Genomic DNA, 113307 nt, shown 5'->3' on the forward strand with positions numbered 1-113307 from the left:
GAAACGCCCTTGACACGCAGGACGAAGCCAATGCCGGCGTCCCGGAGGAAGCGGCAGACACCGCAACGCCCGAAACCGTGACCGAGTGAGCCTCGCCTGGGTACGATCAGCGCATTATCGCGGGCGCTGCGGCAAGACATACCAATCGGATCAGTCGGTTGCAGGCTTGTGCTTATGCAATATCGTCCGCACTGAGTAGAGCGCACGCCCGGAGATCACATGTCTGAATTGACGATCTTCCACATCCCAGTTTGTCCGTTCTCGCAGCGCGTGGAGATTCTCCTCGCGCTCAAGGGGATGACGGAGCGTGTGAGGTTCCAAGTCGTCGACGTGACCAAACCGCGACCGGATTGGCTGCTGGAGAAAACTGGCGGAACGACGACTCTCCCCATCCTCGAGACGCCAGATGGCAAGGTACTCAAGGAAAGCCTCGTTATTCTTCGATATATCGAGGAACTGTGGCCGGCGCCCGGGATCGCCCGCGATGACCCCTACGAGCGCGCAATCGAACGCATGCTGATCGCACGGGAAGCCGCATTCACGGACACCGGGTATCGCATGGTCATGAACCAGGATCCGGCACAAAGGGACGCCTACCGCGCACAGATGGACTCGCACTTTGTCGGCATTTCCCGCTTCCTGGAGCGCCACGCCTGCGGAGATCCATACCTTTTCGAACATTTCGGGCTTGCGGAGGTCGTCTTCACGCCGATCTTCATGCGGTTCTGGTTTCTGGAGCACTACGAAGGCTATTCACCTCCCACCGGACCGGAGGCGGCACGGGCGCGACGCTGGCATGACGCTTGCATCGCCCACCCCTCCGCGCAGCAGGTCACGTATCGCGAGATCGTGACACTCTACTACGACTACGCGTTCGGTGCGGGCAACGGCGCGTTGTTGCCTGGCCGGTCGCGTTCTAGCTTCGCGTTCGATCCGGCATGGCGCACGCGACCGATACCACCACGTGGCAAATTCATGCCGGCGGCCAGCGACGCCGACCTGGGGCTGCTCTGAGCGACAATTGGGCCTTCCCTTTCGGCGCCGGAGCCGTATAGTCGCGCCCATGACGATCAACCGGCATATCGCTCAGCCCTCCGCCTTTGCGCGGACGCTGCCGCTTGCCGGCCTCCTCCTTCTCCTTAGCCGCCTCTGAGCGTGCCATTCGGCGCGACCGCTCAGAGGGCATGGTGACCGCGCCAGAGGATTGAAGGACATCAAGGAAAAGACCCATGACGAACAGCCAAGACCGCGTGTTGATTTTCGACACGACCCTGCGTGACGGCGAGCAGAGCCCTGGCGCAACCATGACCCATGACGAGAAGCTGGAGATCGCCCAGCTGCTCGACGAGATGGGTGTGGACATTATCGAGGCCGGATTCCCCATTGCCTCCGAAGGCGATTTCGAGGCGGTGCGCGACATTGCCGATGTCACGAAAAGTGCCGTGATCTGCGGATTGGCGCGCGCCAATTTCAAGGATATCGACCGCTGCTGGGAGGCGGTGCGCCATTCCGAGCGGCCGCGTATCCACACGTTCATCGGCACGTCCGAACTGCACCGCGCCATCCCGAACCTGACGATGGACGAGATGGCGGACCGGATCCACGAGACGGTCACCCACGCCCGCAACCTCTGCGACAATGTGCAGTGGTCGCCGATGGATGCCACGCGGACCGAGCATGACTACCTGTGCCGCGTGGTCGAGATTGCCATCAAGGCGGGTGCCACGACCATCAACATCCCCGACACCGTCGGCTACACCGCGCCGCGGGAGAGCGCGGACCTGATCCGGATGCTGATCGAGCGGGTGCCCGGCGCCGACGAGATCACCTTCGCCACGCACTGCCACAACGACCTCGGCATGGCAACGGCCAACGCGCTGGCAGCGGTGGAGGCGGGCGCGCGGCAAATCGAATGCACGATCAACGGGCTGGGCGAGCGTGCCGGGAATACCGCGCTGGAAGAGGTGGTCATGGCTATGAAAGTCCGCCATGACATCATGCCCTACCATACCGGTATCGACACGCGGAAGATCATGAACATCTCCCGCCGGGTCGCGGACGTGTCCGGTTTCCAGGTGCAGTTCAACAAGGCGGTCGTGGGCAAGAACGCCTTCGCGCACGAGAGCGGCATTCACCAGGACGGGATGCTGAAGAACCCGCAGAACTTCGAGATCATGCGTCCCGAGGACGTGGGCCTCAGCGCGACCAACCTGGTGATGGGCAAGCATTCCGGCCGCGCCGCGCTGCGCGCCAAGCTGCATGACCTGGGCTACGACCTGGGCGACAACCAGCTGAAGGACGTGTTTGTCCGCTTCAAGGAACTCGCCGACCGCAAGAAGGAGGTCTACGACGACGACCTGATCGCCCTGATGCGGGATGCCGGCTCGGAAGTGGACGAGAAGCTGAAGGTGAAGTTCCTGAGGGTCATCTGCGGCACGCAGGCGCCGCAATCGGCCGACCTGACGATGACCGTCGACGGGGTGGATCACATGGTCTCCGCCATGGGCGACGGGCCGGTGGATGCGACCTTCAACGCGGTGAAGCAGATCTTCCCGCACAACGCGCATCTGAAGCTCTACCAGGTTCATGCGGTGACGCGCGGGACCGACGCGCAGGCAACCGTGACGGTGCGGCTGGAGGAAGACGGGCGGATCGTCACCGGGCAGGCGGCGGACACCGACACGGTCGTGGCCTCGGCCAAGGCCTACGTGGCGGCGCTCAACCGGCTGATCGTGCGCCGGGCGAAGACCGGGACCGACGAGAAGGAAATCAGCTACCGCGACGTGGTGAACTGATCCGCACAGGCGGCGGAGGGAGATGTCTCACGATGAGACATCTCCCCAAGTCCACGATTTCAACGGGTTAGCGGGACGGATTTAGGAGTCGTTAAGATTCCAGGCCGTCCGGGGTGCCGGTTTGGCACCGTTGAACGGGCGGCTGGGCGCGCGCCGTAACGGTTTCGACCGGACCATACTGCCCGAGGCTCGAACCGCCGGCCGCTGTTTCGCATCCGAGGGGTTGGTGTCGCAAGACCGGTCCCCGGTCCTGCCCGGCGTGCGTGGCGGCGTGGCGCTGGATGCCGGGCGGGCCGGGTGCGGTGGTTGGGGGTTTCACCCCCAAACCCCCAGGATATTTGACGACAGAAGAAGGCAGGCGGCGGCGCGCAATGAGGCTGTTTCTCAGGCGGTTCGACCGCGTCGGCGGGGACCGGGTAGTTTCAAGGAAGCCTGCGGGGCTCGCCCCGGACTACTTGGCCCTATGCGTGAACCGCCGGTAGCTGTTTGCCGTCCGGGGGTTTGGTGACGCAGGGCCGGGGCGCGCGTGGCGGTTTGCCGTTGGATGCGGCGGCGGGTCGGGTGCGGCGGTTGGGGGTTTCACCCCCAAACCCCCAGGATATTTGACGACAGAAGAAGGCAGGCGGCGGCGCGCAATGAGGCTGTTTCTCAGGCGGTTCGACCGCGTCGGCGGGGACCGGGTAGTTTCAAGGAAGCCTGCGGGGCTCGCCCCGGACTACTTGGCCCTATGCGTGAACCGCCGGTAGCTGTTTGCCGTCCGGGGGTTTGGTGACGCAGGGCCGGGGCGCGCGTGGCGGTTTGCCGTTGGATGCGGCGGCGGGTCGGGTGCGGCGGTTGGGGGTTTCACCCCCAAACCCCCAGGATATTTGACGACAGAAGAAGGCAGGCGGCGGCGCGCAATGGGGCTGTTTCTCGGGCGGCTCGGGGTCACGGCCGGGGACCGGGTAGTTTCAAGGAAGCCTGCGGGACCCGCCCCGGACTATTTGGCCCTATGCGCAAACCGCCGGTCGCTGTTTGCCGTCCGGGGGTTTGGTGACGCAGGGCCGGGGCGCGCGGGGCGGTTTGCCGTTGGATGCAGGGGCGGGTCGGGTGCGGCGGTTGGGGGTTTCACCCCCAAACCCCCAGGATATTTGACGACAGAAGAAGGCAGGCGGCGGCGCGCAATGGGGCTGTTTCTCGGGCGGCTCGGGGTCACGGCCGGGGACCGGGTAGTTTCAAGGAAGCCTGCGGGACCCGCCCCGGACTATTTGGCCCTATGCGCAAACCGCCGGTCGCTGTTTGCCGTCCGGGGGTTTGGTGACGCAGGGCCGGGGCGCGCGGGGCGGTTTGCCGTTGGATGCAGGGGCGGGTCGGGTGCGGCGGTTGGGGGTTTCACCCCCAAACCCCCAGGATATTTGACGACAGAAGAAGGCAGGCGGCGGCGCGAAATGGGGCTGTTTCTCGGGGCGTTCGGGGTCGCGGCCGGCGGGGTCTTGTGCCGGTCGCGGCGCCGCCCGCGCGGCTGGCCGGGCAACGCCTGCGACGGCGATGGGGCCGCCGGGGAACCGGGCAAGCCGTCGCCGACGCTTGCCTGGCACGAACACGATCGTCTAGCGTTGGTCGCGCGCGCAGGATGGAGCGGACATGATAGATCTCTACACGTGGACAACGCCGAACGGCCGCAAAGTGTCCATCATGCTCGAAGAGCTTGGTGAGCCCTACGAGGTGCATCCGGTGGACCTCTCCCATGGCGACCAGCACAGCCCGGAGTTTCTGGCGATCGCGCCGTCAGGCAGGATTCCCGCGATCCGGGATCGCGACAGCGGCATGACGCTGATGGAATCGGGCGTGATCCTGCAGTGGCTCGCCGAAACGCGCGGGCGTTTTCTTCCGGCCGGCCGCGAGCGCTGGAAGGCGCTGGAATGGTGCTACTGGCAGGTGGGCCAGCTTGGCCCGTTTCTCGGCCAGGCGCACCAGGTGCTGAAATACAACCGGGGCCGGACAGCGGAGTCCGAGCAGAAATGCCGCGAACAGGTCGCCCGCGTCTACGCGACACTGGATGCGCGGCTGAGAGGGCGGAGCTATATCGCCGGAGCGGGAACCGGCGAGTATTCCATCGCCGACATCCTGACATGGCCCTGGGTAAGCCGGTTCGAGTGGCACCAGGCCGACCTGGCGGATTACCCCGCGGTGCGCGACTGGTATTTGAGAATCGCCGACCGGCCCGCCGTTCAGGCCGGCTACCGGCAGCCGCATTACGTAAATGACGTGCCGCTGCCCTAGGTATCGGCGCGCGGACATTCATCCCCGGACGTATCCTCCGAAACGCCCGGTCGCCGTTCGTTGCCCCGGATCGAAGCGGTACAGGCGACACGCTCCGAGCCGAGGGGGACCGGCGCTTTCGGTACTGTTCACGCGGTGCCAGAGCAGCGGGACTGGCGGGCGCCGCGTCAGGTGGACTGGTCGTCGTCGTGCCTGGCGCCATCGTCGCCGCTGGCAAAGTCGGTGGCCCCGCCGGGCGTGCCGCGACCGTCGTCCCCGGCAACGCCGAGCGCCGCCAGCCCCGCGGACGGCGCGCTGCCCGCCACCTTCACATGCATGTCGGTTTGCGGGAATGGAATCGAGATACCCTTGGCGTCGAACGCCTCCTTGACCGAGCGGGTGAGATCCCACAACACCGTCCAGTAATCCGCCGCCTGCACCCAGGGCCGGACGATGAAATTGACGGAGCTGTCGGCGAGTTCGCCCACGCGGATCACCGGCGCGGGGTCGTCGAGCACCGCGGGATGCGCATTCACGACCTCTTCCAGCACCTGCTGCGCCTCCTCGATGGAATCGTCGTAGCCGATGCCGAACACGAGATCGACGCGGCGCGTGTCGGACGCGGTGGTATTGGTGATCACGTCGCCCCAGACCTTGGAGTTCGGGATCACGATCACCTGGTTGTCCGGCGTCGTCACGGTGGTGGAAACCACGGAGACCGATTTGACGGTGCCGGAGGTGCCGCCCGCGGTGATGTAATCGCCCTCGTCGAAGGGGCGGTTGAACATGATCATCAGGCCGGCGGCGAGGTTGCCGAGCGTGTCCTGCATGGCAAAGGCGATGATGAAGGAGGCACCGCCAACCACGGCGAAGAGCGGCGTGACGTCCACCCCGAGCGCGGAGAGCACGATCATCAACCCCACGGCGACCGTGACCCAGTAGACGACCAGCGACAGGAACGCCTGCAACAGTTTCGACAGGTCGGGGACGCGCTGCAACAGGCGCCGTGCGTAGGCGCGTACGACGCGGGCGACCAGGAACAGCGCGAAGAGCGAGATCCCGATCACGACCACCCGGATCGCGAGCTTCTGGCCCCCATCCTCGGAGGTGACCCAGTTGAGCCCCATGCGCAGCAGCGTGCGCCAATCCGCCTGCTGCTTCTCCTCGACGGCGATGGCGCTGCGATAGGCCCGGTACTTGGCGACTTCCGCCTCGTCCCCGCCTTTCTTTGCAAGGCTGTCGACCACGGCGCCGAAACGCGCGAACCCCAGGCCGCGTTCCTCGGAGAGCCGAACGATGTTCTCGAGGTCGTCGGCGGAGGTTTCTCCACCGCCAGATTGTGAATCGATCGTTGCGTCGACCACGGCCTGTGACTGTTGCTGGACATTTGCCTGCCAGGCGGCGGCGAGCGCCGACAATTGATCCGCGGTCAGCGGCAGCAGCCGGAGCTCCAGCTCGTCGAGGTCGATGCCGGGGTCGTCAAGCCCCGCGGGATATGCCGGCTCTTCCGCCGCGTCCCCGGAGGCCGCGCCCGCGTCGTCCGCGGGGGCCTCCGCCTGGGCCGGTTCCGTGGTTTCGGCCTGCGGCGAATCGGACGCCGGCGCCTCCTGAGCGGCTGTGTCAAACGGCAGAACGAGAACGAGCAGGATGCAAAAAATACCGAGGATCGCGGACGGTCGGGGCATGTCACCTCTCCAATTGGGCATTCCTGTCAGAACACGTCATTCCCATCGCATTGTCCACGCTGGACTTTCGACGCATTCACCCTAAGAGCAACCGGCGGGTCACAACGGCTGAACGATGCCGATGCACCTGCCATTGGCCCTTTTACCTTAACTTGGGCAGGACTATAACTTGACCGCCCGAAGGCGCGGAGTCTTCGGCACACACAATGCAAAGGCAACGAGCAGGAATAACATGGCACTGTTTGGTGGGTTGTTCTCTACCGACATGGCAATCGACCTCGGGACGGCGAACACGCTTGTCTACGTGAAGGGTCGGGGAGTGATCCTCAACGAGCCCTCGGTTGTTGCCTATCACAACAAGAACGGCCGCAAGGAAGTGCTCGCCGTGGGCGAGGACGCGAAGATGATGCTGGGCCGCACCCCGGGCTCCATCGAGGCGATCCGGCCCATGCGCGAGGGCGTGATCGCGGATTTCGACACCGCGGAGGAGATGATCAAGCATTTCATCCGCAAGGTGCATCAACGCCGGATCCTCGGGAAACCGAAGATCATCGTCTGCGTGCCGCACGGCGCCACGCCGGTGGAGAAGCGCGCCATTCGCGCGTCGGTCCTGGCGGCGGGTGCGGGCCGGGCGGGGCTGATTGCCGAACCGATTGCCGCGGCGATCGGCGCGGGCATGCCGATCACCGACCCGACGGGGTCGATGGTGGTGGATATCGGTGGCGGGACCACCGAGGTGGCGGTGCTGTCGCTGGGGGACATCGTTTACGCGCGCTCGGTGCGGATCGGTGGCGACCGGATGGACGATGCCATCGTCTCCTACCTGCGCCGGCAGCAGAACATCCTCGTGGGCGATTCGACCGCCGAGCGGGTGAAGACCTCCATCGGTACGGCGCGGATGCCGGACGACGGGCGCGGTGCGAGCATGCAGATCCGCGGCCGCGACCTGCTGAACGGCGTGCCAAAGGAGACCGAGATCAACCAGGCGCAGGTGGCCGAGGCGCTCAGCGAGCCGGTGCAGGCGATCTGCGAGGCGGTGATGACCGCGCTCGAAGCCACGCCGCCGGACCTGGCTGCCGATATCGTCGACCGAGGCGTGATGCTCACCGGGGGCGGCGCGCTTCTGGGCGAGCTGGACCTGGCGCTGCGGGAGCAGACGGGGCTGGCCATCTCGGTGGCCGACGAAAGCCTGAACTGCGTCGCCCTCGGCACGGGCAAGGCGCTGGAGTATGAAAAACAGCTCCGGCATGCGATAGACTACGAGAGCTGATCCCCTTCAGCCCCGCCCGGCGCTCCAGACAGTCGCGCTGCTCCGGCGGGGCGGTGAAACGTGAGGCCGCGTGGCAAGACAGCGAAACGGCACAGATGTCGACTATGTCCGCCCGGTCCGGCGCATTCTCGTCGGGGCGTTGCTTTTGGTGTGCCTGGGCGTCTTCCTGCTGTGGCGGATCGACAGCCCGCGGGTGGAGCGGTTCCGCGCCAACCTGATCGACAAGGTGGTGCCGGGGTTCGAGTGGGCCTCGGTGCCGCTGGCCCATTTCACCGGCATGATCGAGGATTTCCAATCCTACCAGCGGATTTACCAGCAAAATCAAGACCTGCGCCGGGAATTGCAGCAGATGAAGGCGTGGAAGGAAGCCGCGGTCCAGCTGGAACAGCAGAACGCCAAGCTGCTGGCGCTCAACAACGTGCGGCTCGACCCGAAGCTGACCTCTGTCTCCGGCCTCGTGATCGCCGATTCGGGATCGCCGTTTCGGCAATCCGTGCTGCTCAACGTGGGCGCGCGGGACGGAATTCGCGACGGCTGGGCGACGATGGACGGGCTGGGGCTGGTCGGGCGCATCTCCGGCGTCGGCGAGAACACCGCGCGGGTCATCCTGCTGACCGACGCCGCGAGCCGCCTGCCGGTGACAATCCAGCCCTCCGGCCAGCGGGCGATTCTGGCCGGCGACAATAGCTCGGCTCCGACGATGGACTTCCTGGAGAATCTCGACACGGTGAAGCCGGGCGACCGGGTCGTCAGTTCGGGCGACGGCGGCGTGTTCCCGTCCGGGTTGCCGGTGGGCCAACTCGCCCTTGGAACCGACGGGCGGTACCGGGTGTGGCTCGCCGCCGATTATCAACGGCTGGAATTCCTGCGCGTGCTCCGCAGCCACGAGGGGGAGGTGCTGACGGACACCGGCGGGCTGATCGTCCCGCCGCAGCCCACGCCCGACGTCGCGGCGGAAAGCGTGCCGTCCCCTGCCCCGTCGCCCGGCGAGACGGAGCCCGGCGATGGTTGATCCGGCGACCACCCGCGCCTGGGCCTATCGCCTCGTCTTTACGGCGCTGGTGCTGTTCCTGGCGTTTCTCCAGCTGCTTCCGCTGGGGCCGGCTTCGGGCCAGCTTCCCGGACCAGACCTGACGCTGGCGCTCACGTTTGCCTGGGTGGTGCGGCGGCCGAGCTACGTACCGGTTTGGCTCCTTGCCCTGTTGTTCCTGTTCCTCGACCTGCTCCTGCAACGCCCGCCCGGCCTTGGCGCGGCGCTGGTTGTGATCGGCTCCGAAATACTCCGCAGCCGCAACGGCACGTCCCGGAAGATCCCGTTCACGGTGGAATGGATGCTGGTCGGGGTGGTCCTGCTGGCGCTTGTCGGACTGAACCAGATCGCGCTCACGATCGTCGTCACCGACCGGCCGCCGCTTGGCCTTGCACTACTGCGCGCTTTGTTTACCGCGGGGGTCTATCCTTTGGTGGTCGCCCTGTCGCATTATGGGCTTGGGGTCACCTCCGCCGACCCGAACGAAACCGACGCCCTGGGGAACCGCCTGTGAGACGCCCACCGAAGGACACAGAGGAAAGCGCCCGCCGGATCACACGACGCGGATTGGTCCTTGGCGGCTCGATGGTCGGCTTCATGGGCCTGTTGGCCGGCCGGATGCGATACATGCAGGTCGACCAGGCGGAGGAATTCCGCCTGCTGGCCGAGGAAAACCGGATCAATATCCGCCTGATCCCGCCTGCGCGCGGGCTCATCTTCGACCGGACCGGCACGCCGATTGCCGAGAATACCCAGAACTACCGCATCGTCATCGTGCGCGAGGATGCGGGCGACCTGGACCTCACCTTCGCGAAACTGCGTGAACTCGTACCGCTGAGCGATGCCGACGTGGAACGCGCGATGCGCGAGGTGCGCCGGCGCAGCCCCTTCGTGCCCGTCACCATCGCCGACCAGCTTGCCTGGGAGGACGTGGCCGAGGTGGCGGTGAACGCCCCTGCCCTGCCCGGCGTGACACCGGAGGTCGGGCTGACCCGGCACTATCCGCTGACAGATGATTTCGCCCATGTCGTCGGCTATGTCGGCCCGGTATCCGACTACGACCTTTCGAAGCTGGAGAACCCCGACCCGCTGTTGCAGATCCCGAAGTTCCAGATCGGCAAGGTGGGGCTGGAAGCCAAGCGCGAGGACGTATTGCGCGGCTCTGCCGGCACGAAGCGGATCGAGGTCAACGCTGGCGGGCGCGTGATGCGGGAGTTGTCGCGGCAGGAAGGCAAGAAAGGGGCCGACCTGCAACTGACGCTCGACCACGGGTTGCAGAATTTCGTGCAGGCGCGGCTTGTGGGCGAAAGCGCCGCCTCCGTCGTGATGGATGTACGCACCGGCGACGTGCTGGCCATCGCCTCTGCCCCGTCCTTCGACCCCAACCTTTTCGTGCGCGGCATTTCGGTAAAGGATTACCGCCGATTGACCGAGGACGACCACCGCCCGCTTGCCGACAAATCGGTGCAGGGCACCTACCCGCCGGGCTCCACATTCAAGATCGTCACCGCGCTCGCCGCCCACGAGGCCGGGGTCGTGACCGCGGGCGAGACGATCTATTGCCCGGGCTACAAGCAACTCGGCAGTCGCCGGTTCCATTGCTGGAAGCGCGGCGGGCACGGCTGGATCGACCTGCACGACAGCCTGATGCGCTCCTGCGACGTCTATTACTACGAACTGGCCGAGCGGGTCGGGATCGACAAGATCTCGGAAATGGCGCGCAAGCTCGGCATCGGGGTGAAGCACGACCTGCCGATGTCGGCCGTGGCGGAGGGGATTGCCCCAACGAAGGCCTGGAAACAGGCGAGCTACGGCGAGAGCTGGCGGGTGGGCGACAGCCTCAACGCCTCCATCGGCCAGGGCTTCGTGCTCGCCTCGCCGCTGCACCTGGCGGTGATGACGGCACGGGTGGCCACCGGAGAGGGCATTCGCCCACGTCTCATCAAGTCCATCGACGCGGTCGAACAGCCGGTGCTGACCGATGGGCCGCTCGGCATCAGCCCGACGACGCTCCGGCAGGTGCGCAAGGCAATGTACTCGGTGTCGAATTCGCGGCGCGGCACCGCCTATCGCTCGCGCCTGCTGCCGGAGGAGTTGAAGCTTGCCGGCAAGACCGGCACGAGCCAGGTCCGTTCCGTCGTTGTCGACAACAAGGCGGTGCCCTGGGAGCAGCGCGACCATGCGCTCTTCGTCTGCTTCGCGCCCTATGACAATCCGCAGATCGCGGTGTCGGTGGTGGTGGAACACGGCGGCGGCGGCTCGTCGGCGGCCGCGCCCGTGGCGCGCGACATCGTCGCCCGCGCCCTGCATGGCGACCTGCCGCCGCTCGACATCTTCCCCTCCGGCGAACGCGACAAGATCGCGGAGAAGTGGGACTCGATGCCGCTGCGCCGCGAGGGCAATACGCCCGGGCGGAGCGACCGCGCATGAGCTATCTGGAGTATCGCGTCCAGACCGTGCCCACCGGTCTGCGCAAGATCCTGCATCTGAACTGGGCTCTCGTGCTGTTGCTGACGGCGGTGGCCTCCATCGGTTTCCTGATGCTCTACTCGGTGGCCGGCGGCTCGCTGCACCCCTGGGCCGAACCGCAGATGAAGCGGTTTGCCATCGGGATGGCGGGTATGTTCGTAATCGCCATGGTGCCGGTCTATATCTGGCGCAACCTGGCGGCGGTGGCTTATGCGGGCTCGGTGCTGCTGCTGGTGGCGGTCGAGCTTTTCGGGACGACGGGGATGGGCGCACAGCGCTGGATCGACCTCGGGTTCATGCGCCTGCAGCCCTCCGAAGTGATGAAGATCACCCTCGTGATGTTCCTCGCCGCCTATTACAACTGGCTCGACATCCGGAAGGTCAGCCATATCTTCTGGGTGCTGGTGCCGGTCGTCATCATCCTGCTGCCCACGTTCCTCGTGCTCAAGCAACCTGACCTGGGAACGGCCATCCTGCTGGTTGCGGGCGGCGGCATCGTGATGTTCGCGGCCGGCGTCCACTGGGCCTATTTCGCGGCCGTCATCGCAGCGGGCGTGGGGCTGGTGACCGCGGTTCTGAAATCGCGCGGCACGGAGTGGCAGCTCATCAAGGACTACCAGTTTCGCCGGATCGACACGTTCCTCGACCCCGATACCGACCCGCTGGGCGCGGGCTACCACATCACCCAGTCGAAGATCGCCCTCGGCTCCGGCGGCATGACCGGGCGCGGGTTCATGCAGGGCACGCAATCGCGGCTGAACTTCCTGCCGGAAAAGCACACGGATTTCATCTTCACCACGCTGGCGGAGGAATTCGGCTTTGCCGGCGCCTCCTCGCTGCTGATGCTCTACGCGCTGATCATCGTCTTCTGCCTTGCCTCGGCGATGACCAACAAGGACCGTTTCGCCTCGCTGATGACGATCGGGATCGCCGCCACCTTCTTCCTCTTCTTCGCGGTCAACATGTCGATGGTGATGGGCATGGCGCCGGTCGTCGGCGTGCCGTTGCCGCTCGTCAGCTACGGCGGGTCCGCGATGCTGGTGCTGCTGGCGGCTTTCGGGCTCGTGCAATCGGCCCATGTTCACCGCCCGAGGGACCGCTCATGACACCGAGACTCCTGTTCGCCGCCTCCGAGGAGTCCTGGCACGAATACGAGGGCCATTTGATCCACTCGCTTGCCGCGGCGGGGATAGAGGCTGAGCTGTCGCCACAGGCCGGCCCGCCGGAGACGGTGGATTACATCGTCTATGCGCCGAATTCGACGGTGCAGGATTTCACGCCCTACACGCGGCTGAAGGCGGTGCTGAGCCTCTGGGCGGGGGTCGAGCATGTCGTCGGCAACCCGACGCTTCGGGTTCCGCTGGCGCGCATGGTCGACAGCGGGCTGACCGAGGGCATGGTCGAATGGGTGACGGGCCACACGCTCCGCCACCACCTGAACATCGATCACGTGCTGGCCCACCAGGACGGGGAATGGAACCGGCACGTGCCGCCGCTGGCGCGTCACCGCCCGGTCACGATCCTGGGGCTCGGCGCGCTCGGCGCAGCCTGTGCGCAGGCTTTGGCGAACCTGGGCTTCCCGGTGACCGGCTGGAGCCGGACCCGGCGCAAGGTCGAGGGCGTGACATGCCTGTCCGGGCCGGCCGGGCTGGAACAGGCACTCGCCCGCGCCCAGATCCTGATCCTGCTGCTGCCGCTCACCCCCGGCACCGAAGACCTGCTGCATGCCGCCCATATCGACCAGCTTCCGAAAGGCGCGGTAATCCTTAATCCCGGCCGCGGCCAGTTGATCGACGACGCAGCCCTGCTCGCGGCTTTGGACAGCGGCCATGTGGGACATGCCACGCTGGACGTGTTCCGAACCGAACCGCTGCCGCGCGACCACCCCTACTGGGCGCATCCGCGCGTGACCGTCACGCCGCATATCGCCTCGGAGACGCGCCCCGACACCGCGAGCGAGGTGATCGTCGAGAACGTCCGGCGCGGCGAGGCCGGTGAGCCCTTCCTCCACCTCGTGGACCGCGCGCGCGGGTATTGAGGGCAAAAGCGGCGACGGTTTCCCGTGGACCCGCAAGCCGTTGCTCCCGCCTGTGGCCCGGGCGACAAGGCGTGTGTCGCCGGGGGCGGCGGCGACCTTCCTCTTGATTGGCAGAGGCGTTTGCCGGTGTTCCCCGGAAGACACCCGGGCGTCGCATTGTCCGAGGCGGACCGCCTGCCCGACCGGGTGGCCCGGTGGTGCGTGGCGGTTGGACGGGACCACCCCGCACGGGGCGCAGCGCGCGGTGAGATGGGGCCAACAGGGAGCCTGAGTTTCGGGTCGAATCCATGTGGCTCCAACACCCCGAACAGCGCAGCGCATGTCGCCCGCCCGCGCGGCGGAAACCGGCGGTATGATTGTTGGAACGTGAACTGCGAGGCCCCGGAAGACGCCCGGGCGTTGCATTGCCCGAGGCGAACCGCCTGCCCGACCGGGTGGCCCGGTGGTGCGCCGCGGTCTGACGGCCCTACCCCGCGCCGACTTGAAAGCGACGGGAAGACGCGCTGCCGTGGGGCATGCATGGGCCGTGATAGGCTGTGCGCGCGGCGAGGTCTTGGCCGAGCAATGCGCGCGGCGCGGTTCAGACCGCCACGCGGGTTTCATCTCCGGGAACGCCTCGATCCCGTGGGGTTGCCGTTGCGACCCAAGCCAGATCCGTCCCCCCGCCGAACGGCACGACCCCGGTGCGAGTGAGCCCGGTAATCGCGCCGACCTTGCCGCCTTTGACCACCGCATCCGCGACGTGTGCTCAAACCCCGGGCACGGCATTGCCGTCGATCAGCGGGTCGACGGCGGGAGCCGCTTCGCTCCCGGCATCTGTCTTTGTCTCCGGCAACCGCGCGGCGAGCATCATGGAGCGTTCTTGCCGATATCGGTGGCGCGGCGCGACGGCGGGACCGGTGAGACGCCCGTGGCTGCCCGCCCTGCCGGCCAGAATGCCGATGGGGCGCACGGCGCCTCTCCACGGTGTCGATCAGGGCAGGTGCATCCCGCTGCCCTCTGGCGCTCGCCTGCCGGCATGATTAATTGAGGTGGAAGGCGAGCGAGAGAGGCCAAAGCACGATGATCGACCCAACCTCCTATGACAACGCCGATTTCATCCCGGACGGGCACCTCTATTTCGACCGCTGGGCCGCTGCGGCGCAGGCGTTTCGCAGCCGCCATCCGGCGGCCCGGCAGCAGCTGGATCGCGCCTATGGCGCCGGGGACCGCGAAAAATACGATCTTTTCCTGCCGGATTCTGCCAATGACCCCGCCGGACTGTTCATTTTTCTGCATGGTGGCTTCTGGCGCATCAGCGGGCGCAAGGACTGGTCGCATCTGGCGGCCGGGTTCCTGGGCAATGGCTGGGCCGTTGCCATGCCCTCCTACCCGCTGGCACCGGAGGTCCACATCGGCGAGATCACGCGGGCCATTGCCCGGTCGCTGCCGGTCATCGGCGCCGAGGTGGAAGGACCGCTCGTGATCGGCGGGCATTCGGCCGGCGGCCATCTGGCGCTGCGCATGGTCTGCCCGGACGTGGACGTGCCTGCGGACCTGCGAGCGCGGATCCGGGGTGTGATGCCGATTTCACCGCTCGCCGACCTGAACCCGCTGATCATGCTGCCGATGAACGAACACCTGCGCATCGATGCCGCCGAGGCGGAGCGCGAGAGCCCGATCCGGTACCCGGAGCCGGATTGCGCCGTGCAGGTCGAGGTGGGCGGTGCGGAGCGGCCGAGTTTCGTGGATCAAGCGCTGCGGCTGGCGGATGCCTGGATCAAGGCCGACCTGACGATCACGCCGGATCGGCACCACTTCGACATCATCGACGCGTTGGCGGACCCGGAGAGCAGGATGGTGCAGGCCGCCATCACCATGGCGGCGGAGTGACGCGACCGGCGGCTTCCCCTCGGCCCTCGGTGCTGGCGCACCTCGGGCCCTTGGGGCCGGGCGCCGCTGGCGCGGCGCGGGGCTGACCGCCCCGGATCGACGCGGCACATCCGGACGGCGCCCACCGCAAGGGCATCCGCATGGGTGAGGGAACCGGCCGTCGCGCCCGACACCGCGCGCGCATGCGCGCGGCCACGCCCAACCCTTCGTGTCCGCATCTTCGATGCGGTAGAAGGGGCGGGAGCCCGTCACCGTGGTCGGGTCGTCGAGATACCTTCTCGAGGGGTCGTGGCCGCGCAACGCCCTGCGGCGCCGCGCCGGGAACGGGCAGCCTCACGCGCCCCCGGCGCCGAACTCGGATTGCCAGCAGGGGACCGGGTCGGCATCGGCCGGCTCGGCAGACCAGACGCCGCGGGCGATGGCCCGGGCGAGGCAGATGGCGGCCGCGTGGCCGATCGCCATGGGCGTCAGCACCTCGTCCGGCAGTGCCTGTGCCCCGGTGGCGGCGGCGAACACGAGGTCGCCGTCGTAGAGCGTGTGGGAGGGCAGAATCGCGCGCGCCATGCCGTCGTGGGCCGCCGTGGCCACGCGTTTCGCCTGCGCCTGCGTCAGCGCGGCGTCGGTCGCCACGATGGCAATCGTCGTCGCCTGGCCTTGCTTGAGCGTCGGCTCGGCGCCCGGGTCGTGGGAGCGGACGGGACCGAGCCCGCCGAACTCGCGGCCGAATTCCCACGGTCCGGCCCAGAATTCCGGGCCGTCTCCGACGACATCCCCGAGGGCATTGACCGCGACGAGCGCGCCGACCGCGATGCCGCAGTCCAGCACCAGCGAGGCCGATCCCAGCCCGCCCTTGAGGCGACGCGTCGTGGCGCCGGTGCCGGCGCCGCGGGTGCCAAGCTCGAACTCCGTGGCAGCGGCTGTGAGCGCCTGCCGTCCCAGCGACTTGTAGGGATTCTCGCGCCAGTCCTTGTCGCCGCCGTTCAGCAGGTCGAACAGGATCGCGCCGGGCACGATGGGCACGCGCTGGTCGCCCACGGCAAAGCCCCGGCCCGCCGCCCGGAGCCCGTCCGCCACGCCGGAGGCGGCATCGAGCCCGAAGGCCGAGCCGCCGGAGAGCACCAGCGCGTCCACCTCCTGGACTACCTTGTCGGGGGCGAGCAGGTCTGTCTCGCGGGTGCCGGGCGCACCGCCCATCACGTGAACGGCCGCGGTGAAGGGGGCATCGCCCAGCAGGACGGTGACACCGGATTTGACCCGCGTGTCGCTCGCATTGCCGACCCGCAGGCCCGGCACATCGGTGATCAGGTTTCGCGCGCCGGGGCGCATTGGACGTCTCCTTCGTTCCGCGCGGCGGTGTCAGATGCAGCGTCCGCCGTCCACCTTCAGCACGCTGCCGGTAATCATGCTGGCCTCGTCGGAACACAGGTAGCAGGCGGCATTGCCCATGTCTTCGGGGGTCGAGAAACGGCCGATCGGAATCGTTGCGAGGAATTTCGCCCGCATTTCCGGGGTGTCCTCGCCCATGAACGACGCCAGCAGCGGTGTCTCGCCCGCCACCGGGGCCAGCGCGTTCACCCGCACGCCGTGGGGCGCCAGCTCCACCGCCATGGCGCGGGTCGCGGTGATCATCCAGCCCTTGGAGGCATTGTACCAGTTGAGATTGGGCCGCGGCGACAGCCCCGCCGTCGAGGCGACGTTCAGGATCGCCCCGGCGCCGTTGGCCTTCATGTGCGGGACGAGATGCAGCGCGGTCAGGAAGACGGACTTGGCATTGACCGCAAGCACCTTGTCGAACTCGGCCTCGGTGACCTCCTCCATTGGCTTTGGCGTGTGGGTGATGCCGGCGTTGTTGATCAGGATGTCGACCTGACCGAAGGCCGACGTCGCGGCCTGGACCATTTCCTCGACGCTGCCGGAGAACGCCACGTCGGTGAATTGTGCAATGCCACCAACCTCTTCCGCGACTTTCCTCGCGTTGTCGATATTGATGTCGGCGATCATGACACGCGCGCCCTCGGCGGCGAACTTCCGGGCGATACCCGCGCCGAACCCCGAACCACCGCCCGTGATGATGGCCGATTTTCCTTCCAATCTCATGAGACTTCTCCCTAGTGTCTCCACCGAACGCTTGCAGGAGACACCCCATGACGCTCGATCTCAACCACAATCCGCGACTCGGCCTCGGATGCTGGGCAATCGGCGGACCTCTCTGGGAGGGAGAGACGCCGCTGGGATGGGGCGAGGTGGACGACGCGGAATCCACCCGTGCCATTCACGCCGCGATCGACTGCGGCGTCACGTATTTCGACACGGCATCTGTCTACGGCGCCGGCCATTCGGAGAAGGTGCTCGGGCAGGCGCTGGCCGGGCGCGATCAGGTCAAGGTCTCCACCAAGATTGGTGTGGTCTTCGATCCAGACTCACGACAAGTCAAGGGAACGATCTCCACGCGCGCGGAGGCGGAGCGCGAGATCGACGGTTGCCTGCGACGCCTTGGCCGCGACCACGTGGATATGGTGTTCCTGCATCTCAACGAGATGCCGGCCGAGGAGGCCGCGCCGCTCTTCGACGCGATGGAGGCGGCGCGGCAGGCCGGGAAGATCGGCGCCTACGGCTGGAGCACGGATTTTCCGTCCTCTGTCGACGCCTACGCCGAGCGACCGGATTTTGCAGCGGTCCAGCACACAATGAACCTCTGGGTTCCGGCCAGCGCGGTTCTGGCGGCGGCGGAGCGCCACGGGCTGCTGTCGGTGAACAGGATGCCCCTCGCCATGGGCGTCTTCTCCGGCAAATACACCGCCGAAACAACGCTTCAACCCTCCGACATCCGCACCAATGCGCTTGACTGGATGGAGTATTTCCAGGCCGGGCAGGTCGTGCCCGAGGTGCTCGCGATGCTCGACGCAGTGCGCGACCTGCTCTGCTCCGGTGGCCGCACGGTTGCGCAGGGTGCGCTCGGCTGGATCTGGGCGCGGAGTGCGAATACCTGCCCCATACCGGGCTTCCGGACAGTCACGCAGGCCGAAGAAAACGCGCGCGCGCTGGAATTCGGCGCGCTGCCGGCGGAGGTGATGCAAGAGATCGAGGCCCTGATCAATCGCCCGCCGGAAGGGCCGCCGCGCGCGCGGTGAGGCGCGCCTCGGAGAGGCGACGTCGTGGAGCTTGAGTGTCCGCCTCGATCACGGCGGATATTTCGGGGTGGGCCGTAGCGAGGGGCCGAGGCGGTTCCTCGGCTATCGCGCGCGGCGATGCCGCGTCAGCCGTGGTGCGCCGCCACCGTCTTGAGCTGGGAGAAGGAATAGAGCGCCTCGAAGCCCTTTTCCCGTCCGTGCCCGGACTTCCCCACCCCGCCGAAGGGCAGTTCCACCCCGCCACCGGCGCCGTAATTGTTGACGAAGACCTGCCCGGCGCGCAGGCGACGGGCCAGCCGCATCTGGCGACCGCCGTTCTCGCTCCAGACCGCCGCCACGAGGCCGAGCCCGGTGCCATTGGCAATCGCAACGGCCTCGTCTTCGTCATCGAAGGGTACGAGCACCTGCGCCGGGCCAAAGATTTCCTCCTGCTCCAGCCGGTGGCCGGGGCGCGCGCCCGACAGCAAATGCGGTGCAACGTAGTGCCCGCCGTCCGGCGCCTCCTCCACGATCCGGCCCGTGGCGACGCAGTCCAGATCCGCGCCAAGGCGCAGATATCCTTCCACGATTCGCTTCTGTGCGGCCGAGATGAGCGGGCCAACCTCAAGATCCGACATCGCCGGGCCGACACGGAGCGCGCCGTACCGCTCCGCCATGCGCTCCGCGACCTCCTGATAGCGGCTGCGCTGGATCAGGATTCGCGAAGAGGCGGAGCAGGTCTGCCCGGCGTTCTGGATCCCGGCATTCACGAGGAATGGCAATGCGGCGTCCAGATCCGCATCGGCGAAGACGAGCTGCGGGGATTTGCCGCCCAGTTCCAGCGTGACCGGAACGACGTTTTCCGCCGCGGCTTTCTGGATGAGTTGCCCCACCGGGTAGGAGCCGGTGAAGGACACATGGTCCACCCCCGGATGCCCGGCGAGCGCTGCGCCCGCCTCCTCGCCCAAGCCCGGCACGACGTTGAGCGCGCCGGCCGGCAGGCCCGCTTCCTCGGCGAGCCGCGCGAAGGCGAGCGCGGTCAGGCAGGCCTCCTCGGCGGGTTTCAGGACGGCGGCATTGCCCATCGCAAGGGCGCCGCCGACCGAGCGGCCGATGATCTGCATCGGGTAGTTCCAGGGCACGATATGGCCCGTCACCCCGTGCGGTTCCCGCAGGGTGTAGACGGTGTAGCCATCCTGATAGGGGATGGTTTCGCCCATCACCTTGTCGGCGGCGCCGCCGTAAAACTCCATGTAGCGGGCGAGCGCGATGGCATCGTTGCGGGCCTGCGTCAGCGGTTTTCCCACGTCCTGCGCCTCAAGCCGCGCGAGGTCTTCCACGCGCTCCAGCACAAGCTGCCCGATCCGCGTCAGGATGCGGCCGCGTTCCACCGCCGTGGTGCGGCCCCATTCGCCCGCGAGCGCCGATTGCGCGGCGGCGACGGCGGCATCGATCTCGTCCGCGCCACCGCGCGCGATCTCGCCGATCTCCGATCCGGTGGAGGGATCTTCCAGCGGCAAGGTCCGGGCCGCAGCCTGCCACTTGCCGCCAATCAGCATCTCGCGGCTGTCGAACCATCCGGTGGTCATCTCGTTCATCGTCACCTCCCTGAATCGGCGCCACTCTGCCACGCTGGGCGCCGTGGGCAAGCGATACCGTCACGACAGCCGTCACGCCGGCAATGGTTCTGCCAGCCAACCCGCCAGCGCCTCCGCGGTGGCCTCCGGTTGTTCCAGCGTCGGCAGGTGCCCTGCCCCGGCGATCACGCGCAGTTTCGCGACCGGGATCAGCTCTGCCATGAATTCATGCCGTTTCACCGGGTAGAGCGTGTCGTGCTCGCCGCACAGGACCAGCGCCGGGATTTTCGTCGTTCGCAGCGTCTTCTGCTGGTCCGGCCGGCGTTGCAGCGCGCGGGTCTGCGCAACGAAGACCTCCGGACCCAGCGCCTCGGCCATCTCGGCGATCAGCGATTGCACCTTCATCCGCCCCGGCCCCGGCGCAAGGGAGCCCGGCGGAACCTCCGCCTGCATGGCTTCGCTCACGCGGCCGGTCCGCGCGGCGATGATCCGTGGCTCCCGTTCGGCCGCCATGGGCGGCGTTTCGGGTTGCGGCGTGGTGCCCATCAGCACGACCCGCGTGACGCGTTCGGGCGCGCGGCTCAGGATTTCCATGGCCACCATTCCGCCGAGCCCATGTCCGACAGGCGCAAACCGCCGCGGTGCCGCGTCAAGAACGGCGGAGGCCATCGCCCCGATGGAGGATGCGGTCGAGAGCGGCGCGAAGGTCACCGCGCGATCGGTGCCGAGGGAGAGAAGATGCGGCCAGAAGAGGCGCGCATCGCACATCATGCCGGGCAGGAACACCAGCGGTTCGTTCATTCCATCCTGGTCCTCTGGAGTTGAGACCGTCAGCCGGTTGGCCGGCCGCGGTAGCGCCACCATAGGCCGGCGGCACCCGGGCCAAAAGCCCCGCCGGCGGGAAGCCGCCACCGGCGCGGTCCGCAGGTGCGCGCGCCGCTCAGAGGGCCGAGGCCCAGTCGATGATGCGCTGGCTGACCCGTTCGGTCCGGCCAGGGCTGAGGATGTCGCCCGCGATCAGGTGATTGGCCGGGTCTCCGGTACCGTCGGGCTCGATCAGTTCGCGCGCCACCGGCCCGCCCCAGGTGTCATGGACCGCATCGGTCGCCTCCGCGGCAACGATCTGGTCGGCGCGGGAATAGACAAAAAGCGCCGGAACCTCCGCTTGCGCATAGTCCAGCGCTCCGACATGGGCGACGAGCGCGGCCAGCGGAACCGCGGCGACCGACGGGTACCGGGTGGTCCAATGCGCCGCGTGATCGTCGTTCAGGGGATCGAAACCACGCTCCGCCCCCTGGGCGAGGGGCATCCAGTGGCGGGCATAGGGCAGCGTCAGGAGCCCGGCGAGCGGATTGGCGATCCGGAAATTCGGGGAGACGAAGACCATGCCCGCCAGATCCTCCGACAGCGAGGGGTCCACGGCGGCCAGCGCCGCGAGGGTGCCGCCCGTGGAGGTGGAGATGACCAGCACCCGCTCCCCGATGCGCCGCCCGATGGCGAGTGCCTCGGCAGTGTCCGCGATCCAGTCGCCGGCGGCCGGTTCCGCCATCGCCGGCCCGTCGCGGCCATGGCCGGAGAGGCGCGCGAAATAGAGGTTCGCGCCGAGCGCGGCGGCCACATTGTCCGGCACCGGGCGGATCTCGGCCTGCGACGCCGAAAAGCCATGAAGGTAGACGATCGCAAGCGGCGTGCGCGCCCCCGGCGCGCCGTTCCAGCGGATCTGCTTGGCATCGTCGGGGCGCAGGTTTGGCACCTCCGCCTCCCGCGTGGCCAGCCAGCCATCGAGCTCGGCCGCGTCGGCGGGCAGGATCTGCGGATCGAAACCGATCTCGGCATCCACCGGTTCGCGCGGCCCCCAAAGCAGGATCGCCGCCAGCCCCGCCACAAGCACAAGGAGCGCGACGAGGAACACCCTCATGCGGCCGCGCCGGCGGCCGCCGCGGCGGAGGAGACCTCCTCGACCGCGACCACGATGGCATCGAGGTTGCCGGGTTCGGAAAACCGGTGGTCCGCCCCCTTGACCAGCGTCAGCCGCACATCCGGACCGGCCGCGTGATCGAGCAGGCGCAGCGCGACCGACATGTCCACATCCGCGTCGGCGGTGCCCTGCAGGAAGCGCGTCGGGAACGGCAGCGCCAGCGGCTTTCGCAGCACCAGCTGGTTACGGCCATCCTCGATCATCCGGCGCGTGACGATCAGCGGATCACCGTAGTCGGACGGCAGCGCCACCATCCCGGTGGCCACCATATCGGCCTTCTGGGCATCGGTGAAATTGGCCCAGAACCCGTCTTCGGTGAAATCGGGCGCGGCGGCGATGGTGACGAGCCCGGCGAGCCGTTCCGGCAGGACGCGCGCCATCAGCAGCGCCAGCCAGCCACCCATGGACGAGCCGACGAGCACCAGCGGCCCGGAGGTCAACTCGGTCAGGACGGCGGCTGCGTCCTCGGCCCACGCGCCGATGCACCCGGCCTCGAAAGCGCCCTCGCTCAGCCCGTGGCCCGAACAATCGAACCGCAGGAAGCCGCGCCCGGCACGCCTGGCCCAATCTTCAAGGTGCAGCGCCTTCGTCCCTTCCATGTCGGAGCGCAGCCCGTGGAGGAAAACGACCGTGGGCCCCGCCCCCTCGGTACGCCGGTAGGCCAGTCGACGCCCCTGGCCGGTCGTCAGGTACTCTGGTTCACTCGCGCTCATGGTCCCTCCCCGCGCCGTCGTTTCGGGCGCCAGACTACCCGCTTGCCGACACGCCGCAAGCCTTGCCGTTGCGGGGATGCTGCGCCTTATTGGGGCCATGACACGACGCCCCCGGTTCACCGATCTCGCAACCCGCCTTCCCGCTTCCGTTCCCTTCGTCGGCCCGGAGGCACAGGAGCGCCGCCGGGGCCGCCCCTTCGCCGCCCGCCTCGGGGCCAACGAGCTGGTCTTCGGCCCCTCCCCACGGGCGATTGCAGCGATGGAATCCGCGGCCGCCGAGGCCTGGAAATACGGCGATCCGGAGAGCCACGAGCTGCGCCACGCGATTGCCGCCCGCCTTGGCGTCGCGCCCGGGACGATCATGGTCGGGGAGGGAATCGACGGGCTGCTGGGCTATCTCGTGCGGCTCTTCGTGGCGCCTGGCGATGCGGTGGTGACGTCCCACGGCGCCTACCCGACGTTCAACTACCACGTCGCGGGCTACGGCGGGCACCTGCACGGCGTCCCCTACCGCGACGATCGCGAGGACCCTCAGGCCCTGCTCGAGCGGGCCCGCGAAACCGGCGCGAAGCTAATCTACCTTGCCAACCCGGACAATCCGATGGGCACCTGGCACGGCGCGGAGAGCATCGCGGAGATGATTGCCGGGGTGCCTGACGGCTGCCTGCTGATCCTCGACGAAGCCTACGTTGAATTCGCGCCCGCCGGCACGGCGCCGCCGATCGACACCGATACGCCACACGTCATCCGCATGCGCACCTTTTCCAAGGCGCATGGGCTCGCGGGCATGCGCGTGGGCTATGCCATCGGTCACCCGGAGCTGATCTCGGCCTTCAACAAGGTGCGCAACCACTTCGGCATGAGTCGGCTCTCGCAGGCGGCCGCCCTGGCGAGCCTCGCCGACACCGCGCACCTGGCCGAAACCATCGCCCGCGTCGCCGGCGCGCGCGACCGGCTAGCGGAAATCGCGGCCGAAAACGGCCTTGCCGCCCTGCCCTCGGCGACGAACTTCGTGGCCATGGATTGCGGCCGCGACGGTGCCTTCGCCGCCTCCGTGCTCGACGGGCTGCTCGCGCGCGATGTCTTCGTCCGCATGCCCTTCGTCGCGCCGCAGGACCGTTGCATTCGCGTCTCCTGTGGCCCCGACGCCGACCTGGACCGTTTTGCCACGGCCCTCCCCGAAGCGCTGAAATCCGCCCGCTGACACGCCCTCGCGGGATTGTCACAGCCAAGCCGACGGTGGCGGGCTATAATCCGGCCAGCCTGATCAGCGGCGGAGAGCGGAGATGAAACGCCATTCCATGGGGCGCGCGCCGGATTACACCACGGCTGCGCTGGTGAGCGCGGGGATCAACCTGTTCTGCCTGCTGCTGGCGCTTCGGCTGATCCTTGGCTGGGGCGCGGTCCTGCTCACCGCCGCCGGCCTCAACCACCTGATCGCACGGCTGGCGGCGCGGCGCGGCGCCTGAGTCATGCGCGGCTCAGCACCTCGGATGCCGCTTCGAGCGCTCCCGGCCCGTGCGGGATGCCGAGCGCCTTGAGACCGGCATCGATTGCCCCGAGCGCACCCATCACCATCTGCGCATTCACATGGCCCATGTGACCCACGCGAAACGCCCCGTCCGAGGCCGGATCCTCCTCCGTCGCCATCCCGAGGCCGATGCCCAGCGTCACGCCGGCATGCGCCGAGACCCAGTCGCGCAGGCGCGTCCCGTTTTCTTTGCCCGCGCGAACGGTGGTCACAGCGTGGCTGCGGCAGGCCGGATCGGCGATATTCAGCGCCAGCGGCCCACCGGCCCCCCAGGCGTCGAACGCCGCCCAGACCGCATGTGCCAGCGCCGCGTGGCGGGCCCACACGGCCTCGATCCCCTCCTCGTTGATCAGGTCGAGCGCCGCGCGCAGGCCGTAGAGGTGATGCGTCGGCGCCGTGCCGCAGAAGTGCTGGTAGAAGACGTCCGGGTTGGCGCGCGGGCGCCAGTCCCAGTACCCCGTCACCAGATCCGCATGTTCGCGCGCCGCCTCCGCGCGTTCGTTGAAGAAGACGAACCCAAGGCCGGGCGGTGTCATCAGCCCCTTCTGGCTGGCGCTGACCATCACGTCCACGCCCCAGGCATCCATGCGGAACGCGTCGACGGCAAGGCAGGCAATGCAATCCACCAACAGCAAGGCCGGATGACCGGCCCGGTCGATCGCCGCGCGAAGGGCCGGAATGTCATTGCGGACGGAGCTGGCGGTATCCACCTGCACGCAGATCACCGCCTTGATCGCGCGGTCGGTGTCGGCGGCGAGCGCCGCTTCCACCGCCGCAGGGTCGATTGCCGCCTGCCGTCCGAAATCCATGCGGTCGACGCGGATCCCGAGCCGCTCGGCCATGTCCGCCCAGCCATGGGTGAATCGGCCCGTCGCCAGCGCAAGCACCCGGTCGCCGCGGCTGAACACGTTGGTCAGGGCGGCCTCCCAGGCCCCGTGACCATTGCTGATGTAGATCGCAACCTCGCCCTCGGTGCCAGCCACGCGCCGCAGGTCGGGAAGGATCGTATCGACCATGTCGACCAGTTCGCCGGTGTAGATATTCGGTGCCGGCCGATGCATCGCCCGCAAGACGGCATCCGGCATGACGGAGGGGCCGGGAATGGCCAGGTAATGGCTGCCGCGCGACAAGGTCATGGGAAATCTCGCAAAAAACTCCAGACACCCGGCCATAGGCCGCCCCCGCCACACGGTCAATGCTTGCCGACCGTTTCAGCGACGCGAATTCGCGCCCGCGTTCTTCTGTCGCGAAATATCCTCGGGGGGGCGCGGCACCGGCCGCGCGGGGGGCAGACAGCCCCCCTCCGGCAGCCCGTGGGGGGCGCCGCCCCGGCGCAGCGCGGCGGCCCCGGCTACGGCCCGTCGCCGCCGCGACTTGCCCTGCCGCGCGGATTCGCGCTAAGTCCCCGCGGCGCCATTTCTTTCGGCGCGCGCACCCCGGGGGCTGTCAGCCACATGTTCACGCGTCTTGAGACCTGGTTCGAGAACCTCGAACGCCGGCTGCGGAAATCCGTGGGTGGGGACATCGCGACGCCCGAGAACCGGCGCCGCGCCTGGTGGCATTTTCAGCTCTTCGACCACGCATTCCTTCGCCTTTGGTGGACGAACTTCGACAAGGTGGCCGACGGCGTCTATCGTTCCAACCATCCGGGGCCGGAACGATTGGTCAGATACAAGGAAATGGGCATCCGCAGCATCCTGAACCTGCGCGGCGAAGACGGGCGCAGCCCGTGGCTTTTCGAGAAGGAGGCCTGCGACGATCTGGGCATCGATCTGCAGGTCGCCAAGATCTATGCGCGCAAGCCCGCGAAGCGGCACGAGATCCTCAACCTGATCGAAACCATGCGTGGCATGGAAAAGCCCTTCGTGATGCATTGCAAGTCGGGCGCCGACCGCGCCGGGTTTGCCGCGGTGCTCTACAAGGCCGTCATCGAGGGCGCCCCGCTCGAAGAGGCGCGCCGGCACCTCTCGCTTCGCTACATCCATACCGACTGGACGGCGACGGGGATCGTCGACCACATCTTCGACATGTACGAAGCCCGCAACGCCGAAGACCCGATCGACCTAGAGACGTGGTTCGAAACCGAATACGACCACAAGGCCGCGGCGGCGAGCTTCGCCGAGAAACGGGCGGGCCGGCGATGAGCAAGCGGCGCGCCGAAATCGAGAACGTCGACGACCTCGGCTGGGGCGAACAGCGCAAGCTCTTCGGCTGGCTCTGGCGGGGATACATGCGCCAGCACTGGCTGGTGATCCTGATTGCCGGCCTTCTCATGTCGATCGAAGGCTCCATGCTGGGGCTGATGAGCTACATGATGAAGCCGATGTTCGACGAGGTCTTCGTCGGCGGCAACCGCGACGCGATGGTCTGGGTCGGCACCGTCATCATGGGTATCTTCATCGTGCGGGCGATTGCCAACGTCTCGCAACGGGTGCTGATCACCCGCGCATCCGCCAAGATCACCTTCGACCTTCAGACGCGCCTGCTGCAACACGTGATGACACTCGACACGCTGTTCCACCAGGCGAATCCGCCCGGATACCTGATGGACCGGATCCGCGGCGACAGCGGCTCCATCCGAAACGTCGCCAATGTCATCATCACCGGGGTCGGGCGCGATGTGATGTCGCTTGTCTCACTTCTGGCGGTCGTGCTCTGGATCGACTGGCGCTGGACGCTGATCGCGCTCATCGGCGTGCCGCTCCTGGTGGCGCCGTCGCTCTTCGTGCAGCGCTTCGTGCGGCAGGTATCGCTGCGCAACCGGATCAATTCCGGCAAGATGAGCACGCGGCTCGACGAGATCTTTCACGGCATTACCCCGATCAAGCTGAATGCGCTGGAGGCCTATCAGGCCGGGCGGTTCCGCGACCTTGCCGACAGGCAGATCGAGACGGAAACCCGCGCCAGTTTCGGCAAGGCGCTGATTCCGGCGATGATCGACATCATGAGCGGCATCGGATTTCTCGGCGTGCTCCTCTATGGCGGCGGCGAGATCATGGCCGGCGAGAAGACGCTGGGCGAGTTCATGAGCTTCTTCGCTGCCATGGCACTGGCCTTCGAACCGATCCGGCGGATCGGCGGCGTGAGCGGGGTGTGGCAGGCGACCGCCGTCAGCCTGCACCGGCTGAAAGGCCTGTTCGACACCCGTCCGCGCCTGCAGCACGCGCCGAACCCGGTCCGGCTGCCGGAGGCACAGGGCGACATCCGCCTCGAGGGCGTCGAACTCGCCTACGGAGACCTGCCGGTTCTGCGCGGGACAACCTTCACCGCCCGGGCGGGCGAGACCACGGCGCTGGTTGGCCTGTCGGGTGCGGGCAAGTCGACGGTGTTCAACGTCCTGACGCGGTTGGTGGAAACCGACGACGGCCTCGTGACCATGAGCGGCACGGATATCCGTCGGTTCGACCTTGCGGATCTGCGCGGCCAGTTCTCCATGGTCACGCAGGACGCGCTTCTGTTCGACGAATCCGTGCGGGAGAATATCCTGCTCGACCGTACCGACGTTTCCCCGGAACGGCTGCGCGAGATCATGGACGCCGCCCATATCTCCGATTTCATCGACGCCCTGTCCGAGGGGCTCGATAGCCCGGCCGGCCCCCGCGGCTCCGCGCTCTCTGGCGGCCAGCGGCAGCGGGTCGCCATCGCCCGCGCGCTGCTGCGCGACACACCGATCCTGCTGCTGGACGAGGCGACCTCGGCGCTTGACGCCCAATCGGAGGCAATCGTCCAGGCGGCGCTGGAACGTCTCTCCGAAGGGCGCACGACGCTCGTCATCGCACACCGCCTCTCCACCGTCCGAAATGCCGACAAGATCGTCGTCATGGAGGCCGGCAGGGTCGTCGAGGAAGGGACGCACGACGAGTTGCTGCAGCGTAACGGCGCCTATGCCGACCTCTACCGCCTTCAGTTCAACGAAGCGGACTCGTCTTCGGACGCGTAGCGACGGGCCAATTGCTCCGGCGGGGCACCACACCGGTACCGCACAAGATTGCTGAGGTTGCGTGACCCTCGTCGCAGCCAGCCCTCGGCCTCGTATCGCGCCGCCGAGGTGGAGACATTGGCCGGCATCAACCGAATGCCCCTGCCGAGCGCGCGGGCCAGCGCCACGTCCTCCATCAGCGGTATTTCCGGAAACCCTCCGGCGGCCTCGTAGCGCCCCCGTGTCAGCAGAAGCCCCTGATCGCCGTAGGGCAGACGGAAGAGCCGGCTCCGCAGGTTCGCCCAGCCGGCGACGATCCGCGGCGCCGCACCGCTGGCACGGAAAGACAGCCGGAACGCATGCGCCAGATCCGGCGACGCCATCGCGGCGCGGACGTTCTCGACCCACCCGGGTGGCAGATGCGTGTCGGCGTGCAGGATCAGCAACCACGCGCCGCGCGCGGCCGCACAGCCACGCCGCAACTGCCCCCCTCGCCCGGCCGGACCGGGTATGAAGCGCGCGCCGACCGCCTCTGCCAGCGCTTCGGTGTCGTCGGTGGAGCCGCCGTCGGTTACGATCACCTCCCGCACCAGCCCTGCCGCGACGCCGTCGAAGACACCGGGCAGCATCTCCTTCAGGGCGGGCTCTGCATCGAGTGTGGGGATGACAACGGAAACGGGGGCGGGCATGGCTCTTGCTGGGCTGTCGGGTCGGCTCACCCTCCCCTATATGTAGTCCGAACGGAATGGGAGACTCGCATGGCGGGAGAACAGGCAAACGGACGCAGCGTGCTGGCCATCGGCGGTGACGACCGCGTGCATTTTCTGCAAGGGCTCGTGACCAGCGATGTGGAGCGCCTGGCGGATGGGGCTGTCTACACTGCATTGTTGTCCGCGCAGGGGAAGTACCTCGCGGATTTCTTCCTGATCCCGGATGGCGCGCGCATCCTGCTCGACGTGGCCGAACCGCTGGCCGCAGATCTGGTCAAGCGCCTGAACATGTACCGGCTGCGGGCCAACGTGACGATCACGGCGACGGATCTCAAGGTACAGCGCGGGCTTGGCCCGGTGCCGGAGGGCGCATTTGCCGACCCCCGGCATGCCTCCCTCGGTTGGCGCCTCCATTCCGAGGGGACCGGCACAGCGCCGGAGACCGACTGGGATGCGCTCCGCGTGTCGGCCTGTGTCCCCGAAACGGACGTCGAGCTTGTCCCGAACGATAGCTACATCCTCGAAATGGGGTTCGAGCGCCTGAACGGAGTGGACTTCCGAAAGGGTTGCTATGTGGGCCAGGAAGTCACCGCGCGGATGAAACACAAGACCGAACTGCGCAAGGGGCTGGTGGCTGTCTCGGTGGAGGGCGAGGCACCCGTGGGAACGGAGATCCTCGCGGACGGCAAACCCGCCGGCCGCCTGTTCACGCAATCCCGGGGGCGCGGCCTGGCGTACCTGCGCTTCGACCGCGCCAGCGGGCCGATGCAGGCCGGTGACGCAAAGGTGACATGGGACCACTAGAGCGTGCCACCGCAGCCGCAGCCGCGCGGTTCGGAACGGCCCCGGCACAGGCACGCGCCCTGCACGGGGGCGACTTGTCGGAAGTCCTTCTGCTCACCTGGGCGGACGGGAGCCGCGTCGTCGCCAAACTCGGCCCGTTGGTTGCCCGGGAGGCGCGCATGCTCTCCGTCATGCGCGACGCGGGCGCGCCGGCGCCGGAGGTGCTTGGCTGCGACGGCGACGTCCTTTTCCTGGAGGCGCTGTCAGAGACGCAGGCGACGCGCGGCGCGTGGCAGGCGTTGGGCGCAGGTCTCAGGCGTTTGCACGCATTTCGCGGGGCCGGTTACGGGTGGGCGGAGTCCTACGCCTTCGGCACGGTGACGATCCCGAACGCCCCCTGCCCCGACTGGCCATCCTTCTGGGCCGAGCGACGGCTGGTGCCGACGGCGGAGGGGCTGCCCGGAGACATCGCCACACGCGTGGACCGGCTCGCAGGGCGCCTGCCGGAATTGCTGCCGCGTCATCCGCGGCCGGCGCTGCTGCATGGCGACCTGTGGACCGGAAACGCGCTCTTCGGCCCCGGCGACGCGGCGCATTTCATCGACCCGGCCTGTTACTTCGGGCACGCCGAGGTCGACCTCGCCATGCTGCACCTGTTCGGCCAGCCCGGCCGGGGCTTTTCCGAGGGTTACGGGGCGACGGAGCCGGGGATCGAAGCGCGCCGCCCGATCTATCAGCTCTGGCCGGCGCTCGTGCACATGCGCCTCTTCGGCGCGGGGTATCGCGGGCTGGTGGAACGGTGTCTGAACGCCGCGCGAAGCTGAAACGACATCGGGCCGCCAACCGGCGGCCCGCATGGTTTCGCTGTACTGTGAACCGCGCTCAGGCGCGTTCGGCGTATTCCATCGTCTCGGTGTTGACGACGATATCCTCGTCCTGCCCCACGAAGGGCGGCACCATGACCTTGACGCCATTGTCGAGCAGCGCCGGCTTGAAGGAATTGGCCGCGGTCTGCCCCTTCACCACCGGTTCGGTCTCCACGACCTTGCAGGTGACCTTCTGCGGCAGCGTCGCGTTCAGTGCCTCGTGCTCGTAATACTCGATCTGGATCGTCATCCCGTCCTGCAGGAACGGACGCCGCTCGCCGAGGATCTCGGACGGGAGTTCGATCTGCTCGAATGTATCGTTGTCCATGAAGACGAGCATCCCGTCGTTCTCGTAGAGGAACTGCTGGTCCTTCTGTTCCAGGCGCACACGCTCCACCTTGTCGGCGCTGCGGAAGCGCTCGTTCAGCTTCGAGCCGTTGCGCAGATTGCGCAGTTCGACCTGCGCGAAGGCGCCGCCCTTGCCGGGCTTCACGTGGTCCACTTTCACGGCAGCCCAGAGCCCATCGTTGTGCTCCAGAACGTTTCCGGGGCGGATTTCGTTTCCGTTGATTTTCGGCATGAAGTGAACCTTGCGGCGCTTGAACCAATTTTGCCGGTCTCTATATCTTGGTGATCGAAGGCTGACAAGCCGACGAGATATGGCCCGGCAGATGCGAAAGCTATGCACATTCTGCATATGAGCCATTCCGAAACGGAAATACCGAATCGCCGCAAAAACGTCATATTCGGCGGCATGCCGAAAAGACAAGAGCAAGAATAAAAGGACGACGAGATGACTGATTTCGTTGACGGCACGGCTTTCAACTACGAACAGGGTCAGAGAGCGCGCAAGCTCTTTGCCGCTGTCGTTTTGGCCGCGCTTGATGACGCCATCGCCGATGACAAGAAATACGGCAATGGTCCCGAACAAATCGCCCGCTGGGCGCGATCGCGCGACGGGCGCGAAGTACTGAGTTGCGCAGGCATCGACCCCAACGAGCGCGTTGTGTCGGGGCTCATGCAGTTCGTGTCGAACGGCGTGCGGACCTCCGTTGCACTGTCCCGTGAAGAAAGCGAGCGCCGCCAGGCCGCGGAACACGCAGAAGCAGCCTGACAAGGCAGCCTGTCCGCTATTGGCGGGCCGGCACGTAGCAGACGAAAAAGGGTGCGCAGTTCCGGCGCACCCTTTTTCGTGTTCATCTTGTGCGATGGGCTCATTGCCGGTCGGAGCGTGGGCGACAACAGCCCTTTAGACGCACGACAGGCTCGCTCAGGTCACCACGGCACGCCTGCGCCACGGCGACCGGACGCAGCTCGACGGCCCACCCCGGGCAACGTCCTGCCCCTTGTGACATCATGGAAATCGGGCGAGATGTGACGCGGCCGTTGCAGCGCCGCTGAAACGTTTCGCGTTCCACGCATGAGATCGCGTGTCGCCAAACGGGTTCAATGCCCCGATCTGAGTCAGAGCATGGTGGTTCGAGGTTAGGGTGAAACGCTCTAGTCGTAGTCCCGCATGGAAAGCGCGCGATGGATTTCCCTGCGCACGAGCTTCCGGACGTTCCGCGTGATACGTTCGCCCAGCTCGCCCTGCAGCTCCCGGTGAACGCATTCCGACACCAACTCGGTGAGTTGCGCCATGTCAATCTGCGCGCCGTCTTCAATGAACAGGTTTTCTCCCGTTGGGGAGGGGTGGTCGCTTTCAAGCGAGCCGTCGTCCCGCTGCCCGTCTGGCACGTGCATGTTCTCGCCCAACCCGGCAAGCCGGGCCTCCGCCGAGATATGCCGAAACATGGGTTCGCCGGTGCCGGCATCGTCGACCGCTTCCTCCGGCGATTGCACGTCCCTGTCTGGTACCGGGAGTTCCTCGGGCATTGCCACGACGTTCGCAGCGTGGTGGCTGTCTGCGTCCGCCTGCGCGGCGACGTCGGCATCATCTACCGAAGCATCGGGTTCATCTTCGTCGGGCGCCACAAGGGCCGCCTCGCTGTCTGCCGGAACATCCTGGAGATGGTCACCGGACTCGGCGTCACCGCCGAATCTGAACCCGGCGCGCGGGACCTTCCGCACGAAGACCGGAGTCTCGTCGACGTCCGCATCGTCGTCCGCCGCGCTCTCCGCTGCGAACGGCGTGTCCTCACGCGTATCTGGCGCCGCAAAAGAAAAGCCGGGGCGCTCCGCTTCCATCGCTCTGCGCCGGTTCTCGACGGCTGCGCGCACGAAACTCGGAACTTCCGGCGTGGCATTCGCGGTGTCGGCCGCATCCGTGACGCCATCCTCGGCCGGCGCATCCGTATCGGGCGCCGCCAGCGCCTCGGCCGGCGCAGCTTCCGGCATGCGCGGCGCGTCCTCATCGGGGTCGTCGGCGTCCAACCGTCCGCTGTCGCTCGCCGCGTCCGCGAACCACCGGTCCGCCTCGGTTTCTCCCGGGGCCTCGTCCAAGGCATCGTGCGCTGGCGCATCGTCGGAAAACTCGGCTTCCTCCCCAACACGCAGCGACGGGGTCAGAATAAGCGCGGGCTCACTACTCGGTTTCGCTTTCGCAACGGGGACAGGATCCTCCTCGCGCGGGACCGCCGCTGTGGGCACCTCCGCTGCGGGCACCTCGGCGTCGGGCGTTTCCAACTCCGGATCGCCCCCGAAACCGGGCTCGTCCTCTTCACCGAAATCGGTCTCGTCGTAGGTTGCGTCGTCGGAAAAATCGAGATCGTCGCCCACGTCCGGCTCGTCGTCCGGCGCGCCCGTTGATCGCGGCTCGGCAGGGCCATCCGCGGAATCGCCCTGAACGAGCCGTCGGATGGACAGCAGAACATCTTCGATTTCTGCGTTGGCAACTGGTTCCGACATCAGATCTCCCGCCCTTAGTTTCGCCCGACGGCCTCCGCGAGGGCCATCGGAGTACAACATGGCCGTGCCCCGACTTGTAAAGGTGGGCATCCGTACCGGAACGCGTTAACGGCGATCACCCGCCTATTGTTTGCCCAGTCTCCGCAAAACCCGGTCGAGCTGCTGGCCGCGCGGCGAAAGCCGGGCTGGCGAGTGCTTGACGGCATTGTAGTAGCCAGCGGGATCATACGTCTGAATTCCGAGGTTCAGATGGTCGACGGTCAGAAGACCCATTGCAGAAAGAAGTGAATAAACCGCTACGTACTGCGTCGCGATCGCATCAATTCTCGCGGCCCGGGCGTCCAGCAGTTCCTGCTCCGCGTCGAGAACGTCCAGCGTCGTCCGCGCGCCGAGCGTCGCTTCTTCCCGCGTCCCGTCGAAGGCGATCTGCGCCGCTTCGATCTGAAGCTCGGTGGCGCGGATCTGCGCCTTCGCGACCTCGAGGTTGGCCCAGGCATTCGCAACCTGCTCCTCGATGCCGAGCGTCGTCTGCAACAGGTTCGCACGTGTGGAATCCCGGCGCGAAATGGCCTGACGCTCCAGCGCGGCGAGCCGGCCGCCACCGTAGATCGGCTGCGACAGCCGCATCCCCAGCGAGTGCTCCTCGTCGTCGTAAAGCTCGTCGGTGCCGGTCAGCGACGTGATGGTCGCCGACACGGTCGGCAGATAGGCCCCTTTCGCGACCTTCATGCCGATCTCGGCGACGGTCACCTCGCGTTGCGCCTGACGGATATCCGGGTGCGTGCGAACGGCGACATTCGCCGCCTCCTGAACTGTCGCCGCCGTGGCGGGAAGGCCACCGGGCGTTTCCAGGTCTCCGGGGTACCGGCCCACGGCGGTCCGGAAATTCTCCCGGGAAATCGTGTAGTCGCCGCGCGCGGCTTCAAGAAGGCTCACGGCAGCGGCCAGGCGGCTGTCGGCCAGGGCAACGTCGGTCCGTGTCACCTCCCCGACTTCAAACCGGTCCTCGGTCGCCTGCTTTTCCTGCGTCAGCACGCGCACGTTGTTTTCGCGCAGGTTGACGAAGGCTTGCGCCCGCAACACGCCGAAATACGCCGCGACGGCCTGCAGCAGCACGTTCTGCTCCAGCGATCTCAGCGCCTCGCGCGTGGCCAGGACCGTTTCCTTCTCGGCATCGACGCTGAGGCGATTGCGGCCGCCCGCATAAAGCGTGATGTCGGCCTGCAACGCGAAGGTCGCGCTGAGGTTGTCCGTGGCGCCGAGCGTTCCGAACTGGTTCGGATGCGTGCCACCGAAATCCGTGATGAAATCAAGGGTCGGAAGCAGGGCGGAGAAGGCAATCGCCACCTCGTCGTCCGCCACCCGCAACAGAGCCCGGTTCTGCTCCAGAAGATTGGAGTTCCGATAGGCATCGATCAGGGCATCCGCCAAGGTCTCCGCCATCGCCCCAACCGGCATGAGCGCCGCAACCGCGGTCGCCGCACCGAAGAAATTGCGCCGAAGGCGCTTGCCGATAATACTCACGCGAACTGCTCCCTCTCGAAGGCCTGCCTTTTGTTGCACTATAACAGGGTCGATTCGCCGTTTACAGCGTGAATGCCTGTTCGGCCTCAAAGCCGGGCAGAACTGGTGCACCTGCGTTAAATGCGAAACGCCAGTTAACGACACCGTCTATCTTGTACCCAATCTTTACGGCACCACATTCACTATCCATGAAGAGGCAGGCAATACGTCCGCCTTCTTTCAATTGATCGGAAAACGCCTGTGGCAGCTCCGCAACAGCGCCTTGAATCATGATCACGTCGTAGGGTCCGTGCTGTGCCGCACCCTCGTTCAGGGCACCGCGAATAACGGCAGCGTTGTCAACATCCTGCGCGGCGAGTGTCGTTTCCGCTTCCTCGGCGAGGTCAGGATCCTCCTCCAGCGCAACCACCGCTTCCGCCAGGCGCGCGGCAACAGCAGTCGCGTAGCCGAGGCCGGCGGCGACGTCGAGCACCAGGTCGTTCGGGCCGATGTTCAGCGCATCGAGCATCTTCGCCAGCGTCCGCGGTTCCAGCACCACGCGGCGATTGCCCAGAGACACGTTCTGACCGGCATAGGCCGCATCCCGGCGATTGTCCGGCACGTAAAGCTCGCGCGGCACGTCAAGCATCGCTTCGATAATCGGATACTTGGTTACGTCGGACGGCCGGATTTGCGTATCGACCATCATTGTTCGCAGGGAAGTGAAAGCGCTCATGGATAACCTCTGTCGACCCGGAAGCCTCGTGATCGTGTCGCACAATCACCTGAGCGAGGCAACATGCAGGCACGCCGCATCACCTTGGCCATGTGCCGGGTTCTATGTGGTGAAAAAAGGTGGGCGACAGGCCATCCCCATGAGCCTGCCGCCCGTTGCGCCCTGGGAGCGCAACACTTGCACGTGAGTGGTGCTATCGTTCGGGCGTCCTCTCTGGGGAGGTTCACCCGGCTGTCCGGCGGCCGAAACGAGAAAGACCGGCCGGTTTGGCAACCGGACGAACACGAGGGCGTATCGGGAGGTCGGTGGGCGCCAGCCCCGTCGACATCGTGACTCGGGGGTGCGCGCCACGCATTTTCCTTCAACGCTGCCAGAGTGGGTCGTGTCCGTCTCTGCCATCAGCAAGAGGGATATAGCGACCGGGCGCACATCTAATCAGTCCCGTAGGCACGTGACGCGTACGTCATCCTGCGCGTGGCCAAACCATTCGACGAGTTGTATTGGCCGGTGACGACGTCGTGAACCCCGCGCCGCCTAGGCGGCTTCGAGCAGACCGAGACCGAAGCCTTTCACCGCTGCCGTCGTGCGGTCGTTGACACCCAGCTTCCTGAATATCCGGCGGACATGGGTGTCGACCGTGTGAGCGGAGATACCAAGAATATCGGCGATCACGGAATTGGACTTGCCACGCGCAATCCATGCCAGGACCTCGAGTTCGCGGTCCGTCATGCCAAAGCTCGTGTCTTCCTCTTGAACGGTAACCATGCGGCAATAGGCCAGATGCGCCGCTTGCGCCACGAGTTGCAACTCCCGCAACGCTGTCGGACTCAGACGCGGTGTGTCTGGAACGAAGCCGAGGTTCACCGTCCCGTTCCGTCCGCCCGGACCGAACAGCTGAAGAACGACGCCATCCCCGGAAATCTCTTCGCGCACGATCTTGAGAAATCGCCGTTCTTCATCCGACAGGTTCGCCACCCGGCTCACATCGGACCAGTAGAACGGTTCGGTTGTCGCGAGCGCGATCTCGGCAATCGGATTGTTGCGGAAGAGCTCTTCGGATTCGAACTTCCGGACAAAACGCTCCGGAAACCCGTCGTGAAAGATCGTCGGCCGGTCTTCCGATTCATAGTCGGCAAGGAAATGGCGGTAGCTCACACGTTGCGCGCCACGTTGCCTGAAAAACGACAGAACCGTGCGCCAGAGCGTGTCCGGATCTGCAATATACCGAATTCGCTCGATAAATTCACGACAATCACTCTGCATTCCGACTCCTCTCCGAGATCCCTCTCACCCGTCGGAATGGCTCAATCGTCCATGACGAGTCGCTCTTCCATACCGTTACGCACACGATAAACCACGCCCTGCCGATCCTCCAACTCCGCCATGGCCGCGGTATCGCACCCAAGCAAGGCACCGCGCAACAGCTGCGAGGTCACGCCATGCGTCACGACGATGCAGGAGGCCGTTTGTTCCGCGAGCCAGCCAGCCAGCCGCGTCTGCATAGCCTCCAGCGTTTCGCCGCCCGGTGCCGCGAATTTCCACAGAAACGGGTGCGGATCGTCCGTCGCGCCGGGCCAGGCGCGTTCGATTTCACGCATCGTACGCCCCTGCCAGGCCCCCATGGCAACCTCGCACAGACGGTCGTCGAGAGTGCAGACTGATCCCGGCAGGGCGAGCGCGGCCGTTTCGGTCGCACGTCCGCTCGGGCTCGATTGAACGGGCAGCCCCTGCGCACCCGCGGCGCGCAGGATCGCCCCCTGCCGGACGGCCTGTTCCCGCCCCCGCGCCGTCAGCGCGGAATCGAGATGCCCTTGCATCCGCCCCTCAACGTTCCAGACGGTCTCGCCATGCCGCAATATGAAAAACTCGGCCATGCCACGCCAACTGATGGGAAATGGTGGGTGATGAGGGATTTGAACCCCCGACATCTTCGATGTGAACGAAGCGCTCTACCACTGAGCTAATCACCCGGTGGCGTGCCTCATAACGCCGGGCGGTTTGGTTCGCAAGGGGGGATTGCGGCAGGGCCGGCACAGGTCCACGCGATCGGCGCCTGTGCCGGACAGGACGCCTCCCGCGCAGGCCCGTTCAATCGAAAGTCACCGGACGTTTGTGTTTCCGATCCACGTTCAGCGTGAACACGTCCGGCCGCGCGTAATGGCCCGTAACGTCGAACTTGCGGCGCGATGCGGCGGCCGCGGCGACATCGATTTCGGCCCACAGAAGCCCTTTTTCCTTTCGCATCGGGCCGGCTGCCACACCTCCGAACGGGCGGTACACAACGGCGTCGCCGGGGTTTACCCAGTCCTCGTCGGCGCCGAACAGCTCGTCCCGGTACGGAAGCCCGTCGGGAACGTCGGATGCCTGCAGCGATGTTGCGCACCCCACGACCCAGCAGCCACCCTCCCGCGCGATGTGCTGCATCGTGGCCAGCCATGTATCGCCGCTGTCCCATGTTGGCGCGGCGTAGATATCGATGTTCTGGGCATAGAGCCCGCAGCGGGCAAGCGGCATGTAGTTCTCCCAGCAGATCAACGTGCCGATGCGCCCGACGGCGGTTTCCACGACGTTCAGCCCCGAGCCGTCGCCAAACCCCCAAACCATCCGTTCCGGGTTCGTCGGCATGAGCTTGCGGTGGTTGTTGGCAAGGCGTCCGTCCGCATCGATGATCGCGCAGCTGTTGAAGAGCGTGCTGCCCGAGACGGCGCCGTCCCGCTCCTGGTACCCCACCACGAGCACCACGCCATGCTCCCGCGCCGCCTGCCGGAGAGGCGCAAGGCCGTCTTTCGACAGGTCCACCGAATTGGCGAGCGACAGCGCGAAAAGCTCGTCCGTGGCCCCCATGCCCGCGCCGGGCTTGAGCCGCCAGACATAGGTGGGATAGCCCGGAATCCAAACCTCCGGAAAGACCACGAGACCGGCCCCCGCGGCAGCGGCCTCCGCCACGATTTCGACCGCGCGCTCCATGGTCCGTTCCAGATCCAGGTACACCGGCGGGTATTGAACGACCGCAACTTTCATTCTTTTGTCCCTTCGTGTCCCGCCACACCAATGTGACGTTTCAAAGCCTGACACGACTCCGGGGCAGCACAAAAGAAAAAGGCGCCCGACGAGGGGCGCCTTTCGATCGGTCCAAACGGCCTTAATGCGCTGTCTGCGCCTCGCCTGCCTTGGCGGCGTCCACCGCCGCGGCCCGCGCGGCAGCGGCTTCCTCTTCGGCCGCTTCGTCCCATTCGATGGGCTCGGGCATCCGCACCAGCGCCTGCCGCAGAACGTCCCGCACATGGGCGACCGGAATGATCTCCAGACCTTCCTTCACGTTGTCCGGGATCTCGGGCAGGTCCTTGGCATTCTCCTCCGGGATCAGCACCGTCTTGATGCCGCCCCTGAGCGCGGCCAGCAGCTTCTCCTTGAGCCCGCCAATCGCCAGAACGTTGCCACGCAGCGTCACCTCGCCGGTCATCGCGATATCCTTGCGCACCGGGATCTTGGTGAGCACCGACACGATGGAGGTCACCATCGCCACGCCGGCCGAGGGGCCATCCTTCGGCGTCGCCCCTTCCGGCACGTGGACGTGAATATCCAGCGAGTCGAACTTCGGCGGTTTCACCCCGATCTCCGGCGCAATCGAGCGCACGAAGCTGTTCGCGGCGTCGATGCTTTCCTTCATCACGTCGCCGAGCTTGCCGGTGGTCTTCATCCGCCCCTTGCCGGGCAGTTTCAGCGCCTCGATGGACAGAAGATCGCCGCCCACGGATGTCCAGGCGAGCCCGGTGACAACGCCAACCTGGTCCTCCTTCTCCGCAAGCCCGTAGCGGAAGCGCTTCACGCCCAGGAAATCCTCAAGATCGCCGGGCTCCACCGTGACAGTCTCGGTTTCCTTCTTGACGATCTTGGTGATCGACTTCCGGGCAAGTTTCGCGATTTCGCGTTCGAGATTCCGGACACCGGCCTCGCGGGTATAGGTGCGGATGATCTCGGTCAGCGCCGCATCGCTCAGCTCGAATTCCTTGGCCTTCAGACCATGGTTCTTCATCTGCTTCTCGATCAGGTGGCGCCGCGCGATCTCGCGCTTCTCGTCCTCGGTGTATCCGGCCAGCGGGATGATCTCCATCCGGTCCAGAAGCGGCCCCGGCATGTTGTAGGAATTCGCCGTGGTCAGGAACATCACGTTCGAAAGGTCGTATTCCACCTCAAGGTAGTGATCGACGAACGTGTTGTTTTGCTCCGGATCGAGCACCTCCAGCATCGCCGAGGCCGGATCGCCGCGGAAGTCCTGCCCCATCTTGTCGATTTCATCGAGCAGGATGAGCGGATTGGTGGTCTTGGCCTTCTTCAGCGCCTGGATGATCTTGCCCGGCATGGAGCCGATGTAGGTCCGCCGGTGGCCGCGAATCTCGCTTTCGTCGCGCACGCCGCCGAGCGAGATGCGAATGAACTCGCGCCCGGTGGCACGGGCAACCGATTTGCCCAGGCTGGTCTTGCCCACGCCCGGCGGGCCGACAAGGCACAGGATCGGGCCCTTCAGCTTGGCAGACCGCTGCTGCACCGCGAGGTATTCGACGATGCGTTCCTTGACCTTCTCAAGCCCGTAATGGTCGTTGTCGAGCACGTCCTGCGCGCGGCTCAGGTCCTTCTTGACCCGCGATTTCTTGCCCCACGGGATCGACAGGATCCAGTCGAGGTAGTTGCGCACAACGGTCGCTTCGGCCGACATCGGCGACATGTTCTTGAGCTTCTTCAGCTCGCCCTCGACCTTCTCGAGCGCCTCTTTCGAGAGCTTGGTCGCGGCGATCTTCTCTTCCAGCTCCGCCAACTCGCTCTGGCCTTCGTCGCCATCGCCCAGTTCGCGCTGAATCGCCTTCATCTGTTCGTTCAGGTAATACTCGCGCTGCGTCCGCTCCATCTGCGACTTCACGCGGGTCTTGATCTTCTTCTCGACCTGCAGAACGGACATCTCGCCCTGCATCAGGCCATAGACCTTCTCAAGCCGCTCGGCGACCGAGAGGGTTTCCAGAAGCTCCTGTTTCTGCTCGACCTCCAGCCCCAGATGGCCCGAGACGAGGTCGGCCAGCTTGGCCGCCTCGCGCGTTTCGGCAACCGCGGCAAGCGCTTCTTCGGGGATGTTCTTCTTGATCTTCGCGTAACGCTCGAATTCCTCGCCGACGGAACGGACCAGCGCGGCCACCGTCTCCTCGTCGCCGGGAATCTCGGTCAGCGTGTCGGCGCGGGCCTCGAAGAAGTCGTCGTTCTCAAGGTATTCGTAGATCCGGACGCGGCACAGGCCCTCGACAAGCACCTTCACGGTGCCGTCGGGCAGCTTCAGCAGCTGCAGCACATTCGCGAGCACGCCCGCCTTGTAGATTCCTTCAGCCGCCGGATCGTCCTCGGAGGCGTCGATCTGGCTTGCCAGCAGGATCTGCTTGTCGTCCTGCATCACCTCTTCCAAGGCGCGGACGGACTTATCCCTGCCCACGAAGAGCGGCACGATCATGTGGGGGAACACCACGATGTCGCGCAACGGCAACACGGGGTAGGATTGGTTCAGAGGCTCTCGCATGCTCGTTTTCCTGTTCTTGGCAAGAAGGCACCGGCCCCGTTCAACGGCAGCGCACGGCCTTCTCCGGTCCTGGCATCTTCAAGTGGGTTCCAGCCCCGCTTATTTCAACCCGGCCATGTTTTCTCTGCCAGTGTGCCCGCGCAGCATGGCGGGAGCAAGCAGGCATTCCGGATAATGCCGCCAACGGTCGCCGCGGCGCTGCGCGGGGCAGTGTCACCCGAGGGCTCCGTAGCCTCCGCTCAAGGGGGGGCCGCCGTCAGATCGGCGGTATATCTCCGTGCGAGCGCTGCGCGTGGAACGAGTCCTCCCACGCCTCGAACTGCCCGGCGGCGATCGCGTCCCGCATCCCCTGCATGAGTTCCTGGAAATAATGCAAATTGTGCCAGGTCAGCAGCATCGAGGAGATGATTTCCTGCGACCGGAACACATGGTGCAGATAGGCGCGGGAATAGTTGGAACAGGCCGGGCAGGTGCACGTCTCGTCCAACGGTCGCGGGTCGTCCTGGTGGCGGGCGTTCTTGATGTTCACCACGCCGCGGCGGGTGAAGGCCTGCCCGGTGCGTCCGGACCGTGACGGCAAGACGCAATCCATCATGTCGATGCCACGCTTGACAGCGCCGACGATATCGTCGGGCTTTCCCACCCCCATGAGGTAGCGCGGCTTGTCCGCGGGCAGCATGTCGGGCGCGTAGTCCAGCACCCGGAACATGACCTCCTGCCCCTCGCCCACCGCGAGCCCGCCCACGGCGTAGCCATCGAAGCCGATGGCCCGCAGTGCCTCGGCGCTCTCGCCGCGCAGATCCTCCATGTCGCCGCCCTGCTGGATGCCGAAGAGCGCATGGCCGGGCCGGTCGCCGAAGGCATCGCGCGAGCGCTGCGCCCACCGCATCGACAGCCGCATGCTCTCGGCAATGCGCTCGTGCGACGCCGGGAGCGCGGGGCATTCGTCGAAACACATGACGATATCGGAGCCGAGCAGGCGCTGGATCTCCATGCTGCGCTCGGGCGTGAGCATGTGCCTGGAGCCGTCGATGTGGCTCCGGAAGCTCACCCCCTCCTCCGTCAGCTTGCGCAACTCCGACAGGCTCATCACCTGGAACCCGCCCGAATCCGTCAGGATCGGCCGCTCCCAGTTCATGAACCCGTGCAGCCCGCCCAACCGCTCGATCCGCTCCGCCGTCGGCCGCAGCATCAGGTGATAGGTGTTGCCCAGCAGGATGTCGGCACCGGTGGCGCGCACGCTCTCGGGCAGCATGGCCTTCACCGTCGCGGCGGTGCCCACCGGCATGAAGGCCGGCGTGCGGATCTCGCCGCGCGGCGTGGAAATGGTGCCGGTGCGCGCCTTGCCGTCCGTGGCGCGAAGGGAGAACGAGAATCTGTCGGTCATGCAAACTCCCTTTCAGATATGTCCGGCGTATGCAATTGGGTGCACCAGATGCGCGGAACGTGGAAAGGAGCGCTACATGAGCGACGACTTCAAGCTCGGCTGGGAAGAATGGGTGGCTCTCCCCGACCTCGGCCTTCCGGCGATGAAGGCCAAGGTCGACACGGGGGCCAAGACATCGGCGCTCCATGCCTTCGACATCGAACCCTTCGGCCCCGCCGCGAACCCGAAAGTCCGTTTCTCCGTTCACCCGATCCCGGGCGAGGAGGAAATCTCCATCCCCTGCTCCGCCGACATCGTCGACCGGCGCGAGGTCACCTCGTCGAACGGTGAATCCGAACTGCGCTACGTCATCGGGACCGATATCCAGATCGGCAAGCGGCGCTGGCCCATCGAAATGACGCTGACCCACCGCGGCGGCATGAGCTACCGCATGCTGCTCGGCCGGCAGGCGCTTGGCGAGGACGTGCTGGTCAGCCCCGGCGACAGCTTCTGCCAGCCCGAACTCAGCTTCGACATCTACCACTCCCACCACGTCCGCGAAGCCGCCCCGAGCCGCGCCCTGCGCATTGCCGTGCTCAGCCGCGAGGCGCACAATTACTCCACCACGCGGCTCGTGCAGGAAGGCGAGCGGCGCGGCCACGTCGTCGAGGTGATCGACACCACGCGCTGCTACATGGCGATCAACGCGCTGGCACCCGAGGTGCATTACGATGGCAAGCGCCTGCCCCGCTACGACGCCGTCATCCCGCGCATCGGCGCCTCGATCACGCCCTACGGCACGGCCGTGATCCGGCAGTTCGAAACCATCGGGACCTATTGCGTGAACGGCTCCGCCGGCATCACCGCCAGCCGCGACAAGCTGCACGCGCACCAGATCCTTGCCCGCCACAAGATCGGCATGCCGGCCACCGCTTTCGCCAACTCGCCCAAGGATACCGACAACCTGATCGACCTCGTGGGCACGGCGCCGCTGATCGTGAAACTGCTGGAATCGACACAAGGCAAGGGCGTCGTCCTGGCGGAGACGCGGAAGGCCGCGCAATCCGTCATCTCCGCCTTCCGGGGTCTGAAGGCGAACTTCCTCGTGCAACAGTTCGTGAAGGAAGCCGCCGGCGAGGACATCCGCTGCCTCGTCATCGGCGGCAGGGTGGTCGCCTCCATGCGCCGCGTCGCCCAGCCCGGCGAGTTCCGCTCGAACCTGCACCAGGGCGGCCATGCCGAGGCCGTCCGGATCACCAAGACGGAACGCGAAGCCGCCGTGAAGTCGGCAAAGGCATTTGGCCTCAACATGGCCGGCGTCGACCTGCTGCGCGGCGAGACCGGCCCCAAGGTTCTGGAGGTCAACTCCTCGCCCGGGCTGGAAGGAATCGAGAAGGCGAGCGCCAAGAACATCGCTGGCGTGCTCTATGACGAGATCGAGAAACGCGCCCGTCCGGCACCGGCCCGCAAACGCACCGTCCGCGCCCCCCGCGACGCAGCGGCAAAAAGGGCCGACGAACAGACCTGACAAGACTGGACCCGAAGGCCAGCCTTTCTTATATATTCAGTCAACAATTTTTTCCGGAATGGAAGACAGGATGACAGCCGATACCGCCCGCATGGAAGGCGAACCGATGATTCGGCCTTCGACAACCGACCACCCGCTCTACGATTCGGTCGTGGAGGCGTGCCGCACGGTCTTCGACCCGGAGATTCCGGTGAATATCTACGATCTGGGTCTCATCTACACCATCGACATCAATCCCGAATCCGAAGTGCGGGTTACCATGACCCTCACGGCGCCCGGTTGCCCGGTGGCCGGCGACATGCCCGGCTGGGTTGCCGAAGCGATCGAACCGCTCCCCGGCGTGAAACAGGTGGACGTCGACCTGACCTGGGAACCACCCTGGGGCATGGAAATGATGAGCGACGAGGCACGGCTGGAACTCGGGTTCATGTGACCGCGCCAGATCGCGCCAAAGCCACGGCGGCGAGCGCCGCCTGCGGGCAACCTTGAGCCGCGCCACGGGCCGCCCTACATTGGGCGTAGCGAAAAGGACGAATGCGATGTTCTCCATCCCCGGCAAACAGGCCGTATCCCTCACGCCGCGCGCAGCGGCGCATATCGCCAAGCTGATGGACCGTGACGGACATCAGGGCCTGCGGCTCGGCGTCAAGAAGGGCGGATGCGCCGGCATGGAATATTCCATGGAATACGCCGACACGATCGACCCTCTCGACGAGGTGGTTGAACAGGACGGCGCGCGCGTCATGATCGCGCCGATGGCGCAGATGTTCCTCTTCGGAACCGAGATCGACTACGAAGTGTCGCTGCTCGAAGCCGGGTTCAAGTTCCGCAACCCCAATGTCACCGAGGCCTGCGGCTGCGGCGAGTCGATCAAGTTCGACGAAACCCTCATGGCTGACAAGCCGGCCTGATCGTTCGCGGCTCCAGCGGCTGCCGCTCCTTCGCACGCCCGAATAGTTGAACCCGCAGCTGAAGCCAGCGCCGGCGGCGCTGCCACTTGGCGCGGCTGCGCACGCGTGCCCGGATAATGTCCACCTCGCTGCGCGCCTTTGGCAATGCACTCCAGGCATCGTCGAAAAGTACCGGGCTGGCGTCGCAATAGGGGTCAAGCGGTCGATACGACATTGCAGTATTCCTTTCATTTTCGGAAATCATCTCCTTAAAATCACGAACACAGGGCCAGTTTCAGTCCGTGATTTCGCAAGAGCCGTTTCAAAAATGAAAGACGCCATGAGTCTCGACGATCTCTCGCTCTTCCTGTCCGTGGCCGAGCATGGATCGCTGACCGCTGCCGCGCAGGTAACGCAAACCAGCGTCCCGACGCTCGGCCGGCGCATGACCCGCCTGGAAGCGCAGATCGGGCGACGCCTGTTTCTGCGCGGCACGCAGGGCTATGCGCTGACAGCCGAGGGGCGTGCGCTGGCCGAAGAGGCACAATCGCTGAAGGCCGCCACCGAACGCATCGACAGATGGCGCAATCGCGGTGGCCGCGCGGTCCGGGTGCGGATCACCGCGGGCAACTGGACGGCGCGCTTCATCGCCCGCAACATCACGCGCATCTGGTCGCCGGACGACATCTGGGCGCCGGACTTCCTTGCCTCGAACCGCAACGTGGATATCGCCCGGCGGGAGGCGGACATTGGCATCCGCAACCGCCGGCCCGAGCAGGACTGGCTGGCGGGGCGCCGGACCTGGCGGATCGACTACGCCGAATACGGGATCGGCCCGGACGTGACGGGCTACGTCACCTTGCCGCGCGAAACCGCCGGCACCCCCTCCGAGCGCTGGCTCTGGCGGACCCGCGCCGAACAGGTGGTAATGCTGGCGAGCGATACCCGGCTGGCGATGGAGCTTGCGAAGCGTGGGGTCGGCCGTGTCCTGCTGCCCACCTATGCCGGCGACACGGAGCCGGGCCTTGTCCGCCTTGCGCCGCCGGTTGCCGAGATTACCCACGACGAATGGCTGGTCAGCCACCACGAGGCCCGGCACGATCCGCCGGTCCGGGCGGCCCTCGACGCGCTCACGCGCCTGCTGACCGACCCTTCGCTGCGGTCACACCCGCCATGACGCCAGCGGAAAGGCATCAATGCGCCGCGCCCGGCACATCTTGACCCCGGCCCACGCCCCTGCAAATTGGCGCCCGACCCAAATGTCCAGACGGAGGGACGACCCATGGCGCAGAAACTTGCCGCCGGCAACTGGAAGATGAACGGCACCGAGGCCTCTCTGGCCGAGGTCGACGCGATGTTGGAGGCCCATCCGGCGCCGGGCTGCAACGTGCTGATCTGCCCCCCCGCCACCCTGCTGGACCGCCTGAGCAAGCGTGTGGGCAGCGGCCCGATCGCCACCGGGGCGCAGGATTGCCACATGAACGCGAGCGGCGCGCATACCGGCGACATTTCCGCCGAGATGATCAAGGATGCCGGCGGCACCTACGTGATCCTCGGCCACTCCGAGCGGCGCACCGACCACGGCGAGACCAACGAGACCGTCAATGCCAAGACCGCCGCCGCCACCGGCGCGGGCCTCGTCGCCGTGGTCTGCGTGGGCGAGACGCTGGAACAGCGCGACGCCGGCGAAACGCTCGACCTGGTCGGCGCACAACTCGCAGGTTCCATCCCCGACGGTATCACGGGCGAGAGCCTCGTGGTCGCCTACGAGCCCGTCTGGGCCATCGGCACCGGCCGCGTCCCCACCATCGAGCAGATCGCCGAGGTGCACGATTTCATGCGCGCCAAGCTGACCGCGCGCTTCGGCGCCGACGTCGGCGGCGCGGTCTCCCTGCTCTACGGCGGCTCGGTGAAGCCGTCGAATGCGGCAGAGATCTTCGGTGTCGCCAATGTCGACGGCGCGCTGGTGGGCGGCGCCTCCCTGAAGGCCGCGGACTTCGGGGCCATCATCGACGCGCTGCAAAACGCCTGATACACAGGCCTGCATGAGTTTGCGCCCCTTCGCCCTCGCCGAACGCTTCGCGACCGGCCTCCTGCGTGGAGGGGCGCTCCTCGTGGCCGCGATCTGCCTGCTGCCCATGGTGGCCGTGCTGATCGCCGCCCTGCTCGGCTCCACCGACACGCTGCGGCACCTCGCCGACACCGTGCTCTGGCGCTACTCCGCCACCACCCTGCAACTCGTGCTGATCGTCGCGGCGGGCACGGCGGCCATCGGCACCGGGGCGGCCTGGCTCGTCACCATGACGCGCTTTCCCGGCGTCCGTCTCTTCGAGATCGCCCTCGCCCTGCCGCTGGCCTTCCCGGCCTATGTCATGGGCTACGCCTACACCGACTTCCTCGACCACCCGGGCCCCGTCCAGACGCTCCTGCGGGACGTCACCGGATGGGGGCCGCGCGACTACTGGTTCCCGGAGATCCGCTCCGTCACCGGCGCGGCGGTGATGCTGATCCTGGTGCTCTACCCTTATGTCTACCTGCTGGCGCGGGCCGCCTTCCTGCAGCAGAGCGCAACCGCATTCCTCGCCGCCCGTGCCCTCGGACGCGGCCCCTGGGCCGCCTTCCTGCGCGTGAGCCTGCCCATGGCGCGGCCCGCCATCGCCGGCGGCGTGCTGCTGGCCGTCATGGAGACAATCGCGGATTACGGAACGGTCTCCTACTTCTCGGTGCAGACCTTTGCCACCGGTATATACACGAGCTGGTTCACCATGGCCGACCGCGCCGCCGCCGCGCAGCTTGCACTCTGCCTGCTCTGCTTCGCCCTCCTGCTCGCCATGCTCGAACGCATGCAACGGGGCGCCGCCCGCCACTACGGCGCGGGCAAGCGGTTCGAGCGCCTGCCCCCCACCCCACTACGTGGCGCGCCGAAATGGGCCGCGCTGACGCTCTGTGCCTTGCCGGTCCTGTTCGGCTTCGCGCTTCCGGTGATCTTGCTCTTCACAATGGCGACCGGCTCGGAGCAATCGCTGCTGTCGGCGCGATACCTCGCCTTCACCGGCAATACCGTCATCCTGGCCGGCACCGCGTCGCTCCTGACGATGTTCGGCGCCATCCTCATCGGCTTCCGTCAACGGCTCTGGCCGGGCCGCCGCTCCGCCATCGCGGGCAACATCGCGCGCATCGGCTATGCCGTGCCCGGCGGCGTGATCGCGGTCGGGCTGCTGGTGCCCTTCGCGGCCATCGACAACGGTCTGGATGCCTGGATGCGCGCCACCTTCGGCGTATCGACGGGCCTGCTTTTCACCGGGTCGATCTGGCTGCTGGTCTGCGCCTATCTCGTGCGGTTCATGGCGGCGGCGCTCAACGCCTACGACAGCGGCCTTGGCACGGTCCATCCGAACATCGACGCCGTCGCGCGCACCCTCGGCACGCCGCCGGCCGCGCTCGTGCGCCGCATCCACCTGCCGATCCTGCGACCCTCGGTGCTGACAGCCCTGCTCGTCGTCTTCGTGGATGTCATGAAGGAGCTTCCGGCGACCCTCATCATGCGCCCGTTCAACTTCGACACGCTCGCCGTGCAGGCGCACAGGCTGGCGTCCGACGAACGGCTCGCAGGTGCGGCCGTCCCCAGCCTCGTCATCGTCGGTGTCGGCCTGCTGCCCGTGATCCTCGTCTGCCGCTCGCTGGGAACGCGGAATTCGGACAGGAGCTCCCGGCTCTGGGCACGTCACCGCACCGGCAAACTCATTACATCGGCGGGCGGCGCCCCCGCCAAATAACGTACTCGGTACGCAATTGCCCCGCGGCGCCGACATACCCGCCCTCAGGCGGACATTGCGCAAGGCGACTCACACCACACACCCGGCAGACTTCACGCTCTCACCGCCGTAAAACTCGCACGAACCTGATGTGGATTCTCCTCCCGTCCCTGCTGCGCCATGCCGACCACCGAACCGACGATGGTGTCGCGCGCCGAACCTTGGTGCGGTTCGTCCGAGACGAGATACCCGACGAAGTCCCAATCCCACCGCGCGCCTTCGATCCGGCGGCTCCCCCGGAGCCGCAGCCGATAGGGCGCGCGCCCGGACACGTTTCCGCGGAGCCGGACGGACCAACCGTCGCCCGCAAGCTGGCCGGACAGGCTGTCGCCCGCCGCCGCCAGGCTTAACCTGTAGTCGCCCGGTGCCGGCTCGTCGCGGGATGCTCCCGGTTCCAGGGAAAAGCCGTGGCAACGCCATGTCCCGCCCATTGCATCGGCACGCTGCCGGGCCGCGTTGTCTTCGGGGCAAGGGACCGGTTGCCAATGCCCGCCCGGTGCGCGTCCGTCGCACAGCGGATCGCTTGTCGACACGCCAACCAGCACTCCGGCGGCTTCCCGCATCACGTCCGTCGTCTCGTCGAAGTCGACCAGCACATCCTCGGTGCGCTCCGGCGTCTTTCCGAGAATGCGGTCGAGTTCCGACGGGGTATCGGTCAGGCGCGTCGCACCGAAGGACATTCCATGAACCCGCTCGGCCTCGTCGACGACATATCTGTCCACGCATTGCGGCCATGTCGGTTCGACCGTCGTTCCATGGGCGTCATCGCCCGCCGACGTTGCACGCGACGTATCCCGCGCGTCCCGGACGCCCTCCCCGCCGCTGCGGGGGGCGACGCGACGCACGTCCATGTACCAGCGCGCGTTCGGGTAGGTGTCGAACAGCCATGCGATATTCCGAAGCTCCGGATGCTGTCCCGGTGACGTGGACATCAAGGCGGCCGGGGCACGCTTCGAACCGGACACGCTCGCAGCGCTGTCATCGTGGCCCCGCTGGAATACCCCTTGGAGGTCCTGATTGAACCCCAAGTCAATACAGCGGCAGGCCAGTCCGGCATGGGAATACCCCGGTTCGGCGGGGGCATCCGCAAAGAGTCCATCGGGCAGGTCCAGGTGCCTGCGGTCGGGATTGGCGCAAGGCAGAACAACGATCTGAAGCCGCTCGAAAATATCCCGGACGTTCTGGGCTTCGTAGATCGCCGGTCCGTAGACGAGCCCGGCCCCATTCGCGCGCGCCTTGAGCATATCGGCGGCGAGATAGACGAGCGCGTCCGGCGGCAGCCACCCGCCGGGGCACAGACCGCCGACCACGAAGACGGTTGCGCGAATTGGCGACCGGTCATCTCCCAGCACGAGCGCCCGGATTTCCTGCCCGTCGCCGCTCTTGTGCGGCATGGCAATCACCTCGACATGGTCGGGGTAGGTCTCTGCCAGCCCTTGCAGGCTGAGACCGATGTCATCGACGTTCTGGAAAGACATGGACTCTCACTCCTTCCTGTCAGCGCCGCCTGGGCGATCGGCAAGGATGACCCGCCGGGCCTCTCCATCCCGGCGCTCGAATCCGTTGCGGAATGATCGGCGCGCAGTGCCGCGCGTCAGCATCGGAACCTCGATGCATTTTGCACAGGTATTCGGTGCGGATGTCATTGCTTTCTCCCCCAGGTAGCGGCGGTACGAATAGTTGCGACGTTGTCCGGTCGCCCCGTCGCGCTCAGATCGCCGGTGCATCTGCCAGCCATGCCCGCCGTCCCGGTGTCCGACGGACGGCCCATGCATCACGCGGCCTCAATCCAAAGCGACCGGGGGAAAACGGATCGTGGCACGCGGGCCGCCCGTCGGTTCCAGCGAACGCGTACCGGCCGTGGCCGCGTCCGAAACAGCTATCGTTTCCAGGGCAATCAGCGACGCCCCGAAGTAAAGAATTCATGTCGATCACGTCCGAATCTCCGCTCTAAGCAGCAGCACTCCGACGGCCCTTGCCTATGGAACGAATGTCTCACCGCGACCGTGATGCGCCTGTGACGCGGGAGAATCGTCGCCCGTCGCGTGCTCTGCCCACCCCGGTAATGTTGCGCGCCGAAATCCCGCGCCCTGAATGCGGCCGGACCGCGATCGCGATGCAACTCCCGAGCCGCAATTTCCCGCGCCCGCATGCCCGGCGCGCGCCCTCGACAAGACGACTCTTTCCGCGATCACGCCGGCGCGCAGGGGGCCGTGGGTCCTCTGCGGCATGGATTGACAGAATCGCCACCGGCTCCCTAAACATTAATAGATTTCTACAAAACCTAGGATAATTCATTGCGACTCAGCGATTATCGCAGATTCAGCAGCTCCCGCCGGTTAACCGAGGAAGTCCCGAGATTTCGGTCACTTAGGGAGACTCTCACCGCGACAGCCGCAACTGCGCAATCGGCGACGGAGGCGCAGGACGCCCGCGCCTCGCATGTCGTCGTTTCCGGAGTTCTGGGAACAATTTCGCCGTTATTATTGGTTTGTCCAAACGATTTTATCACCTGGCGCCCATTTCGAAAAATCGTGACCGGAATCATGTCCGCGCTTTCGGAGAAAACGGACTTTATTGTTTGCGCGGATTGGCAATCCCCGGATGCGGAAACGAAACTCCGCGCCATGGTGGCGGATGCCGGCCTCACCATGGACCGGATCCGGCCCGTCGATATCGGCGGTCTGGAAGTCACGCCCTTCGCGCAGGACATCTGCGTTTGCCTGACCCCCCGCGACGCGGCCCCCGCGGATCGGTTCGTGTTTCTCGAACCGCTGGATTTCCAGCGCCGCGACGACCGGGAAATCTGCGACCGGGTGGGGGCGGCACTGTCCCACGACGTGCGTGCGTCGGGCCTGGAGTTTCAGGGCGGCAACCTGCTGTGCACCGACCGCCACATTCTGATCGGCGCGGATCATTTCGAGGCGAACCGCGAGGCAATGGCGCCCACCGATCCGACCGCCCCCGAACAGGCGGTTAGGATGGCCTTCAAGACATCTCTGGACGACACGCGCGCCCTCTTCCCGCTGGGTGCGCCGCAGGTTCCGGTCCCGCGTCCCATCGTCCGGCCCGGCGGCAGCCGGAAGGCGGTCCACTACATCCACCCCAGCGCCATCGGCCTCAACCAGCCGATCTTCCATATCGACATGTTCGTCACCCCGCTCGGCCCCATCGGCGGCATCCCGACCGCCCTGGTCGGCAAACCCACGCCGTCGCATCAGCACGGGCCCGAGGTCGACCTGCTCGCGGGCCTGCCGTTCGATACCGTGGTGCGGGCGCTCGAAAGTGCCGGCTACCGGGTCCTGCGCAACCCGATCACCACGGCGACGCTTCGCGCGAACGGGCAGCCCCGGCGCGTGCGGGACCTGTCGCCGTCGGACGATATCGAGGGGGCGCTCCGCGAGTCCGTGGTCGCACAAGGCGCTCAGCCGACCGATCACGTCGAGATTTTCGAACACCACATCCTCACCTGGAACAACGTGATCGTCGAAAACCGCGGCTCGTCCGGTTTGCATGTGGTCATGCCCACCTACGACCACCCGCATGACGCGGAATGCGCGGCGATCTACGAAAGCCTCGGCGCGCGGGTGTCCCGCCTTCCGGACATGACCCGCATGGTCGCGCTCCGGGGCGCCGCGCATTGCATGGTCCGCGACGTGGCACGCCACCATGAAACCGACGCGGACGTCGGGCCAAGGATCGCCTAGATGGACGCCGGCCGGACAGAGGCTTCAGGTCGCCCGACGCTGCACCTGTTCGGAACGCCGCATGCCGTGATTGGCACCGAAACGCACCCCTTCTTCGATCGCGCGGCACAGATCGTCGGCATCCTCGCGCTCGCACCGGACCAGATGCAGCGCCGTGCCCATGTCGCCGAAACGATCTGGGGCGACCCGCAGGCCGGCCTGACCAATCTGCGGCAGGCCCTGGCCCGGTTTCGCCGAAAATACCCGGCATTCTCGGCGCTGATCGAAGCGAACCCGAGCCGGTTACGGCTCGTCCCCGGGATCGTCGATACCGATGTTGCGGCGCTCCTGGCGCGTGGAACGGCCGCTGGGTCCGATGCGGCCCGGCCACTGCCCACGGGCGCGTTTCTCGATGGCGTTGATACGCCAAGCCATGCCTTCGAGGAATGGCTGCGCGATGCCCGCCAAACGCTCGACGGGCAACGGCTGCACCTGGCGTCTGCGGCACTCGATCAGGCAACGCGCTACGGCCATTGCGAGATGGCGCAATTCGAGCGGCTGGTGGAACAGCTCAAAGCCTTCGACGACGGCGGCGGTTCCGTCGACGCCACGATCGCGGAAGCCGCGCGTCGCATCGGCCTCGGCACGGTCGCGGCCTCCCCGGCGCCGGGGCCCGCCCCCGACACGTCGCAGCACGCCCCCCCGCCACGACTGGCCCTGTTGCGGCCGCAGGCAGATCGCTCTGTCGCCATTCCGCTGGAGCGTTTCGTCGGCGATGTGGCGGACCGCCTGTCGCGATTTCGCAGCTTCGCAACCCTGGCGCCGTTTTCCAGCTTCGCCATCGCGCCGGCGGACGTGGCCGAGGAAAGCGAGCGCCTGAACATCGCCTATGTCGCCGAAACGCAGCTCCGCTACGACGGCGACGAGCCGATGCTCGCAATCCGCCTGATCTCGGCCAGCGACGCGCGGATCGTCTGGGCCGCCGAGTTCTCGCTGGCACCGGAAACGCTCGCGGATAGCTGCAAGCGGCTCGCACAAACGGTCGCCGCGAGCCTCGCGGATCACGTCGAGGCGGATCTCGCCAACCGCGAACGCGCCGCAGGCGCCCCCGGCGCCTACCTTCACTTCCTGACGGGGCGTGAGCAGCAATTGCGGGGCGATCTTCCGGCCCTGAGGCGCGCACGGAATAGTTTCCGCGCCACGCTTCGGGCCGATCCCGGTTTTGCCATCGCGCGCGCGCGCATCGCCGAAACGCTGGTCATCGAGTGGATATTGCGCGGCGGAACGGACGGCGAGCTTCTGGCCAACGCCCACAACGAGGCGCAACAGGCGCGGCAGATCGACCCCGGCGCGGCCGAGGCGCATTGGATCATGGGCTCGACGCAATTGTACCGGCGGGAATACGATGCGGTGGTCTCGCATTTCGAGACAGCCCGCGCGCTGGCACCGCATTCCGCGGACCTGCTGCTGAATTTCGCCGACGCGCTCTCCCACCTCGATGCCCCGGTGCGCGCCGAAAGCCTGTTTCAGAAGGCCGTCGACCTGAACCCGATGCCTCCCGACCGCTATTGGTGGTTCGGGGCGAGCATCGCGCTGGCGCGCGGGGACTTCGACACGGCCGCAACGCGCTGTGACAGGATCATGGCCGAGGAAGTCGCCGTCGGAACGCGTACCACGTGCTACGCCCTGAACGGTCAGGACGAAAAAGCCGCCGCCTGGGCGCACCGGTTGCGAGACGTGTTGCCAAACACGACCGTCGCCGAACTGTCCGAGTTGATACCGGGTCCACAGGACACAGACCTTCATCGCCATTACCGGGAGGGCCTGCGAATTGCAGGCTTCATTTAAGCAAGGGAGAACCACAATGGCCAATACACTCGACGGAAAGTCATTCACGCTTTTCGAATACGCCGACACCGAGGAACCCGCAGTCTCTATGTGGGTTCATCTGCCCAGCCCGGACGACACGTCGAAGTCGCAACCGATCCAGTTGCTTCAGGACGATCTCGATCAGGCGACGGAGGACGAATTCGAAGTTCAGACCGAAGTCACAGCGCAGGCCGAGACAACGACCCTGCGTGACCTCGGCATTCTGGATTTTGACGCGGTTTTCCTGGAATCCATGCGCTGGCGCCACACCGACGTGGATCAGGAAGCCCTTGAGGCCGCGCTGAAAGACCTCGTGGCAGCCGCAAAAACCCTCACAAGCCTCGGGCTGAGCATCGTCGTCGGCTTCCGCACGAACGAAGACGAAGAGATGCCCCCTGTCACCATCCGCGCCACACGCGGATGACATCCCTGCCCTTCGAGCCAGCCGCGTTCGGGATAACGCGGCTGGCCGAACAGGGACAACTTTTGCCGTTTGGCCTGCCGGTCTGGAGCGCGCTCCGACCGGCAGCGCGTTCCTTCGCAGTCACGAACGGCAAGGGCATGACAGATGCGCAAGCGCGGCTGACGGCCGCGATGGAAGCCGTCGAATGCGCCTGCGCCGAAGCCTCCGAACGTCTCGTCACGCGGTGGGCGAGCATCGCGGAATTGCAAGCGGAAGGCGCGCCGATCCTCGACTTCGCCACGTGCCTTCACGTGCGCAAACCGGCGCTCGACACCTCCCACATACGCGGCTGGGTGTCCGGCACGGTGTGGTCCACCGGGGCGCCGATCCTGGCGCCCTACGAGGTGGTCGGCCTGGATTACCGCGCCAATGCCGGCTGGGACCGCGACAGTTTCGCGATGGTCTCGGGCGGGCTGGCGGCACATACCGATGCAGACGCCGCGCGGGCAAACGCACTCCGCGAGGCGATCGAGCAGGACGCGCAGGTTTTCCTGCGGTCGGTTCCGGGCTACGCCCGCCGCAGGCGCCGCCTCGACCCGCAGGCCGTCCTTCCCGAAAGCGTCGCGCCGTTGGTGGAGCGTCTCGCCGCCATGGGCACGTGGGTCGAGTTGATCGACGCAACAACGGACATTCGCGTTCCCGTGGTCATGGCGCTTCTGCGCGAGGCGGGCAACGGCGCCGCGCTGGATCGCCGGGCCGCCGGTTGCGCCTGCCGGGCATGCTATCCCGACGCCGCGGCGGCCGCGTTGCTCGAAGCCGTGCAAAGCCGCGTCACGGATTTCGCGGGGGCACGGGACGACATCGTGGCGGCAGATTTCGCGCCGCGCACGGGCGCCGAACCGCGCCCGCCACCGACATCCGCGACCCTGCCCCGGCAAAATGCGGGCGCATCAATGGCCGAACTCTGCGACGCGCTGGCGTCAGCCGGTCTCCCGCAGGTTCTCGTCTTCGACATCCGCCCGGAGGGACACCCGCTCCACTGCTGCAAGGTGCTCGTTCCCGGCCTCGAATGCCTCTCCGAAGGCCCGCGCCAGCCGCGCCGGGGGCGGAGATTCGCGAGCCGCGCCCTCGCGAGTGTGCTGCGATGAGCCGTTTCGTCTGTATCGGTCCGACAGCCCACGGCCTGCCTGAATCGGCCTTCCGGAGGGTCGCCAGGCACCCGCCCGCGGCCCGCGGCGACCTGCTGCGCCTCGTTGACGACGGCGCCACCGCGATCCTTCTGATCGATGGGCTCTACGGAGATCGTCCAAGCGTCTCGCACAAGGAAATCCTGTTCGCATTGTCGCGGGGCGTGGCGGTCATCGGCGCGGCCAGCCTCGGCGCCCTCCGCGCCGCCGAATGCGCGGCCTTCGGCATGGCCGGCATCGGCGCGGTCTTCGCCGACTACCAAAGCGGCGCCCGCACGAGCGACGCCGATGTCGCCGTTCTGCACGCCCCGGAGGCCCTGCGCTGGCGCCCCCTGTCGGTCTCGCTGGTCGACATCGACGCGACCCTCGATGCCGCAGCCGAACGGATCGGGCCCACCGAGGCCGCGCAGCTCGCATCGGCCGCGCGGCGCCTCCATTTCGAGCGCCGCCAATGGGACGCGGTCGTCGCGGCGGCGCAGCTGCCGCCGGATCGCATCCCGCTCCTGGAACGCCACCGGGTGTACCGCAAACGCGAGGACGCGCGCGCGGCGCTGGATCTGCTCCGCGCCGGTCCGGCGGCCCCGGTGCCGCTCGATTTCGAGCCCACGGACTGCTTCCTGGCCGACCTGCGCCGGTTCGCACCCGGCCTGCTGCGCCGCTGAGGCGTTACGGCCGCGTCACGCTCCCGCTGACACGCTCACGTCCAATGCAATGCCGGCCCCCCGGCGAACCCAGGAGAACAGCATGGACGACGAGCTCCGCCCCATTCCGGATGGCGCAATTCGCAAGACGATTGCCCAAAGGGTGCGGGACACGGCCACCGAAACGGCAGACCGGCGCACGGACGCCCTCGAACAGGCGCGCAATGCCGATCTGGACCTGGCGCTCGGATCGAACGCCCCCTGGGTGCCGGCCTGGGGCACCTTCACCAAGGGTCTCGCGCATGATGCATTCGGGCGCGTCAGGAGCACGGACCTGCGCGCGCTGATCGCCGCCCTGAACCAGGCCCCGGACGATGCGGGCCAATCCGGGGAATCGCCCTTTCCCGGCGTCTACAAGGGCCCCGGCGCAGGCCGCCCCGCGCGGTTCGATGCGCCGCTCTACACCGGCACCTTCGCGCGCCCGCAGGCCAGCCACAACGGCACGGCCCGCGCCTGGGAAAGCCCGCTCTGCGGCCATGTCTTCGACCTCGAAGGCGCGGATGCCGACCAGACCGCAATGCCGCCCGCCCCGGAACTGGGCTCCGCCGAGGTCACCGCCGAACTGGCCGAGATCTACTGCGCCGCGTTGCTCCGCGACACGCCGTTCACCGCGTGGCAAACGGACCCGGACGTCGCGCAACTCGTGGCAAAGCTCACCACCCTGAGTTTCTTCCAGCCCAACACCCCGCTTCCCCCCGACGCGGTAAAACGCAGGACGGCGCGCCTCGCGCAGGGCCAACTGACCGAGTCGGTGCTGTTCCGGGGCTCCACACCGGGCGCCAAGGCTGGCCCCTACATCTCCCAGTTCCTGCTGATCGGAAACGCGGAACGCCCCTCGCCCGCGGCCGAGACCGACGCCGACCCCCTCCCCGGCGATGCCTTCGCGCGCGCGCAGGTCTTCGTTCCCAAACCCGGCGACACATCCGCCGCCAACGCCGTCGCGGCGGCCGACGGGTTCATCCGCTACGGCATCCAGGCGATCTCGCAGCAATACATGGGGCACGCCGACGGGCTCGATCACATGACCGAATGGGCCAGCTGGCTGGATGTCCAGAACGGCGCGAACCGCAAGGACAATTACGACCATTATCGCGACAGCCCGAGGTTCATCTCGACGCCGCGCGATCTGGCCACCTACGTCCACTTCGACGCGCTCTACCAGGCCTATCTGAACGCCGTGCTGATCCTGCTCGGCATGGGCGCGGAAACCGATGCCGGCCTGCCGGAAGGCCCGGGAAACCCCACGCGGGACGCCTTCGCCACATTCGGCGGGCCGCACATCCTCACGCTCGTGACCGAGGTCGCGACGCGGGCGCTGAAAGCGGTGCGCCGGCAGAAGTACAACATCCATTTGCGCGCGCGCCCGGAGGCGCTGGCCGCCGCCGTCTCCCTGGCCTGGCGCGGCGGAGCGGCGGCCGACAGCCTCGGCAATCAGAAAACGGCCTGTATCGCGACGATGCTGGAGCTTGCCAATACCAGCCTGCTCACCCGCATCCGCGACCACAACATGGCGATGAACGACGCGATCTGGTCCCGGCAATTCGCGGTCGATCTCGGGCCGCTGGACGCGGCGCACAATGCCCTCCTGCCCATGGCGTTCCCGGAGGGCTCGCCGATGCATCCGTCCTACGGGGCCGGTCACGCGACCGTCGCCGGGGCCTGCGTGACGGTGGTGAAGGCGTTCTTCGAGATGTTCGAAACCCCGGTCGCACGCACCGCCTTCAACATCTACGACGTGGTCGACCGGCCGAAGGGCTACCCCGCCCTCAAGTTTCCCGCCGAACTCTTCGGCGCGGAGAAACACCTGTTGGGCGACAGCGCGCCGTTCGAGCCCGACCCCGGCGCTGACGGCACCCGGCTCCGCCGGTCCGGCCACGCGCCGGTGACCACGCAGGGCGAGTTGGACAAGCTCGCGGCGAACATCTCCATCGGGCGGAACTTCGGCGGCGTCCACTACTACACCGACTATTACGAATCCCTGCGCATGGGCGAACGCATCGCCGTGTCGATCCTGCAGGAACAGATGCTGACCTATCGCGAACCGGTCTTCATGCGCTTCACGAGCTTCGACGGCGACCGCATCATGCTCGCCGGCACCGGCGGCAGCCGCGGGCAGAACGACGCGCTGGTCTATGTCTGGGACGACCAGGGAACAGGCGGCGACGCCGCGAGCTACGAAAACTGGTGGAACCGTCATAGCTGAGGGGGTGGTGGCGCAGGTCGCTCACGATCACCCACGCCAGATTTGGTCCACGTTCCAGAACGAAACGCCCGGCCAGAGGGGTGGGCGAGAGACGCCCGATCAATAGGGGTGGGCCGGGCGATGGAGAACGTTTTCACAGAATGGTTCGGCGTAGGGCGGGCTTCAGCCCGGCGGCCCGCATCACGGTGTATGGCGGCCAGTCGGACGAAACCCCAGCCCATGATTGCTTCCATTCGCCGCGCGGCCTCGGGATTGCGTTCCCCCGGCTCCGGGCGAAACTCCCCATCACGATGGCAGAAACCGATCCCCTCGAACCCCTCGGATTGCTGCACCGGATTCGCCGGCGCCGCGAACGGCGCCGGCTCGAGCTGATCTACGAAAACCCGCGCGGAACGCGGAAGGGCTGGGCGCGGGCGCACCGCGGAATCGGCTACGCCCGCAGCGTCCTGTGGTCCGTGTTCTGGACCGTGGCCATCGTGTTCGGCGGCGCGGCCTTGGCAATCCACTTTCTTGCGTAACACCCGCTCTTCTAGGAACGGAGGGCAGCGCCCGGCCCGAGGGGTGGGTAGACCGGGCCTCGACGCTGCGGTTTTCCGGACACAGCGCAAACACCCACGGAACGTTGCCCGGCCGACCAGCCCGGGCCGCGCCCGACCCTCCCCCCGGGAGGGCGCATTGGCGATGCCGCACACCGCACAACCCGAGTCCGGGGCTTTGGGATAAAGCGGTGACCACACCCGTTCCGAAGCGCCCACCCAGGATCGGGCGCGGCCCTATGCGCCCCACTTCATCGCCGCAAAGAACCCGCGTGCGGTGCTTGTCGCGCCCGAACGCGCTGCCCGTCCTCGTTGGGAATTGCCCTTCGGACTCCGCGACCCCTTAACAGGTCGTGAATCCGGCCTCGTAACCCATTGAAATCATGAGGATCGAAATCTGTCTCACGATGAGACACCCGCGCAGTCGCCGGCTTCAGCTATCCATCTTCAAGGCGTTGATGAAGGCTTCCTGCGGGATGTCCACCTTGCCGAACTGCCGCATCTTCTTCTTGCCGGCCTTCTGCTTCTCCAGCAGCTTCTTCTTCCGCGTCGCATCCCCGCCGTAACACTTGGCCGTCACATCCTTCCGCATCGCCGAGAGCGTCTCGCGGGCGATCACCCGGCCCCCGATGGCCGCCTGGATCGGGATCTTGAACATGTGGCGCGGGATCAGCTCCTTGAGCTTCTCGCACATCGCCCGGCCCCGCATCTCCGCCCGGTCTCGGTGGACCATCATCGACAGCGCATCCACCGGCTCCTCGTTCACCAGCACGGACATCTTCACGAGATTGTCGGTGCGGTAGCCCTGCAGCTGGTAGTCGAAGCTGGCGTAGCCCTTGGTGACGGATTTCAGCCGGTCGTAGAAGTCGAAGACCACCTCGTTGAGCGGCAGGTCATAGACCACCATGGCGCGGGAGCCTGCATAGGTGAGGTCCTCCTGGATACCGCGCCGGTCCTGGCAGAGTTTCAGCACGTCGCCGAGGTATTCGTCCGGCACCAGGATCGTCGCCTTGATGCGCGGCTCCTCGATATGGTCGATATCCGCCGGGTCCGGCATGTCGGCCGGGTTGTGCAACTCGATGGTCTCGCCGGAGCGCAAATGGATCTGATAGATCACGCTGGGCGCGGTGGTGATCAGCTCGATGTCGTACTCGCGCTCGATCCGGTCGCGGATCACCTCCAGATGCAGCAGGCCGAGGAAGCCGCACCGGAAGCCGAAGCCGAGCGCGGCGGAGGTCTCCATCTCGTAGGAGAAGCTGGCATCGTTCAGCGCGAGTTTCTCGATGGCCGTGCGAAGATCCTCGAACTCGGCATTGTCCACGGGGAACAGGCCGCAGAAAACCACCGGCTGCGCCGGCTTGAAGCCCGGCAGGGGTGCGGTGCAGGGCTTCTTCTGATGCGTGATCGTGTCGCCCACCCGGGTATCGCGGACTTGCTTGATCGAGGCCGTGAGAATCCCGATCTCGCCCGGACCGAGCTCGGCAATGTCCTGCATCTGCGGGCGAAGAACGGCAAGCTTGTCGACACCGTACTTGGCCCCCGTCTGCATCATCAGGATGTTGTCGCCCTTGCGGATCACCCCGTCCATGACCCGGATCATGACAACGACGCCGAGATAGGGGTCGTACCACGAATCCACCAGCATCGCCTTGAGCGGCGCGTCGCGGTCGCCCGTGGGCGCCGGCAGCCGCGTGACGATGGCCTCCAGAACGTCGGGGATGCCAACCCCAGTCTTGGCGGAGATCAGGCAGGCGTCCGAGGCGTCGATACCGATCACATCCTCGATCTGCTCGGCAATGCGCTCGGGCTCCGCCGCGGGCAGGTCGATCTTGTTCAGAACCGGCACAATCTCGTGGTCGGCCTCGATGGCGGTATAGACATTGGCGAGCGTCTGCGCCTCCACGCCCTGCGTGGCGTCCACGACCAGTAGCGAGCCCTCGACCGCGCGCATCGACCGGGAAACCTCATACGCGAAGTCCACATGGCCCGGCGTGTCGATCAGGTTAAGGATATAGGTTTCTCCATCCTTCGCCGGATATTCGATTCGTACCGAATTCGCCTTGATGGTGATCCCGCGCTCGCGCTCAATATCCATCGCGTCGAGCAACTGCTCCTTCATATCGCGCTCGGCGACGGTGCCCGTCATCTGGATGAGCCGGTCGGCAAGCGTGGATTTGCCGTGGTCAATATGGGCGACGATGGAGAAGTTGCGGATATGGCTGAGCTCGGTCATGGGCGGGATATGATTTGCTTTGCGGACACGGTCAAGATGGGTTGCGACGGCGACGGTTCCCTTTGAGCGGCAGGGTGATCGCCGGGCGGTCGGTTCGGTCGCATCTGGCGTTGTCCCGGCCTTTCGCCGAGCATGCCGCGTGCCAATGTCGGACGAACCGGCACAACGCCGATGCATTGGCCCACCCGCCGAAGCTCCGACTGAAAGGGAGATACGCTTCCCCCCACATCGCGCGAGGCCGTGACACAATTGGTTTCTTACCCTGAGCCCTATTCAACTCAGAACACGATACGGAACCCGGGTGGGGGTGCGTCGGACAGGTCCTCCCGCTCCACGGCCGTCACATGCGCGCCCGGGGGGCCGTGTTCAATCGCGCGGATCATCTCGGAAACGCTGTCCGATGCACCGGACAGGACGGCGGATACCGTGCCGTCCGCCTCATTACTCACCCAGCCATCGACGCCGTGGTGCGATGCGGCCGCCTGGCACCAGGCGCGATAGCCCACGGCCTGCACCCGCCCGTGAATCCGCAATTTCACTACAGTGGATTCCATCGTCCCAGCCTCCTCTCCGGCCCGACCGGACCTGCCTGCTAGATCGCTTCCCTAGCACATAGTAGCAATAAACACGGTCGCTGGCCTGCGGCTCCTTCGGGGTGCGGGCGAGCACGGTGCCGGACGGTTCAGACTAAGGACCTAGCCTGAGGAATACGGGTCTGCGGGTGCGCGGCTGGCCGAAAGCGTCTGTTGCCGGCCCTGAACGAGCCCCTCGATGGCATCTGCAAGGTGGACTTCCTGGATGTTGTAGTCGCCTCGTTCCACCCGCAAGCGGTGCGCCTCGATCATTACGTCGCCGTGGGTGCAGCCTGCCGGAGGCTCGAACCGGTAGCAGGCAAGTTCGATCAGCAACCCCATCGGATCAGTGAAGTAGATCGAATCCATGAAGCCTCGATCCTTCGGGCCGGAATGGCGGATTCCGCGTTCATCCAGCCGCTCGACAGCCTGCGAGAAGGTTGCCTTGCTCACGTTGAAGGCGAGGTGATGCACACAGCCCGGCTCCGTTGGGGTGCGCCGGGGATCCGGCTGCCGCGTCTCGTTGGTGAAGACAGTGATCAGGCGCCCGTCGCCCGGATCGAAATAAAGATGCCCCTCATCGGGGTTGTCTAGGTTCGGCTGATCGAAAACGAATGGCATCCCCAGAACGCCTTCCCAGAAATCGATCGAAGTTTGCCGGTCGGCGCCGGTAAGCGTGATGTGATGCACGCCCTGTGCCTGCAACTTGCGCATGTCTGTCCTCCGCAACGTGTTCGAGGAATCGTAGCGCAGACATTCCGGATGGCAAAATGCAACCGGCGCCCCGATACAAGGGCGCCGGAAAAGGCTTGCGTGCGAATCGCCAATCGCGTGTCAGGCGATTGTGTCGCCGTCGTCGAAGATACGGATATCGTTGATCAGGATATCGGCGTCCTTGATACCGCGCATGACAATCTCCTGATCGCCGAAATCAAAGACAACCCGGCCCTTGACCACGTCGGCAAACTCGTTGACGACCTGTTTTCGGGTGAGGTCCGCGCCGTCCCAAAGACCGGCATGGAATGCCAGGGTATCGACGTCGTTCTCGAAATCCATGACCTTGTCGCGACCAGCCGCATCGGTAAACGCGATCACGTCCTGGCCGAGCCCGCCGGTGAGCTCGTCGTCGCCCGCGCCGCCGACGATCAGGTCGGCGCCCTTCCCGCCACCGATTGTATCGTCACCGCGCTGGCCAAAGAGCGCATCCGATTTGGATCCGCCCATTATCGTGTCATCGCCCTTGCCGCCCTTGAGCAGATCGCTCCCGTCGCGACCCTTCATCATGTCGTTGCCTTTATATCCAAGGGCAACATCATCGGATGAACTCAGCTTGAACGTGTCGGCACCGCTGAACATCTTCTGCAACAGTTGAACGTCGTCCTTGGTCGATCCCGTCTCCATCGCCGCGGTGATCTCCGCCGCGTCTATCGAGATCTTCTGGACCGCCCACATCTTGTTCCAGTTCTCGCCGTCCCAATACTCGAGAAACCAGCCGGTCACGGTCCCGCCGATCATCGCATTGTCGGTGCTTTCGCCGGCGTCACCTTCGGCGAGGATGTTCGCCCCGGCGAACTGCATGTTCAGGGAGACACCATCCTCCTCGAAGACGATGCCAAAAGCATCTCGGTACTTCGTGCCCCAGTACCGGAAAGGCTCGTTGTCGTAGAACGCGAAGCTCAGCGCATTGTCGAGTACGACACTGAAGTTGAACCCGTCCTGCCCGAAGAAATCCGCCGCACGCACGTTAGCCACTGGTATCTCCTAATTTTCGTCTCTGCCCCATCGCCGCCACAATAGCTATCAGCGGGTTCAAACGGGTGTCAAACACGGGCAAGTGAACCGGCACGCTTTCGCTGTCAATCCCCTGCGGATCCCGATGGGGTTCACGGTCGCGCGAACGAGACGCCTTCGCCCCCCCTGCTGCAGTGGTTTGCGGCAGTGGAAGCGGTTTTCTGCCGAGCGCATCTGCCCTCAGGACGGTTTCAGCGCCCGACTGCGCGCCGGCCGGAACGTCCGCCGAATCCACCGTCGAAGCGGCGTTTCGAAGAAGCGGAAGGACAACTCGCCAGACACCAGGGTCACTCCAAGGATCAATCCGATCAGAACGCCCGGCGGGAGCGTGAGCGGGTCAAGTCCGGTCGTCTGAGCAATCGTTGGAATCGCAAGGTAGATGACTGGTACATGCAGGAGGTAAATCGAATAGGAGATGCGTCCGAGCCAGCGCAGCGGCGGCACCGAAAGCACCCGCGCCACGTGGCCCTCGTCACGGCTTGTCAGCAGCACCACCGCTGCCAAAGGAAGAACGAGCACGACACTGAAGACCGCGTTGGCCATGGCGACCGCGACCGCGGCGAGAGCGCTAGCCAACACGATGCGGCGCGTGTTCGGCGTCATCAGGTCATAAATGCCCCGGTGCCGGTGCAGCAACATACCCAGTGCAAATCCCGGGATCGCCCGTTGCAGCATCGCGCCCTTATGCAACATGAGGCCACTGAATGCTGTCTCGAGCCAGGCGTAGCCAGCCACAACGAGCGCCGGTAACAACCAACTCGCCCCACGCCGCGCGGACAGCAGGAGCAAGGTCGGGAACGCGAGGTAGGCGGCCCATTCGCCACTAATCGACCAGGACGGAAAATTGAACGCCTCGAAATGCGCATAGGCGGGCGTCCAGCCGTGGACGAGCGCGAAACTCTTGGCGGCGTGGACCTGAAGGCCCGGGTCCGAGAGCTTCCCCTGCAAAAGGTACAACACCACCATCACGAGTGTGGTCGCGAAATGAAGGGGATAGATTCTTGCCAACCGGGCGACGAAGAACTCCGACATTGCCGCGCCGCTCGGCATCGCTTCCATGCGTTCGGCATAGACATGGCAAAGCACGAAGCCGCTGAGCACGAAGAAGAGATCCACCATGATGTCGGCGGAGTTGACGAAGGTCAGCGCGACATGGGTGACAGTCTCGGGCACGAAGTACTGAGCGAGGTGCATCAGCACTACCAGCGATGCCGCAATGCCGCGTATCGACGTGTGGCTCCTGATCTCCTGCATTCTGCCCTTCTACTTAGGCTCCTGGGCGTGCGCTGAGCGCGCGCAGCCGCCTGCACGCTCCGCTGCAACTCGTTGAACACGCAGCTTGTGGCTTTTGCATGACCGAGCCGAGCCTGTGCGAGGGCAGGTGCCGCCACGCCCGAGAGGCGGCGACCGGCGCACGGAGGGCCAACGCCGCGGAATCTGCGATACGCGCAACCGGGATGCAGACAGCGAATTCCCCAATGGCGTTGGTCACGTTTTGCGCGACGATGCCGCCTGGAGACACACGGGAGCCGTGGCAAGGCGTGGGCAGCGGGCGTCATGGAAATCAATCACTCGGCCGGGCAGACCTGTGGCCCGACACGCCCGCCGGGCGTTCAATCGACGTTTCCGAGCACGCTAAACATTGAAATCGGTCCGCTCTTCTGGCACCAATTGTCCATTGGGCCAGCATCGCGCCAAGACGGACGGCCCGCATGAAATCGAGGCAGAGCACGATGAAATCCCTAACGACATTCGTCCTAGCAGCGGCGCTGGCCGTTCCTGCAGGCGTTGTGACCACGCCTGCCGCCGAAGCCGGTTCCACGATCGAGCGGGCCTGCATGAAATCCAACCGACGGGCGGCCTCCAAACCGCTCTGCGGTTGTATTCAGCAGGTCGCCGACCAGATGCTGACGCGCAGCGATCAGCGAAAGGCAGCGAAGTTCTTCAAGGACCCGCACCGGGCACAGGAAATCCGTCAGTCCGACCGTGCGTCGGACGAGGCGTTTTGGAAGCGATACAAGGCCTTCGGCACCACCGCTGGCAACATCTGTCAGTAGAACGGATTGGCTCCTCGGCCGAATGGCCCTCCCTTCCAGCGCGCGGGACCGATTTGGCGCTCGGGGAACCAGTGACCTTCGCCGTCCGAATGCCTTACGGACGGCGTATAGGACCTGCTGCGCGAAGTTCCGACAGCAATCCCATGGCGGCGTGTTCCAGCAGCCTTAACACGACATCGAAACCGCCGTCGTAGTACGGATCGGGCACATCGACCCGTTCCGACGGCCCATAGCTGAGAAACAAGCGAACCGGGGTAGACGCACCTGCCGGCCGCAGGGCCTCGATATCTGCCTGGTTCTTTCGATCCATTGCGAGGATGAGGTCGAACCGATCGAAATCCTCCTCGCCGAATTGACGTGCCCGAAACGCGGACAGGTCGTAACCGCCCTTACGCGCCACCGCCTGCATCCGCCGGTCGGGCGGTTCGCCCAAATGCCACGCGCCGGTACCGGCACTGTCGAGTTCCACGTCGAGACCGGCGCGATCGGCAAGATGGCCGGTCACCGCCTGCGCGGCTGGTGAGCGACAGATGTTGCCGAGACAGACAAAGAGGACACGCGGCGCTGTGGAATGCGGGTTTTCGGTCATGGCGACTGCCTGCGCCCGGGTGCTTACGTGGTCAAGACCGTCTTTCGTATAGGCCCCTCCGCGGCGCTCGCTTGCTGATGACCCAGACAATTGTCGATTGCGGTGCAGTATCGCGCTTTTCGGCGGCATTGTATTGCGTGCGGCAACTGTTACCCGATCACGAAGCGACTTCTGCCGTGTGTCGCGTTGCCCTGCCGGTTCGTGTGATTCACAAAGGTCCGGCAAGGCCACCTAGCCATACGCGCGGTGGCTCACATGCGGGATGCGAGGTAGTAAGGGGGCATTCGATGCGCAAGATCGTCATTCTCACCGGAGCCGGCATTTCGGCCGAGAGCGGGTTGGGCACCTTCCGCGATGCTGGCGGGCTATGGTCGCAATATGATCTCGAAGAGGTGGCAACGCCGGATGGATTTGCGCGCAATCCCACGTTGGTGCATGATTTCTACAATGCGAGACGGGCAAATGCACTCAACGCCTCGCCCAATGCCGCCCATGCAGCGCTCGCCCGGCTGGAGCGGGACTGGCCCGGCGAAGTCGTGCTCATTACCCAGAACATCGACGATCTGCACGAACGGGCGGGACAGCGCCGGGTGATCCATATGCACGGCGAGTTGACAGGCGCGCTCTGCGCGGAATGCGGTGCCCATTGGCAGGCACCACCGGAAATGCACGCCGATGATCCGTGCCCCGAATGCGGCGCGGCGGCGACACGCCCCGACATCGTCTGGTTCGGAGAGATGCCCTACGACATGGACCTGATCGAGAAACACATTGTGAGCGCGGACCTGTTTGCCGCGATCGGCACATCCGGACAGGTATTCCCAGCCGCCGGTTTCGTGATGCAGGCCAATGCCGCGGGCGTTGAAACGGTGGAACTGAACCTGGAGCCGTCGGAACTGAGCGGGATGTTCGATGCCCGGCACGAGGGACCAGCGACCGACGTGGTTCCGACCTGGGTTTCACACCTGTTGGGGACGGCCTGATCCGCCGGCCCCGCCTGCGCCGGACTCGGGGCGCCAGCCCGGCCGGATCGCGACGGCCGGAAGCGCCGGCCCGAGCGGGTCGGCGCCTCCGGGCACGGGTCAGTGCGCCATGCCTTCCTTCGGCTGGCGCTTGAGGTCGATCGGGATCTCAACCACCTTGTCACCCGCCCTTTCGAACGTCAGCGTCACGGTGACGGTCTCGCCGTCGTTCATCGGGCCGTTCAACCCCATGAACATCACGTGGTCGCCGCCGCGTTTTAGCATGTGGGTTTCGCCGGCAGGTATCGGAAAGCCCTCCTCCACCTCAACCATCTGCATCACGCCATCGGCGCTGGCGATGTGCGTGTGAAGCTCCACTTTTTTGGAAACGTCTGAAGAGGCGGCAACAAGCCTGTCATCCTCCGTACCCGTATTGTGAATCTCCATGAAGGCAGCGCCGGATTTGGCGTTTGCCATGGCGGCACGCGCATAGGCGTCGTGGATCTCGATCTCGGCAAGTGCCGGGGTTGCGAGTGCGAGCGCCGCGCCAATGGCGGCGAGTTTCGTCGTGAGGGACATGAAAGTCTCCGTCTGAGTCGTATTCCGGTCTGGATGAAATCGTCGAACGACTCAGGCAGGGGGGGCGCGGGCGCTCCGGTTGCGCGGAGTTGAAGCATGAATAACGGCGGCCACGCGCGGCCAGTCGCGCCACGTCCGGTTCAGCGCGACCGGTGGGATTTCTGGCGGGCTTAGCGCGGTGACCGCCCAGAACGACATGGCGGCATCCGGGCAAAGCGTCACCGATTCGACCGGATTGCCCTTGCTGTCCAGCGTGACGGTCACGATACCGTGGCCCGTACAGATGACCATTTGGCCGGCAGCCGGCGCCTGACCGCGTGCCATGCCGAACCCCAGGGCCGAGAGGCCGAGGCTGAGCACGAGCAAGAGGGAAAGGGCGCGTTGGCGAGTCATCGCCTGCACCCTATTTGGGCAAATTCATGATGGGAAGGGCAAAGAAAAAGCCCCGCAGGTGGCGGGGCCTGTGGCGGATCTTCTCCGCTCAGTGCGCGGTGGCCAGATCGGTCACCGCGTCCGCATCGCGCAGTTAGGCCGCTGCGGCCTTGGCGATGTCTTTCTTGATCTTCAGCGCCTTTGCCGACAGGTCCTCGTCCTTGGCCTTCGCCAGAAAGGCATCGAGCCCACCGCGATGGTCGACCGACCGCAGAGCGGCAGACGAGATCTTCAGCTTGAAGGACCGCCCGAGGGCGTCAGAGATCAGCGTCACATCCTGCAGGTTCGGCAGGAAACGACGCTTGGTCTTGTTGTTGGCGTGGCTGACGTTGTTGCCAACCATCGGGCCTTTACCGGTCAGTTCGCAAACACGCGACATGGTTTCTTCCTCGACGTTCGTATGACAAATGGGGCGCAACCCGGGCCAGGGTAGCGGCCGGGGCGCCCCGAATTCCGTTCGGGCGTTTAAGGGCATGCCGGCGGCGGTGTCAAGGCGATTCCCCCACGCAAGCGATGCGTGCCGGTGCGAACCGTCGAAACGCCAACGACTTGCCGGTCCTTCCCCCACCGGGCAGGATGCGACAGCCCCCGTGATCGGGGCCGCAAGGAGGACGCACATGAGTTTGCAGGCCGAGTTGCAAGCGCTCTTCGACCGTTACGCGGCGGCCTATCGCGCCGCTGATACGGAGGCATGCGCCGCCGTTTTCGCCGAAGATGCCGTGTTGATCTCGCCCTTTGGCCCGACGGCGGTCGGTCGGGCGGCAATTGCCAAAACCCATGGGGATTGGGTGAACGAAGACGCCGAGGGCAAGGAGGTCGCCATCACTGCCTGTGGCGGCGGCGGCGATTTCGCCTGGTGCCTCGCCGCGTATCGCGAGGGCGATCACGCGGGGGATGGCACCTCGCTGAACGTGCTGGAGCGGCAAAGCGACGGCCACTGGCTGATCCGGGTGTGCAGCCTCAATGCGACCTTTGCGGAAAACACGCCTGGCTAGTCACCAACCGACTGGCCGACATCGGATCGATTCGATACTTCCGAAGCCACCGGAGTGGCGATGATTTTCAAGGGAGTGGCACGGAATGGTGGCGACGATCCCGGTATTTGACGGGCACAACGACCTGCTGCTGCGACTGCAACAGGCGCCGGCGCGACGCGAGGCGATCTCGCTCGAAGGAGGTGCCGGCGGGCATCTGGACCTGCCGCGGATGCGCGAAGGCGGCTTCGCCGGTGGGCTATTTGCCATCTTTGTCCCCTCGCCACGCGATCCCGACGCGCCAAACCTCCTCGAAGCGATGGCACAACCGCCCTACGAGATTCCTCTGCCCAATCCCCTGCCCTTGGAACAGGCACAGCCAGTTGCAATCGCCGCTGCGGGCCAGATGCTGTGGATGGCACGGTCTGCGCCCGACGATTTCGCCCTATGCCGAACCACCGCGGAGATCCGCGCGGCGATGCACGCCGGACGTATCGCCGGGGTGATGCACATGGAAGGCGCCGAGGCCATCGGACCGGACCTCGACGCCCTGCATGTCTTTCATGCCCTGGGGCTGCGGTCGCTGGGGCCGGTATGGTCCCGGCCAACGGTTTTCGGTCACGGCGCGCCTTTCCGGTTTCCCGGCGATCCGGATGCCGGCCCCGGGCTGACCGAGGCCGGCAAGGCATTGGTGCGAGAATGCAATGCACTGAAGATCGTGGTGGACCTCTCCCACCTCAACGAGGCCGGTTTCGACGATGTGGCCGCGATCAGCGACGCCCCCCTGGTGGCCACCCATTCCAACGCCCATGTCCTGAGCGCCTCGCCGCGAAACCTGACCGACCGGCAGCTTTCGGTCATCGCCGAAAGCGGTGGGTTGGTGGGCCTGAACTTCGCCACCTTCTTCCTGCGTGCGGACGGCCGGGCCGCTGCCGATTGTGGATGGGACCCGATGCTGCGCCACCTGGACCACCTGATCGACCGGCTCGGAGAGGATCACGTGGGTTTCGGCTCGGATTTTGACGGCTGTGTGGTGCCCGACGTGATCGGCGACGTGTCGGGCCTGCCATCCATGCTCGCGGCCCTGCGGGCGCACGGATACGGCGATGCGCTTTTGCGCAAGTTGGCTCATGAGAACTGGCTGTCGGTCCTAGAGCGTAGCTGGGGCGCGTGAGGCCGTGACACTGCGAGCAACACGGGATTGTTTTGCGTGACCCTCCAAGGAATGCCCGAACGGCCGCGTCTAACCATCCGACATGCGCATGACAACCGATGACGATGCCCTCGCCCGGGCCGCCGCAGGCGGAGATCGGGACGCCTTTGCCGCCCTTCTCGGGCGGCATTACGACCGGCTGTTCGCCTTCGCCCTTCGCCTGACCGGACACCGGGCAGAAGCCGAGGACCTAACGCAGGACATCTGCCTCGCCCTGCCCGCCAAGCTGCGCGGCTTTCGCGGCGACGCGCGGTTCACCACGTGGCTCTACCGGGTCGCCGTGAATGCCGCGCATGACCGCCGCCGCCGAGCCGCCACGCATGCGAAGGCCGCAGATGGGTGGGGCGACTGGGAAGTGGCCCGTCGCGCGGCCGATGCAGAGACGCAGGACGCGACCGGGTGGCTGGCACAGGCCATGACCGCTCTGAAACCCGACCTGCGCGACACGGCCATACTCCTCCTTGCCGAGGAACTGACACAGGCAGAGGCGGCTTTGGTGCTCGGCATTTCGGAAGGAACGGTCGCCTGGCGGATGTCGGAAGTGAAAAAGGCCCTGCGCGCCCGCGCCGCGGAGGAATTGTGATGACAGACGAAATTGACCGCCTGACCAAAGCGCTGAAATCAGACCTTCCCAATGCCGACCCGGCACGGAAGACGGAAAATATCGCCGCCGCGATGAACGCGTTCGACGAAGAATTCGCACATGGCATCCAAGAGATCGCCCCGCCCGTCCGTCCCACATCCGAGCGCGGGTTTCTCGCGCGGTTTCTCGACGGAGGTGAGAGGATGCTGAATGCGATGACAAGTCGCGCCAGACTTGCGGCGACGACGGGATTGGTGACAGCCGGGCTGGCGATGCTGCTGGTGCTGCCGCAGGAGGGCGTTTTCGGGCCGACGCGCGACGACACGCTGCCGGAACTCGCGGCCGATACGCCGGTGGCGCGCGCCATTGACCGGGAACAGGTATTGGATCCTGCCGCCGATATGGCCCTTACCGAACGCGCCTCGCCAGCTGGCCTCAGCCTTGCCGATGCCCCGGAGGCGGCACTTGAAGCCAGCCCTGCACCGATGGCGGATGGCGCGCCGCGGCTTGCGGCGCGAACCGTGGCCAAACAAGCCGCACATCCTTCACAGGAAGTCGCGTCTCCCCGTCCAGGTGGCGGCACCGAGACCTTCGCAAATGGAGCCCCAAACTCACTGAAGATCGCTGCCGAGGAGCCCGTCTCGACCTTCTCGGTCGATGTGGATACCGCGGCTTGGTCGGTGGTGCGCTCCTCGCTGATGGCAGGACAACTGCCGCCGCGCTATGCCGTGAGGGTCGAGGAGATGGTGAATTACTTCCCCTATGACTATCCGGCTCCCGAGCCCGGTGGCGCCCCCTTTGCGGTTTCCACCACCGTCAGCCCGACACCATGGAACCCGGACACGCAACTGCTGCAAATCGGATTGCAAGGCACCCTGCCGGCAATCGAAGACCGCCCCGCCCTGAACCTGGTGTTCCTGATCGACACTTCGGGCTCCATGCAGGGGCCGGACCGGTTGGGCTTGCTCACGCAATCCTTCCGGCTGATGCTGGGCCAATTGCGCCCGGAAGACCGGGTGGCGATCGTTACCTATGCCGGCAGTGCCGGAGAAGTGCTGCCTCCCACGCCAGCCGGCGACCGCGGTACGATCCTCGCCGCTCTCGACCGGTTGCAAGCGGGCGGCTCCACAGCCGGACAGGCAGGGCTGGATCAGGCCTACTCGGTCGCCGAGGGAATGGCCGGCGACGGCGCGGTAACGCGGGTGATCCTTGCCACTGACGGCGATTTCAATGTCGGCCCATCCGAGCCGGACGCGTTGAAGGCCGATATCGCGCGCAAGCGCGAGGGGGGGATTTACCTCTCCGTGCTCGGTTTTGGCCGTGGCAATCTAAACGACGCACTCATGCAGGTCCTTGCCCAGACGGGCAATGGGCAGGCGGCCTATATCGACACGCTGGCCGAGGCACAGAAGGTCCTCGTGGACCAGCTCACCGGCACGCTTTTCCCCATTGCCCAGGACGTCAAGATCCAGGTGGAGTTCAATCCGGCGGTGGTGGCCGAATACCGGCTCATCGGCTACGAGACCCGCGCGCTCGCACGCGAGGATTTCAACAACGACCGGGTGGATGCGGGCGAAATCGGCGCCGGCCATCAGGTGACGGCGCTCTACGAGGTGACGCCGCTCGGATCGCCGGCGATGCTTTCGGATCCGCTACGGTACGGATCGAGTGCGTCGCTCGCAGGCGACGACACGTCGGACGAGCTGGCCTTCCTGCGGCTGCGTTACAAATTGCCGGGCGCGGATGCGAGCCGCTTGATCGAGCACCCCGTACCGGCGACGGCAATCGCCTCCGCCAGTGAAACGGCGTTCGCCACGGCAATTGCGGGCTTTGGCCAGTTGCTGCGCCAAAGCCCCTACCTCGGCAACTGGAGTTGGGACGAAGCCATTGCACTGGCCGAAGCGAACCGTGGCGCGGACACATACGGTTATCGCGCCGAAGCCGTGCAACTCATGCGCCTTGCTCGGTCGCTCGGACAGGCGCAATAACCGGCGGCGGCTCGTTCGCGCGAAATGGAGTATCCGCACTCAGGCCGCGCAACCGTATCCAGAAACAGAAAGGGCGCGCCGCAACCCTGCGACGCGCCCCGGTATGGTGTTCTTTGGACCAGAAGGTCAGGCTTCGACCGTCTCCGCCTCGATGGCCTTGCTGCCGCCGGAAATCTCGATGCGGCGCGGCTTCAGGGCTTCCGGCACTTCGCGCACGAGGTCGATATGGAGCATTCCGTCCACATGGCTGGCACCGGACACGCGCACGTGATCGGCGAGCTGGAAGCGGCGCTCGAAGGCGCGAGTGGCAATGCCGCGATGCAGGAAGGTCCGCTCCTTGTCGTCCTCTGCCTTGCGGGCCGAGACGATCAGGGCGCCTTCCTTCACCTCGACCGACAATTCGGCTTCGGTGAACCCGGCGACGGCGATGGAGATGCGGTAGGCATTCTCATCGGTCTTTTCGATGTTGTAGGGCGGATAGGTGGGGGCGGAAACCTCGGTTTCCATAACCCGGTCCATCATGTCGGCGATCCGGTCGAACCCGACGGTGGCACGATAGAGCGGCGAAAAATCAAGTGTACGCATTGCTTGCATCCTCTCTTGAGCGATGTCTCAGATGTGCACCCTCCCGCGGGACGGGTGCCGTTTCATTCCGTCCGGACCCGACCATCGGCATCCGGACGTGAGATGATGTGGGAGGCATTCCGGGCCGTTTCAACCCCCTCGCGGCGCGATCTTCACGCCAGCGTGAACGGACTTGGGAACCGTCGGCGGCGCATCATGGCTTTACGAAATGTGCACCTGTGTCGCGATCGTCCGACAGGCCTCGAAAACCGGGGGCGGGAAGCCGGCGCGCGGCGAAACCGGCTTCGGGCCAGACCCCGCGTCCCTCGCGCAGCGCCCGGCGCGTTGCCGCAAGTGGTGCTGCGATCTCCGGTCCATAGACATTCGATTTCCCATCCTCCCTGAGCCCGCGCGAGACAAGCGAGACGATCCGTCCGCGTCCGGAGGAGATCTCGAACACCGGCGCACCGGAGGAGCCGAAATCGGCATCGCAGGTGAACAGGAGTGCCCCCTGCCCGCGCCCGAGAACACTGCAGGCCCGCTGCCAGCTCAGAGCCTGGTCGCGGCCTCGGGCGTAGGAGACAAGGCTCACCGTTCCTCCTGGCGCAACCCGTGTCCCGACCGTGAATGGCGCTGCCGTTGCGGCCGGGATCGGCGCGTCAAGCACGACCAGCGCCACGTCGGATACAAGCTGGCGAATACCATCGCTGTCGTTGGGGGCGTAGTTGGGATGTAGGACGGCACGGATACCGCTTCGCTCGGCTATCGCCTCTCCATCCCGCAATCCGGCCCGGAAACGCAGCGCACGCGGATCAACACGCGCTCCGCTGCGGCGATCGATCAGGCAATGGGCGGCCGTAAGCACCAGATCGGTTTCGATCAGCACACCCGTGCAGAAGCCACGGCCGGAAAGATCGAGGCGTCCAACCGCTTCCCAACCCAGGCTGTCATGCCGCAGCGTCAGGCGCTTGAGCCCGCTGTCGGTCGCCGTGGCCGGACCACCGGCCATCAGCCCGAAAATCAGCGCAAGAACGGCACGCGATACCGCGATATGAGGCCGACACCTGCTCATGGGCGGAGAAATTTCGCGCCAAGACGGCTACTGTCGCCGCCGTTCATGGCGCTGCCACGGTTGAGCGTTCTGTCCGGCGCGGCCTCGAGGGTCGTCTCCAACCGCTCCAGCGAGGGCCGCAATTCGCCGGCCAGCGCCACTGGCTCACCTTTTGCCTCGGCCTTGGAGGAGACCACCGACACGATCCTCGGCACTCCGTCGAACCACTTGAAAACGGGCGCCCCCGAAGAACCGAAATCCACCGTGCAGGAAACCACGACCACCCCGGCGACACGTTCCAGCACGTGACAGACTTGCTGGAGCGAGGGCGCTTCGGAGCGGTGTTCGGCATAGGAAACGATCCCCACCTCGGCCCCCTTGCGCAGATCGAATCCGGTCTCGAACGGCTGAATGCGGGTGCTCCTGATCGGCCGGTCGAGTTCCAGCAGCGCGAGATCCTTTGCAACGCGCGAGATTTGCTTCGGCGCGCCGAAATCGTAGTCCGGATGCACCACTGCGCGCCGTACGCCCCGATAGGCTTCGGCGCGCCCGTCGCGCCAACCCGCGCGGAACTCCATCTGCTCCACGCCAATGCGCACGCCGGTGTCGGCGTCGAAAAGGCAATGCGCCGCCGTCAACACACGCTGCGGTGCAATCAGGGCACCTGTGCAGAACCGTCCGGGGCCCATGTCGAGCCGGCCAACGGCCTCCCAGCCACGGGTGTCATCGGCCGTCTTGAGCGCGGTCAGGGGTGTGGCGCCGGACGAAACATCCTCGGCGGCGGCGACGCCACCAATGGCGAAAAGACCCAAAAACAACAAAGACACTAGACGGAACACATGCGCTCTCCCGATGGTTTCCGGCACGGTAGCGGCCGCTTCGGGCGACAATGTGGCGCTGAACCGCCCGTCAGGGAAGGTCGGCGAGCGCCCGAGGACGCGGCCCGCCCGTGGCCCAGTCCATCAACTCTACCGTATGCACCACCGGAAGGTCGGTGCCAGTGCCGATCTGCATCATGCAGCCGATGTTGCCCGCAGCAATCACTTCCGGCCCCGTCGCTTCGAGCGTGCGCACTTTGCGCGCCTTCAGCTCGCTGGAAATCTCCGGCTGCAACAGGTTGTACGTGCCCGCCGATCCGCAACAGAGATGCGAATCCGCCGGTTCCAGCACGGTGAACCCCGCCCCCTTGAGCAAAGCCTTGGGCGGGGCGGTGATCTTCTGGCCGTGTTGCAGGGAACAGGCGGCATGATAGGCCACCCGAAGCGGTTCGGGCGCCTCCGCCTCTGGCCCCAAATCCGCCAGAACCTCCGTGATGTCACGGGCAAGCGCACTGACCTGCCCGGCAGCCGCGGCCAGCGGATCATTGCGGAACATGTGACCATAGTCCTTCACGGTCGTACCGCAGCCGGATGTATTGATGACGATTGCGTCAAGTCCATCGCGTTGCAGCTCGGCCTGCCACGCGTCGATGTTCCGCCGCGCTGCGTCCATTGCAGCGTCGGCCTTGCCCATGTGATGCGTCACCGCCCCGCAACACCCCTGCCCGCGCGCTACCACCACCTCGCAGCCAAGCCGCGTCAGCAGTCGGATGGTGGCGTCATTGATATCGGTATTGAGCGCGCGCTGCGCACAGCCGGTCATCAGCGCCACGCGCATCCGCCGCTCTCCTCTTGCAGGAAACACCTGCGGGTCGTCGTTGCGGCTTACCGGCGGGATCTCTTTCGGCGCCATCGCGAGCATGGCCCGCAGACGCCCATCGGGCATCAGCCCCGCAAGCGGCCGACCGATCTTCGCCCCCAGAAGCGCCAACCGAAACCGGCCCGGATAGGGGATGATATGGGCAAGAACGGACCGCAGCAGCCGGTCAAGGAGCGGGCGACGATAGGTCTTTTCCACGTGTTCGCGCGCGTGGTCGATCAGGTGCATGTAGTGCACGCCGGAGGGACAGGTCGTCATGCAGGCGAGACAACTCAGGCACCGGTCGAGATGTTTGACGGTCTCTTTGTCCGCCGGCCGGTCGTTTTCCAGCATGTCCTTGATCAGGTAGATCCGTCCGCGCGGGGAGTCGAGCTCGTCGCCCAACACCTGGTAGCTCGGGCAGGTCGCAGTACAGAAGCCGCAGTGGACACAGGCGCGCAGGATCTCATTGGCACGCGCAATGCCGGGGTCTTCGAGTTGCTCAGGCGTGAAATTCGTTTGCATGCGTTACCCCATGACCCCCGGATTGAGAATACCGCGCGGATCGAACTTCGCCCGAACACCGGCGGATATCGCTGCCAGGGGCGCCGGTTCGGGATGGAAAGTTCCGAGCCGCGCACGGGTCTCGGCAGAGGCACGCACGAGCGTCGCGTGCCCCGGCACCGCGATCTGCGCGCGTAGGTCCGTGCCTTCGGGCACGAGTGTCCAAATCAGCCCGCCGCCCCAATCCACCAGATGCCGGAAGCCGCCAGTGCCAAGCGCCCGCGGCAGGTCCGTCGGTTTGACCGACACTCTCCACACATCGCCCGGCGCATCTGCGAAGGGCGTCACATCCCGGACCTCGCGCCACAGCGCCGCCTGTTCGCCGGGATCGTGCACCACCCGGTCAGGTTCCGGACCCGCGAGCGCCTTCGCCAACGCCCCGACCCGGTAACGCACCGAATCCGAAAACCCCTCTATGCGCAGCAGCGTGGCCGAGGCCCGGCCGTCCTGCGCTGGTAGGCAAGCGGCTCCGGTCACCTCGAACGGCGTGCCGAGCGCCGCGGTCATGATCGCGAGCGTGGCCTCCAGATCAAGACCATCCCAGGCCAGCGTCGCAGACGCCTCCGGCCTCGGCAGCACCTTCAGCGATACCTCGCTCAGCACACCGAGCGTTCCGAAGCTGCCACAAAGAAGCTTCACGAGGTCGTAGCCGGTGACGTTCTTCATCACCCGACCGCCGTTCTTCAACACCGACCCACGCCCGTCCACGAACCGTACTCCCAGCAGGCTGTCGCGACAGGCACCTGCCTGAATGCGCCGGGGACCGGATACATTGGCCGCGACCACGCCTCCGATCGTGGGGTCTCCATCCGTGCCTATCAGCGCCCGATGATCCATGGGTTCGAACGCGAGCCGCTGCCCCTCTTCTGCCAGTGCGGCGTCCACGTCCCGCAACGGCGTGCCGGCTCGCGCGACCAACGTCAGCGCGCCCGGTTCGTAGAGCGTGATCCCGGCAATCCCGGCCACCGATAGTGGCTCTCCGCGTGCCATCCCGGCTATTGGCCGCGTGCCACCGCCACGCACCGCCAGCGGACCAGCCGCCGCGGCCACCATCTCGGCCAGATCCGCCTCGTTGCTTGGCGCAAGCATCACACGCCCCTCCGCTTCTTCTGTCGCGAAATATCCTCGGGGGTGAATTCGCCGCCAGGCGAAGAGGGGGCAGACGCCCCCCCGCCCCGACCACCGCCGCTCATCCCGCCACCCGGCGCGCCCGCGATGCCGCCAATGGAAAGACCTTGGCCGGGTTGAGCAGCCATCGCGGGTCGAACACGTCCTTCACCGCCATCTGGATCTCCATGTCCTCGGGCGCGAACTGATGCACCATCAGGTCGCGCTTCTCGATCCCAACCCCGTGTTCGCCGGTCAGGCATCCGCCCGCCTCGACGCACAGCTTCAGGATCTCGGCGCCGAAACGCTCGCAAAGCTCCAGATCGCCCGGCTTGTTGGCATCGTAGAGGATCAACGGGTGCATGTTGCCGTCGCCGGCGTGGAATACGTTTCCCACCTGCAATCCGAATTCCTCGCTCATCTCACCGATCCGCCGCAGCACCATGGGCAGGGCGCTCACCGGGATGGTGCCGTCGAGACACATGTAGTCGGCAATTTGCCCCATCGCCCCGAATGCCGATTTCCGACCGAGCCAGATCCGCGCGGATTCCTCGGCCGAGCCGCTCTCACGCAACTCCAGCGGATCGTGCCGGCGCGCGATCTGGAGGATCACCCCGAGCTGCTCGTCGATCTCCGCGTCTGATCCTTCCACCTCCACGATCAGAAGCGCCTCGCAATCGGGGTAGCCGGCGCGCGCGAAGTCTTCTGTCGCGCGGATGCAAAGACGGTCCATGAACTCGATCGCCACTGGCAGCACGCCCGCCTTGATGATGTCCGAGACGCATTGTCCCGCCACTTCGGAGCTGGAAAACGCCATCAACACGGGCCGCGCGCCCTCGGGCTTGGGCAGTATGCGCAGCGTCGCCTCCGTCACCACCCCGAGTTGCCCTTCGGAGCCGCAGACAAGGCCGAGCAGATCGTAGCCCGGCGCATCCAGATGCGCACCTCCGAGCTCCACCACCGTGCCGTCCATGAGCACCATGGTCACGCCCAGCAGGTTATTCGTCGTCACGCCATATTTGAGGCAATGCGCGCCGCCGGAATTCATCGCCACGTTACCGGCAATCGCGCAGGCCAATTGGCTGGAGGGATCGGGTGCATAGAAGAAGCCGGCCTCTTCCACCGCACCGGACACGCTCAGGTTCGTACGTCCGGTCTGGACCCGAATGACGCGGTTCTCGTAATCGGTCTCCAGTACGGCATTCATCCGTGCCACCCCGAGGAGCACACAATCGGCGGTGGGAAGCGCCCCCCCGGCAAGCGACGTACCCGCCCCGCGCGGCACCACCGGCACACCCAGTTCATGACAGACACGCAGCGTCGCCGCGACCTCCTCGGTGGAGGCCGGCAACACAACTGCCATCGGCGGACAGCGGTAGGCGGTCAGCGCATCACATTCATAAGCACGTGTTTCGGCGGCTTCGTGGATTACGGCACCGGCCGGAAGCACCTCCTGCAAGCGGCGCAGGATGCTATCCTTCTTCGATAGCACCGTCGAATCGGGCTTTGGCATCTCCATCCGGCATCCCCCTCCAAAATTGGTCAGATAATGTAACCAATTTTGCCGTGTTGCAAGCGCCACGTGGCAAGGTAGGGTCCGCCCATGACACTTCTTGGAACGCTCGAGCTGTTCGCCTGGCCGGACTTCGCGGCCGTCGCGATCCTGGCGCTGGCCTCCTTCGGGATCGGCTGGGTCATCGAGCACCCGTTCGGCAAACGCCTGTCCACCTCGATCCTGATGCGACGCTATCGGGAAGACTGGATGCGCGCCTTCGTCACGCGACAACCACGGATCTTCGACAGCGGCATTCTCGATTCCCTGCGCCAGGGTACGCTGTTCTTCGCATCCTCCTCGATGATCGCCATCGGTGGTGGCTTGGCGCTCATCGGCAATCCCCAACCGCTGCGCGACGTCGCCAGCGACCTCACGCAAAGCCAGACGCCCGAAGCGATCTGGGAGATCAAGATCCTGCTGATCCTGCTGCTGCTGAGCAGCGCCTTTTTGCATTTCGTCTGGGCGCACCGGCTCTTTGGCTATTGCGCGGTGCTCATGGCCTCCGTGCCGAACGATCCAGAAGACCCACACGCCTATCCCAGGGCCGCCAAGGCGGCCGAAATCAATGCCCTCGCCGCCCGCAGCTTCAACCGCGGGATGCGCGCGGTCTACTTCGCGCTAGGGTCGGTCGCATGGCTCGCCGGCGCCGTCCCGCTGATGATCGGCACGATCGTCGTGCTGCTTGTGATCTGGAGGCGCGAGTTTGCCTCCCGCAGCCGCGACGTGTTGCGCCGCCCTGACTTACCTGTCGGGCAGGACCAGAAACCCTGACGCACCCTCGCTCTCGCCTGTCTCGGCACCCACCCGCGGCGCTCCGTTGACGGGATCGTGACCACAGGCAGAGGCGAATTGTGGCAGGGTTGCGCCATGACGGTTGAGCACTTCTTCCAGTCCCTCGTCCTGGCCGGCGCCTTGTGCGCCGGCTCTTTCTTATTGCCGGCCCTCGGGGCGGCACACGCCGACCCCGCGGTCATCGAGGCCGCGGACGCCCGCAGCGACGGACAGGGCTGGACCATTGCCGTAACGCTCAGCCACGGCGACACTGGCTGGGACGACTACGCGGATGGCTGGCGCATCCTAGCGCCCGACGGCTCGGTGCTCGCCACCCGCGTTCTCGCCCATCCGCATGTGAACGAGCAACCATTCACACGCAGCCTTGGTGGCGTGGTGATACCGGGCGAGTTGAACGAGATCGTCATCGAGGCCAGCACATCGACGGGCGGCTGGGACGGGGCGCGCTATCGGCTACGCCTGGCGCGCTGAGCGCTTGCCCTTTCGTCGCACGCGCCGCACCGCTATATGCGCCCCATGTCCACCGCGTCCAGCAATCCGCCCGACCTTCGCCCCGACCTCGCCCGCGCCAGGGTGACGGAGTCCGCCCGACCCGGCCAGCCGACGATCGGCATGGTCTCGCTCGGCTGCCCCAAGGCGCTTGTGGACAGCGAGCGAATCCTGACGCGTCTGCGCGCGGAGGGCTACGGGATCTCGCCGGATTACGCCGGTGCCGACGCGGTGATCGTGAACACCTGCGGATTCCTCGACAGTGCGAAAGCCGAAAGCCTGGAGGCAATCGGCGAAGCGCTGAAGGAGAACGGCAAGGTGCTTGTCACGGGCTGTCTGGGCGCGGAACCCGACTACATCACCGGCACCCACCCGAAAGTCCTCGCCGTCACCGGCCCCCACCAATACGAACAGGTGCTGGACGCCGTGCATGCCGCGGTTCCGCCCGATCCGGACCCGTTCGTGGACCTGATGCCCGCCAGCGGCGTTCGACTCACGCCGCGCCACTACAGTTACCTAAAGATTTCAGAAGGTTGCAATCACAAGTGCAAGTTCTGCATCATCCCCGACATGCGCGGACGCCTCGCCAGCCGCCCGGCGCACGCAATCCTTCGCGAGGCGGAGAAACTGGTGGAGAACGGCGTGCGGGAACTGCTGGTCATCAGCCAGGACACCTCCGCCTATGGCGTAGACCGAAAGCACGACACGCACCCGTGGAAAGGTGGCGAGGTGCGCAGCCATATCACGGATCTGGCTGGTAAATTGGGAGAGTTGGGCGCCTGGGTGCGGCTGCACTACATCTACCCCTACCCGCACGTGCGCGACCTGATCCCGTTGATGGCGGAAGGGTTGGTGTTGCCCTACCTGGACATCCCGTTCCAGCACGCACACCCCGATACGCTCAAACGCATGGCGCGGCCCGCGGCAACAGCGAAGACACTGGACGAAATCGCCGCGTGGCGGGCGATCTGCCCCGAGTTGACACTGAGGTCGACCTTCATCGTCGGCTACCCGGGCGAGACGGAGGAAGAATTCCAGACCCTGCTCGACTGGATGGACGAGGCGAAACTCGACCGCGTGGGCTGCTTCCAATACGAGAACGTCGATGGCGCACGCTCCAACGACCTGCCCGGCCATGTACCGGATGAGGCGAAACAGGAGCGGTGGGAACGATTCATGCAGAAGGCGCAGGAAATCTCCGAAACAAAGCTCGCCGCCAAGGTGGGAAAACGTCTGGAGGCCATCGTCGATCTGGTGGAGGACGACGCCGCCACCTGCCGGACCAAGGCCGACGCACCCGAGATCGACGGCAATCTCTTCATCGATGACGGTCACGAAGCACTTGAACCCGGCCAGATCGTCACCGTCGAGGTGGACGAGGCGAGCGAATACGACCTCTGGGGCCGCCTGGTGAACTGAGCCGGCCGTGACCCTGTCGCCAACTTTGCGCGACGGTGCCGATCCCTGTCAGGGGGCGGGTTTCTTCTGTCTGGAAATATCCAGGTAGCCCAACGGCACGCATGCGCGCCGGCAAAGGTGCGCCGTAGCCCGCCGCTCGCCGAGAAACATCGATGATCGCGTCAGCGCCGTGGCACCGAATAGAGGCGGTAGCCTTGAGTCACTGCGACCAACTGCGCGCCGGTTTCTGTCTCGAAAACACCGACACCTTCGTAATCCTCCGGGCACCCCACGAAATCGGCCGCATCGTCGAGGAACTGGTTGGTGTAGGCGTTCTCTCCCACGCGAACACATTGGTCTGCCGGGTCTCTGTAGCCACCTAGCAACGGCAACGGCTCGGCGGTGGGCGTTTCACCCGGATTGCCAACCGACTCTTCCGCAGGCGTACAGGCCAGGAGCGTCGGCAGCAGGGTGGCCGCGATGATCGCGCGCATCGGTCATCTCCTTCTGTTGGACAGCTGCATTCTAGGCGGGATCTTGCGAAACGCCACTGCCCTGTGGCCACGCTCGATGGGCACGACTGGCCGCCTCGCGAGCAGCGCGTTTCTCAATGCGGGCGCAGGGCTTCCAATGCGTGCGCGTTTCGGCAAAATCCCGGCGCGCGAACCGGCGCCGCGCCGCACCCCGATTGCCCTCCGAGCCACCGCTGGCAGGAGTCCACATGCGGACATGTCCGGCAGACATCCACAAGGTCACGATATTGGTCGGGGCTCAGCCGCCCCTCCTTCAGCGCACGCGTGAAGTTCAAACCGATCGAGCGGCCGACGCTGCGGGTCAACCAGAAATGCAGGTCGCTGTCACCGGGCACGGGGGTGCATTTTCCCGTCGCGCCTTTGGAGTGGTGTCCCGGGAATTCGGATGCAGCCCCCTTTGCCATCGGTTCAGGCGACCGCCGCGGGCTTGTCCGCCTCCTCCTGCGCCACCCTGAGTGCGGCGAAGAGCTTGGCGTTCACGCAGGTTTCCGGTGCGGCATCGATTTCTGGATTCTCCTGCAACCAGTGCGGACACTCTCCGGCCCATTCGCAGCCACGGCACTTCTGGACGGTGTTTGCCCATCCTTCCTGATTGAAGCGGCCTTCCTCGATGGCACCTTGCAGATCCACACCTGCAGCCTTCGCCATGCTGAGCGCCAGCCAGTAATGATCGCGTTCCGAGCCGAGTGGTCTCATGTCCTGATCCTATTCTGTCCCGTCCTGTTCCGTGGACGTCAGCTTGCACACCAATTGCCCAGCGACATTGATGCAGGTCAAGGCGCCCCCCTGAGAGCCGTGATGCAGCCCGCCATGCGAGAATCGAATACCTTTTCGGTGACAAAACGCCCAAAAACACAGCACTCAGAGAAGCATGACGCTCATGCGCCGCAGCGACGCGCCGGAACCGGTGGTGGCTGACAGCGCAATCGGCAGGCGCTATTGTCAGCCCATGTTTACCATCGAGCACGAATTCGACGCGACCGTGATCACTCTGGTCGACGAGGCGCCCGCCCCGATCCAGGAGGATATCACCGTCAACGCGTTCGAGGATTGCGTCACCGTCGAGCAACTAGACCCGCGCAGCGATACGGTGCAGAAGATCACTCTGTCGCTACAGCAATTGCGCGACCTCTCGGCGGCGCTCGACCTGCCGGAGGGCATCTATCGCCTTCGGCGCGGAACGCCCGAGCCTTAGCGCCCGCTGCACCGCGGGATCCGGCTATCGCGCATCGCCACCTGCAGCGGAGGGATCGGTACAGGCGTTCAGATGGGCCGTCTCCTCGCCGGCCGTCGCAAGGAGGCGGATGGCATCGGAATAGCCAAGCTCCCTGTCGAACCGCCCCGTGCACAAGAATATCAGGACCTGCGCGATCACCAGAGGATTGGTCATCATGAACGTATGGGTCGTGTCGAGGACCAGGTGGTCAGCCATACCTGCAGCCCGGGTCGCGTCGACAGCAACCTTTCCATCGTCCCGCCCGGGGATAACGGCGGAATAGATCGGGTTCAGCGAAAGGCGCCCTGCCAGCACGCCGGCCTCGAATGGAAGCGGCCCGAGTCTGGCCGGCAGGTCTGCGGCACCGGTGCCGAGCTGTCCGCCGGCCGGCCCGTTTACCCAATCGAACACCACATTTCCATCGAGCCAGTCCACCAGTTCGGACCCTGCATTCGGCGGCGCAAGCAGCACCGCGCGGCCGATCCGATCCGCGCGCGCCGGGTCTTCCGCCCATACCCGCAGGAGAATCCCGCCGAGCGAGTGGGTTACGAAGTTGACAGGCGCGTCAGACGGGCAGCGCGCGACCGCTGCATCGATTTCTGCGGTCAGCGCCTCCACCGGAGCCTCGGTTGACGGGTATCCGATGTTCACAACCGTCGCACCGCTCCGGCTCAACGCCAGTTCCAATGGCAGCATGGAGTTCGACGTTCGCGCGAGCCCATGAAGCAGCACGACGCAGCCCGCCAACGACGGGGCCGGGAGCCAAAGCAATGACGCCAGCAGGAGGATAAACCGCATCATTCTGCCGATGTAGGAATTCTGCGCCGCACCGTCCAGCTTGGCCCGCATCCAACGCGGTCAGGGGGCCTTGCCTGTCCCGGCATTGCCGCGTTGTGGCACCAATATCCCGATGGCGATACCGCCTAGAACAAGGGCCGCGGCAATTACAAATCGTATTGTCAGAGCTTCGCCGAGCAGCACCATGCCACCGGCCATGGCGAGGATCGGAACCGAAAGCTGCGCAAGCGCGGCGACGCTGGCCGCAAGCCGTGGCAGTACGAGGTACCACAGCGCATAGCCGAGCCCGGAGGTTACGACACCCGATATCACCGCCAGCCCTATACCGGCCGGGCGGGTGCCTACGGTGTCTTGCGCGAGGCCGGCAGGCATAAACAGCGTCAGCAGCACGGCGACCGGCGCGGCAAGGGCGAAGTTGGCGGCCGTCGCAGGAAGCGGCGCACCGGCCCGTTGCCCGGCAAGCGAGTAGAGCCCCCATCCCAGGGCCGCGGCCAGCATGAGACCTGCATGGAGGGCCGACGGGGCCGCCCCGCCCTGCGGCCAGAGCAGCCAGCAGAGCCCCGCGAAGGCGAGTGCGGCTCCTGCCCATCGGGCCAGGGGAATTGGCTGGCCGGCAACGACTGCCCCGGCGAACATTGTCACCTGCACCCCGCCAAACAGGATCAGCGCACCGGTCCCGGCGTCGATGGCCAGATAGGCGACGGAGAAACCCACCATGTAGATTGTGAGCGAAAGCACACCGATCCCGCGTCCCTTGCCACGCCAAGGGACCGCTCCGCGCTGCAACCAGACCATAATACAGAGCGCGAGCGCGCCGGATAAGAGCCGGATCGCGGCAAAGGGCAATGCGCCGATGAGCCCGTCGGCAAGCGCAAGCCGGGTCAGGAGGGAATTGGCCGCAAAGGCCAGCATCGCAAGAGTGACGAGAAGCGGGAGCTGCATCCGGACAGCCTAGCTGCGCTTGCGTCGACGCGACAGGCCGTATCGCGTCGCTTTCCGCGCAGGGTGTTTGCGCTTCGGACCCTTTCGGGACGTGCGGCGCCCACCCGGACACCGCCCCGATGTCTCGGACGATCTCGGCCAAATGGAGCGGAGGCCGCACGGCCCGTTCCAATACCGCGACGCAGCGGTGCAGATCGCGTCCGAGCAGGCAATCCCGGTGCAGCAACGAAATCCGCAGAATCCGGCCGACAACCACCGACCGTCTGAGTGGGCAGGCGCTGGAATGCCGGTAGCCATGTTCGTCCCAGGGAGGGACTCAAAATCGCTGAGGCGCGGGAGCACCAAACGAAAAAGGGGCCGCGATACGCGACCCCTTCTCCAAGGTATTCCGGCTACGGACAGATTACATCATGCCGCCCATGCCGCCCATGTCGGGCATGCCGCCACCCGGTGCACCGGCGCCCGGCTTCTCGGGCTTGTCGGCAACCATGGCTTCGGTGGTGATCAGGAGCGAGGCCACCGAGGCGGCGTCTTCCAGGGCAGTACGAACCACCTTGGCAGGGTCGATCACACCGAATGCGAACATGTCGCCGTATTCCTCGGTCTGAGCGTTGAAGCCGAAGGCGGCGTCATCGCTCTCACGGATCTTGCCGGCCACGACCGAGCCGTCGACACCGGAGTTCTCGGCGATCTGGCGCAGCGGAGCTTCCAGAGCCTTGCGGACGATGGCGATACCGGCGTTCTGGTCGGAGTTGGCGCCTTCGAGACCGACAAGCGCCTTGGCACCCTGAACCAGGGCGACACCGCCGCCGACGACGACACCTTCCTGAACCGCGGCGCGGGTAGCGTTCAGCGCGTCATCGACGCGGTCCTTGCGCTCTTTCACTTCCACTTCGGTCATGCCGCCGACGCGGATGACGGCAACGCCGCCGGCCAGCTTGGCAACACGTTCCTGCAGCTTCTCACGATCGTAGTCCGAGGTGGTCTCTTCGATCTGCTGACGGATCTGGGCGACGCGGGCCTCGATCTCGGCCTTCTCACCGTGACCGTCGACGATGGTGGTCTCGTCCTTCGTGATCGAGATACGCTTCGCGGTGCCGAGCATATCCATGGTCACGTTCTCGAGCTTCATGCCGAGATCTTCGGAGATCACCTGTCCGCCGGTCAGGATCGCGATGTCCTGCAGCATGGCCTTGCGGCGGTCGCCGAAGCCCGGAGCCTTGACGGCGGCAATTTTCAGGCCGCCACGCAGCTTGTTGACGACGAGCGTGGCCAGAGCCTCGCCTTCGACATCCTCGGCGATGATAAGGAGCGGTTTGGCGGACTGGATCACCGACTCAAGGAGCGGCACCATCGGCTGCAGCGAGGAGAGCTTCTTCTCGTGCAGCAGGATGAGGCAGTCTTCCAGCTCGGCAATCATCTTGTCGGGGTTGGTGACAAAATAGGGGCTCAGGTAGCCGCGGTCGAACTGCATGCCTTCGACGACCTCGGTCTCGGTCTCAAGGCCCTTGTTCTCCTCGACGGTGATGACACCCTCGTTGCCGACCTTCTGCATCGCGTCGGCGATCTGACGGCCAATTTCGGCCTCGCCATTGGCGGAGATGGTTCCGACCTGAGCGACTTCGTCGCTGTCGGTCACGTCGCGCGACGACGACTTGATGGTCTCGATGACCTTGCCGACGGCGAGATCAATGCCGCGCTTGAGATCCATGGGGTTCATGCCGGCAGCAACCGACTTGAGGCCTTCGCGGATGATCGCCTGAGCCAGAACCGTGGCGGTGGTGGTACCGTCACCGGCCTCGTCGTTGGTGCGGGAAGCGACTTCCTTCACCATCTGCGCGCCCATGTTCTCGAACTTGTCTTCCAGCTCGATTTCCTTGGCGACGGTTACGCCGTCCTTGGTGATGCGCGGGGCACCGAAGGATTTCTCGATGACAACGTTGCGGCCTTTCGGGCCGAGGGTCACCTTGACCGCGTCGGCCAGGATGTTGACGCCCTTGAGCATCTTGTTGCGGGCATCGGATTCGAACTTGACGTCCTTAGCAGCCATGAATTGCTACTCCTGAATTCTGTTGGATTTCGAAAGGTGCGAGACCGGGGATCAGGAAATGATGCCCAGGATGTCGCTTTCCTTCATGATCAGCAGATCCTTGCCGTCGAGCTTGATCTCGGTGCCGGACCACTTGCCGAAGAGGATCTTGTCGCCTTCCTTGACGTCCATCGCGATACGCTCGCCGTCTTCGTCGCGGGCGCCAGCGCCCACGGCGATCACGAGCCCTTCGGCAGGCTTTTCCTTGGCGCTGTCGGGGATGATCAGGCCGCCAGCGGTTTTCTCGTCGCTTTCGACTCGCTCGACCACGACCCGGTCATGCAGCGGAGTAAATGCCATGTCGGAACGCTCCTACGTTCTTGTGTTTCACTCGATTATCACTCGCGTCTGGCGAGTGCTAACGACGGGGAGATAGGAGAGCGCTCGAGTCGTGTCAACAGCCGACTCGGCACAAATGTCACGACATGATGGACTGCCGAATTCCGGCTTTGGATTCCAGCCCTGTTGTGTTAGGCAACCGCATCTCGTGACCAATGCGAGGAGGACCCAGAATGAAGAGCACTCTTACTCTCGCCTGCTGAGCAGGTCGCAGCCCTTCCAAGACGCAGGCTCGGCGCCCGCGTTCCTCCCCAAGAGACGAGAATCCCCATGACGAGCCCGTGGCGGCACCGACTGGCCGACTGAGCGACTAGTTTCTCAGGCACGCCCACGCGTGTCTCGAGCACCGCGCCAGCGTTACCGCACCGGGAATCGTTCCTTTTTTCAATCCACCTGCTCAAAGCACAATTCCAACGGAGGTGTCTTTCATGACTGCCATCAGCCTTTGTCGAACCGATTACCCGCAGGCGCTCTGCGCCCGTACGTGTCGCTCCATAGGAGCCGCAAGCAGACAGATCACAATGATATTCGAGGCCCCCGATGACCCTGCCAATTCTCTTGCCGGAACCAGCCCATCTGGTCCGGTCCCGTATTGATCCTGACCTCGCACCGCATCCCGCGCTCGACTCGGTCGATTGGCGCGCTGGCCCGGCCGTCCGCGCGGAAATCGAGGCCCGGTTGCTCGAAACCGACGCGTTGCCGCTCACAAGGCCTGCTGGCCTGCGCGCGCGCATGTGGGCGTGGCTCCCCGAGTTCCGGCTTTGGCTCAGGTCAATGCCGCTTCCCTAACCCCCGGTGTCCCCGCCCTGCCATCGTCAGGGCGGGGTGTCCGACATCGGCCACCATGCGGCCGTAGCGTCCGCGCCGTCGTAACTCGATGTGTCAAAAGCCGATCGGCGGAAATCGAAACTCCGCGTCCCGGCGACCGTAGCTCAGACGTAGGTATGCTTGCGCCAATCATACTCAGACGCGGGGTGCCGGTCCGCGTTTACCGGGCAATGCCCCTTTAGTTCCCGTTTGGTGGGTCGGTCAGCAGGTTGATCAGCGTTGCTCCGACGATCCAGATTGCAAGCATCAGAAAGACGGCCACCGCCGGAGCATAGAACTGCCCGACAAATCCACCCAGTCCGACCACCAATCCCACCGCACCATTGACGCCTTGCAGTTCCCGTCGCTTGTATTTCAGGTCCATTGATGCACGCCTCCCCAGACGGTCAACGATTGATACGCCGCACCATAGGATCCCATGGGGAAAGCCGCATTGATTCCGATCAGGAATCCCTGCCGGATCCGGGCGTGTTTTGCGACGCATCATTGCAGGGGCGGCGTCGCTGCCGTCGCCGCCAAACAATTCTCACTCCGCCCATCGAGCCACCCCGGAGCGGGTTTGCGCGATTGTCGTCATGTCCCGTGAAGGGCAAACGACGCGAATTGTCTTACACCCGGAGAGGCGGAACGGACCGGAAAGGAGCAAAATCGATTCGAGCGACGCGCTTGCCGCAACGCGGAACTGACGCTGGACGCGGTTTGGGAATGACCTTTGCGCTTTGGGCTCCAGAAAGACGGCGTTCCTCAGATTCGGCGATATCTCAATACGATCGCCACGTCGCCCCGCCAACGACGGCATCCCCCCGGCCCGGCGTCCGCGTGGGCGATTGGATATGGCGCACCGGGTGAAGCGCACCGCCCAATTGCCGCACCGCAGCATTTGTTGCCCTCCCGCGCCCAATCGCCTCATGACAGCCCGCCGCAGCGGACCTATAAGGGCGGCGATTTGCACCACAGAAGCGGATGACTTCCATGACCATCAAGGTTTTCGGCCACAAGGCCCCCGACACCGATTCCACCGGCTCCCCGATCATCTGGGCCTGGTACCTCTCCGAGATCAAAGGCACGCCCGCCGAGGCCAAGTTGCTGGGTGAACCCAACACCGAAGCGGCTTTCGTGCTGGAGCGCTGGTCGCTTGACAAGCCGGAGATCATCGAGGCCGCCGGCGAAGGCGACCCCTGCGTCGTGGTCGACACCAACAACCCCGCCGAACTGCCGGCCGATATCAATGACTGCGACCTGCTGCAGATCATCGATCACCACAAGCTGACAGGCGGCATCGAGACCAAGTCGCCCATCGACATCACCATGCGCCCGCTGGCCTGCACCGCCACCATCATGCATGACCTGATGGGCGAGGACGCCGCCAAGATGCCCGAGGCCATCAAGGGCGCGATGCTCTCCTGCATCCTCTCTGACACGATGGAATTCCGCTCGCCGACCACCACCGATGTCGACAAGTCGCTGGCCGAAAGCCTCGCCGCCGATCTGGGCATCGACATGGGCGCCTATGCCTCTGAAATGTTCGCAGCCAAATCCGACGTCTCCGCCTTCTCCGATGCCGAGCTGATCCGGATGGACTCCAAGATCAACGAAGTGGACGGCGTGAAGTTCCGCGTCTCCGTGCTGGAAACCACCGCGCCGCAGATCCCGCTCGACCGCAAGGCCTCCATCGTCGAAACCATGGCCACGGTCTGCGAGGAAGACGGCGTCGATCACGTGCTGCTCTTCGTCATCGACATCCTCAAGGAAGAGGCCACGCTGCTGATCCCCAACGATGTGGTGAAAGGCGTCGCCGAAAAGAGCTTCGGCGCCACGGTCGAGGGCGACAGCGTCGTGCTGCCGGGTATCCTGAGCCGTAAGAAGCAGATCATTCCGTCGCTCAAGGTGTGAGCCTCGGTTCGTTTGCGAAACGTCGCTCCCGGCCAACCGGCCGGGAGCCTGCGTGAGGACGTTGCGCAACGTCACGCGTTGACCCGATCCGCGCGCATCCCAACTATACCGCGATGCGCGATGCCCCTTTCCTCCCTGCCGCTGAACTGCTGACACGCCAGCGTACCGCGTTCCTGAACGAGGGGGCGCCAGATTTGGCGCATCGTCGCGCGGCGCTTGCCCGCCTCAAGACCGCCGTGCTTGGACATCGTCGCCGACTCGAAGCCGCGGCCGAAGCGGATTTCGGACGGCGCGCACCGATCGAAACGGCTTTGACTGATCTCGTGCCGGTTGTGCAGTCCATCACGCACATGCGCCGGCACCTCGACCGCTGGATGCGCCCCGAACGGCGCCGCGTCGGCCTCCTGATGCAGCCGGGCCGGGCAGAGGTCCGCTACCAGCCGCTTGGCGTGGTCGGCATCATGTCCGCCTGGAACTACCCCGTCAGTCTTGCATTGGTGCCCCTGGCCACTGCCCTTGCCGCCGGCAATCGTTCCCTCGTCAAACTCTCCGAGAAAGCGCCCGCCACCGCCGATGCGCTCGCGACACTGCTCTCGGACACCTTTGATGAAACTGAGGTTGCTGTGGTTACCGGTGGTCCGGAGGTTGCGGGGTCCTTCGCCGCCCTGCCCTTCGATCACCTGTTCTTCACGGGCTCCACCGCGATTGGCCGAAAGGTTGCCCAAGCCGCGGCCGCAAACCTGACACCCGTCACGCTGGAACTGGGCGGAAAATCTCCGGTGATCCTGACTGCGGACGCAGATCCAGGGCTTGCGGCGCGCGATTTGGCCTTCGGCAAGATGACCAATGCCGGGCAAACCTGCATCGCGCCCGACTATGTTCTCGCCGCGCCGGAACAGATTTCGCCCCTCGTGGAGGCGTTTGCCCGCGCCGTGCAAACCGCTGCCCCCGATGGTCTGGCGAGCCCAGACCTGACCACGCTTCTGGACGAGGACGGGTTCGCACGGCAACGCGCCCTGCTGGAAGACGCCAAGGCTCACGGCGCGCGGATCGTCGAGTGCCTGCCGCAGGATGCATCTGCCCACGCGAGGGCGTTTGCGCCAACGCTGGTTCTCGATGCCGCGCCCAAGATGCGGCTGATGCAAGAAGAGATCTTCGGCCCGCTCCTTCCAGTGGTCGCCTGCAACTCGACTGAAACAGCGATTACCTTCGTCAACGCACGCCCGCGACCGCTCGCACTCTATGTCTACGGCCACGACCGAGCGGCAATTGACGCTGTGCTGTCCCGGACCACCAGCGGAAACGCCGCCGTGAACGGGGTGATGCTGCACTACGCTGTCGACACCCTGCCGTTTGGCGGCGTGGGAGACAGCGGCATGGGCGCCTACCACGGAAAAGAAGGGTTCCGGCGGCTCAGCCACGCCAAGGGCGTCTTCCGCCCGGCGTCAAGGCACCCGTCCCGGCTGGCCCGTGCGCCGTACGGAAAGCTGGCGCGTCTCGCGGCCCGCCTCGTCCTGCGCTGAGGCGTCACGCCCGGCACGCTGGCCTGCCCCTACCCCGCCACTCACGGCTGCGGTATAGCCCTGCCAAGCGCAACCGATAGCGCCCAAACCAGAGCCGGGAGACCACCGTGACACGTATCATCGAGCAATTCGCCGAGATCTCCCACATGTACGACGCGGCCTTCGTCGATCTCTGGGGATGCATGCACAACGGGATTGCGGCCTTTCCCGATGCGATCGCCGCTTGCCGCGCGTTCCGTGCCGCGGGAGGGCGCATCGTCATGCTCACGAATGCGCCGCGCCCGCGCGCGACCGTGGCCAAGCAGATGGCCCGGCTCGGCATCCCCGAAGATGCGTGGGACAGTATAGCCACCTCCGGCGATTCCGCACGGCTGGCGATGTTCTCCGGCGCTGTGGGGCGACGCGTCTATCATATCGGGGAGCCCAAAGACGATCCGTTCTTCGAGCCGCTGCACATGCTGGAAAACCCGGTCGATATCTCCCGGGTGCCGCTTCAGGAGGCTGAGGGCATCGTCTGCACAGGCCCGTTCGATCCGCATGCGGACCCTTCGGTGAACCGTTCAGACTTCCTCTATGCCAAGACCAAGGGCATGAAACTGCTCTGCGCCAACCCCGATGTGGTCGTCGACGTGGGAGAGAAACGCCAGTGGTGCGCTGGTGCTCTCGCGGAACTGTACACCGAGATGGGCGGCGAAAGCCTCTATTTCGGAAAACCGCATCCGGCGATCTACGACCTCGCCCGTCGTCGGCTGGCGGAGTTCGGACAGGTACCGGACGACCGAATCGTCTGTGTCGGTGACGGCATCGCGACGGATGTGAAAGGCGCGCTCGGGGAGGGTCTCGACTGCGTTTTCATCACGGGAGGCCTTGCGGCTGAGGAAACTCTGACGCGACGTAATCCGGACGCTGAGGCGCTCGATACCTACCTCGGCGCGCATCAAATGTCGGCGAGCTATGCCCTCGGCCTGTTCCGGTGATTATCGGAAAAACGCGTTTCGGGACCCGTTTTCGGTGCGTTAGCGCCGCGCTGCGGCAATTTTAGCGCTGCCACGCAGCAATTTGCGATTTTGCAGCGGCCGCCATAGGATTGTCGCAAAGCTGCGAAACTTTGTTGCCGGTTAACCATTCCTAAGTTGCGCTTTGTTTCTCTCTGCATTGCAGCAGAGCGCGAATTCCGGTAGGACGGCGCCAGCAAAGCAAGGAACAATGATGATGCTCGACAATGACTCCGGCAGCACGATCTTCCTCGAGGATCTTGAGATCGGCATGAAGCGTGATCTGACGAAGCTGATCACGGATGAGGACATCGAGAAGTTCGCTGAGGTTTCCACCGACCATAATCCGGTTCACCTTGACGAGGAGTACGCCAAGGAAACCATGTTCCAGGGCCGCATCGCCCACGGCATGCTCACGGCTGGATTGATCTCGGCCGTGATCGGCGAGCAGCTTCCCGGTCACGGAACGGTCTATCTCGGCCAGACGCTCAAGTTCATGGCCCCCGTGCGCCCGGGCGACATTGTGTATGTGGAAGTCGAAGTGGCCGAGATCGACCACAAGAAGCGCCGCGTGAAGTTGTTCACACAGGCCAAGATCGGCGAGACAGTGGTGCTGCGCGGTGAGGCCAACGTGCTCGCGCCGTCCCGCAAGCTGGACTGACCGACAAGCCGGAACCGCGGCTTGCGCTCCCCCTTCGCCGCCGCTAGGGGATGCCCATGAAGCGGATCACCTCCCTGTCCGATGTCTCGACATCCGATCGCGGCGCCTATGCCGCGATTGGCAATTTCGATGGCATCCACCTCGGTCACCAGGCCGTGCTGGACCTGACCCGCAAGGCCGCGCACGCTGCCGAAGCGCCGCTTGGTGTTCTGACGTTCGAGCCACACCCGCGCGAGGTCTTCCGTCCCGAGGATCCGCCCTTCCGGCTGATGAACGCCGAGGCCCGCGCCCACCGCCTGAGCAAGCTGGGCGTTGATGTTCTCTTCGAACTTCCCTTCGACAAACCGCTGTTCGGGCTAACCGACGCGGAGTTCTGCGAGCAGGTGATCGTGGATGGCCTGGGATTGTCCGGAGTCGCCGTTGGCGCCGATTTCTGTTTCGGCAAGGGTCGTGGCGGCAACGTCGCGAGCCTACGTCAGGCGGGCGATGCGCTCGGCTTTTCGGTCACCGCAGCCGAGCTTCTGCACCTAGAGGCCGAAGGGGAACGGGTGTCGTCTACGGCGATCCGCAACGCACTCGCCGAGGGAGAGGTCCACAAGGCCGCGAGCATGCTGGGGCATTGGCACCGCATCGAGGGGCCGGTGGAGCACGGCGCCAAGCGCGGCCGCAAGCTCGGCTACCCCACGGCAAACATGAGCATCGCCGGGCTGCACCCTCCGCGCTACGGCGTCTACGCCGTCCTGGTCGAGGTGGTGACCGGCCCGCATGCGGGCAACTACCGCGGTGTCGCGTCGCTTGGCGTGCGGCCGATGTTCGGCGAGAGCGTAGCCAATATCGAAACGCATCTCTTCGATTTTTCCGGAGACCTCTACGACGCCCACCTCTCCGTTGGCCTGGTGGCGTATCTACGTCCGGAAATGAAATTCGACGGCGTCGACCGCCTCATCGCGCAGATGGATGCCGACAGTCTCCGCGCACAAGAGATCCTCTCCGGCATCCCGATCACGGGCTTTCCAGACACCGGAGTCCGGTCGAAATGACCGGAACGTCGTCACAAAACGACCGGAAGACTGCACAGAAGGCGGTCCACGCCCGTCGTACACCCCCAAAAGCCCGCCGATCCGGGAAAACGACCGGAGAAACGACCGATACGACCGGCGCGAACGACCGAAACTCGATCCGGCCAAGGTTCTGGGAGAGATTTCCCCTCGACAGGTTGAAACCCGCCGAGTGGGAGGCCCTCTGCGACGGCTGTGGGAAATGCTGCCTGAACAAGCTGGAGGACGAAGACACCGGCGAGGTCGCCTTCACCCGCGTGGCCTGCCGCCTGCTCGACGACGCGACGTGCCGGTGCACGCATTACGAGATCCGGCATCAATTCGTCCCCGATTGCGTAACGCTTTCCGCAGAGACCATCGCCGCCAATGCCTACTGGATGCCCGAGACCTGCGCCTACCGGCTGCTGGCGGAGGGCAAGCCGCTTTACCCGTGGCACTACCTCATCTCCGGAGACCGGGAGAGCGTCCACGCGGCTGGCGCGTCGGTACAGGGGATCACGCTTTCGGAGTTCGACGTGGCCGAAGAGGATTGGGAAGACCACATCCTCGCAACCGATTGACGGCGCCTTGATTGCGCAGTCCGGCGCCGGATCGCCGCCCGGCGTCATTCGATGGACGTCCGTACACCTTTTTCACGCCGATTAACGTGACGTTAGATCGACTCCCCTACACCGGTCCGGACATCTCCTAGCCTGGACGCTTTCAATGCTTCGTTCCATCCTCTCCAAACTCTCAACCCGTATCTACGGAATCGTCGCGCTTGCCACGCTGCTTCTGGCGATCCTGTCGGAAATCCTCCTGACGCTTGCCGTCGAGAGTGCGTATGACTCCAGCGAACGCCACCTCGGCGACGTGGTCGAAACGGCCCTCAGCGCGCTGGAATCCATCCAAACGCGCGTCGAGCATGGCGAGATCACGCAAGAAGAGGCAATGGCCCTGGGGGCAGAGTCGCTGACCGCGATCCACTACGACGAGAACGGGTACATTTTCGCCTTCGACGACGACTTCATCGTGAAGGCCCTGCGCCCGAAACCGGAATGGGTGGGAACCGACAAGGCTGACTACACCGATGCGAACGGCCTCAAGCTCTACCAGGCAATCCGCGAGTCCGCGCTCGATGGCGGTTCGGGGGCGGTCACCTACCAGTTCTTCAAGCCGGAGTCCGATATTCCGGAGGAGAAGCTGAGCGTCGCCCGCTACTTCGAACCCTGGGGCTGGGTCGTCGGGACCGGCAGCTACACCGCGGATGTCCGCGAGAGCCTTGCACACCTGCGCCACGTCAGCCTTGGTGCGCTCGGTGCCGGGCTCGTCGCCCTCATCGTCCTGTCGACGCTGCTTGGTCGCAGCGTGACGCGCCCGCTCAACGGCCTGATTCATCGCATGGAGGAAATGAAGGACGGAAACGTCGACGCACCGGTGCCGTATCACGAGGCACAGGGCGAGATCGGGGAGATGGCCCGCGCCATCGACGTGTTCAGGCTGGCGCTCGTGGAACGCGCGCAGTTGGAAACCGAGCAGGCCGCCAAGGACGCCGAGATCGCGCGGCAGCGGGAAGCCGCGCTGGAGCAGGAACGCGAAATGCAGCGCCGCGAGGCCGAAGAAACGGAACGCCGCCACCAGGAGGAAGCACGGCAGCAGGCCGAACGGGACGCGCAAAGGGCCGAGGCGGAGGCCGAACGCGAGCGCAATCGGGCCGAGCAGGAGACGGTCGTGTCCAGCCTCGCAGGTGCATTGAGCGCGATGTCGCAAGGAGACCTCAGCACGCGCATCGACCAGACCTTCCCGCCTGCCTACGAGGGTCTGCGCAAGGATTTCAACGAGGCCACCGCGAAAATGGCAGAGTTGATCGGCTCGATCGTGGAGGGATCGCAATCCATCCTGCTGGAGACGGAGAACCTGAACACCGCAGCGGTCGAACTCAGCCGCCGGACGGAATCCCAGGCCGCGTCGCTCGAAGAAACGGCTGCGGCAGTCACGGAACTGACCTCGTCGGTGGAAAGCTCCACCGTTGGCGCCCGCGAGGCAGCCGAAACGGTAACGCGGACGAAGGACCGCTCGGTCGCCGGACGCTCCGTTGTGGAACGCACAATCGGCGCGATGACCGAGATTGCCGAAAGCTCTGGCAAGATCTCGAAGATCACCGGCGTCATCGACGACATTGCGTTCCAGACGAACCTGCTGGCGCTGAATGCCGGGGTCGAGGCGGCCCGAGCCGGCGACGCCGGTCGCGGCTTCGCGGTGGTGGCCTCGGAGGTGCGTGCGCTCGCACAACGCTCCTCGGACGCGGCCCGGGAAATCGCACAGCTCATCTCGACCTCCGGTCAGCAGGTCAAGTCCGGCGTCGAACTGGTGAACGATTCCGGCGAGTCGCTGGCGGAAATCGAGAAACTCGTGACCGAGATTGACGGGCTGGTTGGCACGATCGCCGAATCCTCGGTCCAGCAGGCTACCGGCCTGAGCGAGATCTCTACGGCGATGAACCAGCTTGACCAGGTCACACAGCAAAACGCCGCGATGTTCGAGGAAACCAACGCCGCCGTGCAGGCCCTCAAGACACAGGCCACGGCCCTCGAACGCGACGGGGCGAGCTTCACGCTGGATCGCGGCGCGACGGCGTTGCGCATCGCCTCCTGAGGGATCGGCCTCCGACGACAGGGCCCGCTTCGGCGGGCCTTTTCATTCCCTCTCCCGGCCACTAGACCGGTGCCATGTATTTCGCATCCGACAATTGCGGCCCCGTCCACCCGAAAGTACTCGAATCGCTGACGTCGGCCAATGCCGGGTATTCCCCCGCCTATGGCGATGACCGGCTGACCAGAGAGGTAACCGAGCGTGTGCGGGAGGTGTTCGACGCCCCCGACGCGGCGGTTCATCTGGTAACGACGGGATCGGCGGCCAACACGCTCCTGCTGGCCAGCCTGACCGCGCCCTGGCAAACGGTCTTTTGCAGCCGTGTCGCCCACATCCATGAAGACGAGTGCAACGCGCCGGAATTCTTCACCGGCGGCGCGAAACTCACGCTGGTGGAGACGGAGAACGGGCAGATGACGCAAGACGGCCTCGCGGCCGCCATTGCCGCCGAGGAGACGCGCGGCGTACACGGCCCGCAGCGCGGACCGGTTTCGCTCACCCAGGCGACCGAAAAGGGCACGGTGCACGACCTGGAAACGCTTCGCGGGCTCACGGCAATCGCGCGCGCTCATGGCCTGCCCGTACACATGGACGGGGCGCGATTTGCCAATGCGCTGGCAACGCTCGGCTGCCAGCCTGCGGAGATGTCGTGGAAGGCCGGTGTGGACGCGCTGAGCTTCGGCGGCACGAAGAACGGGTTGATGGGTGTCGAGGCGGCGATCCTCTTCGACGGCGAACGACTCTGGGAGTTCGAACTCCGGCGCAAGCGTGGCGCTCATCTGATGTCCAAACACCGCTTCCTTGCCGCACAGATGCTGGCTTACCTTGATAGTGGCCTCTGGCTGGAACTGGCGAGCGCCGCCAATGCCGCCTGCCGCCGCCTGGCCGACGGGCTGCGCAGTGCTCCCGGCGCGAACCTGATGTACCGCCCCGACGCGAATATCCTGTTCGCGCGCCTGCCGCGCGCCACGCACCGCCGGTTGTTCGCGGCCGGCGCCGAGTACCACCTGTGGGATGCGGCGCTCGATGGCGGCCCCGAGGATGAGCCGCTGGCCGCGCGCTTCGTGACCGACTGGTCGGCCCGGGACGCCGACACGGACCGGTTTCTCGATCTGTTGTGAACAACCTGCCCGCCGGCGTCGCGCAGAGCGAGCGGAACACCCCATTGCGGCGGCGCGCAGGGGCGCCTATTTGCGTCACGAGGAAATTGACTTGAGGCTCCAATGGCCGGCCCACACCGATTCTGGAACATGATCGCACGGCGCTACGCGCGGATGCCGGTGCGCGACGAGGCTGCCTATCGGGAGAAGCTGCGGCTTGCGCAATCGTATTTCCAACCCGACTGGGAGGTTCTGGAAATCGGCTGCGGCACCGGGTCCACCGCGCTGGAACACGCCCCGCATGTTGCCCAGATCCGCGCCGTCGATTCCGCCGAGGCGATGATCGCCATCTGCCGCGAGAAGGCGGCGGCTGCGAAGGTCGACAACGTCCGGTTCGAACTGGGGAGTTTCGATACGCTCGACGTGCCGGACGGGAGCCTCGACGCGGTGCTTGCGATGAGCATTCTGCATCTGCTGGACGACCCAAGGGACGCCATTGCAAGGGTCTTCGCCATGCTGCGCCCCGGTGGCATGTTCTTGAGCAGCACGATCTGCCTGGCCGACATGAGCGCGCACGGCGGCAGCAGCGGATTCGTCATCCGGCGGGTTCTGCCGCTCGGGGCTGCGCTTGGCCTGCTGCCGCGAATGCAATGCCTTCACCGGGCGGACCTGCGCGGGGCGATGCAAGACGCAGGCTTCGACATCGAGCACGAGTTGCATCCGGACGACGATCCGTCGAAGGCCGTGTTTTTCGCCGCGCGCAAGCCGGCGCGCCCGGTCGGCTGAGGTCACCCGCGCGCCAGCTGCGCCCGGATTTGGGCCGCCACTTCGGCGGGATGCGTCAGCGGCAGCATGTGCCGCGCCCCGGCAATGGGTACGGATCGAGCATCCGGCAGACGCCGCGCGAGCGCCGCGACGATGGCCGCGATTGCCGGCGGGCTCTCCGTTCCCTCAGCGATCAGCACCGGAAGGTCGAGTGCCTCCAGCACGCCCGGGCGCAGCAGCCCCGCATCGTCGTCATAAAGGGCCGGCCATTGATCGGGCACGATGTGGATACGGGAGATCATGTCCTGCCGCTGCTCCGGCCGGACGTCCTCCCAGGCACGCCCCGTTCCCCAGGTGCCGGAGAAATACCGGGCCGCGCCTTCACGATCGTCGGCATCCAGGAACCGGTCGAGCCGGGCGACCTCCTCTCGCTGCGACGCCCAAAGCGGATGACCGCGAAGCGCGGCGAAGAACACCGGATCGATCATCGTCAGGGTTCTGACAAGATGCGGCTGCGCACAGGCCAGCCGCAGGGCGAGTACGGCCCCGAAGGAATGCCCCACCAGGTGCATCGGGGCATTGAACAGCGCCGAACAGGCTTCGAAGGCTGCCTGCATCACGTTGCCGCCCTGCCAGGGCGCAGCCGCCCCATGACCGGGCAGGTCCGGCGCGACAAGTCGCACGGACTCGTCCAACGCCGCGGCGACACCGGCCCAGGCGCCGCCGTGCCCCAGCATGCAATGCAGGGCGAGTACGGGCTCCGACCCCTGCCCGAAACGGCGCAGCGGCAGGCTGCCGCTCACAAGCGTCCGGCAAGATGGGCGTCGAGATCGTCCAGCCTGTCGTGGCCCCAGAACCGCTCGTCGCCGTCGGTGATATAGAATGGCGAACCGAAGACCCCGCGGTTCACCGCCTCTTCGAGGTTGCCGGCATAGGTTTCCGCCCCGGTAAGGAGGCCGGAATCGGCAAGGGTGGGGTCGAAGCCGCAATTGCCCAGGCATTCGCGTACGACGTCATCGGCGGCGATGTCCTTTTCCTCTGCCCAGACCGCGCGCAGAAACGCCTGCACCAATGGCCCGACGTCGCCTCCTGAAAGCTGCGCGGCGATGATGGCATAGGAGGACGGCGCGGCATTCGTCGGGAAATGCGCGGGCTTGAGGTTGATTGGCATGGACGCGCGGGCCGCCGCCCTGCGCAGATCCTGCAAACGGTAGGCGACACGGCCGGGTGCCCGATCCTTCGGAGGCGTTCCACCCGTACGGGGAAAAAGCGCAATGATGTCGATCGGCTTGTAGGTCACGCTCGCCCCGTGGGCGGCGGCGAGCTCTTCCAGCCGGTTGCCAGCAAGGTACGTGTAGGGCGAGAGGGTGGAGAAGAAATAGTCGATATGGGCCATGGTCGCCTCCTCAATTGCGACGGCAGCGTAGCGGGAGACATGTGGCGGGCAAGCCCTAATTGCCCGGGAAAACGCCCACCCGCCGCCGCCTGCGGCTGTCGAGGTTTCCATATGACCGGGCATAGGGTAACGCGAAGGCGTCACATGCCCGTTACGATTCCGACCACTCCGGAGCCTGCTGCCAATGCCCAACCACACCCAGCCGAAGCTGATTTCCGGCAATGCGAACCTGCCGCTTGCCAATGCGATCTCCCGCCGCGTCTCCATGAGCCGCGGCATGTCCGTCGGCCTTGTCGACGCACGCGTTGAACGGTTCAACGACCAGGAGATTTTCGTCGAAGTGTATGAGAATGTCCGTGGTGAGGACATGTTCATCATCCAACCCACGTCGAACCCTGCCAACGACAACCTGATGGAACTGCTGATCATGGCGGATGCGCTCCGGCGCTCCTCGGCGCAGCGCGTCACGGCCGTTATTCCCTATTTCGGCTATGCCCGGCAGGATCGCCGCGCGAAGGCGCGCACGCCGATTTCGGCCAAACTGGTGGCCAACATGATCGATGCAAGCGGCATCGACCGGGTGCTGACCATGGATCTGCACGCGGCGCAGATCCAGGGCTTTTTCGATATCCCGGTGGACAACCTCTATGCTTCGCCGGTCTTCGCGCTCGATATCAAGCACAAGTTCCGCAAGAAGCTCGACCGGGTCACGGTGATCTCGCCCGACGTCGGCGGCGTCGCACGCGCGCGGGAACTGGCAAGCCGCATCGGTTGCGCGCTGGCGATCGTGGACAAGCGGCGCGAGAAGGCGGGCGAAGTTGCCGAGATGACCGTGATTGGCAATGTAAAGGGCCAGACCTGCATCATCGTGGACGACATCTGCGACACCGCCGGTACATTGTGCAAGGCCGCCGACGTGTTGATCCAGGCCGGCGCGAAAGAAGTGCATTCCTACATCACCCACGGCGTGTTGAGCGGCCCGGCGGTCGGGCGGATCACCACATCGGCGATGAAGTCGCTTGTGATCACGGATTCCATTGAGCCGACCGAAGAGGTGCAGAAGGCGGAAAACATCCGCATCGTACCAACGGCGCCGATGTTCGCGCAGGCGATCCTCAATATCTGGAACGGCACCTCCGTGTCGTCGCTATTCGACCACGAGGCCCTGGCCGCGATCTACGAAGGCACGTACTGACGCCCACGGGTATTCGCCCGGGTCGAGCAAAATCGCGGGTCTGACCCGCGCCGCGCCTTACAGGTGCCAGTCGTCGTCGTGGGCGAGCTCGCCGATCGCGAGCCAGCTGGCCCGCACACGGGCAACCTGCGTGTCGCCCCAGGTGCGAAAGACCAGTTGGAAACCGGTTTCGGTGACGGCTTCGGTCGAGATATCCGCGCGCTGGTTGGAATCCCTGTCGATGTCCCACATCGCAAGGCCCGCATGGACCACGGGCGGTTGCCGGAACGGTTCCGAAAAGGCGATCTCCGCACGGGCAATGCGGGGGCCGGAGCCGGTCCACATGGGGCCACCGTGTTCAAAGTCGGCAAACAGGATCTTCTGCCCCTGCTCCACACCGATAAGATAATTGCGCAGTCGTTTCATCGCGACGACCATTGCAGCAGAAACCACTGCAAATTGGAACCATACGCGTCCGTTTTGCCCGGCAATGCCGCCTCGGCGCCCCGATGAACGAAAAACCCCGCGGCGCTGCCGCGGGGTTTGACACTGTTTGGGAACCTTGCCGCGCCCTTGGCGCAGCAGATTACTCCATCGCCTCCAGAAGGCTCACCAGGTCTGCGACGAGTTTCTCCGCCACATCCTTGGGATCGCCCTCGGCCTCGGCGGCGCGGGCGCGGGCCTCCTCGAGGAAGCCCTCCAGCGCCGCGCGGCTCTCGGCATCGCCGACGTAGGCGTGTTCGGCCAGAACCGAGGCACCCTCGGCGCTGATCTCGGCAAATCCGCCGGTGACGGCGAATTTACTCTCGCTGCCATCCGCGCCGGTGACCTTGACAAGGCCGGGCCGGAGCGTGGTGATGACCGGCGCATGCGCCGGCATCGCCGTCATGTCGCCCTCGGCGGCCGGGATCTGGACCTCGGTGGCCTCCAGCGACGCGAGCCGCTTCTCGGGGCTGACCAGGTCGAACTGCATCGTGTTGGCCATGGGGCCTCCTCCTTAGGCGGCTTCCGCGGCCATCTTCTCGGCCTTGGCCACCGCTTCCTCGATGTCGCCGACCATGTAGAAGGCGGCTTCGGGAAGGTGGTCGTACTCGCCGGCAACCACGGCCTTGAAGGACGCGATGGTCTTCTCGAGCGGCACCTGCACGCCCGGGAAACCGGTGAAGACCTGTGCCACGTCGAAGGGCTGGCTGAGGAAACGCTGGATCTTCCGGGCGCGGGCCACGACCAGTTTGTCCTCTTCGGAGAGTTCATCCATGCCGAGAATGGCGATGATGTCCTGCAGCGACTTGTAGCGCTGGAGGATCCCCTGCACGTCACGCGCGACCTGGTAGTGCTCCTCGCCCAGAACCGCTGGGTCCATCAGGCGCGAGGTGGAGTCGAGCGGGTCCACGGCCGGGTAGATGCCGAGTTCCGAGATGGCGCGCGACAGAACGGTCGTGGCGTCGAGGTGGGCGAAGGACGTGGCCGGCGCGGGGTCGGTGAGGTCGTCCGCAGGCACGTAGATCGCCTGCACCGACGTAATGGAGCCCGCCTTGGTCGAGGTGATGCGTTCCTGCATCGCGCCCATGTCGGTGGCCAGCGTCGGCTGGTAGCCCACGGCCGAAGGAATACGGCCGAGAAGCGCCGACACCTCGGAGCCCGCCTGGGTAAAGCGGAAGATGTTGTCCACAAAGAACAGAACGTCGGTGCCGGACTGGTCGCGGAACTGCTCCGCGAGCGTCAGGCCCGACAGGGCGACGCGCATCCGGGCTCCCGGAGGCTCGTTCATCTGGCCGTAGACCAGGGCCACCTGGGATTCTTCGAGGTTTTCCGGGTTGATAACGCCGGACTCGATCATCTCATGGTAGAGGTCGTTCCCCTCGCGGGTCCGCTCGCCAACACCGGCAAACACGGAGTAGCCCGAGTGCACCTTCGCGATGTTGTTGATCAGTTCCATGATGAGAACCGTCTTGCCCACGCCGGCGCCGCCGAAGAGGCCGATCTTGCCGCCCTTGGCGTAGGGCGCCAGCAGATCCACGACCTTGATGCCGGTCACGAGGATCTCGGATTCGGTGGACTGCTCGGCGAACTCCGGTGCCGGCTGGTGGATCGCGCGCGTTTCATCGGCTGCAATCGGCGCGCCCTCGTCCACCGGCTCGCCGACCACGTTGAGGATGCGTCCCAGCGTGGCGTTGCCGACCGGCATGGTGATCGGGCCGCCGCTGTCCTTCACGTCCTGGCCGCGCACGAGACCTTCGGTCGCGTCCATGGCGATGGTGCGCACGGTGTGCTCGCCCAGGTGCTGGGCCACTTCGAGAACCAGCCGCTTGCCGTTGTTGTCGGTTTCCAGGGCGTTCAGGATCTCGGGAAGCTCGCCGTCGAAGTGAACGTCGACAACGGCGCCGAGGACCTGGGTCACCTTGCCAATTTGGTTTTCCATGTCTGGTGTCTCCGGTTTCTCAGAGCGCCTCGGCGCCCGAAATGATTTCGATAAGCTCGTTGGTGATGGCGGCCTGACGCGAGCGGTTGAACTGGATCGTCAGCTTGTCGATCATTTCGCCCGCGTTGCGCGTGGCGTTGTCCATCGCCGTCATCCGCGCCCCCTCCTCGGAGGCTGCATTCTCCAACAGTGCGGTAAAGATCTGGGTCGACACGCCGCGCGGCAGCAGGTCGGCCAGAACGCCCTCTTCACTGGGTTCGTAGTCGTAGGGAGTCTTTGCCTCGTCGGCACTCTCTTCCGCGGCATCGAAGACAGCCGGGATGATCTGCGAAACCGTGGGTTCCTGGGCGATCACCGAAACGAACTTGTTGTAGAAGATGGTGCAGACATCGAAGTCGCCTGCCTCGTAGCGCGCCATCAGGTCCGCTGCGATGCCGGATGCATCCGTGTAGCCCACCTTCTTCACGTCGCTCATGTCGACGTGGTCGACGAAGAGCTCCGCGTAATCCCGCTTGAGCTGCTCGCGGCCCTTCTTGCCGACGGTCAGGATCTTCACCGTCTTTCCAGCGCCTTGCAGCTCCGTGATGCGCGTGCGCGCAGCCTTCACGATGGAGGAGTTGAAACCGCCGCACAAACCGCGCTCGGAGGTCATGACCACCAGAAGGTGCACCTGATCGGAACCCGTCCCGGACAGCAGCCGGGGCGCGTTGTCGGAGGCGCCCACGGCGGCAGCGAGGTCGCTCATCACGGCCTGCATCCGCTCGGCATAGGGCCGGGCGCTCTCGGCCGCTTCCTGTGCCCGCCGCAGTTTCGCGGCGGCCACCATCTGCATGGCCTTCGTGATCTTTCGCGTCGACTTGACGCTGTCGATCCTGTTTTTGAGATCCTTGAGACTGGGCATCTACCGCTCCCCGCTTACGCGAAGCCGTTGGCGTAGTCTTCCACCACAGCCTTGAGACGGTCGGCCGCGTCGCCCTTGATCTTCGGATCGTCGTTGGTGATCCAGTCCAGCAGGTCGCCATGCTTGGACCGGATGTGGGTCAGCAGGCCGGTTTCGAAGCGACCGACATCACCCACAGGGATCTTGTCGAGGTAGCCGTTCACGCCGGCGTAGATGACGCAGACGATTTCGGCGTTGGTCAGCGGCGAGTACTGGGGCTGCTTCATCAGTTCGGTCAGGCGCGCACCGCGGTTCAGCAGCTGCTGGGTGGCGGCGTCGAGGTCGGAGCCGAACTGGGCGAAGGCGGCCATCTCGCGGTACTGCGCGAGTTCCAGCTTCACCGGACCGGCGACGGACTTCATCGCGTTGGTCTGGGCCGAGGAGCCCACGCGCGACACCGACAGACCGGTGTTCACGGCCGGGCGGATACCCTGGTAGAACAGTTCTGTTTCCAGGAAGATCTGGCCGTCGGTGATCGAGATCACGTTGGTCGGAATAAAGGCCGACACGTCGCCGCCCTGGGTTTCGATGATCGGCAGCGCAGTGAGCGAACCGGCACCGTTGTCCTCGTTGAGCTTCGCGGCGCGCTCCAGCAGGCGGGAGTGCAGGTAGAACACGTCGCCCGGATAGGCTTCACGCCCCGGCGGACGGCGCAGCAGAAGCGACATCTGGCGATAGGACACGGCCTGCTTGGAGAGGTCATCGTAGATGATCAGCGCATGGCGGCCGTTGTCACGATAATACTCGGCCATCGCCGTTGCGGCGTAGGGCGCGAGGTACTGCATCGGCGCCGGGTCGGAGGCGGTGGCGGCGATGACGGTGGTGTACTCGATGGCGCCGCTCTCTTCGAGGCGCTTCACCAGCTGGGCCACGGTCGAGCGCTTCTGGCCGACGGCCACATAGAAGCAGTAGAGCTTCTTGCTTTCGTCGTCGCCGGCGGCGTCGTTGTAGGACTTCTGGTTCAGGATCGTGTCGAGCGCCACGGCGGTCTTGCCGGTCTGGCGGTCGCCGATGATCAGTTCCCGCTGGCCGCGGCCGATCGGGATCATGGCGTCAACCGATTTCAGGCCGGTTGCCATCGGCTCGTGCACCGACTTGCGCGGGATGATGCCGGGGGCCTTCACGTCCGCGACGCGGCGTTCGGCGAATTCGACGGCGCCCTTGCCGTCGAGCGGGTTACCGAGCGCGTCAACCACGCGGCCCAGCAGGCCGTCGCCAACGGGCACGTCCACGATGGCATTGGTGCGCTTGACGACATCGCCTTCCTTGATGTCGCGGTCGGAGCCGAAGATCACGATACCGACGTTGTCGATTTCGAGGTTCAGCGCCATGCCCCGGATGCCGCCGGGGAATTCCACCATCTCGCCGGCCTGGATGTTGTCGAGGCCGAACACGCGGGCGATACCGTCACCGACGGAAAGCACGCGGCCGACTTCGGCGACTTCGGCTTCCTGGCCGAAGTTCTTAATCTGGTCCTTGAGGATTGCGGAGATTTCCGCAGCTTGCAGTGCCATTACCCGACCTCTTTCATAGCGTTCTGGAGAGCGGCGAGCTTGGCGCGGACGGACGTATCGACCATCTTCGAGCCCACCTTAACGATAAGACCGCCGATAAGGCTTTCATCAACGGTCGTGTTCAATTTGATTTCCTTGCCGAAGCGCGCCTTGAGCGTCTCCGTCAGCGCGGCGGATTGGTCCGGCGACAGCACGCTGGCCGAGGTCACATCGGCGGTCACTTCGCCCTTGTGGTCGGCAATCATCTCGCGCAGCGCCTGCAACACTTGCGGCAGCACGAACAGCCGGCGGTTCGACGCCATCAGCCCGAGGCCGTTGCGGGAGACATCGCTCAGCCCCATGCGCTCGGCCAGAGCGGTGATCGCAGCCGTTTGCTCGGCCCGGCTGTAAATCGGATCATTGATCATGCCGCGCAGATCGTCCGAGGCGTCGAGCGCCGCGGCGAGCGCATCGATGTCTGCTTCGAGCGTATCGATCTTGCCCTCTTCAAGACCAAGATCGAACAGCGCCTGCGCATAGCGCGCGGCAATACTGGAGGAAATCGAAGCCGTCTCTGACACGTCCACCCCTTCCGTTGTTGTGCGCACCGGAATGGGCGTCCGGACGCATCATGTTCCGGGCGGCAACCAACGTTCCCCCCCTAAGATCGTTGAGCCATGTAACAGACCCGTTTGCACCCCGCAACTCCCTTGGGAGGCGCAATATCCTTGCCCGATTCCCTTGCGAAATAGGAACTTCTTTTCAAATGGCGCCGGTGCGGCCGTTTGAAGCTTCCGTTAGCGCATAAACACTGGCATTTCACTGCAGGTTTCGGTGTGCCATTGCATACAGCACGATTCTGCACTGCGGCAACATCGCGCCGATTGCCAGTGGCGCGGCAGATTGACCCTGCTGGAAAATCGCCGGATGCCAGGCTGGGGGCGGCCGACACAGGCGGCGACCACCGACGATCTCGGAGGGAGAATCGCCGGGGAATCACCGACACCGCGACGATGGCAATCGGGATCGGCACAAACGCTGTTGAAAAGCAGGTCCCGGCAAGCGCGCGACGGCATCCGGGCGCCCGGCGTAACCGGCAATGCGATTCCGGCGCGCGGGAGACCCTAGGCCGGTTTCGGCCCGGTCGGCGCATTGACGGCGTCCAGGACCCGCAGGGGATCGCGGACCATGTCCTTCACCGGGGCGCCGCCGGGCGTCTGCAATTGCTTGGACGCTTCGGCGATGAACACGCCGCCAGCCAGCGACGACGACAGGGCGCGGCCGTACCGCTCCAGCAGCCCGGAGGATTTCAGCCAGAATCGCCGCTCCGACGGCGGGCCGTAGAGCGCTGCGGCATGGCGCTCCGGCTTGAACGCGTGCAATTGGAACTGCGTCTCGAGTTGCCCTTGCGAATAAGGCCGTCCGTAGCCGAAGGGCGTGGCGTCGCGCCGCGCCCAGAGGCCGGACCGATTGGGCACGATCAGCACCAGCCGACCGCCGGGGCCGAGGACCCGGTGACATTCATGCAGGAGTTCGGACGGACGATCGGAGGTTTCCAGCCCATGCAGCAGCACCAGCCGATCCACGCTGCCGGTATCGAGCGGCCAGAGCACCTCTTCGCTGAGCACCGAGACATTGGGCTGCCCGGAGGGCCATGGCATGACCCCCTGCGGCCCCGGCATGAGCGCGATGACGCGGCGGGCGTTCTCTAGGTAGGGACGCAACAGGGGCACCGCGAATCCGAATCCGACCACGGTCTGCCCACGCGACTCCTCGGGTGGCCAGAACGCGGTGAGCTGATCGCGGACAGCGCGCTGCGCAACCCGCCCCAAGCGGGTCCGGTAGTAGAAATTTCTCAGGTCCAGCACATCTAGATGCATTGCGCCCGGACTGCTCCCTCGCCATCTTGAGGCAAACATAACGGCTCGGGTAGAAAAGGAAACGCCATGCCTATGGAAATCGCGACCGTTCCCTGTCGCACCGACAATTACGCCTACCTGTTGCACGATCCTTCCACGGGAGCGACCGCGGTTGTCGACGTGCCCGATGCCGCGCCTGTACGCGACGCGCTGGCAGAAAAGGGCTGGAAACTGACCGACATTCTCATCACGCACCACCATTCGGACCACGTGGACGGCGTTGAGGAATTGAAGGAGGAGACGGGAGCGCGGGTCGTCGGTGCGGCCGCGGACGCGCATCGCCTGCCCCCGCTCGACCTCGCAGTTGCAGAAGGCGATCGCGTATCCGTTGGCGAAGCCGAGGCGCAGGTGCTGGATGTCTCCGGTCATACCGTCGGCCATATTGCCTTCGTTTTTCCCGGTGCGGCCTTTACCGCCGACAGCTTGATGGCGCTCGGGTGCGGCCGGCTTTTCGAGGGGAACCCGGAGATGATGTGGGGTTCTCTAATGAAACTGGCCGCGTTGCCGCCGGACACGTTGATCTATTCCGGGCACGAATACACCGCCGACAACGGGGAATTCGCCAAGACAGTGGATTCGGGGAACCCGGCGCTCATGGCCCGGATCGCGGAGGTCGCGAAAGCCCGTTCGGCTGGCCGTCCGACGGTTCCTTCGCTGCTGTCGCAGGAGATCTCCACCAACCCGTTCCTGCGCGCCCGTGCGTCCGAGGTGAAGGCCGAGATCGGTATGCCCGACGCAACCGACGTGGAAGCCTTCGCCGAGATTCGCCGCCGCAAGGACTCCTTCTGACACACCAAGAAAATGCGCGGCCATTTCGCAACGGGCCACGGAAACGTGTGTTCGGGTGACGGAACGCGCCGGGACCGAGTCGGTTTGGCGCACAGACGCGTATGTCTATGCGGAGAAGGGCGCGGAGGGGCGGTTCTCCCCCACATTGTGCGATCACTTTTTGTGCAGTCGCAGAACGATGCGGCATTCTTGGTGAAAAAACACTTGAAGCCGCCGCTCCACCCACCAAACTTTAATACCAAGAGCACAGGCTGGGCGCGGGACGCCTTCTTCCGCGGTTGGCCCACTGGATAAGGAGCACGCGACGTGCCGTCATTTTCGAATACTCTCGAGCAAGCCATCCACGCGGCGCTGGGCTTCGCCAACGCACGCCGGCACGAACTCGCAACCCTGGAACACCTGCTTCTCGCACTGATCGACGAACCCGATGCCGCCAAGGTCATGCAGGCCTGCGACGTCGACCTCGAAGAACTGCGCCAGAAGCTGGTTGAGTACATTGACGAGGATCTCTCGACACTGGTCACCGAGGTTGAGGGGTCGGAAGCGGTGCCAACCGCCGCTTTCCAGCGTGTGATCCAGCGCGCCGCGATCCATGTGCAATCGTCCGGACGTACCGAGGTGACGGGCGCCAACGTACTGGTCGCCATCTTCGCCGAGCGCGAGTCGAATGCCGCCTACTTCCTGCAGGAACAGGATATGACCCGCTACGATGCGGTGAACTTCATCGCGCACGGTGTCGCCAAGAACCCCAGCTTCGGCGAGAGCCGCCCGATCACGGGGGCCAACGAGGACGAGGAGGAAACGCCGCGCAACGAGGAGCAGGCCAGCGGCGGTGAGTCCGATCCGAAGGAATCGGCCCTTGCCAAGTATTGTGTTGATCTGAACGCCAAGGCGGAAAAAGGCGACGTGGACCCGCTGATCGGTCGCGACCTCGAGGTCGAACGCTGCATCCAGGTGCTCTGCCGGCGTCGCAAGAATAACCCGCTGCTCGTGGGCGACCCGGGCGTCGGCAAGACCGCCATCGCGGAAGGGCTGGCGCGCAAGATCGTCGCCGGGGAAACACCGGAGGTGCTCTCGGGCGCAACGATCTTTTCCCTCGACATGGGCGCATTGCTGGCCGGAACGCGCTACCGCGGCGATTTCGAAGAGCGGCTGAAGGCGGTGGTGACCGAGTTGGAGGATCATCCCGACGCGGTACTCTTCATCGACGAGATCCATACCGTGATCGGCGCCGGCGCGACCTCGGGCGGGGCGATGGATGCTTCGAACCTGCTGAAGCCAGCCCTGCAGGGCGGCAAGCTGCGTTGCATGGGCTCCACCACCTACAAGGAGTTCCGTCAGCACTTCGAGAAGGATCGCGCGCTCAGCCGCCGTTTCCAGAAGATCGACGTGAACGAGCCCTCCGTCGAGGACAGCGTGAAGATTCTCAAGGGCCTCAAGCCCTATTTCGAGGATCACCACGACATCAAGTACACCGCCGATGCGATCAAGACCGCGGTGGAACTGTCGGCGCGCTACATGAACGACCGGAAACTGCCCGACAAGGCGATTGACGTGATCGACGAGGCCGGTGCGGCGCAGCATCTGGTGCCCGAAAGCCGTCGCCGCAAGACCATCGGAACCAAGGAGATCGAGGCGGTGATCGCCAAGATCGCCCGCATTCCGCCGAAGAACGTCTCCAAGGACGATGCCGAGGTGCTGAAGGACCTGGAAGCGACGCTCAAGCGCGTGGTCTTCGGACAGGACAAGGCCATCGAGGCGCTTTCCGCCTCGATCAAGCTCGCGCGTGCGGGCCTGCGCGAGCCCGAGAAGCCCATCGGCAACTATCTCTTCGCGGGTCCGACGGGTGTCGGCAAGACGGAGGTGGCCAAGCAGCTGGCAGACACGCTGGGTGTGGAATTGCTGCGTTTCGACATGTCGGAATACATGGAGAAACATGCGGTTTCCCGCCTGATCGGCGCGCCTCCGGGATATGTCGGCTTCGATCAGGGCGGTCTGCTGACCGATGGCGTCGACCAGCATCCGCATTGCGTGCTGTTGCTCGACGAGATCGAGAAGGCGCATCCGGACGTGTTCAACATTCTGCTTCAGGTGATGGACCACGGCACGCTGACCGACCACAACGGCCGGTCGGTGGATTTCCGCAACGTGATCCTGATCATGACGTCGAACGCGGGCGCTACCGAGCAGGCCAAGTCGGCCATCGGTTTCGGCCGCGACCGGCGCGAGGGCGAGGATACCGCCGCAATCGAGCGCACGTTCACGCCGGAATTCCGCAACCGTCTGGATGCGGTGGTGAGCTTCGCGCCGCTCGGCAAGGAGGTCATCCTGCAGGTGGTGGAGAAGTTCGTGCTGCAACTCGAAGCGCAGCTGATGGACCGCAACGTGACCATCGAACTGACCCGCCCGGCCGCCGAATGGCTGGCCGACAAGGGGTACGACGACCGCATGGGGGCGCGCCCCCTGGGCCGGGTGATCCAGGAGAACATCAAGAAGCCGCTCGCAGAGGAGCTGCTGTTCGGCCGGCTGACAAAAGGCGGGATCGTCCGGGTCGGCGTGAAGGATGGCGAGTTGGACCTGATCGTGGAGGAACCGGGCAAACCGCAGCTTTCCTCGCGCAAGCCGCCGCTTCTCACCGCGGACTGACGATGATGAACGCACATCGGACGGGGCGCCTGCGGGCGCCCTTTCTGCTTGCCCCACGCCTGATTGGACTGACCGTCGCGGCGCTCGCCGCCAACCCGGCGCAGGCCGAAGCGCCTGTGTTCGGAATGCCCCTGGAATGCACGCTGGGTGCGGATTGCTACATCCAGCAGTTCGTGGACCGCGACCCCGGCCCCGGGCAGATGGACGTTGGCTGCAACGGCTTGGCCAATGACGCCCACAAGGGAACCGATTTCGGCCTGTCGACCTTGGCGGAGATGCGGGCCGGTGTGCCGGTGATTGCCTCGGCGCCCGGAACCGTGCGCGGCGTGCGCGATGGCATGCCGGACATAGACGCGACCGACCCCGCTGCGCCCGATGTGACAGGGCGCGAATGTGGAAACGGCGTCGCGATATCCCACGGAGACGGTTGGGAAACCCAGTATTGCCACATGCGCGAAGGCAGCGTCGCCGTGCATCAGGGCCAGAAGGTCGGGCGCGGCACCGTGCTGGGGCTGGTTGGCATGAGCGGTCAGGCGACGTTCCCGCATGTGCATTTCTCGGTGCGCCACG

General features: G+C 65.6%; 109 protein-coding genes and 1 tRNA gene (2 of these 110 running past the window's edge). 56 read left to right on the forward strand and 54 right to left on the reverse strand.

The annotated features are described in order from the left end of the window. The 4 genes from ARC39_RS14375 to ARC39_RS14390 all read left to right on the forward strand — a co-directional run. Positions 1 to 89 carry the 3' portion of an MORN repeat-containing protein gene (locus ARC39_RS14375; protein ID WP_078059271.1) on the forward strand. The gene continues 1486 nt to the left of window position 1, outside the view, so 89 of the gene's 1575 nt are visible here — the last part of the coding sequence; its start codon lies beyond the left edge, outside the window; its stop codon occupies positions 87 to 89. Positions 90 to 219: 130 nt separating this feature from the next. Beyond that, a complete protein-coding gene (locus ARC39_RS14380) occupies positions 220 to 1014 on the forward strand; it encodes a glutathione S-transferase family protein (protein WP_078059272.1) in 795 nt (264 codons plus the stop codon). Positions 1015 to 1229: 215 nt separating this feature from the next. After that, positions 1230 to 2795 carry a 2-isopropylmalate synthase gene (locus ARC39_RS14385; RefSeq protein ID WP_068115511.1) on the forward strand — a complete coding sequence of 522 codons (1566 nt, stop codon included), beginning with the start codon at positions 1230 to 1232 and terminating at the stop codon, positions 2793 to 2795. A 1623-nt stretch (positions 2796 to 4418) separates the two neighbouring features. Beyond that, entirely contained in the window at positions 4419 to 5057 is a 639-nt protein-coding gene (locus ARC39_RS14390) for a glutathione S-transferase family protein (protein WP_068115512.1), read from the forward strand. 167 nt (positions 5058 to 5224) lie between these two features. On the opposite strand, the gene ARC39_RS14395 is transcribed toward ARC39_RS14390, so the two are convergent. Then, positions 5225 to 6721, reverse strand: coding sequence for a mechanosensitive ion channel family protein (locus tag ARC39_RS14395; RefSeq protein ID WP_068115513.1), 1497 nt, complete (start codon positions 6719 to 6721; stop codon positions 5225 to 5227). Positions 6722 to 6953: 232 nt separating this feature from the next. Here ARC39_RS14395 and ARC39_RS14400 point away from each other — a divergent pair, with 232 nt between their 5' ends. From ARC39_RS14400 to ARC39_RS14425, 6 genes are all read left to right on the forward strand, one after another. Next, positions 6954 to 7991 (forward strand): rod shape-determining protein, encoded by a 1038-nt coding sequence (locus ARC39_RS14400; RefSeq protein WP_068115514.1) that lies wholly within the window; start codon positions 6954 to 6956, stop codon positions 7989 to 7991. A gap of 70 nt (positions 7992 to 8061) precedes the next feature. Continuing rightward, positions 8062 to 9003 (forward strand): rod shape-determining protein MreC, encoded by a 942-nt coding sequence (gene mreC / locus ARC39_RS14405; protein ID WP_068115515.1) that lies wholly within the window; start codon positions 8062 to 8064, stop codon positions 9001 to 9003. Next, complete coding sequence (locus ARC39_RS14410; protein WP_068115516.1) at positions 8996 to 9535, forward strand: hypothetical protein; 540 nt, start codon at positions 8996 to 8998, stop codon at positions 9533 to 9535. Before mreC ends, ARC39_RS14410 begins: the two co-directional genes overlap by 8 nt. Next, on the forward strand, positions 9532 to 11451 hold the full coding sequence (gene mrdA, locus ARC39_RS14415) for a penicillin-binding protein 2 (protein WP_068115517.1): 1920 nt from the start codon (positions 9532 to 9534) through the stop codon (positions 11449 to 11451). Before ARC39_RS14410 ends, mrdA begins: the two co-directional genes overlap by 4 nt. Continuing rightward, the gene (gene rodA / locus ARC39_RS14420; protein ID WP_068115518.1) at positions 11448 to 12596 is read left to right on the forward strand and encodes a rod shape-determining protein RodA; all 1149 of its coding nucleotides are present in this window, start codon (positions 11448 to 11450) and stop codon (positions 12594 to 12596) included. Before mrdA ends, rodA begins: the two co-directional genes overlap by 4 nt. Further along, the gene (locus tag ARC39_RS14425) at positions 12593 to 13528 is read left to right on the forward strand and encodes a 2-hydroxyacid dehydrogenase (RefSeq protein ID WP_068115519.1); all 936 of its coding nucleotides are present in this window, start codon (positions 12593 to 12595) and stop codon (positions 13526 to 13528) included. Before rodA ends, ARC39_RS14425 begins: the two co-directional genes overlap by 4 nt. Before the next feature lie 748 nt (positions 13529 to 14276). On the opposite strand, the gene ARC39_RS14430 is transcribed toward ARC39_RS14425, so the two are convergent. Continuing rightward, positions 14277 to 14480: a hypothetical protein gene (locus ARC39_RS14430; RefSeq protein ID WP_068115520.1), complete on the reverse strand. Its 204-nt coding sequence runs from the start codon at positions 14478 to 14480 to the stop codon at positions 14277 to 14279. Between the two features lie 110 nt (positions 14481 to 14590). Here ARC39_RS14430 and ARC39_RS14435 point away from each other — a divergent pair, with 110 nt between their 5' ends. Further along, a complete protein-coding gene (locus ARC39_RS14435; RefSeq protein WP_068115521.1) occupies positions 14591 to 15400 on the forward strand; it encodes a hormone-sensitive lipase in 810 nt (269 codons plus the stop codon). A 333-nt stretch (positions 15401 to 15733) separates the two neighbouring features. Here the strand turns inward: ARC39_RS14435 and ARC39_RS14440 are convergent, their stop codons facing one another. After that, a complete protein-coding gene (locus ARC39_RS14440) occupies positions 15734 to 16726 on the reverse strand; it encodes a P1 family peptidase (protein ID WP_068115522.1) in 993 nt (330 codons plus the stop codon). A 30-nt stretch (positions 16727 to 16756) separates the two neighbouring features. Then, positions 16757 to 17497 (reverse strand): glucose 1-dehydrogenase, encoded by a 741-nt coding sequence (locus tag ARC39_RS14445; protein WP_068115523.1) that lies wholly within the window; start codon positions 17495 to 17497, stop codon positions 16757 to 16759. Between the two features lie 47 nt (positions 17498 to 17544). On the opposite strand from ARC39_RS14445, the gene ARC39_RS14450 reads away from it, so the two are divergent. After that, on the forward strand, positions 17545 to 18531 hold the full coding sequence (locus tag ARC39_RS14450; RefSeq protein ID WP_068115524.1) for an aldo/keto reductase: 987 nt from the start codon (positions 17545 to 17547) through the stop codon (positions 18529 to 18531). A 125-nt stretch (positions 18532 to 18656) separates the two neighbouring features. On the opposite strand, the gene ARC39_RS14455 is transcribed toward ARC39_RS14450, so the two are convergent. The 4 genes from ARC39_RS14455 to ARC39_RS14470 all read right to left on the reverse strand — a co-directional run bounded on the left by ARC39_RS14455 (position 18657) and on the right by ARC39_RS14470 (position 22778). Continuing rightward, a complete protein-coding gene (locus ARC39_RS14455; RefSeq protein ID WP_068115525.1) occupies positions 18657 to 20108 on the reverse strand; it encodes an aldehyde dehydrogenase family protein in 1452 nt (483 codons plus the stop codon). A 72-nt stretch (positions 20109 to 20180) separates the two neighbouring features. Beyond that, positions 20181 to 20888, reverse strand: coding sequence for an alpha/beta fold hydrolase (locus ARC39_RS14460; RefSeq protein ID WP_068115677.1), 708 nt, complete (start codon positions 20886 to 20888; stop codon positions 20181 to 20183). A gap of 139 nt (positions 20889 to 21027) precedes the next feature. Further along, positions 21028 to 22005, reverse strand: coding sequence for an alpha/beta hydrolase (locus tag ARC39_RS14465; RefSeq protein WP_068115526.1), 978 nt, complete (start codon positions 22003 to 22005; stop codon positions 21028 to 21030). Beyond that, a complete protein-coding gene (locus ARC39_RS14470; protein ID WP_068115527.1) occupies positions 22002 to 22778 on the reverse strand; it encodes an alpha/beta fold hydrolase in 777 nt (258 codons plus the stop codon). Before ARC39_RS14470 ends, ARC39_RS14465 begins: the two co-directional genes overlap by 4 nt. A 97-nt stretch (positions 22779 to 22875) precedes the next feature. On the opposite strand from ARC39_RS14470, the gene ARC39_RS14475 reads away from it, so the two are divergent. Next, positions 22876 to 23982: a pyridoxal phosphate-dependent aminotransferase gene (locus ARC39_RS14475; RefSeq protein ID WP_068115528.1), complete on the forward strand. Its 1107-nt coding sequence runs from the start codon at positions 22876 to 22878 to the stop codon at positions 23980 to 23982. An 82-nt stretch (positions 23983 to 24064) separates the two neighbouring features. After that, the gene (locus ARC39_RS14480) at positions 24065 to 24247 is read left to right on the forward strand and encodes a hypothetical protein (protein WP_068115529.1); all 183 of its coding nucleotides are present in this window, start codon (positions 24065 to 24067) and stop codon (positions 24245 to 24247) included. A 1-nt stretch (position 24248) separates the two neighbouring features. On the opposite strand, the gene ARC39_RS14485 is transcribed toward ARC39_RS14480, so the two are convergent. Then, positions 24249 to 25445, reverse strand: coding sequence for a pyridoxal-phosphate-dependent aminotransferase family protein (locus ARC39_RS14485; RefSeq protein ID WP_068115530.1), 1197 nt, complete (start codon positions 25443 to 25445; stop codon positions 24249 to 24251). A gap of 318 nt (positions 25446 to 25763) precedes the next feature. Between ARC39_RS14485 and ARC39_RS14490 the strand changes: the two genes are divergently transcribed. Next, positions 25764 to 26453, forward strand: coding sequence for a tyrosine-protein phosphatase (locus ARC39_RS14490; RefSeq protein ID WP_068115678.1), 690 nt, complete (start codon positions 25764 to 25766; stop codon positions 26451 to 26453). Next, positions 26450 to 28249: an ABC transporter ATP-binding protein gene (locus tag ARC39_RS14495; RefSeq protein WP_068115531.1), complete on the forward strand. Its 1800-nt coding sequence runs from the start codon at positions 26450 to 26452 to the stop codon at positions 28247 to 28249. The genes ARC39_RS14490 and ARC39_RS14495 overlap by 4 nt, the downstream gene beginning before the upstream one ends. On the opposite strand, the gene ARC39_RS14500 is transcribed toward ARC39_RS14495, so the two are convergent. Then, positions 28213 to 28917 carry a TIGR04283 family arsenosugar biosynthesis glycosyltransferase gene (locus tag ARC39_RS14500; RefSeq protein WP_068115532.1) on the reverse strand — a complete coding sequence of 235 codons (705 nt, stop codon included), beginning with the start codon at positions 28915 to 28917 and terminating at the stop codon, positions 28213 to 28215. The two genes, ARC39_RS14495 and ARC39_RS14500, sit on opposite strands and share 37 nt — an antisense overlap. Before the next feature lie 69 nt (positions 28918 to 28986). On the opposite strand from ARC39_RS14500, the gene ygfZ reads away from it, so the two are divergent. Then, entirely contained in the window at positions 28987 to 29742 is a 756-nt protein-coding gene (gene ygfZ / locus ARC39_RS14505) for a CAF17-like 4Fe-4S cluster assembly/insertion protein YgfZ (RefSeq protein ID WP_078059274.1), read from the forward strand. After that, positions 29730 to 30545, forward strand: coding sequence for a fructosamine kinase family protein (locus tag ARC39_RS14510; RefSeq protein WP_068115533.1), 816 nt, complete (start codon positions 29730 to 29732; stop codon positions 30543 to 30545). The genes ygfZ and ARC39_RS14510 overlap by 13 nt, the downstream gene beginning before the upstream one ends. Before the next feature lie 58 nt (positions 30546 to 30603). On the opposite strand, the gene efp is transcribed toward ARC39_RS14510, so the two are convergent. Then, positions 30604 to 31167, reverse strand: a complete 564-nt coding sequence (efp, locus tag ARC39_RS14515; RefSeq protein ID WP_068115534.1) for an elongation factor P — start codon at positions 31165 to 31167, stop codon at positions 30604 to 30606. 213 nt (positions 31168 to 31380) lie between these two features. On the opposite strand from efp, the gene ARC39_RS14520 reads away from it, so the two are divergent. Further along, on the forward strand, positions 31381 to 31701 hold the full coding sequence (locus tag ARC39_RS14520) for a DUF6280 family protein (protein ID WP_068115535.1): 321 nt from the start codon (positions 31381 to 31383) through the stop codon (positions 31699 to 31701). 386 nt (positions 31702 to 32087) lie between these two features. On the opposite strand, the gene ARC39_RS14525 is transcribed toward ARC39_RS14520, so the two are convergent. The 9 genes from ARC39_RS14525 to tgt all read right to left on the reverse strand — a co-directional run bounded on the left by ARC39_RS14525 (position 32088) and on the right by tgt (position 42620). Next, positions 32088 to 33434 carry a hypothetical protein gene (locus ARC39_RS14525; RefSeq protein WP_068115536.1) on the reverse strand — a complete coding sequence of 449 codons (1347 nt, stop codon included), beginning with the start codon at positions 33432 to 33434 and terminating at the stop codon, positions 32088 to 32090. 123 nt (positions 33435 to 33557) lie between these two features. Further along, positions 33558 to 34958 carry a TolC family outer membrane protein gene (locus ARC39_RS14530; RefSeq protein ID WP_368085976.1) on the reverse strand — a complete coding sequence of 467 codons (1401 nt, stop codon included), beginning with the start codon at positions 34956 to 34958 and terminating at the stop codon, positions 33558 to 33560. Positions 34959 to 35019: 61 nt separating this feature from the next. Further along, on the reverse strand, positions 35020 to 35673 hold the full coding sequence (locus tag ARC39_RS14535) for a protein-L-isoaspartate O-methyltransferase family protein (RefSeq protein ID WP_068115537.1): 654 nt from the start codon (positions 35671 to 35673) through the stop codon (positions 35020 to 35022). Positions 35674 to 36207: 534 nt separating this feature from the next. Next, positions 36208 to 36936, reverse strand: a complete 729-nt coding sequence (locus ARC39_RS14540; protein WP_068115538.1) for a helix-turn-helix transcriptional regulator — start codon at positions 36934 to 36936, stop codon at positions 36208 to 36210. 41 nt (positions 36937 to 36977) lie between these two features. After that, a complete protein-coding gene (locus ARC39_RS14545; RefSeq protein WP_068115539.1) occupies positions 36978 to 37547 on the reverse strand; it encodes a histidine phosphatase family protein in 570 nt (189 codons plus the stop codon). 21 nt (positions 37548 to 37568) lie between these two features. Continuing rightward, positions 37569 to 37643: transfer RNA gene (locus ARC39_RS14550), tRNA-Val, on the reverse strand. A gap of 118 nt (positions 37644 to 37761) precedes the next feature. Further along, the gene (locus ARC39_RS14555; RefSeq protein WP_068115540.1) at positions 37762 to 38694 is read right to left on the reverse strand and encodes a carbon-nitrogen hydrolase family protein; all 933 of its coding nucleotides are present in this window, start codon (positions 38692 to 38694) and stop codon (positions 37762 to 37764) included. Positions 38695 to 38815: 121 nt separating this feature from the next. After that, positions 38816 to 41233 carry an endopeptidase La gene (lon, locus tag ARC39_RS14560; RefSeq protein ID WP_068115541.1) on the reverse strand — a complete coding sequence of 806 codons (2418 nt, stop codon included), beginning with the start codon at positions 41231 to 41233 and terminating at the stop codon, positions 38816 to 38818. A 256-nt stretch (positions 41234 to 41489) separates the two neighbouring features. Next, positions 41490 to 42620: a tRNA guanosine(34) transglycosylase Tgt gene (tgt, locus tag ARC39_RS14565; protein WP_068115542.1), complete on the reverse strand. Its 1131-nt coding sequence runs from the start codon at positions 42618 to 42620 to the stop codon at positions 41490 to 41492. Between the two features lie 76 nt (positions 42621 to 42696). Between tgt and rimK the strand changes: the two genes are divergently transcribed. The 3 genes from rimK to ARC39_RS14580 all read left to right on the forward strand — a co-directional run bounded on the left by rimK (position 42697) and on the right by ARC39_RS14580 (position 45038). Then, positions 42697 to 44127, forward strand: coding sequence for a 30S ribosomal protein S6--L-glutamate ligase (gene rimK, locus ARC39_RS14570; protein ID WP_068115543.1), 1431 nt, complete (start codon positions 42697 to 42699; stop codon positions 44125 to 44127). Between the two features lie 70 nt (positions 44128 to 44197). Further along, the gene (locus ARC39_RS14575; RefSeq protein WP_068115544.1) at positions 44198 to 44560 is read left to right on the forward strand and encodes an SUF system Fe-S cluster assembly protein; all 363 of its coding nucleotides are present in this window, start codon (positions 44198 to 44200) and stop codon (positions 44558 to 44560) included. Positions 44561 to 44666: 106 nt separating this feature from the next. Next, positions 44667 to 45038, forward strand: coding sequence for a HesB/IscA family protein (locus ARC39_RS14580; RefSeq protein WP_068115545.1), 372 nt, complete (start codon positions 44667 to 44669; stop codon positions 45036 to 45038). Here the strand turns inward: ARC39_RS14580 and ARC39_RS14585 are convergent. Further along, positions 45016 to 45252, reverse strand: a complete 237-nt coding sequence (locus ARC39_RS14585) for a hypothetical protein (RefSeq protein ID WP_068115546.1) — start codon at positions 45250 to 45252, stop codon at positions 45016 to 45018. The two genes, ARC39_RS14580 and ARC39_RS14585, sit on opposite strands and share 23 nt — an antisense overlap. Before the next feature lie 93 nt (positions 45253 to 45345). Between ARC39_RS14585 and ARC39_RS14590 the strand changes: the two genes are divergently transcribed. The 3 genes from ARC39_RS14590 to ARC39_RS14600 all read left to right on the forward strand — a co-directional run bounded on the left by ARC39_RS14590 (position 45346) and on the right by ARC39_RS14600 (position 48793). After that, complete coding sequence (locus tag ARC39_RS14590; protein WP_068115547.1) at positions 45346 to 46194, forward strand: LysR family transcriptional regulator; 849 nt, start codon at positions 45346 to 45348, stop codon at positions 46192 to 46194. A 105-nt stretch (positions 46195 to 46299) separates the two neighbouring features. Beyond that, positions 46300 to 47049 carry a triose-phosphate isomerase gene (gene tpiA, locus ARC39_RS14595; RefSeq protein WP_068115548.1) on the forward strand — a complete coding sequence of 250 codons (750 nt, stop codon included), beginning with the start codon at positions 46300 to 46302 and terminating at the stop codon, positions 47047 to 47049. A gap of 13 nt (positions 47050 to 47062) precedes the next feature. Next, the gene (locus tag ARC39_RS14600) at positions 47063 to 48793 is read left to right on the forward strand and encodes an ABC transporter permease (RefSeq protein ID WP_149866435.1); all 1731 of its coding nucleotides are present in this window, start codon (positions 47063 to 47065) and stop codon (positions 48791 to 48793) included. 92 nt (positions 48794 to 48885) lie between these two features. Here the strand turns inward: ARC39_RS14600 and ARC39_RS14605 are convergent, their stop codons facing one another. Next, positions 48886 to 50310, reverse strand: a complete 1425-nt coding sequence (locus tag ARC39_RS14605; RefSeq protein ID WP_068115549.1) for a M14 family zinc carboxypeptidase — start codon at positions 50308 to 50310, stop codon at positions 48886 to 48888. A 1056-nt stretch (positions 50311 to 51366) separates the two neighbouring features. Between ARC39_RS14605 and ARC39_RS25635 the strand changes: the two genes are divergently transcribed. The 7 genes from ARC39_RS25635 (at position 51367) to ARC39_RS14640 (ending at position 59399) form a co-directional block, all read left to right on the forward strand. Then, entirely contained in the window at positions 51367 to 52539 is a 1173-nt protein-coding gene (locus tag ARC39_RS25635; RefSeq protein ID WP_068115550.1) for a hypothetical protein, read from the forward strand. Next, entirely contained in the window at positions 52540 to 54366 is a 1827-nt protein-coding gene (locus ARC39_RS14615) for a hypothetical protein (protein WP_068115551.1), read from the forward strand. A gap of 16 nt (positions 54367 to 54382) precedes the next feature. Further along, complete coding sequence (locus ARC39_RS14620; protein ID WP_068115552.1) at positions 54383 to 54811, forward strand: hypothetical protein; 429 nt, start codon at positions 54383 to 54385, stop codon at positions 54809 to 54811. Then, the gene (locus ARC39_RS14625) at positions 54808 to 55938 is read left to right on the forward strand and encodes a YcaO-like family protein (protein ID WP_068115553.1); all 1131 of its coding nucleotides are present in this window, start codon (positions 54808 to 54810) and stop codon (positions 55936 to 55938) included. The genes ARC39_RS14620 and ARC39_RS14625 overlap by 4 nt, the downstream gene beginning before the upstream one ends. Next, positions 55935 to 56639 carry a TfuA-like protein gene (locus tag ARC39_RS14630; RefSeq protein WP_068115554.1) on the forward strand — a complete coding sequence of 235 codons (705 nt, stop codon included), beginning with the start codon at positions 55935 to 55937 and terminating at the stop codon, positions 56637 to 56639. The genes ARC39_RS14625 and ARC39_RS14630 overlap by 4 nt, the downstream gene beginning before the upstream one ends. 82 nt (positions 56640 to 56721) lie before the next feature. After that, a complete protein-coding gene (locus ARC39_RS14635; RefSeq protein ID WP_068115555.1) occupies positions 56722 to 58881 on the forward strand; it encodes a vanadium-dependent haloperoxidase in 2160 nt (719 codons plus the stop codon). Positions 58882 to 59021: 140 nt separating this feature from the next. Continuing rightward, a complete protein-coding gene (locus ARC39_RS14640) occupies positions 59022 to 59399 on the forward strand; it encodes a hypothetical protein (protein ID WP_068115556.1) in 378 nt (125 codons plus the stop codon). Between the two features lie 451 nt (positions 59400 to 59850). Here ARC39_RS14640 and lepA read toward each other — a convergent pair whose 3' ends face one another. From lepA to ARC39_RS14665, 5 genes are all read right to left on the reverse strand, one after another. Then, on the reverse strand, positions 59851 to 61650 hold the full coding sequence (gene lepA / locus ARC39_RS14645; RefSeq protein ID WP_068115681.1) for a translation elongation factor 4: 1800 nt from the start codon (positions 61648 to 61650) through the stop codon (positions 59851 to 59853). Positions 61651 to 61928: 278 nt separating this feature from the next. Next, on the reverse strand, positions 61929 to 62204 hold the full coding sequence (locus ARC39_RS14650) for an acylphosphatase (RefSeq protein ID WP_068115557.1): 276 nt from the start codon (positions 62202 to 62204) through the stop codon (positions 61929 to 61931). A gap of 141 nt (positions 62205 to 62345) precedes the next feature. Next, a complete protein-coding gene (locus ARC39_RS14655; RefSeq protein WP_068115558.1) occupies positions 62346 to 62936 on the reverse strand; it encodes a VOC family protein in 591 nt (196 codons plus the stop codon). Positions 62937 to 63056: 120 nt separating this feature from the next. After that, the gene (locus ARC39_RS14660) at positions 63057 to 63974 is read right to left on the reverse strand and encodes a calcium-binding protein (RefSeq protein ID WP_149866436.1); all 918 of its coding nucleotides are present in this window, start codon (positions 63972 to 63974) and stop codon (positions 63057 to 63059) included. 219 nt (positions 63975 to 64193) lie between these two features. Then, positions 64194 to 65267 (reverse strand): acyltransferase family protein, encoded by a 1074-nt coding sequence (locus tag ARC39_RS14665; RefSeq protein ID WP_068115560.1) that lies wholly within the window; start codon positions 65265 to 65267, stop codon positions 64194 to 64196. 458 nt (positions 65268 to 65725) lie between these two features. Between ARC39_RS14665 and ARC39_RS14670 the strand changes: the two genes are divergently transcribed. Next, positions 65726 to 66070 (forward strand): hypothetical protein, encoded by a 345-nt coding sequence (locus tag ARC39_RS14670; protein ID WP_236545272.1) that lies wholly within the window; start codon positions 65726 to 65728, stop codon positions 66068 to 66070. A 94-nt stretch (positions 66071 to 66164) separates the two neighbouring features. Here ARC39_RS14670 and ARC39_RS14675 read toward each other — a convergent pair whose 3' ends face one another. Continuing rightward, positions 66165 to 66659, reverse strand: coding sequence for a low molecular weight protein-tyrosine-phosphatase (locus tag ARC39_RS14675; RefSeq protein ID WP_068115562.1), 495 nt, complete (start codon positions 66657 to 66659; stop codon positions 66165 to 66167). A 287-nt stretch (positions 66660 to 66946) separates the two neighbouring features. Between ARC39_RS14675 and ARC39_RS14680 the strand changes: the two genes are divergently transcribed. Beyond that, positions 66947 to 67642 (forward strand): NAD-dependent deacylase, encoded by a 696-nt coding sequence (locus ARC39_RS14680; protein ID WP_068115563.1) that lies wholly within the window; start codon positions 66947 to 66949, stop codon positions 67640 to 67642. A gap of 99 nt (positions 67643 to 67741) precedes the next feature. Here the strand turns inward: ARC39_RS14680 and ARC39_RS14685 are convergent, their stop codons facing one another. From ARC39_RS14685 to rpmB, 3 genes are all read right to left on the reverse strand, one after another. Further along, positions 67742 to 68200 (reverse strand): copper chaperone PCu(A)C, encoded by a 459-nt coding sequence (locus ARC39_RS14685; protein ID WP_068115564.1) that lies wholly within the window; start codon positions 68198 to 68200, stop codon positions 67742 to 67744. Positions 68201 to 68251: 51 nt separating this feature from the next. Next, a complete protein-coding gene (locus ARC39_RS14690; protein ID WP_068115565.1) occupies positions 68252 to 68593 on the reverse strand; it encodes a hypothetical protein in 342 nt (113 codons plus the stop codon). A gap of 133 nt (positions 68594 to 68726) precedes the next feature. Further along, on the reverse strand, positions 68727 to 69011 hold the full coding sequence (rpmB, locus tag ARC39_RS14695) for a 50S ribosomal protein L28 (RefSeq protein ID WP_068115566.1): 285 nt from the start codon (positions 69009 to 69011) through the stop codon (positions 68727 to 68729). Between the two features lie 238 nt (positions 69012 to 69249). On the opposite strand from rpmB, the gene ARC39_RS14700 reads away from it, so the two are divergent. The 4 genes from ARC39_RS14700 to ARC39_RS14715 all read left to right on the forward strand — a co-directional run bounded on the left by ARC39_RS14700 (position 69250) and on the right by ARC39_RS14715 (position 73390). Continuing rightward, positions 69250 to 69627 (forward strand): YybH family protein, encoded by a 378-nt coding sequence (locus ARC39_RS14700; protein WP_068115567.1) that lies wholly within the window; start codon positions 69250 to 69252, stop codon positions 69625 to 69627. Positions 69628 to 69712: 85 nt separating this feature from the next. Beyond that, entirely contained in the window at positions 69713 to 70780 is a 1068-nt protein-coding gene (locus tag ARC39_RS14705) for a dipeptidase (protein ID WP_068115568.1), read from the forward strand. 88 nt (positions 70781 to 70868) lie between these two features. Then, entirely contained in the window at positions 70869 to 71402 is a 534-nt protein-coding gene (locus tag ARC39_RS14710) for an RNA polymerase sigma factor (protein WP_068115682.1), read from the forward strand. Beyond that, a complete protein-coding gene (locus ARC39_RS14715; protein WP_068115569.1) occupies positions 71402 to 73390 on the forward strand; it encodes a vWA domain-containing protein in 1989 nt (662 codons plus the stop codon). The genes ARC39_RS14710 and ARC39_RS14715 overlap by 1 nt, the downstream gene beginning before the upstream one ends. Before the next feature lie 126 nt (positions 73391 to 73516). On the opposite strand, the gene ARC39_RS14720 is transcribed toward ARC39_RS14715, so the two are convergent. The 6 genes from ARC39_RS14720 to ARC39_RS14745 form a co-directional block, all read right to left on the reverse strand. After that, complete coding sequence (locus ARC39_RS14720; protein WP_068115570.1) at positions 73517 to 73975, reverse strand: Hsp20 family protein; 459 nt, start codon at positions 73973 to 73975, stop codon at positions 73517 to 73519. Between the two features lie 193 nt (positions 73976 to 74168). Continuing rightward, positions 74169 to 75026 (reverse strand): trypsin-like serine peptidase, encoded by an 858-nt coding sequence (locus tag ARC39_RS14725; RefSeq protein WP_068115571.1) that lies wholly within the window; start codon positions 75024 to 75026, stop codon positions 74169 to 74171. After that, positions 75023 to 75844 carry a trypsin-like serine peptidase gene (locus ARC39_RS14730; protein WP_368085977.1) on the reverse strand — a complete coding sequence of 274 codons (822 nt, stop codon included), beginning with the start codon at positions 75842 to 75844 and terminating at the stop codon, positions 75023 to 75025. Before ARC39_RS14730 ends, ARC39_RS14725 begins: the two co-directional genes overlap by 4 nt. Positions 75845 to 75914: 70 nt before the next feature. Next, positions 75915 to 77207 carry a glycolate oxidase subunit GlcF gene (glcF, locus tag ARC39_RS14735; RefSeq protein ID WP_068115572.1) on the reverse strand — a complete coding sequence of 431 codons (1293 nt, stop codon included), beginning with the start codon at positions 77205 to 77207 and terminating at the stop codon, positions 75915 to 75917. A 3-nt stretch (positions 77208 to 77210) separates the two neighbouring features. Further along, positions 77211 to 78335 carry an FAD-binding protein gene (locus ARC39_RS14740; protein ID WP_068115573.1) on the reverse strand — a complete coding sequence of 375 codons (1125 nt, stop codon included), beginning with the start codon at positions 78333 to 78335 and terminating at the stop codon, positions 77211 to 77213. Positions 78336 to 78435: 100 nt separating this feature from the next. After that, entirely contained in the window at positions 78436 to 79872 is a 1437-nt protein-coding gene (locus tag ARC39_RS14745; RefSeq protein WP_068115574.1) for an FAD-linked oxidase C-terminal domain-containing protein, read from the reverse strand. Positions 79873 to 79956: 84 nt separating this feature from the next. Between ARC39_RS14745 and ARC39_RS14750 the strand changes: the two genes are divergently transcribed. The 3 genes from ARC39_RS14750 to rimO all read left to right on the forward strand — a co-directional run bounded on the left by ARC39_RS14750 (position 79957) and on the right by rimO (position 82608). Then, positions 79957 to 80679, forward strand: a complete 723-nt coding sequence (locus ARC39_RS14750; protein ID WP_068115575.1) for a DUF599 domain-containing protein — start codon at positions 79957 to 79959, stop codon at positions 80677 to 80679. Positions 80680 to 80775: 96 nt separating this feature from the next. Further along, positions 80776 to 81171 carry a hypothetical protein gene (locus tag ARC39_RS14755; RefSeq protein ID WP_078059279.1) on the forward strand — a complete coding sequence of 132 codons (396 nt, stop codon included), beginning with the start codon at positions 80776 to 80778 and terminating at the stop codon, positions 81169 to 81171. Between the two features lie 45 nt (positions 81172 to 81216). Next, positions 81217 to 82608 (forward strand): 30S ribosomal protein S12 methylthiotransferase RimO, encoded by a 1392-nt coding sequence (gene rimO / locus ARC39_RS14760; RefSeq protein WP_438273266.1) that lies wholly within the window; start codon positions 81217 to 81219, stop codon positions 82606 to 82608. A gap of 161 nt (positions 82609 to 82769) precedes the next feature. On the opposite strand, the gene ARC39_RS14765 is transcribed toward rimO, so the two are convergent. From ARC39_RS14765 to ARC39_RS14775, 3 genes are all read right to left on the reverse strand, one after another. After that, complete coding sequence (locus ARC39_RS14765) at positions 82770 to 83081, reverse strand: hypothetical protein (RefSeq protein WP_068115577.1); 312 nt, start codon at positions 83079 to 83081, stop codon at positions 82770 to 82772. Between the two features lie 113 nt (positions 83082 to 83194). Continuing rightward, positions 83195 to 83455, reverse strand: a complete 261-nt coding sequence (locus ARC39_RS14770) for a DUF6455 family protein (protein WP_068115685.1) — start codon at positions 83453 to 83455, stop codon at positions 83195 to 83197. 73 nt (positions 83456 to 83528) lie between these two features. Continuing rightward, the gene (locus tag ARC39_RS14775) at positions 83529 to 83816 is read right to left on the reverse strand and encodes a DUF6455 family protein (protein WP_068115578.1); all 288 of its coding nucleotides are present in this window, start codon (positions 83814 to 83816) and stop codon (positions 83529 to 83531) included. Positions 83817 to 84069: 253 nt separating this feature from the next. Here ARC39_RS14775 and ARC39_RS14780 point away from each other — a divergent pair, with 253 nt between their 5' ends. Next, positions 84070 to 84315: a DUF8831 family protein gene (locus ARC39_RS14780; RefSeq protein WP_068115686.1), complete on the forward strand. Its 246-nt coding sequence runs from the start codon at positions 84070 to 84072 to the stop codon at positions 84313 to 84315. A gap of 24 nt (positions 84316 to 84339) precedes the next feature. Here the strand turns inward: ARC39_RS14780 and ARC39_RS14785 are convergent, their stop codons facing one another. From ARC39_RS14785 to groES, 4 genes are all read right to left on the reverse strand, one after another. Beyond that, positions 84340 to 85185, reverse strand: a complete 846-nt coding sequence (locus tag ARC39_RS14785; protein WP_368085978.1) for an esterase/lipase family protein — start codon at positions 85183 to 85185, stop codon at positions 84340 to 84342. A gap of 9 nt (positions 85186 to 85194) precedes the next feature. After that, the gene (locus ARC39_RS14790; protein WP_068115579.1) at positions 85195 to 86076 is read right to left on the reverse strand and encodes a DMT family transporter; all 882 of its coding nucleotides are present in this window, start codon (positions 86074 to 86076) and stop codon (positions 85195 to 85197) included. A gap of 403 nt (positions 86077 to 86479) precedes the next feature. Next, the gene (groL, locus tag ARC39_RS14795; RefSeq protein ID WP_068115580.1) at positions 86480 to 88126 is read right to left on the reverse strand and encodes a chaperonin GroEL; all 1647 of its coding nucleotides are present in this window, start codon (positions 88124 to 88126) and stop codon (positions 86480 to 86482) included. A gap of 51 nt (positions 88127 to 88177) precedes the next feature. Continuing rightward, the gene (gene groES, locus ARC39_RS14800; RefSeq protein ID WP_068115581.1) at positions 88178 to 88465 is read right to left on the reverse strand and encodes a co-chaperone GroES; all 288 of its coding nucleotides are present in this window, start codon (positions 88463 to 88465) and stop codon (positions 88178 to 88180) included. Between the two features lie 579 nt (positions 88466 to 89044). Here groES and ARC39_RS14805 point away from each other — a divergent pair. Next, positions 89045 to 89293, forward strand: coding sequence for a hypothetical protein (locus ARC39_RS14805; RefSeq protein ID WP_068115582.1), 249 nt, complete (start codon positions 89045 to 89047; stop codon positions 89291 to 89293). Between the two features lie 217 nt (positions 89294 to 89510). On the opposite strand, the gene ARC39_RS14810 is transcribed toward ARC39_RS14805, so the two are convergent. Continuing rightward, positions 89511 to 89696, reverse strand: coding sequence for a hypothetical protein (locus ARC39_RS14810; RefSeq protein ID WP_068115583.1), 186 nt, complete (start codon positions 89694 to 89696; stop codon positions 89511 to 89513). A gap of 608 nt (positions 89697 to 90304) precedes the next feature. On the opposite strand from ARC39_RS14810, the gene ARC39_RS14815 reads away from it, so the two are divergent. From ARC39_RS14815 to ARC39_RS14855, 9 genes are all read left to right on the forward strand, one after another. Then, positions 90305 to 91225, forward strand: coding sequence for a manganese-dependent inorganic pyrophosphatase (locus tag ARC39_RS14815; RefSeq protein ID WP_068115584.1), 921 nt, complete (start codon positions 90305 to 90307; stop codon positions 91223 to 91225). A gap of 113 nt (positions 91226 to 91338) precedes the next feature. After that, the gene (locus tag ARC39_RS14820) at positions 91339 to 92748 is read left to right on the forward strand and encodes a coniferyl aldehyde dehydrogenase (protein WP_068115585.1); all 1410 of its coding nucleotides are present in this window, start codon (positions 91339 to 91341) and stop codon (positions 92746 to 92748) included. A gap of 107 nt (positions 92749 to 92855) precedes the next feature. Beyond that, positions 92856 to 93725 carry a TIGR01459 family HAD-type hydrolase gene (locus ARC39_RS14825; protein WP_068115586.1) on the forward strand — a complete coding sequence of 290 codons (870 nt, stop codon included), beginning with the start codon at positions 92856 to 92858 and terminating at the stop codon, positions 93723 to 93725. Between the two features lie 235 nt (positions 93726 to 93960). Further along, positions 93961 to 94404 carry a MaoC family dehydratase gene (locus ARC39_RS14830; RefSeq protein WP_068115687.1) on the forward strand — a complete coding sequence of 148 codons (444 nt, stop codon included), beginning with the start codon at positions 93961 to 93963 and terminating at the stop codon, positions 94402 to 94404. A 56-nt stretch (positions 94405 to 94460) separates the two neighbouring features. Next, a complete protein-coding gene (locus ARC39_RS14835) occupies positions 94461 to 95444 on the forward strand; it encodes a bifunctional riboflavin kinase/FAD synthetase (RefSeq protein WP_068115587.1) in 984 nt (327 codons plus the stop codon). A gap of 137 nt (positions 95445 to 95581) precedes the next feature. Continuing rightward, positions 95582 to 96022 carry a YcgN family cysteine cluster protein gene (locus ARC39_RS14840; protein ID WP_068115688.1) on the forward strand — a complete coding sequence of 147 codons (441 nt, stop codon included), beginning with the start codon at positions 95582 to 95584 and terminating at the stop codon, positions 96020 to 96022. Between the two features lie 145 nt (positions 96023 to 96167). Continuing rightward, positions 96168 to 98096, forward strand: coding sequence for a methyl-accepting chemotaxis protein (locus ARC39_RS14845; protein WP_068115588.1), 1929 nt, complete (start codon positions 96168 to 96170; stop codon positions 98094 to 98096). Positions 98097 to 98170: 74 nt separating this feature from the next. After that, complete coding sequence (locus ARC39_RS14850; RefSeq protein ID WP_068115589.1) at positions 98171 to 99214, forward strand: threonine aldolase family protein; 1044 nt, start codon at positions 98171 to 98173, stop codon at positions 99212 to 99214. A gap of 102 nt (positions 99215 to 99316) precedes the next feature. Continuing rightward, on the forward strand, positions 99317 to 99979 hold the full coding sequence (locus ARC39_RS14855) for a class I SAM-dependent methyltransferase (protein ID WP_068115590.1): 663 nt from the start codon (positions 99317 to 99319) through the stop codon (positions 99977 to 99979). Between the two features lie 2 nt (positions 99980 to 99981). On the opposite strand, the gene ARC39_RS14860 is transcribed toward ARC39_RS14855, so the two are convergent. Together ARC39_RS14860 and ARC39_RS14865 are read right to left on the reverse strand one after the other, a co-directional pair. Then, a complete protein-coding gene (locus ARC39_RS14860) occupies positions 99982 to 100761 on the reverse strand; it encodes an alpha/beta fold hydrolase (RefSeq protein ID WP_068115591.1) in 780 nt (259 codons plus the stop codon). Next, positions 100758 to 101354, reverse strand: coding sequence for a 2-hydroxychromene-2-carboxylate isomerase (locus tag ARC39_RS14865; protein WP_068115592.1), 597 nt, complete (start codon positions 101352 to 101354; stop codon positions 100758 to 100760). The genes ARC39_RS14860 and ARC39_RS14865 overlap by 4 nt, the downstream gene beginning before the upstream one ends. Positions 101355 to 101538: 184 nt before the next feature. Here ARC39_RS14865 and ARC39_RS14870 point away from each other — a divergent pair, with 184 nt between their 5' ends. Next, a complete protein-coding gene (locus tag ARC39_RS14870) occupies positions 101539 to 102549 on the forward strand; it encodes a ribose-phosphate pyrophosphokinase (RefSeq protein WP_068115593.1) in 1011 nt (336 codons plus the stop codon). Between the two features lie 57 nt (positions 102550 to 102606). On the opposite strand, the gene ARC39_RS14875 is transcribed toward ARC39_RS14870, so the two are convergent. From ARC39_RS14875 to ARC39_RS14905, 7 genes are all read right to left on the reverse strand, one after another. Beyond that, positions 102607 to 102954, reverse strand: coding sequence for an H-type lectin domain-containing protein (locus tag ARC39_RS14875; RefSeq protein WP_068115689.1), 348 nt, complete (start codon positions 102952 to 102954; stop codon positions 102607 to 102609). Between the two features lie 160 nt (positions 102955 to 103114). Continuing rightward, positions 103115 to 103513: a F0F1 ATP synthase subunit epsilon gene (locus ARC39_RS14880; RefSeq protein ID WP_068115594.1), complete on the reverse strand. Its 399-nt coding sequence runs from the start codon at positions 103511 to 103513 to the stop codon at positions 103115 to 103117. 12 nt (positions 103514 to 103525) lie between these two features. After that, complete coding sequence (gene atpD, locus ARC39_RS14885) at positions 103526 to 104950, reverse strand: F0F1 ATP synthase subunit beta (protein WP_068115595.1); 1425 nt, start codon at positions 104948 to 104950, stop codon at positions 103526 to 103528. A gap of 19 nt (positions 104951 to 104969) precedes the next feature. Continuing rightward, entirely contained in the window at positions 104970 to 105851 is an 882-nt protein-coding gene (locus tag ARC39_RS14890) for a F0F1 ATP synthase subunit gamma (RefSeq protein WP_068115596.1), read from the reverse strand. 14 nt (positions 105852 to 105865) lie between these two features. Continuing rightward, positions 105866 to 107404, reverse strand: coding sequence for a F0F1 ATP synthase subunit alpha (gene atpA, locus ARC39_RS14895; protein WP_068115597.1), 1539 nt, complete (start codon positions 107402 to 107404; stop codon positions 105866 to 105868). Then, positions 107404 to 107964, reverse strand: coding sequence for a F0F1 ATP synthase subunit delta (locus ARC39_RS14900; RefSeq protein ID WP_078059286.1), 561 nt, complete (start codon positions 107962 to 107964; stop codon positions 107404 to 107406). Before ARC39_RS14900 ends, atpA begins: the two co-directional genes overlap by 1 nt. A gap of 543 nt (positions 107965 to 108507) precedes the next feature. Continuing rightward, complete coding sequence (locus ARC39_RS14905) at positions 108508 to 109263, reverse strand: class I SAM-dependent methyltransferase (RefSeq protein ID WP_068115599.1); 756 nt, start codon at positions 109261 to 109263, stop codon at positions 108508 to 108510. A gap of 66 nt (positions 109264 to 109329) precedes the next feature. On the opposite strand from ARC39_RS14905, the gene gloB reads away from it, so the two are divergent. The 3 genes from gloB to ARC39_RS14920 all read left to right on the forward strand — a co-directional run. After that, a complete protein-coding gene (gene gloB / locus ARC39_RS14910) occupies positions 109330 to 110091 on the forward strand; it encodes a hydroxyacylglutathione hydrolase (protein ID WP_068115600.1) in 762 nt (253 codons plus the stop codon). A gap of 306 nt (positions 110092 to 110397) precedes the next feature. Next, positions 110398 to 112737 (forward strand): ATP-dependent Clp protease ATP-binding subunit ClpA, encoded by a 2340-nt coding sequence (clpA, locus tag ARC39_RS14915; protein WP_068115601.1) that lies wholly within the window; start codon positions 110398 to 110400, stop codon positions 112735 to 112737. Between the two features lie 2 nt (positions 112738 to 112739). Next, positions 112740 to 113307: the 5' portion of a M23 family metallopeptidase gene (locus ARC39_RS14920; protein WP_236545273.1), read on the forward strand. The gene runs 446 nt beyond the window's last position; the window shows 568 of its 1014 coding nt (coding positions 1-568); the start codon lies at positions 112740 to 112742; the stop codon falls past the right edge of the window.

The organism is Tropicimonas marinistellae, from assembly GCF_001509585.1.
GTDB lineage: Bacteria > Pseudomonadota > Alphaproteobacteria > Rhodobacterales > Rhodobacteraceae > Tropicimonas > Tropicimonas marinistellae.

Bases quoted from the DNA above. Each gene is read 5' to 3' on its own strand.
- ARC39_RS14380 (WP_078059272.1), top strand. From the start codon at position 220: ATGTCTGAATTGACGATCTTCCACATCCCAGTTTGTCCGTTCTCGCAG.
- ARC39_RS14385 (WP_068115511.1), top strand. From the start codon at position 1,230: ATGACGAACAGCCAAGACCGCGTGTTGATTTTCGACACGACCCTGCGT.
- ARC39_RS14390 (WP_068115512.1), top strand. From the start codon at position 4,419: ATGATAGATCTCTACACGTGGACAACGCCGAACGGCCGCAAAGTGTCC.
- ARC39_RS14395 (WP_068115513.1), bottom strand. From the start codon at position 6,721: ATGCCCCGACCGTCCGCGATCCTCGGTATTTTTTGCATCCTGCTCGTT.
- ARC39_RS14400 (WP_068115514.1), top strand. From the start codon at position 6,954: ATGGCACTGTTTGGTGGGTTGTTCTCTACCGACATGGCAATCGACCTC.
- ARC39_RS14410 (WP_068115516.1), top strand. From the start codon at position 8,996: ATGGTTGATCCGGCGACCACCCGCGCCTGGGCCTATCGCCTCGTCTTT.
- rodA (WP_068115518.1), top strand. From the start codon at position 11,448: ATGAGCTATCTGGAGTATCGCGTCCAGACCGTGCCCACCGGTCTGCGC.
- ARC39_RS14425 (WP_068115519.1), top strand. From the start codon at position 12,593: ATGACACCGAGACTCCTGTTCGCCGCCTCCGAGGAGTCCTGGCACGAA.
- ARC39_RS14435 (WP_068115521.1), top strand. From the start codon at position 14,591: ATGATCGACCCAACCTCCTATGACAACGCCGATTTCATCCCGGACGGG.
- ARC39_RS14440 (WP_068115522.1), bottom strand. From the start codon at position 16,726: ATGCGCCCCGGCGCGCGAAACCTGATCACCGATGTGCCGGGCCTGCGG.
- ARC39_RS14445 (WP_068115523.1), bottom strand. From the start codon at position 17,497: ATGAGATTGGAAGGAAAATCGGCCATCATCACGGGCGGTGGTTCGGGG.
- ARC39_RS14450 (WP_068115524.1), top strand. From the start codon at position 17,545: ATGACGCTCGATCTCAACCACAATCCGCGACTCGGCCTCGGATGCTGG.
- ARC39_RS14455 (WP_068115525.1), bottom strand. From the start codon at position 20,108: ATGAACGAGATGACCACCGGATGGTTCGACAGCCGCGAGATGCTGATT.
- ARC39_RS14460 (WP_068115677.1), bottom strand. From the start codon at position 20,888: ATGAACGAACCGCTGGTGTTCCTGCCCGGCATGATGTGCGATGCGCGC.
- ARC39_RS14465 (WP_068115526.1), bottom strand. From the start codon at position 22,005: ATGAGGGTGTTCCTCGTCGCGCTCCTTGTGCTTGTGGCGGGGCTGGCG.
- ARC39_RS14470 (WP_068115527.1), bottom strand. From the start codon at position 22,778: ATGAGCGCGAGTGAACCAGAGTACCTGACGACCGGCCAGGGGCGTCGA.
- ARC39_RS14475 (WP_068115528.1), top strand. From the start codon at position 22,876: ATGACACGACGCCCCCGGTTCACCGATCTCGCAACCCGCCTTCCCGCT.
- ARC39_RS14480 (WP_068115529.1), top strand. From the start codon at position 24,065: ATGAAACGCCATTCCATGGGGCGCGCGCCGGATTACACCACGGCTGCG.
- ARC39_RS14485 (WP_068115530.1), bottom strand. From the start codon at position 25,445: ATGACCTTGTCGCGCGGCAGCCATTACCTGGCCATTCCCGGCCCCTCC.
- ARC39_RS14490 (WP_068115678.1), top strand. From the start codon at position 25,764: ATGTTCACGCGTCTTGAGACCTGGTTCGAGAACCTCGAACGCCGGCTG.
- ARC39_RS14495 (WP_068115531.1), top strand. From the start codon at position 26,450: ATGAGCAAGCGGCGCGCCGAAATCGAGAACGTCGACGACCTCGGCTGG.
- ARC39_RS14500 (WP_068115532.1), bottom strand. From the start codon at position 28,917: ATGCCCGCCCCCGTTTCCGTTGTCATCCCCACACTCGATGCAGAGCCC.
- ygfZ (WP_078059274.1), top strand. From the start codon at position 28,987: ATGGCGGGAGAACAGGCAAACGGACGCAGCGTGCTGGCCATCGGCGGT.
- ARC39_RS14510 (WP_068115533.1), top strand. From the start codon at position 29,730: ATGGGACCACTAGAGCGTGCCACCGCAGCCGCAGCCGCGCGGTTCGGA.
- efp (WP_068115534.1), bottom strand. From the start codon at position 31,167: ATGCCGAAAATCAACGGAAACGAAATCCGCCCCGGAAACGTTCTGGAG.
- ARC39_RS14520 (WP_068115535.1), top strand. From the start codon at position 31,381: ATGACTGATTTCGTTGACGGCACGGCTTTCAACTACGAACAGGGTCAG.
- ARC39_RS14525 (WP_068115536.1), bottom strand. From the start codon at position 33,434: ATGTCGGAACCAGTTGCCAACGCAGAAATCGAAGATGTTCTGCTGTCC.
- ARC39_RS14535 (WP_068115537.1), bottom strand. From the start codon at position 35,673: ATGAGCGCTTTCACTTCCCTGCGAACAATGATGGTCGATACGCAAATC.
- ARC39_RS14540 (WP_068115538.1), bottom strand. From the start codon at position 36,936: ATGCAGAGTGATTGTCGTGAATTTATCGAGCGAATTCGGTATATTGCA.
- ARC39_RS14545 (WP_068115539.1), bottom strand. From the start codon at position 37,547: ATGGCCGAGTTTTTCATATTGCGGCATGGCGAGACCGTCTGGAACGTT.
- ARC39_RS14555 (WP_068115540.1), bottom strand. From the start codon at position 38,694: ATGAAAGTTGCGGTCGTTCAATACCCGCCGGTGTACCTGGATCTGGAA.
- lon (WP_068115541.1), bottom strand. From the start codon at position 41,233: ATGCGAGAGCCTCTGAACCAATCCTACCCCGTGTTGCCGTTGCGCGAC.
- tgt (WP_068115542.1), bottom strand. From the start codon at position 42,620: ATGACCGACAGATTCTCGTTCTCCCTTCGCGCCACGGACGGCAAGGCG.
- rimK (WP_068115543.1), top strand. From the start codon at position 42,697: ATGAGCGACGACTTCAAGCTCGGCTGGGAAGAATGGGTGGCTCTCCCC.
- ARC39_RS14575 (WP_068115544.1), top strand. From the start codon at position 44,198: ATGACAGCCGATACCGCCCGCATGGAAGGCGAACCGATGATTCGGCCT.
- ARC39_RS14580 (WP_068115545.1), top strand. From the start codon at position 44,667: ATGTTCTCCATCCCCGGCAAACAGGCCGTATCCCTCACGCCGCGCGCA.
- ARC39_RS14585 (WP_068115546.1), bottom strand. From the start codon at position 45,252: ATGTCGTATCGACCGCTTGACCCCTATTGCGACGCCAGCCCGGTACTT.
- ARC39_RS14590 (WP_068115547.1), top strand. From the start codon at position 45,346: ATGAAAGACGCCATGAGTCTCGACGATCTCTCGCTCTTCCTGTCCGTG.
- tpiA (WP_068115548.1), top strand. From the start codon at position 46,300: ATGGCGCAGAAACTTGCCGCCGGCAACTGGAAGATGAACGGCACCGAG.
- ARC39_RS14600 (WP_149866435.1), top strand. From the start codon at position 47,063: ATGAGTTTGCGCCCCTTCGCCCTCGCCGAACGCTTCGCGACCGGCCTC.
- ARC39_RS14605 (WP_068115549.1), bottom strand. From the start codon at position 50,310: ATGTCTTTCCAGAACGTCGATGACATCGGTCTCAGCCTGCAAGGGCTG.
- ARC39_RS14615 (WP_068115551.1), top strand. From the start codon at position 52,540: ATGGACGCCGGCCGGACAGAGGCTTCAGGTCGCCCGACGCTGCACCTG.
- ARC39_RS14620 (WP_068115552.1), top strand. From the start codon at position 54,383: ATGGCCAATACACTCGACGGAAAGTCATTCACGCTTTTCGAATACGCC.
- ARC39_RS14625 (WP_068115553.1), top strand. From the start codon at position 54,808: ATGACATCCCTGCCCTTCGAGCCAGCCGCGTTCGGGATAACGCGGCTG.
- ARC39_RS14630 (WP_068115554.1), top strand. From the start codon at position 55,935: ATGAGCCGTTTCGTCTGTATCGGTCCGACAGCCCACGGCCTGCCTGAA.
- ARC39_RS14635 (WP_068115555.1), top strand. From the start codon at position 56,722: ATGGACGACGAGCTCCGCCCCATTCCGGATGGCGCAATTCGCAAGACG.
- ARC39_RS14640 (WP_068115556.1), top strand. From the start codon at position 59,022: ATGGTTCGGCGTAGGGCGGGCTTCAGCCCGGCGGCCCGCATCACGGTG.
- lepA (WP_068115681.1), bottom strand. From the start codon at position 61,650: ATGACCGAGCTCAGCCATATCCGCAACTTCTCCATCGTCGCCCATATT.
- ARC39_RS14650 (WP_068115557.1), bottom strand. From the start codon at position 62,204: ATGGAATCCACTGTAGTGAAATTGCGGATTCACGGGCGGGTGCAGGCC.
- ARC39_RS14655 (WP_068115558.1), bottom strand. From the start codon at position 62,936: ATGCGCAAGTTGCAGGCACAGGGCGTGCATCACATCACGCTTACCGGC.
- ARC39_RS14665 (WP_068115560.1), bottom strand. From the start codon at position 65,267: ATGCAGGAGATCAGGAGCCACACGTCGATACGCGGCATTGCGGCATCG.
- ARC39_RS14670 (WP_236545272.1), top strand. From the start codon at position 65,726: ATGAAATCGAGGCAGAGCACGATGAAATCCCTAACGACATTCGTCCTA.
- ARC39_RS14675 (WP_068115562.1), bottom strand. From the start codon at position 66,659: ATGACCGAAAACCCGCATTCCACAGCGCCGCGTGTCCTCTTTGTCTGT.
- ARC39_RS14680 (WP_068115563.1), top strand. From the start codon at position 66,947: ATGCGCAAGATCGTCATTCTCACCGGAGCCGGCATTTCGGCCGAGAGC.
- ARC39_RS14685 (WP_068115564.1), bottom strand. From the start codon at position 68,200: ATGTCCCTCACGACGAAACTCGCCGCCATTGGCGCGGCGCTCGCACTC.
- ARC39_RS14690 (WP_068115565.1), bottom strand. From the start codon at position 68,593: ATGACTCGCCAACGCGCCCTTTCCCTCTTGCTCGTGCTCAGCCTCGGC.
- rpmB (WP_068115566.1), bottom strand. From the start codon at position 69,011: ATGTCGCGTGTTTGCGAACTGACCGGTAAAGGCCCGATGGTTGGCAAC.
- ARC39_RS14700 (WP_068115567.1), top strand. From the start codon at position 69,250: ATGAGTTTGCAGGCCGAGTTGCAAGCGCTCTTCGACCGTTACGCGGCG.
- ARC39_RS14705 (WP_068115568.1), top strand. From the start codon at position 69,713: ATGGTGGCGACGATCCCGGTATTTGACGGGCACAACGACCTGCTGCTG.
- ARC39_RS14710 (WP_068115682.1), top strand. From the start codon at position 70,869: ATGACAACCGATGACGATGCCCTCGCCCGGGCCGCCGCAGGCGGAGAT.
- ARC39_RS14715 (WP_068115569.1), top strand. From the start codon at position 71,402: ATGACAGACGAAATTGACCGCCTGACCAAAGCGCTGAAATCAGACCTT.
- ARC39_RS14720 (WP_068115570.1), bottom strand. From the start codon at position 73,975: ATGCGTACACTTGATTTTTCGCCGCTCTATCGTGCCACCGTCGGGTTC.
- ARC39_RS14725 (WP_068115571.1), bottom strand. From the start codon at position 75,026: ATGAGCAGGTGTCGGCCTCATATCGCGGTATCGCGTGCCGTTCTTGCG.
- glcF (WP_068115572.1), bottom strand. From the start codon at position 77,207: ATGCAAACGAATTTCACGCCTGAGCAACTCGAAGACCCCGGCATTGCG.
- ARC39_RS14740 (WP_068115573.1), bottom strand. From the start codon at position 78,335: ATGCTTGCGCCAAGCAACGAGGCGGATCTGGCCGAGATGGTGGCCGCG.
- ARC39_RS14745 (WP_068115574.1), bottom strand. From the start codon at position 79,872: ATGGAGATGCCAAAGCCCGATTCGACGGTGCTATCGAAGAAGGATAGC.
- ARC39_RS14750 (WP_068115575.1), top strand. From the start codon at position 79,957: ATGACACTTCTTGGAACGCTCGAGCTGTTCGCCTGGCCGGACTTCGCG.
- ARC39_RS14755 (WP_078059279.1), top strand. From the start codon at position 80,776: ATGACGGTTGAGCACTTCTTCCAGTCCCTCGTCCTGGCCGGCGCCTTG.
- rimO (WP_438273266.1), top strand. From the start codon at position 81,217: ATGTCCACCGCGTCCAGCAATCCGCCCGACCTTCGCCCCGACCTCGCC.
- ARC39_RS14765 (WP_068115577.1), bottom strand. From the start codon at position 83,081: ATGCGCGCGATCATCGCGGCCACCCTGCTGCCGACGCTCCTGGCCTGT.
- ARC39_RS14775 (WP_068115578.1), bottom strand. From the start codon at position 83,816: ATGAGACCACTCGGCTCGGAACGCGATCATTACTGGCTGGCGCTCAGC.
- ARC39_RS14780 (WP_068115686.1), top strand. From the start codon at position 84,070: ATGTTTACCATCGAGCACGAATTCGACGCGACCGTGATCACTCTGGTC.
- ARC39_RS14785 (WP_368085978.1), bottom strand. From the start codon at position 85,185: ATGCGGGCCAAGCTGGACGGTGCGGCGCAGAATTCCTACATCGGCAGA.
- ARC39_RS14790 (WP_068115579.1), bottom strand. From the start codon at position 86,076: ATGCAGCTCCCGCTTCTCGTCACTCTTGCGATGCTGGCCTTTGCGGCC.
- groL (WP_068115580.1), bottom strand. From the start codon at position 88,126: ATGGCTGCTAAGGACGTCAAGTTCGAATCCGATGCCCGCAACAAGATG.
- groES (WP_068115581.1), bottom strand. From the start codon at position 88,465: ATGGCATTTACTCCGCTGCATGACCGGGTCGTGGTCGAGCGAGTCGAA.
- ARC39_RS14805 (WP_068115582.1), top strand. From the start codon at position 89,045: ATGACCCTGCCAATTCTCTTGCCGGAACCAGCCCATCTGGTCCGGTCC.
- ARC39_RS14810 (WP_068115583.1), bottom strand. From the start codon at position 89,696: ATGGACCTGAAATACAAGCGACGGGAACTGCAAGGCGTCAATGGTGCG.
- ARC39_RS14815 (WP_068115584.1), top strand. From the start codon at position 90,305: ATGACCATCAAGGTTTTCGGCCACAAGGCCCCCGACACCGATTCCACC.
- ARC39_RS14820 (WP_068115585.1), top strand. From the start codon at position 91,339: ATGCGCGATGCCCCTTTCCTCCCTGCCGCTGAACTGCTGACACGCCAG.
- ARC39_RS14830 (WP_068115687.1), top strand. From the start codon at position 93,961: ATGCTCGACAATGACTCCGGCAGCACGATCTTCCTCGAGGATCTTGAG.
- ARC39_RS14835 (WP_068115587.1), top strand. From the start codon at position 94,461: ATGAAGCGGATCACCTCCCTGTCCGATGTCTCGACATCCGATCGCGGC.
- ARC39_RS14845 (WP_068115588.1), top strand. From the start codon at position 96,168: ATGCTTCGTTCCATCCTCTCCAAACTCTCAACCCGTATCTACGGAATC.
- ARC39_RS14850 (WP_068115589.1), top strand. From the start codon at position 98,171: ATGTATTTCGCATCCGACAATTGCGGCCCCGTCCACCCGAAAGTACTC.
- ARC39_RS14855 (WP_068115590.1), top strand. From the start codon at position 99,317: ATGGCCGGCCCACACCGATTCTGGAACATGATCGCACGGCGCTACGCG.
- ARC39_RS14865 (WP_068115592.1), bottom strand. From the start codon at position 101,354: ATGGCCCATATCGACTATTTCTTCTCCACCCTCTCGCCCTACACGTAC.
- ARC39_RS14870 (WP_068115593.1), top strand. From the start codon at position 101,539: ATGCCCAACCACACCCAGCCGAAGCTGATTTCCGGCAATGCGAACCTG.
- ARC39_RS14875 (WP_068115689.1), bottom strand. From the start codon at position 102,954: ATGAAACGACTGCGCAATTATCTTATCGGTGTGGAGCAGGGGCAGAAG.
- ARC39_RS14880 (WP_068115594.1), bottom strand. From the start codon at position 103,513: ATGGCCAACACGATGCAGTTCGACCTGGTCAGCCCCGAGAAGCGGCTC.
- atpD (WP_068115595.1), bottom strand. From the start codon at position 104,950: ATGGAAAACCAAATTGGCAAGGTGACCCAGGTCCTCGGCGCCGTTGTC.
- ARC39_RS14890 (WP_068115596.1), bottom strand. From the start codon at position 105,851: ATGCCCAGTCTCAAGGATCTCAAAAACAGGATCGACAGCGTCAAGTCG.
- atpA (WP_068115597.1), bottom strand. From the start codon at position 107,404: ATGGCACTGCAAGCTGCGGAAATCTCCGCAATCCTCAAGGACCAGATT.
- ARC39_RS14905 (WP_068115599.1), bottom strand. From the start codon at position 109,263: ATGCATCTAGATGTGCTGGACCTGAGAAATTTCTACTACCGGACCCGC.
- gloB (WP_068115600.1), top strand. From the start codon at position 109,330: ATGCCTATGGAAATCGCGACCGTTCCCTGTCGCACCGACAATTACGCC.